We start from the raw sequence: 115,343 nt of genomic DNA, 5'->3' as shown, positions 1-115,343 counted from the left end.
CATTCCGGCGGGAGCGCACCTCACGCGCTGGCCTGTGTTTGTCGCGCTGGGGCTAATGGAAACCGCGACGATGTTTTATATCGGTAAGTTTCTGATTTTACGTTTCAAAATGCGTACGCCGGGCCAGGAGCAGCAGGGGGAGGGGCCTAACCAACCGGCAAGCGTAAGCGCGCCTGACAAGGCTTCCGGCGAGCAGGTCATTCTGGGTCTTGGCGGCAAAGAAAATGTCTGTTCGGTCGAGAACTGTTTTACGCGGCTTCGGGTTGACGTGCGGGACCCCGCATTAATTCAGGAACAGATTCTGAAGACCAGCGGCGGTACCAGCGTCATTATCAAAGGCAATCACGTTCAGGTTATTTATGGTTTAGGGGTTAATAAAATCCGTAATGCCGTGAATCGCTATTTAGATGTACATGAATAATGAGGTGGAAGATGAAAAATAAATTCGTTGTGACCATAGCCGGCGGCGGCAGTACGTATACCCCAGGGATTGTTATGATGCTGCTGGAAAATATGGACAGGTTTCCGTTAAGCGAAATTCGTCTCTATGATAATCATCACGATCGCCAGCGCGTGATTGGCGAAGCCTGTGCGATTCTGGTGGCTGAACATTATCCGCACGTTGCTTTTAGCTTCACCACCGACCCGCAGGAAGCCTTTACGGGCGTCGATTTCGTGATGGCGCATATTCGCGTCGGCCTCTATGAGATGCGCGAGAAAGACGAGAAAATTCCGCTTAAATATGGCGTGATTGGCCAGGAAACCTGCGGCCCGGGCGGTATTGCTTATGGTATGCGCTCTATCGCCGGCGTCCTTGAGCTGGTTGACTACATGGAAACGTATTCGCCGGGCGCGTGGATGCTCAACTATTCCAATCCGGCGGCGATCGTTGCCGAGGCCACGCGTCGACTACGCCCGACAGCCAAAATTATTAATATCTGCGATATGCCGGTGGCTATTGAAGGGTTATTCGCCGATATTCTCGGGCTGAAATCGCGTAAAGAGATGAACGTCCGTTATTTTGGTCTCAACCATTTCGGCTGGTGGACCAGCATTACCGATAAGGCCGGCAACGATTTAATGCCGGCGTTAAAAAACCACGTTGCCGAGCTGGGCTATTGCAGTCCGAAAGAGGATTTTCAGCATAAAGCGCCGAGCTGGATTGAGACCTTCAAAAAGGTGAAGGACGTTTTTGCGCTGGATACCGATACGTTACCCAATACTTATCTGAAGTACTATTTTTATGCCGACTATGAGGTTGCCCATTCAGACCCTGACTTTACTCGCGCCAATGAAGTGATGGCGGGGAGAGAGAAGGAGGTGTTTGATATGGCCAGAGAGATCGTCGCCCGGCAAAGTGCCAAAGAGGCGCATTTCCATGCCGGGGCGCATGCGACCTTTATCGTCGACCTCGCCTGCGCCATCGCCTTTAACACCCAGGAGAGAATGCTGCTGATTGTGGAAAACAACGGCGCTATCGCGAATTTTGACGAGACCGCGATGGTTGAAGTGCCTTGCCTGGTGGGCGTTAATGGCCCCGAGCCGCTGGCGATGGGTAAGATCCCGCTGTTTCAAAAGGGGATGATGGAGCAGCAGGTGGCGGTTGAAAAACTGGTGGTCGATGCCTGGGTTGAAGGAAGCTATCAGAAGCTCTGGCAGGCGATGACCCTGTCCAAAACGGTACCTAGCGCTTCGGTCGCAAAAGCTATCCTTGATGAACTGATCGTCGCCAACCGTGGCTACTGGCCGGAGCTGCGCTGAAGTGTCGCCAATGCCCGATGTTTTCCATCGGGCGTTACCGGTACCGCGATGGCGGAGCGATGCTCCGCCTCGCCCGAAAGCGGCTGAAGAAGCTCCGCCACGTTCTCCCTGCCAACCGGCGCCGAGAGGTAGTTGCCCTGAAAGCGGTCGACTCCCAGCGCCTGCAGTTTGTTGAATTTCTCAAGGCTATCTACGCCTTCGGCAATACAGCGGCTGCCGGTCAGCTGGCAGTAGAAGATAAGGCTTCTGATCAGCGCCAGCGCGTGCGGATCGCGCTGCATATCGTTGACGATGCTCATATCCAGCTTGTAAGCGCTGAATCTCATCGTGCGCACCGGAAACATTACGCTGCTTTGCGAGAAGCAGTCATCAAGCATGATAGGGAAGCCGCGCTTTTGCAGGCGGGCGATATTTTCGGCGATTTTGCCGTGACCGTTGAGGTCGGTATTTTCAGCAAACTCCAGCACCAGCCTCTGCGACCTGTGCGGCTGACGCAGCTGCTGGCGCGCGGTTTCCATCATGCGAAGCAGGTTCTCGTTACCGGCGACGGCGGCGGGAATATTCACGGCGAAATAACACTCGCCGGAATGCTGATTAATATTCTGCACCGCTTCCTGAAGGACAAACGCGGTGAGCACCAGCCAGGCATATTCCGAGCGTATTTGCGGTAAAAAATCGCCGGCAGCCAGCACGCTGCCGTTTCGGTTCCAGCGGGAGAGGATCTCCATTCCCTTTACCTGATGATGTTCATCGGTAATGGGCTGAAATACCGGAAAAATCTGTCGGCTGTGGATCGCATGGACAAGTTCACGCTCGAAAGCGGAAAGGGCGGCGATGCTCTCGCTTTTCTGGTCTCTTATCTGGCTGCCGGGAAAGCGGGCGGCCATTTCAGGGTGGTGTTCCACCATTTTTTTTAATCCTGCGGTTCTTTGATTGTAGAGCGTCTTGTGGCTGATGCCGCGGCGTTGAGCCTGAGCGCTGGCGCGGTAGCCGCAGAGTAAACCGAGGATAGCGTCCAGCTCCGGCCGGGTGATCCCGGCGGGGCGCTTGCCGAGCGCTCGCGTTTCATCCTCTGCCAGCTGCTCAAGAGAGGGGTATTCTTCGAGCACGGCGTCGCGCAGCAGCGCCGCCAGGCAGGGGACCGGCAAATCGGAAGCGGCGGCCCGTACGGCGGTAAGCAAACGCCGGTCTGCGACCTGATGCACCAGGGTGGGCCACAGCCAGCTTGCCGGGCTGCGGCTCAGGAACAGCATGGGCAGCGGCGTGGGGGACCGCGCCAGCAGCGCGGCGGCCCGCTTCAGGGTTGCCAGTAGCCCGGCGGGGCCTTCCGGGAGAAACACCACCACGCGGCGAACGCCGGCAGGCAGGGGCGGCGTCTCCGGGGGCAGCACAACGGGTCGGGCTCCTCCCTTCGCTATTATCCCGCTCAGCCCCTCGGCAGCCAGCGAACAGGGCGACAGGATAGCGACGAGCGGCTGCCCGCCGCCGGGGGGCGGGAGATTATTCGTAAACAAAAGTCACTCCGATAATCGACTGCACGTTACCCGCGGTCACCTGCCCGCTGGTGCGCGCGTAGTTGGCGGTTAATCCGAGGCTGACCGCCGAGGTGCCCACGTTGCCTAACGACACCGTACTGTTGGCGGGTACGACGCTGCCGTTACGCGTCAGCTGAACGCCCACCCCCTGGGCAGGGGACGCTGAGGCGGTATTGGTAAATATCGAGTTGCCCGCGTTCTCCGTGGTGCCGGAGAGGTAATAGCCGAGATTCTGGTTTTGCGCGCAGTAAACCGTCAGCGGAATGGCGGCGGATGCGGGATATTCCGGCAGCGTCACCGTCACATCGCGAGCAGAAACGTCGCAGCCGCCGGTTGGCACCACGACGTTATTGTTGGCGTAAATGTTCCACACGAACTGGAAGTCGTCGTTATCCTTGTTGTTGGTCTGACGCAGGATCAGGACAGCGATCAACGACCCGGCGGAAATGGCGACGCCGCCTGCGCTACTGACGGGCGTCAGATAGAGGACGGTAGGCCAGGGGCTATCAACAATGGAGCTATAGGTCATACGCGCCGTTTCGCTGGTGGTTGGAAACGGGTAGCTGATGCCGTTATACCTGACGGTGCCGGAAAAGCTCGACAGCACCCCGCCGTAGGCCGAGCCGCGCTGCAGCGTTACGTAGTCGATCATGGAATCCGGAAAGTCGTTATGACAGAAAATCTGCGTCGAGAGATCCACCACCAGGTTCTGCCCGACGCTGACCGCCGGCGCGAGGTTCACGTAAACATTCGCCGATCCGCCGCCGATGGGGATTGTCACCCCGGCGGCGGTTTTACAGGCGAACGACCAGGCGTTAAGCGACCAGCCCGCCAGCAGCAGCGTTAACAGCAGGGTGATTATCTTTTTCATTACTCTGTTCTCCTGGCTCAGGCGTAGGTATAGGTGACGTTAATCACCGCCTGAATAGTTCCTTGCGTCGCACCGCCGTTGACCGTCAGCGCTCTGACCTGTAGCGGGAAGCTGGCGGACTGGGTGGCGTCGTCGACCTGTACCTCTTTTCTCGCGCCGGTGTTCAGCGTGGTGCCGCCCTCATCCTGCAGCTCAAGCTGGATGTTGCCGGCGGTACCCTGGTTCTTGTAATAGCCGGTGGCGTCCGCCGTACCGCTGAAGCTGGCGGTGACCCGCGACGTGCCGACCGGGCAGTTGCTCAGGGTGAGCGCCACGCTGTGCCAGGGCGAAGCGGCGCCGGCGGAAACCAGGCTAAAGGTATAGAGATCGCCGAGATCGACGGTGGCGTTAACGGTGGAAACGGTACAGGGTTTGGCCACCACTTTACCGTTAACGGTAATGGTGACGTCGGCGGCCTGTAGCGTCGGGGAGGACGCCGCCAGCATCGCGGCCAGCAGCCATCCGGAATAGGTCGGGTTCATCAGCGCCTCCGGTTACTGAAATTCAAGCGTGAATGTTGCGGTTGCATTAACGTGTCCGGCGGTCACCGGTACCCGGGTGGCCATCAGCCGGGCGTAAAAGTTCAGCGTGTTGGTCTGGCCGGGGGTCAGCGTGGTCCAGGGGATCGCTGACGATGCGGCATTGAGCGGCAGCGCCGTCTGCTGCGCGTCAAGGATCTGCACGCCCATCCCCGCCGCCGCTGAGGCGCCGCCGTCGAGCTGTAGCAGGTCGGTATTGATGCTGTCGGCAACGCCAACAAAGCCGACCTTCACCGCGGTAACCGAGCTGCCGCAGGGCGACAGCACGATACGAAACGGCACCGGCGGCGTGGTTGCCCCAACCGCATGGAACTGCTTCGCGGCGTTATCCATCAGGTCGACGGTAAAATCTTTCGACTCACCCGCCACGGCGCAGGCGTTATCCCGAACGTAGCCGCTGATGGTGATGGTGCTGTCCGCCGCGCCGGCGTTGTTGACCGCCAGCGATACGAGGGCGCTCAGCAGATACAGGGTTTTTCTCATCATGGTCTCCTTAGCGGCACTCGGCGGACAGCGGGATCAGCATCTGGTTCTGTTTTTCCGGCGGCAGGCTGTAGTCAGCCTCGCAGCTGGCGTTCGGACCTTCGCCCCATTTCGCCCGCACTTTGCCCGCCAGCGGCATCCCGCTCAGGTAGACCTGGCCGTTATCGGCGACGATGCTGCTGGCCTGGCTGCCGTCAGAAGTCACCAGCGCGCCGAAGGGAACCGGCTTTCCGTTATAGATGAGCGACATCAGCAGCTTGAGCCCGACGTGGGCCTTAAATTCCGCGCGGACAATGGCGCCGTGGGTCGGCACCACGCTGGCCACCGCATCGTCCAGGTCGACGTTATCGGCCAGGCTGTTGGTGTCCAGCGCCACCCGGTTTTCCCGGTATTCGGTGGCGTAGGGCAGCACGGCGTAGCCGCGCCAGTCGGTCTGAACCCCGGTCTGGTTTTCCACTTTGACGTTGTCTGCGCCGGGGGCTTTGATCAGCACCACCGTGTCGTTCATCGGCTGGCTCAGGGTGACGCCGTCGGCGTGGGCCAGCACGCCGCCGCTCAGGCCGTAGTACAGCTGTTTGATACCGTCGCTGCGGCTGTAGCCGACGTTGGCGTTGCCGTAGCCGCCGCGGTAGTTCAGCGCCGCGTAGCCGGTGCCGCCGCTGTTGCCCTCACCGCCGCCGGCGTAGCCGGTCTGCATGCTGTAGCTCAGGTTGTTGCCCTCCAGCAGCGTGCCGTACAGCCCGGCGAGGCTGGTGGTTCTGCCGTTCAGATCGTTGGACATGCTGTAGCTGGCGCTGGCGTGGCGCCAGGCCGATTTGCTGTCGGAACGCAGCCAGTGGCTGAACGGAATATTGACGTTGACCGCCAGCATCTGGTCGCGCCCCTGCTGCCAGGCGTTTTTGGTCAGGCTGTAGCTGAGCGTCCAGTTGATATCGTCGATGGCGGCGTTGAGTCCTGCCTGAAGCTGCTGATCGGCCTTGCCGGTGCCCCAGTAGGTCTGGTGGCTGCCGCTCAGGTAGAGCGTGGCGGTGCGCCCCAGCTGCTGGGTGACGCTAAGCTGCACTTTGCCGCGCTTGTTGTAAGCGAGGTTGTAGTAGTCGGTGAATTTAGGCTTCACTTCAATCACCCCGTCCTGGGTCTCGACGTTGTAGCCGCTCATCCGGCTGTAGGTGGTATCGGCGAAGCTGAAGTAGCCGCGCGTCGAGTAGCGGTAGCCCACCAGCTGAATATTGGTGCCGGTATCCGTCAGCGACTTGTTATAGAGGAAACGCACCGACTGCCCCTGATGCTCGCTGTCATCGGGCAGGGTGGCGTTGGCCTGGGTGACATCCAGCGACAGCGCGCCCAGGTCACCCATGTTTTTCCCCACGCCGAGGTTAAAGGCGCGGTAGCGGTCCGCCAGCTGGGTGCCGCCGTACAGCGTCCAGCCCGCCGGAAGGCCGTGCAGCAGGGTGCCCTGGAAGAACTTCGGTTTCTCCTGCTGATTGCTGCCGCTGCGGTACTCACCGGCGGTAACGGCATAGCGGGTATGGCCCTCGCGCTGGAGCACCGGAACGGACGAGTAGGGGACGGTGAACACCTGGCTGCTGCCGTCGGCCTCTTTGATGGTCACCTGCAGGTCGCCGCCGTTGCCTGCGGCGTAGAGATCGTTGATGGTAAACGGGCCGGGCGGCACCGTGCTCTGGTAGATCTCATAGCCGTTCTGTTTGACCGATACCTGAGCCGTGCCCCGGGCAATCCCGTGAATGACCGGGGCGAACCCCTTCTGGCTGTCCGGCAGCATATTGTCGTCGGAAGCTAGCTGCGCGCCGCGGAAGTTAATGCCGTCAAAGACGTCGCCGTTGGTGTAGCTATCGCCCAGCGTGAGGCGCGAACGCAGTAGCGTAATATCACGCTCAAGCCACGAGTTGATATGCTGCCATTTGTTTTCATTGGTCGTCGAACTGCCGCTGCTGCTGTAGCTCCATGTGGTGTTGTCGCGCAGGCGCCAGGCGCCGAGGTTCAGCCCGCTCTGCAGGTTCAGGTACGCGTAGTTGCTGCTGCCGCCGACGTCGTTGTGCACGTTGTTGCCGGTGAAGTTGTAGTTCAGTAGCCCGGCGTTAATTCCGTGGTCCCAGAGCTCAGGCGGAATATAGCCGCGGGCGCGGTTGCCCATAAACGCCTGGGGCACGGTCAGATACAGCCGCTGCTGCCCGGCATCAAAGCGGGTGGTGGCGTCCTTGATCATCTCGGTTAGCGGTACGCAGGCATCCGCCGCCAGCACGTCGATTCCGGCAATGGCCGCGGTATTCACGCCCATGCTGGCCAGCTGTCCGCGGGTCAGGCAGGGGGCCAGCCCGTGGCCCTTTTCAGCGGCATTAAAGGTGATATCGCGGGTGGTCATATACCCGTCATTCAGGTAGATATCCGCGCGATAGGTACCCGGCGGCAGCTCCTGGCCCTTTTCAAAACCGGACAGATCCGCCACGGCGGCGGGATCGTCCGCCAGAAAGCGTGGGTTGAAATAGAGCTCCGCCTGCGCGTAAAAAGCCGGTGAGGAAAGTAAAAGGGCAAGAGGGAGCTGCGCGAATACGCGAGCAGATCCTGGAGTCATTCGCCGGGAGCCCAAGTGGTCGAGTCCATATTTCAGATGTGACATAGTCCCTCCGGTCCAAAGTCGCCCGGCCATCGTTATTTTTTTCGTTCAGGGGGAGAGCGCTGCTCCCCGGTCAGTTACTGCATGACGCCTTTCATACGCGGGGTGAGTGCGCCGTAGTCGTTAATCGTCCGGTATGTAATCTCGCGACCTGCATCGGACGGTAAACTGACGCTGGCTTCGCCCATCGGCGGGACCAGCGCATTTTTCAGCACCCGGGTTCCGGCGTTGAGCTCGGTGACCGTCTGGTAATAAGGGGTTGGGTTAATCAGCGTGAGTGAGCTTCCGCTGCGGCGGAACTTCAGCTTTTCCGCGGCCTGATCCGGCGGTAGCGCCAGTTTGGCCGGGCGGTAATAAAGCTTGATACGGCTGATAATCGCCAGCTGTAGCGTGTTTTCGCTGAGCTTTGATTTATCCATCGATGGAATTGCTTTGACGTTCATCCAGAACAGCGTTTCCCGGTCCTGCGGCAGCCGGCCGTTGGTGGCATCGAGGATGCGCAGAGTATTCTCTTTCTTCCCCTGCATGGCGAACAGCGGCGGGGTAATGACAAAGCTCCCGTCTTTCGCGCCATCGGCGTTCTCTACCCATGACTGGATCAGATAGGTGCTGTCGTCGTTATTGGTCACCGCCAGCTGAGCCTGTTTCTGTCCGGCCGGATAAATCACGCGGGTCGCGCCCAGCGCCACGCCGGCCTGCGCCTGAGCGGTAAAACCGGCGGTGGAGAGCAGCAGGAGTCCTGCCAGTAAACCGCGCATCCCGCGCGTGGTAGCCCGTCTATTTTTCATGCTTATCTCTTTCTTTCTCACGGTGAATTCCTGTTACCGGCGCTGATTACTGGTAGGTCAGGGAGAACCAGGCCTGAGCATTTGCCGCTCCTCCGGTGACCTGATTCCCGGTGGAACGATATTTGGCGACAAAATGCAGCGTCGTTGGCCCCGTGTGCAGCTGCGTCCATGCCCCTGCGGGCGCATTGAGCGGGATCTGACTGCCGGTTTTATCAAACAGGGCAACGCCAATGCCGGTCGCGATCCCCGGACCCTCGCCAACCGAGAGGACGTCCGGATTTTTACCATCGGCGACGCCGTGAAACGCCACGCCAACGCGCTGGCTCACGGCGGTACTGCACTCCTGCAGGTGAATATCGAAGGGGACGGGATTGGTGTCCTCCCCGGCCGAATGAAACCGATTGCTGCTGATTTGCCCCATCTTGACCGTCATCTGCCGGTCGCCCGCTTCAACGCGACAGGACTCGGCAATGACTATCCCCTGAAAGCGCATGTTCCCGCCGGGCAGCATGGTGTCCCACTGGTTTCCTGCCAGCGCCAGCGGTGGGAGCAATAAAATCAACAGACCAGACTTCATTCTTTGCATCGTTATCACCCTTACTCTTATTCGGATAACGGGCCGTCCTGGCCCGACGCGCTTCCCTGCCTGATGAAAAAATTACTCGTACTGCACTTTAAAGGTGGCGTCAGCGTTAGCGGTACCGGCAGTGGCTGCGGCAGTCGCGTAGTAGCGAGCCTGGAACGGGATAACGTTAGTGCCATCGTTCAGCGTGGTTTGCGCGCCGAAGGCGGCGCCATCCAGCGCCAGCGGGGTACCGGTACGGTCAAGGATCTGTACGCCGACGTTAGTCGCGCCGCCCGCAGCGGAGTTCTGCAGGGCCAGTACCGTTGGGTTGGCGCTGTCAATCGCCGTGCCGGTAAACGCGACGGAGGCTTTGGTGGCGACGGTGGTATCACAATCATTCAGCTGGATATTGAAGCCGACAGCCGTGCTGGTGTTACCTGCGGTCGCCAGCTTTGCAGAACGAACCTGGCCTAACTGAACGGTCTGGTCGATAGAACCAGCATCGACTGCGCAGGCCGCGTTAACCACTTCCCCTTTAAAATGCACCGTACCGCCGTTCACCGTAACGGTATCGGCCAGAGCCGCAGCAGAACTCAGGGACAGTGCTGAAATAACGATAAGTGCTAATTTGTTCATGATAAAACTCCTGTTTATGAATAATCCTGAAGCTATGCTTCACTTAAAAAAACATTTATTGTTGAAAAATAACTTTTGAAACGTAATCCTGTTTTTACAACCTAATTTATTCATCAGGTTGCGGCGGTGCGTATAAATAGTCTTAAGTTTCACGCCAAACTCTTCTGCGATCTCCTGGTTGCTTTCCCCTCTGCTTAACATGCTTAACATCTGCTTTTCACGCAGGCTTAGCCGGTACTTTGTATGATAATTTCCTGAGGTTTCTTTCTTTAAAAAGAAATTCAGGATGCTTCTGGTATTACTTTTTTTGTCCAGTACGGTTATTTTTTCAAATAGCTCGGACTTATAAAAAGCTAAGTCGCTGGATGCGAAGGCAACAATGTTTTTATTTGAAAAATAAATCCACTCCGAACCCGAAAGGTCGTTAGAGTCCAAATCTATAATCAAAAAGAAATTGTCAATAAACTCTACTCCAAGCAGTTCAATCAGGCCCAGAGTGAAATATTTATCCTTAGATAAAATATTAGTTGATAGATTCATATCTGAACGCGATCTCATCCTTGGGTTGACCTTTAACTCATCGTTAATAAAACCATTCAGCGAATTGAGAGTAATCTAACATCACCCGTCTCAATGAGGCATGCAGCTGAGGCTCTAAAAGATGTAACCACTACAAAGTTATCATTTTGTGGGTGTTTTGTTTGTGATTTTCATTGTAAATGGCGTTAAAGGTTTATAATTTGTTTTTTTATAGGTTTTTGTAAATTAAAAATGATAGGGTTGAGTTATCATTAAGCTCTGAACAATAGGCACACTCTTTGTATTGGAATTTTCTTAGGGAACATTCCTTGATAAACGTCTGACATCTTTATCTTTAGCCAATCAGATTTCTTTTTATCTGCCTGTGTATATCCCTATAGAGGTGTCCGGATTCTCGCTTTTACGCTGTCTTCAGGACGCTAATTCAGGCGGTGAAAATATCATCCCTGGTCATTTCATGTATCAGGTAGTTAATTGCGTGATGGTATTATTTAATCATCATTTATCTCCTCGGTTCTCACAGCTTCAGGACGCGTTCAGCTCATACATCCCGAATGATGTTCTGGTGGTCTATATTGTTTCAGGCGCAAGGTTAGCTCAGATGGGCCTGGTTACGCCGTGTGTTTCGATGAAGGCAATAATAGCATTGTGTTTTTTTTTAGTTATATGTATTCTCTTTTATTGGTTTTTAGGTGTTAAAGTTCAATTTACAATAAAGTTAAGGTTATTATCAGTATAAAATACTGCGCATGTGCCTGATGTGCGGATTGTGTGCGACTGAGGATTATTTGTAAGGCTGGTTTATGATCTACAAAATTCAAGGAACGATCCATTTCAGGAGCGATGACGGGCTGATATGGCTCGATGAAGACTCATGCGTCACGCTGACAGCCACCACAAGCCGCCTGCTTAAGTTTCTTTTAGACCACAGGGAGCATGTGGTTTACAGGAACGAGATACTTGAAAAAGTCTGGGATGCGCATGGGCTGCGGACCTCTAGCCATAGCCTCAATAAATATATTTCTGACCTGAGAGCCATCTTCAGGAATATGGGCTGTGTCGAGGAGATTATCGTTACCGTGCCCCGGGTTGGGTTTATGGTGTCCGCGAGCATACTGATTGAGAGGGTGGATAATTCAGCCCCCGTCATACGTAATGAAAACGATGCGGAAGCTATTGCGTTAAGCAGCAGCGGCTGTACACATAAGGGAACACGTAAATTTTCTGCGGGATGGGCAAAAAAGTCTGGCTATGCGCTGCTTGCGCTATTTGTGTTGGTTATCCTTTTCTGGAGCGTGAGTGCCGACCGATATCGCCTGATTTTTGCGGCCGGCCAGGATGAAGGCTATTATCTGGGAAGCATTGATTCTTGCCCGGTCAGAACTTTTAACGCCATACCGAATGAGCAACAGCAAAAGATGATGGTTCTGGTCCGCCAGCTGATCGCAAAGCAGAAAATGGTGTGCTTAGGCAACAGCGTTTTTTACTTTAATATTTCGGAATCTGTATTAAAAGCCAATGAGGGAAGGATTTTTTTGGCCCACTGTATCTACTCAAAAATAAAACCAGGTGCGCTGTATTCATGTGAGAACTACTATAGGCCTGATTATGAAATTCCTGAATAACGTTAAGGTAAAGCGCGTTTATGTTCTGTTGTCAATTTTATTTGCTGTTTTTGTTTGCGGCTGGCTGATAAATCATTTTCATCAGCAAAACGATTTTGATTGTTCCGCAAATTTGCGAATTGAATCGGGCTCATTTGGCTTTGATGCAAACTTTAAAACTTTCTTGCTGATGCGGGGAAATAACAGCGGCTATTTTGACGTTTCCGGAAAAGTGATAGTCGATAACGTCAAGTACAATGTCGAAAGATCGTATCATTTCATCTATGCAAAGAAAGCTAATAACATTTACCACTTAACCCAAACGACCATCTCGAAGCGGAAAGCCGACAATATGATCGAGGGAATGATGCAAAAAGTCTTTTTTAGCCCCGATCCGGACTCGGGACGCTATATTAAGATACAAAAGATGAAAAATGGCTGGATCGTCCGCAGCCTGTACTCACCCTCGTTTATTTGCGTAAACAATTGATATTAATAAGTTATGGGGTTTTTCCTCTGTTACAGCCAGAGGAGTGAGGCGGGTGCAGAACGCGTGCGGGGGGTTACTAAAGAAGACGATCTGGCTGAAATGAGAGAGTAAGAAAGCAAAAAGCCCGCTCGAAAGCAGGCTTCTTAAATTTGGCTCCTCTGACTGGACTCGAACCAGTGACATACGGATTAACAGTCCGCCGTTCTACCGACTGAACTACAGAGGAATCGTGTGAACGGGGCGCATATTAACGATGACCATCCCCCTTGTCAAAGCCTGAATCACCTTAACTTGTTCGTTTGCTGACAATTTCAGCAGAGTGCCTGTTTTTACGGCATTGCGCCGCCGGATGCACCGTTGCGGTGCATTTATACCCCTAATGGGGCATACCGCAATCCGCTTACCGGGCAACAAAATCGCGGTTTGCTATCAGTATCCCTTATTACGCGGCCTGCAGCGGCATTTGCGTCCCTGCAAAAAAGCTGGCAAGCAAATTGCAAAACCTTCTGCATCTAAACGGCCAGTGTTGGTACTGGTGTTCCTTACAGGAGGCAAAATGAACTTAAGACGACTGAAGTATTTTGTGAAAATCGTCGATATCGGCAGTCTGACCCAGGCCGCTGAAGTCTTGCACATCGCACAACCGGCGCTGAGCCAGCAGGTTGCGACCCTGGAAGGCGAGCTGGACCAGCAGCTGTTGATCCGCACCAAGCGCGGCGTGACGCCGACCGAAGCGGGCAAGATCCTTTACACCCACGCCCGGACTATCCTGCGTCAGTGCGAGCAGGCGCAGCTGGCGGTTAACAACGTCGGTCAGACGCTAAGCGGCCAGGTGTCAATTGGGCTGGCTCCGGGCACGGCGGCTTCGGCCATTACCATGCCGCTGCTGCAAACGGTGCGTAACGAGCTGCCGGAAGTTATGGTCTATCTGCAGGAAAGCAGCGGAACGATCCTCAACGATAAGCTTATCGACGGTCAGCTGGATATGGCCGTGCTCTATGAACGTTCCCCGGTCGCCGGGATCGTCAGTCAGCCGCTGCTGAAGGAAGATCTCTACCTGGTCGGAACCCGGGATTGCCCGGGGCAGAGCGTGGATTTGACGGCGGTTGCGGAAATGAATCTGTTCCTGCCGCGTGATTACAGCGCCGTTCGCGCAAGGGTCACCGAAGCCTTCACTCTGCGTCGACTGTCGGCAAAAATTATCGGCGAAATTGAATCCATTACCACCCTGACGGCGGCTATTGCCAGCGGCATGGGCGTCACCGTTCTGCCTGAGTCCGCCGCCCGTTCGCTGTGCAGCGCGGCGAATGGCTGGATGGCGCGCATCAGCACGCCGTCAATGAGCCTGTCGCTGTCGGTCAATATGTCGGCACGCGGCAGTCTGTCGCCGCAGGCGCAGGCGGTTAAGGAAATTTTAATGTCGCTGGTGAGCCGTCCGTCGCTGGAAAACCGTGAATTATTGTTAGTCAGTTAGGCTATATTCCTGAATGGAATAAGTTGCTGGTTTTTATTATTTGTTAGCAGGGACAACAGACTTTAACAATAGTGCATATGTTATGTCTGATAGCCCGGAGGAAAGGGTGAACTTCCAGCAACTCAAAATTATTCGTGAAGCGGCCCGTCAGGATTACAACCTGACGGAAGTCGCCAATATGCTCTATACATCGCAATCGGGCGTCAGCCGTCATATTCGTGAACTGGAAGAAGAGCTGGGGATCGAGATTTTTATCCGCCGCGGCAAACGCCTGCTGGGGATGACGGAGCCGGGCAAAGCGTTGCTGTCGATTGCCGAGCGTATTCTGAATGAAGCCAGCAACGTTCGTCGCCTGGCGGACCTGTTTACCAACGATGCGTCCGGCGTCTTAACCATCGCCACCACCCACACCCAGGCGCGCTATAGCCTGCCGCCGGTGATCAAAGCCTTCCGCGAACTCTTTTCCGACGTACGTCTTGAATTAGTTCAGGGGACGCCGCAGGAAATTGAAGCGCTGCTGCACAACGGCGGCGCGGATATCGGCATCGCCAGCGAGCGCTTGAGCAACGACCCGACGCTGGTGGCTTTCCCCTGGTTCCGCTGGCACCACAGCCTGCTGGTCCCCAAAGATCACCCGCTGACCCAGGTGACGCCGTTAACCCTCGATGCCATCGCCCGCTGGCCGCTTATTACCTATCGCCAGGGGATTACCGGGCGTTCACGTATTGACGAAGCCTTTAACCGTAAAGGGCTGATGCCGGATATCGTATTAAGCGCTCAGGACTCCGACGTTATCAAAACCTACGTCGAGCTGGGGCTGGGCGTGGGGCTGGTGGCGGAACAGTCAGGCGACGCACGGGAATCTGATACCTTTACGCGTCTCGATACCCGCCATCTGTTCGATGCCAATACCGTCTGGCTGGGCCTGAAGCGCGGTCAGCTGCAGCGAAATTACGTCTGGCGCTTTATTGAACTGTGTAACGCAGGGCTGTCGCTGGAGGAAATTAAACGTCAGGCGATGGAGCCGGAAGAGGCCGCAATCGATTATCAGATTTAGCAGGATGATAAATCAGATATGAGAGAGTAAACGAAGCTATAATTTATTCACGATTATCGCCACAAAGGAAGGGAAATTGTGCGGCGTGTGAAACTGCTTTGTTCTCTTATTATGATCCTCACCAGCCAGAGCGCTCTGGCGGTGAGTTACCCGTTGCCGCCGGAAGGAAGCCGCCTGGTGGGCAGCCCGCTGACCATCACCATTCCGCAACACAATACCCAGCCGCTGGAGGCCTTCGCCGCTCAGTACGGTCAGGGCCTGAGCAATATGCTTGAGGCCAACCCCGGCGTCGACGTGTACCTGCCGAAGTCGGGCTCCACGCTGGTGGTCCCGCAGCAGCTTATCCTGCCCGCCACGGTCCGCAACGGGATCGTGATCAACGTGGCTGAAATGCGTCTCTACTACTATCCGCCCGATGGCACAACGGTTGACGTTCTGCCGATTGGCATTGGCCAGGCAGGACGCGAAACCCCGCGTAACTGGGTTACCGCCGTGGAGCGTAAGCAGGAGGCGCCGACCTGGACGCCCACCGCCAATACCCGTCGTGAATACGCCAGCCGTGGCGAAAGCCTGCCCGCGTTTGTGCCCGCAGGGCCGGATAATCCCATGGGCCTGTACGCGATTTACATCGGCAGGCTCTACGCGATCCACGGCACCAACGCCAATTTCGGCATTGGCCTGCGCGTGAGCCAGGGCTGCATCCGCCTGCGTAACGACGACATCAAATACCTGTTTGATACCGTTCCGGTCGGGACGCGCGTGCAAATCATCGACCAGCCGGTGAAGTATACCGCCGAGCCGGACGGCAGCCGCTGGGTTGAAGTTCACGAACCGTTGTCGCGTAATCGCGCGGAGTATGAATCTGACCGGAAGGTGCCGCTCCCCATCACGCCGGCGATTCAGGCCTTTGTGAAGGGCGAGGGGGTGGATGTGAATCACGCGGAGCAGGCGCTTGAACGCCGTTCAGGGATGCCGGTGGAAATTGGTCGTGCAGCACTGCACGCCGGTAGCGGTTTTTAACCCTTTCCCTCACGCCAGGCGATTTCTTCCATCAGGATAACGCGCCCGCGGTTGCCGGGCGCTCTCGGTTGTCGTGGCGATTCACGTTCAGGGTTTAGCTTCATCGCATTGAGCTGATGCTTTAGCTAAAGGGATGTTTTTTAAAGGCGCTATGGGTTTCAAATAATTCGGCAACGGACCGGATATGATTAAAGTCTCCCGCATGAACCACGTGAGGGATCGTTGACTGAATAAAGGTCCAGATAACCGTACTTGTTACGGCCACCTGATCGGGAACCGCGGCCGCCGGACGCTCCTCCAGTAGCCTGTTCCACTCCCTGCAGGCTGCCAGCAGCTGAGTCGTGATGCGCGCTATCCACGGATTATGCTGCTTTTCCGCCGGGCGCAGATTGTGTTCATAGACATTTTGTACCGCCTTTTCACCCGCGGCGAGAATAAAGCCCAGCGTTTGCAGATCGCTTGCCAGCGCCTCCGGCGCGACCGGCAGCAGCTTGCGCCCCGGGGCTGCCTGGGTTTCAAAATAAGAGAGTATCAGCGACGAATCCATCAGGCGAATTCCGTTATCCAGCACCAGCGTCGGCGCTTTGACCGCAGGGTTTATCCTGGAAAAGGCGTCAAAGCTGCTGAATACGGACAGCGGGTGACTTGCAAACTCGACGCCGTAGAGTTCAAGGGAAATCGCCACGCGCCTTACATAAGGCGAATCCATCATGCCAATAAGCTTCATCATGATTCCTGTTTTCCTGTGCTGGTGAAATAGGCTGGGGTTAATGCTTCATTGCCGGCGGTGAAGAAACAGTACAGTAAATTCGTCATGGCGAATATCTTCAGTATCTTACGGGTTGGGTTAGTATTACTGACAGATTGTGGGTCACGTTTTACGCGTCAGGTTGTGGGAGCGGTAACATGGCGGATTTTCCCCCTATTGCGAGTTTACGTAGTTTTGAAGCCGTGGCGCGTCTTGGCAGCGTGACGCTGGCGGCGAAAGAGCTACACGTTACGCATTCAGCCATCAGCCAGCAGATTAAAGTGCTGGAGGAGATGGTCGGCCTCAAGCTGTTTATCCGTCACGGCCGCGGCGTGCAGATTAATGAAGAAGGGCGGCTCTATGCCTTACAGGTCCGCGAGGCTTTGCACCATATTGCTGATGCCACCCGGCTGGTGCAGATCAACCCCCGTAGGCAGGAGCTGACCCTGGCGATGGTGCCCTCGTTCGGCTGCCACTGGTTGTTGCCTCGCCTGGAACGGTTTCGGGAGAAATACCCCCATATCTCGCTGCGAATACAGGCGAGCCTGGCGATAACCAGCATGCAGCAGGAAGGGGCGGATTTGGCTATACGCATGGGAAAAGGCGACTGGGAAGGAACGGAGAGCCATTACCTTTTCTCCGATCAGCTTATCGTTGTGGCCGCGCCAACCTATAACGGCGGCGTGCTCCCCCGTACGCCGTCAGAGATAGCGAAGAGCAACATTATCTTTTCCATGGAGTCGTGGAAAGCATGGTGTATCAACGCGGGGCTTGAAAGAGAGATTGTGCCAGGCGGTCTGTGCATCAACGACTCAAACCTGGTGCTGGAGGCCGTCCGGCTCGGTAAAGGTATCGCGCTGGAACGCCGCTCTTTAGTCCAGGATGCGCTCTCCAGAGGTGAGCTGGTACAGCTTACGTCTTTCACCGCCCCTTATCCGTGGCCTTACTGGCTGGTTTCATCGCAGGGCGCAGAGCAGAAAAACGAAGCCATTCTATTTAAGGCCTGGCTTGATGGGGAGGTTACCGCGTGGCGCCAGCAAACTGGCGCGGTGGAGGAGAAATGTGCGCGAGACGGTAAACCTTAGCTCCCACCGGAAAGGCGGGAGAATTTATAGCAGGATATTACTTATCGATTAAATGAAAATCACCCTGGGTATATCTTAATCCGTGAATATTGTCAGGGGTAAAGATGCGATCGATGAGTTTAATATCCACATCGGAAATAGCCAGGCTGGCCGCGCCGGCATTATCCTGCAAATGCGCGATTTGGCGCGCGCCGGGAATGGGGACAATATCATCGCCTTTACTCATCACCCACGCGAGAGCGAGCTGGGCCAGGGTACAGCGATATTTATCGGCCACATCCCGCAGCTGGCTGAGTAGCTGCTGGTTTTTCCGCATGGCATCGTGCTGGAAGCGAGGAAGATTGCGCCGAAAATCATCCTCGGCGAAGCCGGACCGATCGGTGATTTTGCCGGTTAAGAATCCACGACCCAGCGGGCTATAGGGCACAAATCCTACCCCTAATTCGCGGCAAGTTTTAAGAATGTTTTCTTCCGGCTCGCGGGTCCAGAGAGAATATTCAGTCTGAACGGCGGCGATCGGATGAACTTCACAGGCCCGGCGTAAAGTATTGGCAGAGACCTCGGAAAGTCCGATATGGAGAATTTTCCCTTCCTTGACCAGATCTGCCATTGTTCCCACCACGTCTTCAACGGGGACGGTGGGATCAACGCGGTGCTGATAAAGGAGATCAATAGTCTCGACGTTGAGACGTTTTAGGGAGCCTTCTACCGCCTCGCGGATATGTTCAGGGCGACTGTCAACGCCGGCCATACGCTCAAGCCCCTGACCGCCAGGAAGAATGCGGAAACCAAATTTGGTCGCAATCTGTACCTTGTCGCGAACGCCTTGAATTGCTTTTCCGATCAGCACTTCATTCTCAAATGGGCCATAAACTTCTGCGGTATCAAGGAAGGTGACACCCAAATCAACCGCAGCGTGAATGGTGTTAATTGCCTGCGACTCTTCGGCTCCGCCATAGGCAAAACTCATTCCCATACAACCCAGACCTAATGCCGACACCTGAAATTTTTTCTTTCCCAGATAACGTGTTTCCATTTTATTTTCCTCACTCGTACAATGTGCAGAAATATATACTTCCCTTTTCCACTCACAACAATTAATCTCTTTCTAATGCAGTATTTTACGGATGTTAACAATGAAAAATATTCCCGAATTGCAACATGTAGAAATGCTTATTCTTATTGTGAAGCATGGAAGTTTTCGTCAGGCAGCAAAAGAGTTGAATATTTCTCCACCAACGTTAACTATTGCCATAAATAATCTGGAAGAGAAACTGGGCGCGAGGCTTTTAAATCGTTCTACGCGCAGTCTTTCTCTGACCGCTATCGGCCAGGAGTTTCTGAATGACGTTACTCCTGTGCTCAATGACTACAGGCGGGTGATTGATAACCTTAATGAGCACAGAGCAAAGCCGGAAGGGGTGGTGAGACTCAATTTGCCACGCATTGTGCTGGATCTCTTCTTTCAACGTTACTTCGCACCGTTCAAAAATGAGTATCCGGATATTAAACTTGAGTTATTCACCACGGACAGAAAAGTCAATATTATAGATTCAGGTTTTGATGCGGGTATACGCTATACGCAAGATGTGCCTAAAGATATGATTGCCATACCCTTTGGAGAGCCGCTATCTCTTATTCCAGTGGCGAGTGCGGATTTTATAAAAAAATGCGGCGCACCCTCTTCACCAAAAGATCTCGTTAATTTCAGATGCATTAATCGTTGCTTTCCAGGTGGGGATCTGTACCGCTGGGAGTTTATTAGCGCTACGGGCGTTATAACGGAAGTGGCTGTGAAGGGCGATCTGGTGATGGATTCCGATGCGGCGATGATACAGGCTGCGGAATCCGGATTAGGTATTGCCTTTGTATATGAGAATCTGGTTCAGGATAAAATTAAAGAAGGCGGGCTTGTCCGCTTACTGTCTGATTATCGTTATCCTGCCGATCATTTTAATATTTACTATCCGAGCCGCAAACATATCCCGGTCCCCCTGAGAACATTTATAACATGGGTGATGTCGATGAATAAAAATATCCTGCAGCAATAGCATGTGAAACGGCGGGTGAAAATAGACGGGATGAAAAACTGATTTTATCACGCTCTTTTGTATCGTCTGTACGCCTGACGCTTCTGCGGCTTTATCGTCCGGTCGCCATCCCGCGCCGTTAACGCTGTCCGCTTCCGTGATACCGGGGCAGTGCGAGCGCTAATACCGCTAAACCCGTTGTAGCCCCGATCCTCCCGGTAGCCGCCGGGGTTGGTATCGCTGACGAAAATGGCGGCGATATACCTGGCGTTTTTGAACCTCAGTTTGGCCGGCACCCGCTTTGTCATTCAGTATATGACGAATTGCCATAACGATGAGATCTTCGTCCCTGGCTTTGTCTTCAGGGTTGCGGGCAGAAACAAAAGGAACGCCCCAAGCTTTCACCTCAAAAATCATGAATAGTGTTTTAGTCTCCTCAATTTTCAGCCGTTTTTTGATGAGCTCACAACAAAAATGAAAGCCCCGCGCTGGCGATGTACTACCTGAAGAGTGAAGTTTATCGACGCGGTATAGCTCAAAGTATGATGCTGTCTGACCGGCATCCTGTCGACATCATAGGTGGGCTGAAAAACGGGGCACTTTACTGTCAGCGCTTTTGCGACAGGCAGGTCCTGGTGTCCTCCATGCTGGCTAGTACGCTTACCCACCGCTGGCCCAACAGCTAAAGATTGATTGCTGAAGCGTTCGACTTCGAGCCTGGAAAAATCTGGCCTTCACGCTGCCGCTGATGCTCCTCCGAAGCAGCTCCGATCCGGAAGCCGCCTCGCATTCCGTTTACCTGAACCGCCATAATCCTTTAAACCGCAAAAACAGTTTTCTATTATCAGCCTTCTTAGTTACGCGTTTCGTTCCCACCTGTACTGTCCTCCGATGGATAACGGCTTTCTTCACGCTTTATTACGAAAAGGAAATCACCATGAATCTGATGAATAATTGTGCACCGCCTGCCGTAGATGTTATATTAAAATATAATATTCGGAGGTGCTCTATGTATACCACTCGCCTGAAAAAGGTCGGCGGATCCATCATGTTGGCGGTTCCTCCCGCCGTGCTCAAAACGCTGGAGTTGTCGACGGACAGCGAAGTCGGCATGACCATTAATAATGGCTGCCTGATTATTGAACCCCAGAAACGGCCTCATTATTCTCTTGAGGAACTGCTGGCGCAGTGCGATCCGCACGCCGAAATGAGCGAAGAGGATCGGGAATGGATTGATGCTCCTGCGGTGGGCAAGGAGATCCTGTAGATGGACAGAGGGGAAATCTGGCTCGTTTCACTGGATCCGATTGCAGGCCACGAGCAAAGCGGAAAACGTCCGGTGCTTATCGTATCGAAGGCATCGTTTAACAAGCTGACCCGGTTACCCGTTGTTGTTCCCATCACCAGCGGTGGAAATTTTGCTCGCACGGCTGGTTTCACCGTTTCACTGGAAGGGGCAGGGATAAAAACGTTGGGCGTTATTCGCTGCGACCAGCCCAGAACCATTGATATAGCTGCCCGGAACGGCAAGCGGCTGGAACGCATACCAGACGCGGTGGTAAATGAAGTGCTTGCCAGGCTGGATGCAATTTTACGTTAACGCAGGACGCAGAAAAGCAACAGGACGCAGAAAAGCAAAAAGCCTGCTTTAAAAGCAGGCTTCTCAAATATGGCTCCTCTGACTGGACTCGAACCAGTGACATACGGATTAACAGTCCGCCGTTCTACCGACTGAACTACAGAGGAATCGTTGTGGAGTCGTATCTTAGCGGCGAAAAAACTTTTGTCAAACATCTATTCGCCGTCCGAGGCTCAACTGGCGCATCCATCAACAAATTGTCGCCATTATCGACAATTTATCGGGAAAAATGCTTTGCAGGATTAGCTTTTCTCTATCATCATTTGAAATGTAGTTTCAACTTTTCTCACTAAGGTCTCCCTTGAACGTCACCGCCGCATTACGCCAGTCCGTCGAACGCACGTCCTGGTTTAAAAAACGCAAGAGCTATCGCGTCCTCTACTGGCGTGAAATCAGCCCGCTTGCGGTCCCCATTTTGCTGGAAAACGCCTGCGTATTGCTGATGGGCGTGTTGAGTACTTTTTTGGTCAGCTGGCTCGGTAAAGAGGCCATGGCGGGAGTAGGCCTGGCCGACAGCTTCAATATGGTGATCATGTCCTTTTTTGCCGCCATCGACCTCGGTACGACCGTGGTGGTGGCATTTAGCCTGGGCAAACGGGACCGGCGGCGGGCAAGGGCGGCAGCGCGCCAGTCGCTGGCGATAATGACCCTGTTCTCGATTATTCTCGCGGCGGTCATCCATGCCTTCGGCGCGGAAATCATTAATTTTGTCGCCGGGGATGCGACAGAAGAGGTAAAAGCTCTGGCGCTGACCTATCTGGAGCTGACGGTGCTGAGCTATCCGGCGGCGGCAATTGCCCTGATCGGCAGCGGCGCGCTGCGCGGCGCCGGGACCACCAAAATTCCGCTGCTGATCAACGGCGGGATGAATATCCTCAATATTATTATCAGCAGCATCCTGATTTACGGCATTTTCTCGTGGCCCGGCATGGGGTTTGTCGGGGCGGGGCTGGGATTAACGATTGCCCGCTACATTGGCGCGGTTGCCACCATTTGGGTGCTAATGATCGGTTTTAACCCGGCGCTGCGCATTTCGCTGAAGAGCTATTTTAAGCCGTTTAACTTCGCCATTATCTGGGAAGTGATGGGCATCGGGATCCCCGCCAGCATTGAATCGGTTTTGTTCAACGGCGGTAAGCTGCTGACGCAGATGTTTGTTGCCGGGATGGGGACCAACGTGATTGCCGGTAACTTTATCGCTTTCTCCGTGGCCGCGCTGATCAACCTGCCGGGGAACGCGCTCGGTTCAGCATCGACTATTATCACCGGCCGACGCCTCGGAAAAGGGCAGATCGCTCAGGCGGAGCGTCAGGCGTGGCACGTCTTCTGGCTGTCGACCATCATTTTGACGGCGATCGCCTGGGGAACCGCGCCGCTTGCCGGCCTGATCGCCTCGTTCTATACCAGCGAAGAGGACGTCAAAGTGGTGGTGAAAGAGCTGCTGTGGCTGAACGCCTTCTTTATGCCGATCTGGGCGATGGCCTGGACGCTGCCGTGCGCCTTTAAAGGCGCGCGCGACGTGCGTTACACCATGTGGGTCTCAATGCTCGGCATGTGGGGCTGTCGCGTGGTGGCGGGCTACACGCTGGGGATTGTGCTGGGCATGGGGGTGATCGGCGTCTGGCTGGGTATGGTGCTTGACTGGGCGGTGCGCGGCGTTTTGTTTTACTGCCGGATGGTCAGCGGGCGCTGGCTGTGGAAGTATCCGCGAACGAAAGCGCAGGCCGACGAGACCCGCGCGCAGGTTGAAGAAACGTAACACGCGGTGGGCGAAACGGGACTTTTCGCCCAAAGTGGAGAATTATTCGGCAAACGGTTTGAAATGTGAAAACAGCCTTTGACAAGGTGAGGCGCCATCGATAATATGCGCCTCGTTCAAACGATTCCTCTGTAGTTCAGTCGGTAGAACGGCGGACTGTTAATCCGTATGTCACTGGTTCGAGTCCAGTCAGAGGAGCCATATTTAAGAAGCCCGCTTAAGGAAACTTAAGCGGGCTTTTTGCTTTCCTATTCCATAGCCACGATGGTGGCAACGCCGGGGCACAAGAACATTCCCGGCGCACCGTCAGGGTCTTAAAACCAGGATACAATAAGGGAAATTAGCCCGATCGCGGCAGTCCAGAAAAAAAGAGTTGCTAATAAAATAAACAGGCGGATATTCCCTATGGTTAATTTCATAAAGCTGTCGTCCATACTTTTACGAAAATAGTACATTGCCGATCGCGATAGATAAGCATATCCATGGTTGCCTACTGTCGACATGCGCAATTTCATCTCTGGTAATTTAGTAACAAGGTATTTGTTGCAAACAACCTGTCGCTATTAAAGGATGATTCCAGAGTAGAGTAGCGCCCATAGGTAACTCTTTGATTATTTTGATCTCTCCCTGGCGCTGGCTATTTTGTACCGCTTTTTTGTTCCGTGTGAATTTATCTAATTAATTTAAGAGGTTACAAGACTCAATTCAAGTGTAAATCAGGCCCCGGCTGGGCGTTTTATGACCACAGGGAAAATGATACTGATATGTTAATAAAATGTTTATTTGTTGATTTTCGTAGTGGGAATAATATTGCGCGGATATACACGTATGGATGTGTTCTGAGAATTTTTACCCCTAACAAAAATAAACGCTTTATTTTATAACGCTCAGTCCGGATGGTGGCCGCGTAAATATTTCACGCGATCCGGACTGAGTGTATTCTGCTCGTATGATATCAGCGCTTAGCGGAACGGCGGTTCGTTGAAGGTTCTCAGCTTGCGCGAATGCATGTGGTCGCCTTCGGCGCGCAGCAGGTCAATCGCCCGAATACCAATCTGCAAATGTTCGGAAATGGCCCCTTCATAGAATCGGTTAGCCTGTCCCGGCAGCTTAATCTCGCCGTGCAGCGGTTTATCGGAGACGCACAGCAGGGTGCCGTAAGGAACGCGGAAGCGATAGCCCTGGGCGGCAATGGTTGCGCTTTCCATATCGATAGCCACCGCGCGGCTGAGGTTAAAGCGCAGCGCTGAGGCCGAGTAGCGCAGCTCCCAGTTGCGATCGTCGGTAGTGACCACCGTTCCGGTACGCAGCCGCTGTTTTACCTCTTCGCCCGGCATGCCGCTGACCTGCTTCGTGGCGTCGTAGAGCGCGCGCTGAACTTCGGCGATGCTCGGAATTGGGATATCCGGCGGCAGTACCGCATCCAGCACGTGGTCGTCGCGCAGATAGGCATGGGCCAGCACGTAGTCGCCGATATTCTGGCTTTCACGCAGGCCGCCGCAGTGGCCAATCATCAGCCAGACGTCCGGACGCAGCACCGCCAGATGGTCGCAGATATTTTTGGCATTTGCCGGGCCGACGCCAATATTAATCAGCGTGATCCCCTGTCCGTCTTTGGTTATCAGGTGCCAGGCGGGCATCTGATGCTTTTTCCACGCCAGATCGGAAATCGCTTCCTCCGGCGCCTCCGTGTCCGCCGTTATCCAGATCCCGCCCGCGCAGGAGAGGGCGATATAGGGACTCTCGGGATCGAGAATTTGGCTACAGCCCCAGCGCACGAACTCATCGACGTAGCGGGTGTAGTTGGTAAACAGCATATACGGCTGGAAATGGTCAACCGGCGTGCCGGTATAGTGGCGCAGGCGCGCCAGCGAGAAATCGACGCGGCGGGCGTCGAAGTGGGAAAGTGGATAGTATTCCGTCGAATGAAACAGGCCATCGGCGGTTTCATCGCCAATTTGCGACAGCTCGGTGGTGGGGAAAAAACGCGTCAGGCCGGCGCTCATTGAGCGATCGAGCGTGAGTTCAGAGCCATCAATAACGTACGGATAGGGGATCTCATGCTGCGACAGCCCGACGGTAATCGCGGCATCGTAATCCTGATACAGCATGGTGAGCTGCTCCAGCAGATAGGCGCGAAACAGTTTAGGGTTGGTGATGGTGGTGGTATAGCAACCGCTATGGGTGAAGCGACCCCAGGCCCGGGTTTTTAACGCTTTATGTTCCGCTCCGTCCCACGATACCGACAGCTGCGGGTAAACGAACAGTCCTTCCGCACGGGCGCTATTCTCGGGGAGGATATTATGGTGAATATAATCGCCGAGGGCTTTACGCAGCGCATTGACCGATTTTTCATAGAGCGCTTCGAGCTGCGTAAGCGCCTGTTCTGGGGTCAGCCTGGCGGCTTTCTGATTCATGACGTACTCCTTGTTTCTGCTCTGCTGACGTTTTGCTTAGTATGTCACAGACTGAAAAAGGCGCAGGACAATTTAACCCGCTTAGTTGAGAAAGTACTGAGATTAGAACCAGTTGATGCTGGGGGATGTCGATTAATGCGCGGTGATATTCGCGATGGCGCCCCAGCGTTCAGCGCTGAAATGCGTGGCGTTGAGCACTTTTAGGGTGATCGACTTATTGTCGTTAATGCAGTACAGCGCGTTAGCCAACGGCGTCAGCTTATCGCCCTCCTGTAAACGTCGGCCACAGGAAGTGAGTTCCGCAATGATGGTTAGCTGGCCGCTTTGCAGAACCGCGTGGGTATGTGTAGACGTCGAGGCCTCGCGTAGTTTCTTAATCCACCATTCCATTTGTTTATTCCTGACCTGTTACACTCCGGCGATAATTCATGTTTGCTCCTCATCTGACAATAAGAACAGGCGGTTGGTTTAGTCTATGTTTAATAAGTGAATCGCAGGATCGGATTCCTTCTGCATAATAGCCCACCCTGGCAGCTAAAGAGATAATTCGGACAGAAATATGGCAATGATGCGTTTTACCCGGCTGCTGAATAAGTCGGGATTAAGATTAGTCTCGGTGGCGAAAAAAGCCATCATTGGGCTGCTGGTGGTCGTGATCGTCTTTTTTATTGGCCGTATTTACGAATCGCAGCGCGGTCCGGCGCTGCACCGCTGGCATACCTGGACGGCGAATGAAATGAGCGCCAGCGAGATTGACCGCGCCACTTTTGCCGAATACCAGACGCGGGAAGCGGCGATTTTCCGCGATATGAAAAGCAGCATTACCGACACGCTGAGCGACGATGAAAAAACGGCCATTAACCGCTTTTACGCGCAAAGTCTGGTCTATCCGGATAAGTTTCATCCCGACTGGAACCGCTCCTTTATTTTGCTGCCGCAGGGCAAACCGCGCGGCGCGGCGGTGCTGCTGCACGGCCTGACGGATTCGCCCTACAGCGTACATTATCTGGCGCAGCGCTATCAGCAGCTGGGATTTGTTGCCGTCGCGCCGCGGCTGCCTGGACACGGTACCGCCCCCGGCGCGCTCACCGCGGTGGACCGCGAAGAGTGGATCGCGACAACCCGGCTTGCGGTGCGCGAAGCGACGCGGCTGGCGGGGGATGACGCGCCGCTGCACGTGGTGGGCTACTCCAACGGCGGGGCGCTGGCGCTAAAATACGCCCTCGATAGCCTGGAAGATAAGTCGCTGCGGCGGCCGCAGCAGGTCATCCTGCTGTCGCCGATGATTGGCGTTACCGCGTTTGCGCGTTTTGCCGGGCTGGCCGGTTTACCTTCTGTATTTCCGGCTTTCGCCCGCGCGGCGTGGCTGAACGTCGTCCCGGAGTTTAATCCCTATAAATACAATTCGTTCCCGGTGAAGGCGGCAAGGCAGTCATGGCTGTTGTCGCAGGCGCTGCAGCAGCAAATCGTGCAGGAAGCGCAGCGTCAGCGGCTTTCTGAACTGGCGCCGGTGTTAACTTTTCAGTCGGTGATGGATTCAACGGTGAGCACCCGGGCGGTGGTGGATTCGCTCTACCGTTATCTGCCGGATAACGGTAGCGAACTGGTGATTTTCGATATTAACCAGGCGGCGAATTTGCGCGCGCTATTTCGTCCCTCGCTCTATTCGGCGGTGAATACGTTATTGCCGCCGGCGCCTCGGCCCTACGGCACCACGGTGATTACCAACGCCGCGCCCGACACCTACGAGACGGTGGCCCGCACCACGCTTGCCGGGACGCGAAGCGAAACCGTGACGCCGCTGCATATCGCCTGGCCGCAGGATATGTATTCACTATCGCACGTGGCGGTGCCGTTCCCGCTGACCGACTCGCTCTATGGCCGCGAACCGGCGGAGAAAAATCGCTACGGGATCAGCATCGGTACGATCTCGTTGCGCGGGGAAACCTCAACCCTGAGCGTCGGGCTGGATACGCTGATGCGCGTCACGTCCAACCCGTTTTTCCCGTGGATGATGGCGCGCATTAACCATCATATCGCCTGTAGCGAGCAGGCGGATATCGCTGCCTGTCTCCGTTCGCAGGAGGCGGCCTCAGAATAGCGTGAGGTGCATCACGGTGCGGATGGCGATCCCGGCGATAGCGCCAATCGCGGCGAAGCGGAACAGGCGTACGAAGCGCGAGCTGACGCCCAGAAAGATGCCGATGCCGGGAAGATCGAACGTTTGCACTAGCAGGCCCGCCGAGGCGTTGATCTGGCTTACGGTCGCTTTACCCTGCTGGACGAGCTCGGAGACCACGCCGAAATAGGCCGTACCGCCGGCAACGCATTTGACCAGCGCCGGCAGCACGAAGTTAACCGGAATATTCAGCCACAGCAGCAGCGGCAGCAGCAGGCGCTGAAGCATCTCAATCAGGCCTGCCGCCTGCATAAATCCGACGATGGCCAGCGACAGGATCAGCATGGGCACCGCGCCGAGGGCCAGGCGGATGGCGTCGGCACCGGCGCTGTTGATAACGGCGATAATCCCCTGGCTATTTTGCTCCGCCTCAGGCAGCGCGTCGGCCCGCACGTTTTCAACCATCGATAGCCTGCGGCCGGCGATATGCCAGGTGACCGCGGCGGCGCACAGCCCGCCGACAATCGAAATGATGATTGAGGCCAGCCAGTGCAGGCCGAAGGGCGTTAACGGGTAGAAAACGTTGCCTTGACCCATGGCGAAAAGCATCGCCAGCGTGGCGGCCATATGCCGGTCCGAAGCGCCGCGTTTATCCATAATCGCGAGGGTCGCCAGCGGGGCGGCGAAGCTGACAAAATTCATCTGAATCAGGGCAAAAGCGCTCATCCCGGTTAAGCCGAACGGCTTAAGCAGCGGGGCGAGCCAGCGAACGATGGTGTCCAGTACCCCGCGGACCTCCAGATATTTCATCACGATGAGCATGACGACCATGATTGGCAACAGCGTATAAAGCGCCACATCGACGGAGGTTTTCCCCGCCGACATAATAATGCTGATGAAGTCCATCTATTTCTCAATCACTGCGGGCAGAAAGGATAATTAGCGCCATCATAATCCCAGCGGCAAGGAAATGAAATCACCGCGGCGGCGCTCTCTGTCCTGAAACGGGCGTTTAACTGGACTTGCAATTAGCCCGGGACGGTGCAGAAAATTTGTTGGTTGATATTTGCAAAGCCTGTTTTTTGTTCCCAAACTGAATGAACACCGGGCGACTTTCTTTAAGGATAAAACGATGCGACGTTGTCTGCGGCTAGCGTGGGGAGTAGCGTTTATTTTCGCCTTGTCGGTACAGGCTGAAACGAAGGTCTATGGTGAGCAGCGCATCAGCGGCTGGTGGAGCTGGTTGAAAAACGACGTCTCGCAGACCTGGAATGAGCCGCAAAACTACGATTTATATCTGCCGTTTCTCAGCTGGCACAACCGCTTTATGTACGATAAAGAGAAAACGGATAACTATAATGAAATGCCGTGGGGCGGAGGTTTCGGCGTTTCCAGATATAACGCGGAGGGCAACTGGAGTTCGCTCTACGCCATGATGTTCAAAGATTCGCACAACGAGTGGCAGCCGATTGTCGGCTACGGCTGGGAAAAGGGCTGGTATCTTGATAGCCGTCGTGACTTTCGCCTGGGTCTTGGCGTCACCGCCGGGATCACCGCCCGCGATGACTTTGCCAACTACGTACCTCTGCCGATTATTTTGCCGCTCTTCTCCGCCAGCTACCGCCGTCTGAGCGTGCAGTTCACCTATATTCCCGGCACCTATAATAACGGCAACGTACTGTTTGCCTGGCTGCGCTACGGTTTTTAAATGCGCAGGCGGCCATGACCTGAACCGGCGAGCGTCAAATCGTAATCACTTTTTTGACCACCGAATTGGACAGCGCGAGCATCGAAATCAGTACCGAAGTGATAAACGTAAGGACAATCAGCATTAATTTTGTCCCCAGCGAGTTAATCGGGATAAACGCGGTGAGCAGGTGAAAAACGGAGTAGTGGAGAATATAGACGCCGGTCATCGTTTTGCTAATGGTGGCGAGAAGGGTCTCCTTGAACTCGCTGTTTTTGCGAAACCGCACGCCGTTGGCGGCAATAACCAGCGCAACCACCAGAATATAGATTTGTGAACCGGTCAGAATGAACGCATTTCTGTCGGCCTTAAACAGGGCGAAAAAGAAATGCCGCTCGTAAAACCAGGTAAAAAGGTAAATAAACGGAATGGCGATCATCGCGCCTTTGACCACTTTTTCTCGCCTGAGCCAGTCGGCGACCAGCGGGTCGCTGAACAGCTGACCGGTCAGATAAAACAGCAGCCAGGTCCACAGGCGGTACTGCGGCGCCAGGCTCAGCGCATGGACATTCGGGTACAGCGCGGACAAAAGATCGTAACCATACGAGAGCAGCAGCAGCGTGAACACCGCGGCAAAGAACGCTGTGCGTCTTTGGCTGAGCCACTCGATAACCGGGTGAAAGGTGTAAATGACGATAAACGCAAATACAAACCACGGCTGGATAAGATAGCCGCGCTGGTAGGGCTCCCAGAGATAGTACACCGTCATCCAGAACAGAAAGACGATCACCACGCTTTTGATTTTGCCCAACTGCCATTGTGAGTCGTGGCGAGACTGTGAATCCAGATAGCCCGCCACCACAAAAAACAGCGGCGTGGCGATAGTGGAAATAAACGTCAAAAACCCGAGGATCCAGTGATAGTCATAATCATAGCTATCCCAGGTGTTGTAAATGGTGAAGAAGGTCACCGCCGTCATGCATCCCAGCGTTTTAATAATATTTAATCCGGTACTGTTCATGGTTGTCGCTTCATATTCTGATTGTGGAAACAGGCGTAGATTACCGGCAGAACCAGCAGCGTCAGAATAGTAGCAAAACCCAGACCAAACATGATAACGACCGCCATGCTCTGGAAGAAAACGTCGAGTAATAAAGGCGCCAGGCCGAGCACGGTGGTAAACGCCGTCAGCAGGATAGGGCGCAGACGCGAAGTGGCGGCATCAATAATCGCCTCCTGCTGCGCTTTTTCCTGTTTCTGCTGTTCAATCTCTTCTACCAGCACGATGCCGTTACGGATCAGCATTCCGCTCAGGCTCAGCAGACCGATTAACGCCATAAACCCAAAAGGGATCCCGGTGATTAAAAAGCCCGGCGTTACGCCAATCAGCGCCAGCGGCACGGTCAGCCAGATGGCGATCGCATTTTTCAGCGAACTGAACATCAGGACGGTGATGACAAACATCACCAGGTAACCCAGCGGCAGGGTAGTAAACAGCCCCTGCTGCGCCTCGCTGGAGTTCTCCGCATCGCCACCCCACTCAATGCTGTAACCGTGCGGCAGAGCGAGCGCATCAATCTGCGGCTTCACGCGGGACAGGATATCCCCCGACGTCTGGTGGCTGAGCGGGTCGGGATCGGTCTGTACCGTCAGCACCCGGCTGCGATCGCGGCGCAGGATTAGCGGATCTTCCCATTCAAGGTGAAAGCCGCTGACCACGTTACTGAGCGGAATATACTGCTGGCGGCTCTGGCTCCAGACCAGCACGTTATTCAGGTGATTCGCGTCCTGGCGCTCGGCGGCGGGCGGGCGGACGATCGTCGGCAGCAGGTCGGCTCCCTCACGGTACAATCCAACGCGGCTGCCGGAGAAGTTCATCTCCAGGGCGTTATCAATATCCTGTTTATCAACGCCCAGCTCGCGCCCAAGCGCGGGGGAGTACTGCGGACGAATAACTTTGCTACGGTTTTGCCAGTCGTTGCGAACGCCGTCGGTGGCCGGGTCCGCGGAGAGGATATCGCCAACCTGGCTGGCGAGCAGGCGCAGACGGTCGGGGTCCGGACCTTTAATCCGCACCTCGATGGCGCTGTCGCCGGAGGGACCGAACATCACGCGCTTCGTGCTGGCGTTCACCTGCGGGTAGTTGCGCGCAATATAGCGATCCACATGCTGCGTCAGGGCGGCAATGCTGCGCTGGTCGTCCATGCGCACCATGATCTGCGCATAGTTGCTGTACTGCCGTTGCCCGCTGTAGGTGAGGATAAACCGCATACTGCCCTGACCGACGGTGGCCACGGTGGTGACCACGCCCGGCTGGCCGTTAATGGTGGTCTCAATATCGCTGGTCATCTTTTCGGTGGTCGCGATATCGGTACCGTAGGGTAGCCAGAGATCGACAAAGAAAATCGGCGTATTTGACGAGGGGAAAAAGTTTTGCCGCACCGAGCCGAATCCCCAGATAGCGGCGGCCAGCAGCGCCGCCATGATGGTCAGCGTAATGGTTTTGCGCAGCAGAAGAGCACGCAGAGCCTGCTGGTACAGACGGTAAAAGCGCCCGCCGTACGGATTGGCGTCGGCCTGCGCCACCGGCTGCGATTGATTTTTAAACAGCCACCATTTAATCAGCACCGGGGTAATGGTCAGCGCCGAGAACCAGCTCAGCATGAGCGAAATCAGCAGCACCTGGAACAGCGATTTACAGTATTCGCCGGTCGAGTCCTGCGACAGGCCAATCGGCGCAAAGGCGAGAATGGCAATCACCGTGGCCCCCAGCAGCGGCAGCGCCGAACGGCGGATCACATAGTTAATCGCCATGAGCAGCGTTGACCCCTGCTGGCGGGCGATCAGCACGCCTTCGACGATGACGATAGCGTTATCGACCAGCATGCTCAGGGCGATAATCAACGCCCCCAGCGAGATACGCTGCAGCTCGATACCCCACAGGTACATGATCAGCAGCGTACCGAGCACGTTGAGCGCCAGCGACAGGGCGATAATAATGCCGCTGCGTACGCCCATAAAGATCAGCAGCACGCCAACCACAATCGCCAGCGCCATCAGGAAGTTGGTGATAAAGCCGTTGACCGAATGGGCGACTTCCGCCGCCTGATCGTAGAACAGGTCAATGTTGATTCCGGCCGGTTTTTCCGCCGACATCTGCTCCAGCTTGCTTTCCAGCGCGCGGCCAACGTCAATCACGTTAACCCCGGGTATAAACGACACCCCCATAGTGACCGCCTGTCGGCCGTTGGCGTGGTAAATGCTGGAAGGCGATTCGCTCAGCCCGCGCGAGAGGGTGGCAATATCGCGCAGCCGCGTCGCCGTTACCGAGCCGTGCGGGCTGATTAACAGGTCGCCAAGCTCGTCGAGGTTGGCAAACTCGCCCGTGGGATGCAGGCGAATCGATTCGCTGCCGGATTTAATCTCACCGGCGTTAGACACCACGTTCAACCTGCTCAGTATCGCCGCCAGCTGGTTGAGCGTGATTCCGCGGGCGGCCATTTTCGCCAGCGAGATATCGATGTTGATCTGCTGGGGGATCGCCCCGCCGATGGCGACTTTGCCGACGCCGGGGACCAGCACCAGTTCGCGACGCAGCTGCTCGGCATAGCGAACCAGCTCAGGGTTGGTAAAGCTCTCGCCGGAGAGGGCAAAGAAGAAGCCAAAGACATCGCCAAAATCGTCGTTCACAAACGGAGCGGCGACGCCGGGAGGGAACTGGCGGGCAGCGTCGCCCACCCGGCGGCGCAGTTCATCCCAGATTTGCGGCAGCTCGCGGGAGTGGTAGCGCGAGGCGATATTGACGGTAATTTGCGACAGGCCGTTGGAGGAAATTGAGCTGACGTTGTCGAGATACGGCAGCTGCTGCAGCGCGTTTTCCAGCGGCAGGGTGACTTCTTCTTCCACCTGCTGCGCCGACGCGCCGGGATAGTGGGTGACCACCACCGCGGTTTTGATGGTAAACGCCGGATCTTCCAGGCGGCCAATATTCAGCAGAGCGAAGATCCCGCCGATGCCCAGCAGCAAAATGGTCAGCCAGACGCGGACCGGGTTGTTAATAAACTGGCGGGAAATATCCATTACAAACCTCGTTCACGCGTCCAGATACGAACCGGCTGTTGCGCATGTAATTCGCTGACGCCTGCCGCCACTACGCGCTCGCCGACGCTGAGCCCTTCGGTAATCACCACGCCCTGAGAGGTCACCGGGCCCACGCCGACTTTTCTCTCTTCCAGCTTGAGCTGGTCGCCGCTGCCCTGTACCACCCAGACGTGGGGCTCATTGCGCGGGCGATTATCCGGGTTAAACACCGCTTCAACCGGCACCACCACCGCGTTTTGACCGGCGCTGGCGGGCAGGTTTGCCAGATTGACCGTCACCGTTCCGCTAACGCCGCCCACCGAGGGAAAGTCGGCCGGCCGCGGCATAGTCAGTATGATTTGCCAGGTGAGCGTGCTGCTGTCGCTGCTGCCGGTATGTTCTTTGTAGTCGGCGGTAAACTGGCGATCCGGCATGGCGTTAATTTTGACGACAGGACGATACTGCGCGTTGCGAATATCCAGCGCGGTAAAGAGGTTTTCCGGAACGCTAAACACCACGTCGAGCAGATCGGTTCGCGTCAGGGTCACAATGGGCTGTCCGGCGGCGACAACCTGGTGGTTACGTACCGGCACGTTGGCGGCAACGCCGCTGAACGGGGCGGTCAACGTCATTTGCGACAGCTCTTCGCGGGCGATTTTCAGCGCGGCGTTAGCGGCGTCGCGGTTGGCCCGCTGGATATCCATTTCCGCCTTTGAAATCGCCTGACGCCCGGCCAGCGTCTGGAAGCGATCGAACTGCCGCTGGGCGAGGGTGGCAGCGGTTTGCCGTTCATTCACGCGCTGCTGCGCTTCCCGGGCGTTGAGCCTGGCAAGGGGCTGCCCCTGAGTAATATTGGCTCCCTGACGGACATCAAGAGATTCAATCTGGCCGCCGCGTTTGAAAGACAAATCGGTGGAGTCCCCGGACTCAATGCGGGCGGGAAATACGCGCTGCTGCGCATCACCGATAGCCACCACCTCGGCGACTTTGACCATCCGCGGTAACGGCGTAATTTCAGGCGCTTTCCGATCGCAAGCCGTTGTTATTAAAATAACAAGCGGAATGAGAGAAAAATAACGGTTCACTGTATTCCCCTCGAAGTAAAAGGCTATATTTTACATATTATTCACAATCGCTGTATTTATTCAGCGAGGGCCGAGACAACGAAATAGGTAATTAAACCGGTAGCCGTACAGGCGATTATTGCCAGGGCAATAAACAGGCTCAGGCGAAACAGACTGTAACCGAACATCGTTCCTCCTTTAGCGCTAACGCTTAGCTAAGTAAATTCTTATCGTAATAATTATTGTGGGGCGACAGAAAGTGAACAAGCCACTGATAATGAGGATAGTCGTAGTAAAACGGAAATGTTAAAAAGAGCAAAAATTACGGCGATGGCGACGATTTTACGGGGTTTGTAGTCGAATTGTCTGGCTGCGCCTGACTCTGTGATATTTTTCAATATATTAATTGGCGACTTAATAATGTTTATCGTGGTGTGCTACGTTTAATTATACCTACACGTCTTGCAGATTTTGTTCTTGAGATCTTTTCCTCAGCGCCATTGCCCGGGCTGTTTTCACCACCTTTTTTAGGTAATAAAAGGATTGTCTCTATGTATAAAAATATCCTCGTGCCGGTTGATGTGTTTGAAATCGGTCTGGCGGACAAGGCCTTGTCCCACGCCCAATTCCTTGCGCAAAGCTCTTCGGGACAGATTCATCTGGTACACATCATTCCCTCTTTTTCTCCGGTACTGACGCGCGGTTTTATTTCCGATGCACGAAAAATGGAGGACTATCTGATTAATACTGCTAAGGAAAAGCTGGCAGAGCTGATCAAGAAACTCGCGCTGACGGAAAAGGATATTCAGATTCACATTCGCAGCGGCAACATTCGCGATGAGGTGACCAAACTGGCCGATGAACTGAAAGCGGATGTGGTGATCATCGGTTCGCGCAACCCGAATATTCAGACGCATCTGCTGGGGTCGGAGGCGGCAGGAATCGTTCGCTATGCCCATGTTCCGGTTTTTGTGGTGCGTTAAGGGCGGCCTGAGGCTGTCCTGATTTCCGTTACAGGAGTGAGGAGATAACTATGAATACAGAAAAACCGGGCGGCCCGTTCTATCAGCTCTCCGTAGAAGAAACCCTGACCAGCACCAACAGCACTCCGGAAGGCATCAGCGGCGCCGAGGCGGCGACGCGTTTGCAGCAGTATGGCGAAAATGCGCTGCCGCAAAAGGCGGGAAAGCCGGCGTGGCTGCGCTTTCTGGCGCATTTTAACGATGTGCTGATCTATGTGCTGCTGGCGGCGGCGCTGCTGACGGCGGTCATGGGGCACTGGGTGGATACCCTGGTGATCCTCGGCGTGGCGGTGATTAACGCCCTGATCGGCCATATCCAGGAGAGCAATGCGGAAAAATCGCTTCAGAGCATTCGCAACATGCTCTCCAGCGAGGCGGTGGTTATTCGTCAGGGCAACCATGAAACGATCCCGACAACCGCCCTGGTCCCCGGCGATATCGTCGTCATCCGCGCAGGCGATCGCATTCCCGCCGACCTGCGGGTGATCGAAGCGCATAACCTGCGGGTGGAAGAGGCGATTCTGACCGGCGAATCGACGGTGGTGGAGAAAAGCACCGAGGCGCTCAGCGGCGAACTGCCGCTAGGCGATCGTACCAATCTGCTGTTTTCCGGCACCACGGTGAGTTCGGGCGGCGGAAAAGGCCTGGTGGTCGCCACCGGCGGCGATACCGAGCTCGGCCATATTAACCAGATGATGTCGGATATCGAAAAACACCGTACGCCGCTGCTGGTGCAAATGGATAAGCTCGGCAAAGCCATTTTTATCATCATTCTGGTGATGATGGCCGCGCTGTTTGTCTTCAGCCTGCTGTTCCGCGATATGCCGGTTTCTGAGCTGATGCTGTCGTTGATTAGCCTCGCGGTGGCGTCGGTGCCAGAGGGTTTACCGGCGATTATCTCGATAATCCTCTCGCTCGGCGTGCAAACCATGGCCCGTCAGAAGGCGATTATCCGCAAGCTGCCCACAGTGGAAACCCTTGGGGCGATGACGGTGATCTGCTCGGATAAAACCGGAACGCTGACCATGAACGAGATGACGGTGAAGGCCGTTATTACCGCCGATAACGTTTATCGGGTGGAGGGCGACAGCTACGAACCGGTAGGGAATATTCATCCGATCGATGAGCCCGATCCGATAACCGTTGCCCCCGGCACGCTGCTGGAACGCTATCTGCGCACCATCGATCTGTGTAACGACAGTCAGCTTATCAAAGACGAAAGCGGGCTGTGGAAAATTACCGGCGGCCCGACCGAAGGGGCGCTGAAGGTGCTGGCGGCGAAAGTCCCGCTCCCGACGGTCAACACCGAGCTGCGCAGCAAAATCCCCTTTGATTCACAGTATAAATATATGTCGACGCTGTACCGCATCGGCGATGAAGAGATGATTTTGATTACCGGCGCGCCCGATGTCCTGTTCCGTCTGTGTCAGCATCAGCAAACCGACCATGGCCTGGCGCCGCTCGATCAGCCTTACTGGGAAGCGAAAATCGAAGAGTACGCGCGGGAAGGGCTGCGGATGGTGGCAGCGGCGTGGAAACCGGCAGCCGACGGGCAAACGGAGCTTAGCCATGAGGATTTACAGCAGGGCGTCATTCTGCTGGGGGTTGCCGGGATGATGGATCCGCCGCGACCGGAGGCGATTACGGCGATCGGCGACTGCCTGCAGGCCGGGATCCGCGTGAAGATGATCACCGGCGACCACCCGCAAACCGCGATGAGTATCGGCAAGATGCTGGGGATCGGCAATGCGGAAAACGCCATCACCGGTAGAGAACTGGAGGTGATGGACGATATTCAGCTCAGCGAAGCGGCGCAGAAATTCGATATTTTCGCGCGTACCAGCCCGGAAGATAAATTCCGCCTGGTGCAGGCGCTGCAAAGCAGGAAAGAGGTGGTCGGGATGACCGGCGACGGCGTGAACGACGCCCCGGCGCTGAAGCAGGCCGATGTCGGGATCGCGATGGGGATTAAGGGCACCGAAGTGACCAAAGAGGCCGCGGATATGGTGCTGACCGACGATAATTTCGCCACCATCGCCAGCGCCGTCAGGGAAGGGCGTCGGGTATACGACAACCTGAAGAAAACCATTCTCTTCATTATGCCGACCAACCTGGCGCAGGGGCTGTTGATCATTATTGCGCTGCTGGCGGGGAATTTAATTCCGCTGACGCCGGTGCTGATCCTGTGGATGAACATGGCGACCTCCGCCACGCTGTCGTTCGGCCTGGCGTTCGAAGCGGGCGAGAAGAACATCATGCGGCGTCCGCCGCGCGATCCCAAACTGCACGTAATGGACGGCTTTGCTATCTGGCGGGTGATTTTTGTCGGTTCGATGATTGCCGTCAGCGCCTTTGTGCTTGAAGCCTGGCTACAGCCGCGCGGCTATTCGCCTGAGTTTATCCGCACGGTGCTGCTGCAGACGCTGGTCACCGCCCAGTGGTTCTATATGCTCAACTGCCGGGTGGCGGACGGCTTCTCGCTGAGTAAAGGGCTGCTGGCGAACCGGGGGATCTGGATTGTCAGCGGGGTGCTGCTGGTGCTGCAGCTGCTGATTATCTACGCGCCGTTTATGCAGATGCTGTTTGGTACCGAAGCGCTGCCGTTCCGCTACTGGGTTATCACCTTTATTATCGGTTTTGTGATGTTCCTGATTGTGGAAGTCGAGAAGCCGCTGACCCGGAGATGGCGTACGGCCTGATATTGAGCAGAACGCGGCATTCCCGGTAGCCCGGCTAAGCGCAGCGCGAGCCGGGCTACCCGTGATGTGATGATGGGTTCCCCGGGCAGGCGCAACGCGCCGCTCCCGGGATAACCTCGTTGCTTGCAATTGAGATTGATATTAGCAATCATTATCACTACCGAGGGTGTGCTGGAAACAATCAACCGATGTCGCTTCGCAAGTTTTGTTTTGCTTCTCCGCCGAAAGGGCGGATTTTTATCGCCGCGCTGGTCTCCACGCTTTATGGCATTAACGCTTACGCCAGGCCGGATATGCGCCCGCTGGGGCCGAATATCGCCGACCGCGGTTCCGCGTATTATCACTTCAACGTTGCTTATTTCGATTCCCTTGATGGCGAACGGCATTATAAGGTCTGGACGGCGATACCGAACGCGGCGCCGCCCGCGCAGGGGTATCCGATTCTGTACGCCCTGGACGGCAACGCGGTGATGGACCGGTTGTCCGACTCGCTGCTTGAGACGTTTACGCAAAAAACGCCGCCCGTTATTGTGGCCATCGGCTATCAAACGAATTTGCCCTTCGATCAGCCCGCCCGAGCCTATGACTACCGGCCGAAAGTAGAGGAGAATCCTGCCGACGCCGGATGGGACCGACGGAAGAGCGGCGGCAGCGAGGCATTTCGCCAGCTATTAGAAAATACCATCGTGGAAAAAGTTGAGCGCGGGATCGCTATCAACCCTCAGCAGCGGGCTATCTGGGGGCACTCCTATGGCGGATTATTCATCATTGACGCCTGGCTGGCGTCATCCCGCTTCCAAATCTATTTTTCTGCCAGTCCTTCTCTGGGACGGGGCAACGCCTCGCTGTTAGCAAAAATGGCCGCGGCGAAGGCGGATGCGTTTAACCGGAAGACCCTGTACCTGATGGAGGGGGCGGTTGCGACCCAGCGGGCCTCTTCCGCGGGAGCAGAAGAGATCCGGGGCAACGTCCTGCAGACGGTTTCCCTGCTCAAGAAAAATGGCGTGGCGGTCAACTGGTGGCCCTATCCCGGGCTGTCTCACGGGGAGATGTTTAGCGCCTCGCTGCAAAGCGCGCTGCTGGCGATGAGCGGTTTTCCCCGGGGCTCGGGCAATTAGTCGAAGATGCATTTTCGCATACCGCCGAATGAGAGCAGGGCGCATTAACTGGCGGCCCTGCTGTTTCGATGTTTAAGGCAGTTGACGATAGGCGTCGTCGGCGACCGGCTCCAGCCATTCGTTAGACGCACCTTCGGCAGGGACGGCAACGGCGATATGGGCAAACCAGCTATCGGCGGCCGCGCCGTGCCAGTGCTTGACGCCGGCGGGAATATTCACGACGTCCCCAGTGGTAAGCTCGCGCGCCGGTTGATTCCACTCCTGATACCAGCCGCGACCGCCGGTCACCAGTAAAATTTGCCCGCCTTTATGATGGATATGCCAGTGGTTACGGCAGCCGGGCTCGAAGACCACGTTACCGATATTGACCCCTTCCGTGGAGAGCATATTCAGGTAGCTGGTACCCTGAAAATACTGCGCATAGGCCTCGTTTTTCTCCCCCTTAGGGAAGATACCGTTACCGTCAAATTGTTGGTTCATGATGTCTCCACATTTCAGTTTCGGGCTTTTAAGCGGCCCCTTACGACTCGTTGAACAAAGTGTAGAGAAGGTTTGATTAAATGATAAGATGCGCAAATATGAATACACTGGTGCACAAAATTCACCAATGATGGGCAAAGAAAAACTCAACGACCTGCAGGCTTTTGCCACGGTGGCTCACGAGCGCAGCTTTACCCGGGCGGCCGCGATTCTGGGTGTTTCCCGGTCAGCGCTGAGCCATACGCTGCTGGCTCTGGAAGCGCGTCTCGGGGTAAGGCTGTTAACCCGCACCACGCGCAGCGTTTCGCCAACCGATGCCGGGAACCGTCTGCTGGCCGTTCTGGCGCCGCGGCTGAATGAAATCGAAGCTGAACTGGCTTCGCTGCGCGCTTCACGAGATAAACCCGCCGGGACGGTACGCATCACCGCCAACGATCATGCCATCGTCACCGTGCTGTGGCCCCGTCTGCGGCCTTTATTAACGCAATACCCGGATATTCATATTGAGTTCAGCGTCGGGTACGAGCTGACCGACATTGCCGCCCAGCGTTTTGATGCCGGCGTACGGATGGGCGATCAGGTGGATAAGGACATGATTGCGGTGCGCATCACGCCCGATGTGCAGATGGCGGTGGTTGCCGCCCCCGCTTATCTTGCCGGCAGGGCGGCAGTAAGACGTCCTGAGGATCTGATGGCGCATAACTGCGTTAATTTGCGTTTGCCCACCCACGGCGCGCTTTACGCCTGGGAGTTTGAAAAGGGAAGTCAAAAGACCCGCGTTCGCGTTGACGGGCAAACCGTTTTCAACAATACCTTTCTGATGATTCAGGCCGCGCTGGACGGAGCAGGGATTGCCTATGTTCCTCACGACTTAGCGGCGAAATATATCGCTACGGGGGAACTGGTACCGCTACTTGCCGACTGGTGCCCTCATTTCCCGGGATACTATCTTTACTACCCGGGCCGACAGCATCTTCCGGCGGCGTTTACGCTGGTGGTCGACGCGCTGCGCTGGCACCGCAGGGGGTGATCCCGGCTGCGCGATGGCTGCCGGGTTTCTTAAACAGGGATCCTCAGACCGGGATGGCGTTACTTATTGTTGGAATTGGGAACATGCTGCTGCATCAATTCAACGATCCAATCAATAAAAACACGTAGTTTGGCGTTGACATGGCGGTTCGGCGGAAACGCCAGGTACAATGGCATTGGACTGATATGCCATTGTTCAAATAACGGAATTAAAGCGCCACTGGCCCGATGTTTTGCCGCCATATAGGTTGGCAGCGCAATCACGCCTAAGCCAGCGAGCCCCGCTTCGAGGTAAGCGTTGCCATCATCCACGGCAAGTACATAGCGGCCTGTGATTTCAATATGTTCACTCCCACTGCGCAGGACCAGAGGATCAATCTTACCGGTGCGCGAGGACAAGAATCCCACTATGCGATGGTCGGTGTTTTCCAGCTCTCGCGGGTGCGCAGGGGCGCCAAGGCGCTCCACATAGCCAGGGGCGGCGTAGACGCCGATTTGCAAATCGCCGACATGGCGCGCGATCAGGGACTGGTCGTTGATGTCGCCACCGCGCAGGACGCAATCCACATTGTCGCCGATCAGGTCCACCACCCGGTCGCTGACGCCCATGTCGAACTGGATGTCAGGGTAGCGCGCGTGGAAAGCCGGTAGCGCCGGTACCAGGACGAGGCGGGCCAGCGGACTGGGCACATCCACCCGTAGCCGTCCCCTGGGCGTCATCGCCGCACTGGACAGGCTGTTTTCAGCATCCTCCATGTCCGCCAGCAGGCGGATGACGCGCTCGTAGTAGACCGCGCCATCGGCAGTCACGCCGAGCCTGCGGGTGGTGCGATGGAGCAACTTGACGCGCAGGCGCGCTTCCAGCTGCTGAATGAGCTGCGTCACCGTGGTTTTACTCATATGAAGCGTTTGGGCAGCCTTTGTGAAGCTCCCTGCCTCCACCACGCGAGCAAAGGCGCGCATCGCATCGAAACGATCCATTCCTTATCCCCCTTTTCACCGATTGTTTGGATTTTACAAACAATGATGGACAAAGTCGCTTGTTTATCCACCCGATCCCGCACCTGTAAAGTGACTTTACGTTCACCGGGCTGATTTTGCCCCATTGCAGAGGTACAAATATGACAGCACGCGAAGCCGTTTTTCCCCTCGGTCGGCAGGTGCTCTATGAGCGCAATCGCTATTCACCGGCCATTAAATCCAATGGTTTCTTGTTCGTTTCCGGGCAGGTTGGTAGCCGCGAGGATGGTTCGCCTGAGCCCGAACTAAAAGCGCAGGTCAGGCTGGCATTCAATAATCTGAATGCTGTTCTCGCGGCTGCGGGCTGCACGTTCGGTGACGTGGTTGACGTGACCCTCTTTGTCGTCGATCCCGAGTCAAATCTCGACGCTATCCGGAGTATCCTGCCAGAATATTGGGGGGAAGCGCCTTACCCTACGTTGACCGGGATCGGCGTGACGTGGCTTTACGGATTCCAGTTTGAGATTAAGGTGATTGCCAGGCTGCCCTGCGCGTGACGGGTTTTTCCGCCAGTCGGAAGATAAGACAGAGGAAAATTTATGAAAGCAGCGGTCTATGACGTGGAAGGCGCTCCCGGCGTCCTGAAATATGTCGATGTCCCGGAGCCGGTCACAGGGCCCGACGACATCCTGATTTCTGTCGAGGCTATCTCGATTGAGGGTGGCGATTTGATCAATCGCCGTTCAACGCCGCCGCCGCTTCCTTCATGGATCGTTGGCTACGCGGCCGCGGGCACAGTTGTTGCCGTCGGATCGAAAGTCCGAAGCCGTACGGTTGGGGACAGAGTCGCTGCTTTTCACATGCAGGGATCGCATGCGGAACGTTGGGCTGTGCCCGCGGAACGCACCTGGCTTATACCCGATGGGGTGGGAATGGCAGAAGCGGCAGTGTTGCCGATTTCATTTGGAACCGCGCATCATTGCCTTTTCACGCGTGGCATGCTCCGGCAGGGAGAAACCGTTCTTATTCAGGCCGCAGCGGGTGGCGTGGGGCTCGCGGCCGTTCAGCTTGCCTCACAAGCAGGCGCAACGGTCATCGCCGTGGTAAGCGGAACGCAGCGACGAGGTCGGTTGCGTGAACTTGGTGCCGATTATGTTGTGGATCGTACAAAGGATAACATCGTGGACAGTGTCCGACAGTACACCCATGGCACCGGTGTTGAGCTCGTCATCGATCCGGTGGGAACGACGTTGCCTGTTTCGCTTTCTGCACTCGCTCCGGAAGGACGTCTGGTCTTCGTCGGTAATGCCGGCGGCGGCAGTCTGACTGTCGACTTATGGCCGGCAATGCAGTCTAACCAGACGCTCATGGGGGTATTCATGGGACCTCTTTTTGCAAGACATGGAGTTCGAACAAGCGTGGACGAGATGCTGCAGGCTGTAGCAGCAGGGCGCGTCACGGTTGTCATTGATCGCATCTTCCCCCTGGCTAACGCTGCCGCGGCCCACGAATTTGCTGAGACAGCGAAACCGCTTGGCCGGATCGTGATGAAGCCATGACGCGCGTTTGACCAGGATGAGTGCGTGGCGGCAGGATGCTATTAGAAGCGTTTTTCGGATGGTACTAACTTTCTGATTTTGAGGCGTTAAGGGACACTGTGGGCACGCCGTCCTCGAATCCGCTTGACCTCAAAATTCTTCCGATGTGGAGGAGAAAATGAAAATAAAAAAGCCCGCTTCAAAAGCAGGCTTTTCAAATTTGGCTCCTCTGACTGGGATCGCCTTTGCCAGTAACTGGCTAATTATTAAGCTAAATCAGAAATCCCCTTCTGTCAAGACCACCAGAGTGACCACCAATGACACAGGTGACATAAAACTAGTTTGAGTTCCCCACTCTGAATGTGGTGAATCGCCAAGGATTATCTATTCATCATTACTGCTCTCAAACTCAATAACAACGGAGGGGGCATCAAGTAACCCACCTAATCTGACCCCATTAGTAGGGATTACGTTGGCACAATTAACAGGATCAATTATGAGCCTGATTTCATCCGACTGACCTGTTTCAAGTCCTGACACAAGAGCCAGAATAAAGTTGCTTCCACGTTCCTTAGCGCGTAAGTACTCATTGTTAGACATCTCTATCTGGTTCTGGGGACCACGGCCAGTGGCTTTCATTTCGATAAACTGTTTCCAGTCAATAACGGCATCGGCACCCACACCATGATTGCGTCTGAAATCAATAATCCTCTGATCGTCGGTTGTGTCCAGAGCTTGGGAAAGTAGCTCCCAAGCTCTCTGCTCAAGATCTGCGTTGGTATAGGCAACCGGTGCGGGAACTGATGAACTTGGACCTCGTTGGGGCACTGGCGGGGTATTTTTCAGTCCTCGGGATCCTCCACGGGTGGCTGTAGATTTTGAGGGTGCAGCCTTGGTCTGCAGCGAAGCTCCGACCATAGCACCTACCGATGGCTTCAGTGTTCTTGGCTTCGCTCCAACTGATCGGCTCTTCGGTGGAGTAACGTTAATTTTGTGTTTTACCGAACCGTTAATATTGGTGATTATATCTTCCATGGCTTCAGTACGAGCCTCGTCACTCGCAAGGCGGATTGCTTCTGCCGCTGAGTGACAGCTTTTTTGCCAAGCAAGAACCCATTCGCCATCAATTCGCCGACGTTCTTTTGCAGGAAACAGAGAAGCAATAAGCCATCCTCCAGAATCACGATTGCCGATTGCGTCATTATAAAAATGGAAGACTTCGGATTGGTTCAAACTCACGGCATTAAGAGCAACTTCAATAAATCCAGCAGGGAACTCTGAAGACAATGCACGCACTGTGATGGGGTGCTCGTAAATATAGAGCTGAGTATTCCTAAGAGTATCCCAGCTTATAACGAGTTTTTCACGTAATTCAGGGGTACTTCTGGCAAGCTCATTTGACAGGTGTTCAACAGCATGCCCAAAACGTAATCTTTCCTGGTCACCACGCTCTTTAGCGTAGGAATTATTACCGAGAATCTGAAGTTCAGGATTCAGTTCTTTTACTCTAAGTGCTTTAACCAGTCTAGGGAAATCCTGTATATCACAAGGCGGTATCCAGCAATGAAGGGTAGGAAGCCTCTTACTTAATTGCTGCCGAAGCTCTGGATTGTCCACGTAGTGAATTGGGCGTTGAGTTACCCAGCCAGTCGAGCAGAACAGTGGTAGTACCCGTAACTTATCTTTATGGTAGCGCTCTGCATGCTCCAGCAATTTCTCCATGTAACGATAAACATCCATAAGCTGAGATTCTATTCTTGAATCATACTGTTCACGAGTCAGTTCCCGACAGCATTGGATACAGTCATCAATGCCTGGTTCGGGGATATTCAGTGTACGCCAAAGGTTTTGGCAATTTGACGACGAGCCTCCAGGCACAAAAAGTCGCTGGCCATGGAAAATATCTAGCCCTCTAAGTAATTCGTTTGGTTTAGCCCATCCTTTTGAGGGCACATAAACGAGTCCTTTTCCCTCTAGAAAGCGACTCCTGAGCTCCTGGATAGTGAGTTCGCCCACTTTCGATGAAAAATATGACTCGGAAGAAGGACAGCGTTTTGCAATTGCACGGTAAATCGACTGTGTTTGAGTCTGATCTACCATTCTCGGGCTGTCACGTAAGGCCTTAAGTTGAGTTAGTAGGTCACTGATTCTGACATCAGTAATGATGCCTAATGCGGTTAAAAAATCGAGATCAATATCCTTGGCATTTACCCCGCAGATGAAGGTCTGGTAAAGCGTTTGAGTCTCTGGGGTCTTCAACACAGCAATATTAGAAAAAACAGTTTCTCCTTTACCGACCGCAACCCAATCGACACTTCTTAGTGTATTCAGCCACGCAGCTGTGACATTTCCCTTTTTATAAAAGTACTTAATCGCTTTGTGAAGGGAGGGGACCATTGAGACATGGGCATACAGGCGATGCCAGTTTTTGGAAAGGGTATGGACCAGCGCAGGACTTCGCTGTTTCGCGTGCTGCTTAGTGGCTTCCTTGATATTTTGAATGACATGCTCAAGATCTGGTGATTCATAGTCGTAATCAACCAGCTCAGCTCCATGTTCCCTGAGTTCTTTTTTACGGAGCTCTGTTCCCCAATAGAGGTTTTCATTCACTTTCTCTATACGAGGTGATGATTCAACCCCAAGCAGGAATAGAAACTTTCTGGCTCCCCGAGATTGTGTTCCATCCTCGCGTTTGCGTTTTGCTCCTTTGGTGATGTTAGTTTTCAAAATGGCTTCATATTTGGCTCCAACCCATTGAATACCATCTGTTTTCCCGGCGGCATCAGGCCACGTTGAGTTTTCACCATCTAGGGTTTTACACAGATAGCTTTCTGAGAGGCGCACTTTTTGTCGGAGCATCCGAACACCATCATAGACATATCCATCCAGTTTGAGAATAGTGCCAATTTTAGTCCCTATAACCTTTGCTTCGGTGTCCCGTAGATAATCAAATTTGTCCCGAAGTAAGCGGAGCTCATCTTCAGATATTTCAATGCTGCTTTTTTCGAATTTCTCTGCAAAGGCATTCAGTTCGATAGCTGTGTCGGTTTGGCTGACAAAAGCGGCGTGGTTATCCAGCCATGCAATGACTGGTTCGCCAGTACTCTTATCAGCATAATCTGAATGCAGTCGTTCCATCAGCCCCCAGTGTAAAGAAAAATCAGAAGGGCTGTTCAAAACCAGAGGGATTGAAGTTTGCGCTTTCGGTTTGCAGGAAACTGGTTCATTAAGATGAGAAAGCAGGAAGGGACGTTCAAATAATTCGGTATTTTCATGATTCTCAACAAGGCATGCCCCTGCATTGACCCACCATGCCGCAGGTTTAAAATTGAATATCCGGTTTTCCATGGCATCAAGTAATTCACCTGTATCGACAAGTCTTGACACATTGAGTTCATCCATAACACTACGCCAGCGATCCTGGCTATCCCGGGTACTTCTATGTAAAGCATGCAAACCTTTATGAATGAGTTCGACATCCTCTTCGGTCAGAAAACCAGTTAGTATGTCTTCTTCGTAACTGAGATCAGAAAAAGGATAATTACCTAAAGGTAGTTGTATCAGGGCATGCTGAGATAACCATGTTCTGGTTGTTTTTAGCGCGGCTAAAAAACGCTTGTTAAGAATTGAGCTACGGCCTGGATCTACGCCCTCAATAGAGAGTGGAATGAGATTCCATGCCGTTTTGGGGCTGGTAATTAGCATCCCAGCGGCTATATTTCCAACGACTTCTGCAGTTCGATCTATTAACCATCGATTCCAGTCATTTTCTATAATGGACTCACGTGACGTACTAGGATCGAATTGTGCATCTAATGAAAAAGGGAGCGTTGAGGGAATATCGGTACGAAAGCCAATGAAGATTCCTGAGTTAACCGGCTGTGACGAAATGGCGATTGAAATATCTGTTTCTTCACTACGTGTTTTATGAGCTGGGTGTAAATGTTCAGGAACGGCTACCGATGCTCGCCAGACAGTCCAGTCATCTTCTTTACTTTTAGCGTATCGATATTGCAGCTTTCTGATTCCCGGGTGTTGCAGCTCATAACCAGTATCCTTCCAGCTTGAAAAATCCAGCGAGCGTTCGCTTTTTATACTGCCATCCAGTTCACACCATTTTAATTGGCTTACCGAACTTAGAAACAGTAATCCTTCATGGCGCCATGAATCAAACCATTCAATGAGCTCAGCATCATCAAAGGCTGAATTAAGATCTGCGACAATCAGCGTATGGTGTCCCGGGTCATAAAAACCAGGAAGAGCTGGTTCAGGTGGCAAGCGGTTAAAATCTAGTTGATTACATGAAAAATGGTAAGGCGCAGAGTGTACGGAAATTGAGTCGGCAATGCGCAAAAGAGTTTTCATCCCGATCCCAAATCGGCCACGTTGGTCTATTCTATTGGTCTTGGAAGTTTGGTAAGGAAGAACCATCCCAAGAACGTTGAGGCAGGTTACTGGAGTGCCATTGTGGACAAGCAGTAGCTGTTTACCTGCTTCAGTTGATCTTAGTCCAAACCATACCTTAGTCGCCCTTACATCATCTGCGTTCTGAATAATTTCGATGATACCCTGGAAGGTTGCCACCGCTAGATCTTCTGCGCTTGCAGCCGCACCCTTAACCATTTTTTTGAGTATACCGGCGGCGTTTTTAAGTTCGCCTGCAGCAGTGTCGATCATGGCATCTGCAAACTCGATGGTTCTGGGATCATGGATATGAACTGCTGCGGGATCATTATCAATGATAAGCCGGGCGGCATTTTGACCTTTAAGAGTATCTGAAATGTCTGGTGTATTACTGGTGTCTTGCGGAAGGGACATATAGAAAAAGGCTCGCTGAAATTGAAAACAAAGGCGGTTATCCTGCTAGTAGGCTAACCGCCATACCTGTTTTGTTAAGATGATGGGGCAGTTGTTCACTATCACTTCGCTCTATCCACATTGTACAGCACTTTTTTTGAGCAAGGGGCTCACCATGCCCCAGTTACGTAACCACGGGTTACAACCACGGAGGTGAAGGCGTCAGGAAAGAAGACTGGACATGTCATTGGTCGTTCCTGTGTATTGAGCTCCATGGCAAGTACTAGCGTGCAGACCCGGATCTGGAAGGCGGTCGGTAGGCGTCGGGATACAGAAGTATGGCGATAGCCAATCCTATTATGGATGAGCAAACAGCGAACTTAGAGCTGCGCGATCTGCAAAGCTGAGACGCAATGATTTATTTCGTCTATTATCCATTTGTATAAATGACTGCATTCGGCAAAAAGCGGTTAACTTGTGTTCACGACTGCTGGGTGATTCAATCGAAATATTGCTTTTACCTGGACTATTGAGAGCAGCATAAAGTGACAATAAATATTGCAGATGACCTGCCAATGACTTCTATTAGGAATAGCGCTGTAGTATTAGCAGGTTTTGCATGTGTTGTCTTGATTGGCTGAGCTGATGTCCGATTTCTGCAAATCTTCTCGCAATGCAAGGATGTCATGATGAGTATTACTAGCCTATCTGATGCAGGTGGGCCTGCGGCAAGGCAAGGCTTCAAGTATCAGGATCACGTAGCTGTTAGTTTCATCTTCAAGATGCTCCGAGACAGCAACTACTCTCAAGTGGAATGCGAGACAGCGGATGATATCGTGGCTGTATTCCAATGCGAGGGCCAGATTCTAAATGAATACATTCAGGTCAAAACAACCGAAAGTGATGGCAAATGGAACTTGAAAGAGATAACGGCGTTAGATGGCAGCAAGGCTAATTCTTCGCTTCTGCATAAATCGCTGAAATGCGATGTACGTCCAGGTATTGCCCGTTTCCGAATCGTGACCAAGCGCGACGTCGCAAAAATTCTTGAAGGATTCAAGAAAGAGATAGATAAGCGTGTTCTGCCTGACATAACCACGACCCGAGGTATGGCACTGTGCAAGACGTTTAAAACTTTTGTCTCACCTCAAAAAAGGAACTTTTTGTACTGGGCGGAAAACTTTGTCTGGCAGGTGTACGGTGATGTTGAGGCGTTGGAGGCCGTCAATATAAAGGCTTTGTCCCAGCTTGCGGAGGTGCTTGGAAATCGTCCCAACTTCACGCAACTAAAGGCAATTTACGAAGAATTTTTAGAGATTGCTGACAAAGCGGCCACGGCTAGCGTGAAGACAGCTGCAGCATCTAAGATCATCCTTCGAGATCCGACGCTGGCTTACCTCAGAAAATTATTAGACGAGGCTGATGACAAGTCAACAGCCACATCCAAACCATATAAAAAGCGTCCGGATCCGTTCTTGGTCGAGTTTCACGCCAACACTAAAGAGGGCTTATTGCACTCATTTTCTGGTTTTGACGTGCGCTATGCACTTAAGAAATGGCGGCACGAAAATTACGCAAAGCATCTCATCGAATGGCTACCTGAGTTTTCCCTAAAGGCCAGTGAAATCGTAAACATCCTCGCGCATAACGCCAAAGCGATCCTGGCTAGGTCAATCAGTACCTTCAGCGACAGTGAGCTTCCGCGCGATAGGCTCATTGCAGAACTAATTCTGCACTCCATCCTGCGCAGTCGCCAAGACAGCGAGCCCGTTGCGTGCAAAGTATTCTACAAATCTGCTGACAAGCTTTCAGAATTTGGCAATGCTCACATCGTTCAGATGCCTGATCAGGATGATCAGTTGTGGCTAGGTCTTGCCCGCTTGATCAAAGCAAATGATATGGATACAACCCTAGAGCAAATTCGCGAAATTCTTGACGAAACGATCTCAGAAACCGTGCTGTCGGCAGAGCGAGAAATCATTATTTCTTTACGCGAACCTTTACATCACCAGCCAAAAGCAGATTCCTTCAACCAAGCTCTGCATCGAAATTCTCCTGTCGATGACATGCTGAATATTCTCTGCTTCCCTATCTTGTTGACCTACGATAGTGCAGCGCTTTCGTCAGGCTGGCTCACTGATTACGTAGACAACCTCAAGATAGAGATCGAAACCCACTTCAGAACGTTCACCTCGGAACTGCCGGAGAACATCAAACAAGTGAAGGTGCACATCTTTTTGGTGCCTATGGAAAGCATTGAACATCTGACCAAGGCTTTCAACTCTTACTGCGAAAAGCTGGAAGAATTATAGGCATAACTGATACATGCTCTCCGGATTACGGAGCAGAAGGTATACGAGGATGAAGATATCCCGGGCAGGTCACTCTGCCGCAGATGTCTCAAGGAACAAAGCGGCTATGAATTACGAAAAAATCAAGAACATCCTGGCGAAACTGGGTGAAGAAAGCGCATCGACGGTCGATGTGCTTCTCGCCATCAACACCATTGTCAACAGAAGCAATTCAGAGTGGGAGGGCCGCGATTTGGTGATCCGAGCACTCGACAAATTTAAGCTTTTTGACTCTGTCGAACAGTCGCTCCTGCTAAACATGGTACGAGCTGTCGGACTATTCCCCTATATCACTCCTCACCTCAGCAGCATGGCGATTTCTGATCGCTTGGCTTATGAAGCTCACAGGGTCGAGGGAGTAGAACAGGGCATGGTGTTTCATCACCTGCAGGCTCATGTTTTCAGCTTGATCATGCAAGGCCGAAACGTTGTACTCAGTGCTTCTACAAGCGTCGGAAAAAGTCTAGTAATTGACGCTGTGCTGGCACAGAGACGATTCAAAAAGGTGGTGGTGATCGTTCCGACCATTGCGCTGATCGACGAAACCCGCCGTCGTCTGGTCAAACGCTTTAAGGACTTCAACCTGATTACGCATCCGAGCCAGGAATCTGTGAGCGAGACAACCAATGTCTACTTGCTCACCCAAGAGCGTGTCATCCAGCGTCCTGATCTTGCTGATGTGGAGTTCTTCGTCTTGGACGAGTTCTACAAAATCGATCTGGGGAATGCCACAGACGAAAGCACGCGCGCTGTTGACCTGAGCTTGGCCTTTCACAAGCTCGCAAAGACTGGTGCTCAGTTCTACATGCTCGGGCCTCACATTCAGAAGATCTCTGGTTTGGATGACTATGAGTACCACTTCATCCCATCCGACTACAGCACTGTCGCGGTCGACATCCAGAATTTCAATCTGGAGATGCGATCCGAAGAGCGAAAGGAAAAATTGCTCGAGTTGGTCACAACCCTAGACTCGCCTACCTTAATATACTGTCAGGCACCACCTAGTGCGAACAGGGTCGCAGAGTATTTGATTCAGGAAGCTGGGCTGACACCAGTACCAGAGACGCAGGAAATAGCAGCATGGATCTCTAAACACTACCACCCTGAATGGAACGTTGCTAAGGCAATATCTCTGGGTATCGGGATTCACCATGGCGGAGTGCCACGTGCATTGCAGCAGTACATCGTCAAGTTGTTCAACGAGGGCATCATCAAGCGAATCATCTGTACATCTACGATGATTGAAGGTGTCAACACATCGGCAGAGAACGTGATCATTTACGACCGCCGCCTGAAGAATTCAACGTTCGATTACTTCACCTACAAGAATATTTCCGGTCGCGCAGGCCGCATGAATAAGTACTTCATTGGAAAAGTCTTCATGCTCGAAGCGCCTCCCCTTGAGCAGGGCCTCACAGTCGAATACCCCATCGGCCATCAGGATGAAAACTCCCCAATGGGACTCCTCATGCAACTGGAGAACGAATACCTTACCGATATTTCACGTGGCCGGCTGCAAGATGCATACGCCAACCCGGTATTGTCGCCGACAACCCTGATAGAGAATCGGCACGTTCCGATTGAGCGGCAAATCGAGGTAGCAGAAGCGATCATTCGTGACTTACTGCTCAGCAGCAAGCTTCTGGACTGGAAAGGCATTCCTGAGCCGAACCAACTAAATTACTTATGTGAGCTGGTTTACATTCTGGAGGGCGGTAACCTTATGGATTATGGTATCTCGTCCAGCTCGCAATTGGTGTGGCACATCAATGAGCTCCGAACTCAGAAAAACCTGCCTGCTTACCTAAGAGACGCGGTGGAGAATCGACGACCGGAACACACATCCAGCGAAGCGATCAATCTGCGCCTGAAATTCATTAGAAACATGGTGTGTTTCCGATTGCCTCGGGACATCATGGCCGTAAATAAAATTCAGGCCGATGTGCTGGCGAAAGAAGGGAGCGAGCCGGGAGATTTCAGCTTCTTTGCTGAGCCGCTTGAAAATATGTTCCTCGACCCGCTACTTACTGCGTTGGACGAATACGGAATTCCCACTCAGATCTCGACTCAGATCAAGAACCTCATCTTGCCATCGGAACATCTGAACGATCTGCTGGCGAAACTTCGGACCCTAGCACCCAGAGTAGAGCACCTTCAACTGACTGGCTTTGAGAAAAGCTTAATGCGTTGGGCTGTGTCCGAAATGTAGCGAGTTTGGCTGTGTGCAGCACCTTAAATAGCTATATGAACGTACTTCCCAACCCCCTTTCACTGCTGCGGTCTAAGGGGCGCTACGCCCGCCTATGCTGTGTCAGTTTTTTCTCCGTGTGACTTCCGTTCTCGTATCAGCTTCCGGTTAATCGTTTCCCAACACAACCCATCCCGCAAGGGTAAATGGCACGCATTCTGCGCCCTTGCTGGCCGGAATGATGTCGGGAAAGCGAACCGTCAGGCGATACGAAGACGAAAATCACACCACTGACGGAGAAAAAACATGACCATTTCCCTGCATACCCAGACTAGCGCCCCTAACACCGCAGCGGCGACCAGCGTATCCCCGCTGGAGCAGTCAGGCTCCTCAAAAACGAAATTTTCTAAAGCCAAAACCGATATTTATCAGACTGTCACCAACAACATCATTGCAACGCTTGAAGCCGGTGTAAAACCGTGGTCTTGCCCGTGGAAACGAGTGCCGGGCATGTCTGGGTTGCCTTCCAACTTCGCAACCGGTATCGCGTATAGCGGAATGAATATCATGCTGTTGTGGTGCAGCGCGTCAAAACAGGGCTTTGGTGATTCACGCTGGATGACCTACAAACAGGCGCAGGCAATAGGCGGGCAGGTTCGAAAAGGTGAACACGGTACGGCAGCCATTTTCTATAAAACCTTAGAGAAAGAAAACGAAGACGGTGACATCGACCAGATCCCAATGCTGAAAACCTTCAATGTGTTCAACGTTGAACAAATTGATGGCCTTCCTCTGACAACTGAAATAGTCAGCCCAGAAGCAATCTTTGACCCGTTGCCGGAGGCTGAAAATCTGTTCCAAAAGAGTGGCGCAAACATCATTGAGAAAGGACAAAATGCCTTTTTCCAACCCTCAACTGATGAGGTCTGGCTACCAGAGCGTCACCTTTTTTCCGCTGCTGCTAATTTCTACGCTACTGGCCTGCATGAGCTGGTTCACTGGAGCGGTGGTAAAAAAAGGCTTAACCGTGAAATGAAAGGGAAATTTGGCAGCGCAGATTATGCGGAGGAGGAATTAGTGGCTGAGCTGGGAAGTGCTTTTCTGATGGCGGATTTGGGTATTGTTGGAGAGGTGCAGCACGAAAGCTATATTGCTTCTTGGCTGAAAGCACTGAAAAACGATAAGCGCTATGTTTTCAAAGCTGCTAGTGAGGCATCAAAAGCGCATCGTTATTTAATGGATAAAGCCTGAGGGCAGGGGCAAGAAGTCGCAAAGGAATGTGGCTTTGACAATATATTCTTGTGGGCAGAGTCGTGGTGGTGTTAAAGGTATAACCTCCCTACGAATTTTTCGTGGCACAGTGTGTCAGGAAAAATTCGCAGGCTGCGGGGGCGGGCGGCAAAGAGCCCGCTCATAACTTTAGGTGTATTGGCTCAGACTTGATCTGGCCGTGTTCTTTATTAGAACACGATTCAGCGTGACAGTCGGCAACGAGCGAGGAGCGGAAGTTCGATATTGTTATCAAAATGGAATAACGCATGATGAAAAACTCAGTGCAATATAAGGCTGGTCAGCTGTATACTATTTCAACTGTAGTGCGGTAGATTTTTACTCGTACAATCAAGTGCTTGGAATCTAATATGGCTATTCGGAAAAGTATCCCAAACGAAACCAAATTGCGGCTGTTTTCGGCGTCCGCAGGTCATTGTCAGAAACCAGACTGCCTTAAGCCGCTTTTCCCAGCAGAGATAGGCGGTGATAAGCATATTGCTGAAATGGCACATGTCATTCCTCATGGTGATACTGGGCCCCGCCACGAAGAGAGACCTGCTGAGGAGTTTGAAGCAGACTCATTTGAAAACCTCATACTGCTATGTCCAACTTGCCACACCATTATCGATAAAGCGCCTGAGTCCTTTTCAAGAAGCATGATTTTAGAGTGGAAGAGCAACCATCTTGCAGCCTTAGCGCACAAGCAAGGTAATATTCGTTATGAAGATAGAAGACAAGCGAGAGAGGCTGTCGTAGCAGCTATGGATGAAAATAAGGCTATATGGAAAGAGTTCGCTCCTGTTGAAGGGGCAAGGTCTGACTTCAATCCTGAGTCTGAAACGGCCCAAATATGGTCGCAAAGGATGAAAAGTGTCATTTTACCTAATCACTTCCGCATTCAGGCGATCATAAGCATGAATTTATGCCATCTGACAGCCGAAGAGCGGGAAACCTTTGCACAATACAAAGAACATGTTCGCGGGCTTTCTGAGCGACATGTTTGTGGTGTTTCTGGAAGGGCCATTCGTTACCCTCAAGATATGGATGGGATATTTGCATGAACTGGCAAGTTAAATATGCACTTGAAAATATAAATAACCACTTTAAAAGAACAGGTTCTGCAGAACACGTTGCTGACGATGCTATCAGAATTTCTATCCACGACAGACCTGACACATTAGTTATTATTTCCGCATCATATGAGATCACTCTTGAGATAGCTAAGCAGTATCATGAAAAATTCCCTGATTTGGATTTTCTATGTGGTTACAGGAAAGAGTGTGTGTGGACAGGTGAGGCTATCAACTACTTAAGTAACGCAAAAGTAGGATGGGGTAATGCAGGTACCTTATATTCTGCCCTTTCAGACAATAATGTTAATATTGCTTCTCACAAAGATTATTTTTTCTCATATCGGCTTATAACTCAAATGGGAGTTGTAAAAAGTATAGAGAGGGAATTTGATCGCGTATTCAATATTCATTTAGCCAATGGTCGCAAGCTGAGGGTGGGAATGCTACTTGAATACGAGCCTACAGCTGATGCCGTGCGATCATTTTGGGAAAAGTTTGGTCCGGTTGATGTCATGTGGAACATTAATCCTAACGGAGATCCTACTAATAATGCCGTTGTAGCAGGGCGTGAACTTGGTTGCGGAATCATGAAATGGTCAGAATTCAAGGAATTAATTCTTCGTCGTTGATGTCGGTAAACGATGTGGCACGCCACCTTTTAAAAACGTGCAATTCATTGAAGTTTTTTGAATGTTTTATGTTTGGTTCGTCGCTTTTGGGGGTTGGCACTGATTACGATATTTTGGTTATAGGCCCTGCAGGAGAAGCATTAATCCAGCTCAAAGCAGAGCTGAAGATTGCAGGGGCTGAATTGCCGTTGGATATTTTATACATGCTTCCAAAAGAGGCGGAAGAAACCGATTTTATTGTAAAGCAAAAATGTGTATCCCTTAGCCATTTAGTGACACTGGATTCACTGGTTGTGTAACTTTAAGAATCCCCGTTTTGTTTGCAGAATTTTGAAATACAAACTTCCACTTTTGGCACAGGGCTGCTGTTGCAGCCCTGACAACCTTAGACTTCAATCGATTCAGAGATCTCTAACGCATCATCGACTTCAATGCCCAGATAACGGACTGTGCTTTCCAGTTTCTTATGACCCAACAGAAGTTGGATCACCCGGAGATTCTTGGTTTTCTTGTAGATCAGGTAAGGTTTTGTTCTTCTCATGGAATGTGTGCTGTAAAGCGAATCTTCGAGACCAAGCTTTTCTACCCACCCATGAAAGATTCGGTTGTATTGCCGGGTTGAAATGTGCTGGTTAGTTCCGACCCTAGACCGAAACAAGCAGTCTTTACTGTGCAAATTGCTAAGCTGTATCAATGCAGCAACAGCTTCTCTTGTCCCTTTGGTTATCTCAAATTGCACAGGGCTACCGGTTTTCTGTTGCAACACCGTTGCTCTGCTTGAAACAGAGCTACCATATGCAACATCAGATACTTTGAGTTTGACCAGATCACAGCCTCGAAGCTTACTGTCCAGGGCCATGTTGAACAGAGCTAAATCGCGCGTTTTACCTTCCAGTTCAAGTCGGATTCGGATACCCCAGATATGAGATATCTGAAGTGGTCTTTTTTGGCCGATGATACGGTCTTTGTTCCACGGTGACGTGTTCATACTCAAATCTCCTGCAATGTGGGAGATTTGAGTATGGTTGTCCCTTATGAGCGAAAAGCGGACGCTGGTGTTATTTAGATAAATTCGACTTCTGTGCTTGTGCACTAATCCAGGGAAGAGAAATATTGCGTCGGTGATTTACCCAGCGCTTTTCTGAACATCGTAATAAACGCACTTACCGAATCATACCCTAGAGTTCCGGCTACGCGCTGCACGGGCTGACCTTCAGACAGATGGCTTAGTGCAATCATCAAATGCAGCTGCTGACGCCAGCGGCCAAAGCTCATTCCTGTCGCCTCTTTTATCAGCCTAGCCAGAGATCGCTCGCTGATGGCCAGATGAGCAGCCCATTGCTTTAACGTTCGCCGGTCATCTGGCTCATTAAAGAGTGCCTCAGCCATAATCCGGATTTTAGGATGATCTGATACAGGAAGATGGAGTGCTTCGACCGGCACATCCGGAATATGCTCCAGCAGCACCGCTGCAAGCCTGGCGGTTTTACTGTCAGGAGAATAAGTATGTTCCTGCTCTGCAAGATACAGAACAAGCTCGCGGACCAGAGGTGTAACCGCTATGGTACAGCAAATTTCCGGCATCGCTGCTGCGCCGGGCTCGATGAATAAAAAGCACGTATCTGCATTCTTCGTGATCCGGCAACGGTGCGGGATCTCTCCCGGAACCCAGACGGCATGCCCCGGTGGAACAAGCCACAGCGCATCGTCAACCTCACAGCGCACTGCACCGCGCATAGAGAGAATAAGTTGCCCCTTGCGATGAGCGTGCGGACGCTGCCCGGCATACTCGCCTGACGATGATACATGCAGGGCGATAGCGGCCTGACTGAAATCATCGGCATTAAACTCTTCCGGTGAGGTCACCGGTTTTTTATTAACTGGCATGATTTAGCTATATGTTGTCAGATTATCTATATTCTGTAACTCATGCGTCCTTTAAAGTCTTTCTTTTTTTCAGAGAAAGCAAAACTTATGTCCCACACGACGAACAAGTGGTCTTCAATCATACTTGTGATCGGCATTCTTTTTATTGCCATTAACCTGCGTGTTCCTTTTACCGCTATCGCACCCGTTTTAGAGTCCATTCGCCATGATTTTGGGCTGAGTATCACAGCCGTTGGGTTGCTTAACTCGCTGCCTTTACTGGCCTTTGCCGCCTTTTCTCCACTGAGCGCATCGATTTCCCGCAAGTATGGCCTGGAACGCACCCTTTTTGGTGCCCTGGTCGTGATTTCAGCGGGGATTGTGCTTCGCTCAACAGACAGCGTCTGGGCGCTTTATGGCGGAACAGTATTAATTGGTATCGGGATTGCCCTGGGCAATGTCCTGCTGCCTGGCCTGATTAAACGTGACTTTTCCGGAAACGTGGCTTCCGTGACGGGAGCATATTCCATCACCATGGGCACCGCTGGCGCCATCGGCTCTACCATTGTCATTCCTCTGACGCAGAGCTGGGGCTGGAACATCGCGTTAGCCATGTTGGTTATTGCACCGCTCCTTGCGATGCTTTTATGGTTGCCGCAGTTGAAGAAAAAGCATCAATTGCCAGTAGCAGGTGAGAAAAAAGCAGCGACCGTTGCGGTCTGGCGCTCGTCTCTGGCGTGGCAGGTCACCATGTTTATGGGCTTGAATGCGATGCCCTTTTATGTTGCGGTCGGCTGGCTGCCAGTCATTCTGACAGGCAGTGGGCTATCCTCAGCTCAGGCTGGTGAGGTACATGGCATCCTTCAGCTCACCACCGCTATTCCCGGCTTAATTCTGGCAGCCACGCTGCGTCGTCTTAACGATCAGAAATTAGCCGCTGCTGGTGTCAGCCTTTTAACCGCAGTATCCTTTATTGGCATCCTTTATTTGCCAAATCTGGCGATGCTGTGGGCTGCACTCCTCGGCTTCGGCTCGGGTGCCAGCATGATGCTGGGTCTGACCTTCATCGGGTTGCGCACTACAAACGCTGGTGATGCTGCCGCGCTGTCAGGCATGGCGCAGAGTATCGGTTATCTGATGGCGGCGATGGGACCGCTATTGCTGGGAAAAGTACAGGAGTTGTCCGGAGGCTGGACCGTACCATTACTGATGACCACAGCAATCTCAGTTGCAGGAGCCTGCACCGGAATGGCTGCCGGACGAGATGTACACCTGGAACCTTTACAGCAGCCGGGCTGAATGGGCTTACACAGGAGGGTACCAGCTGAACTTCTAAAGCGGATGCTTTCCATTGAGGTTCTGAAGCGTCTTAATAGTACCGGAGCCATCTGTACTATCCCGATGAGCGGATTTTTCGGTGAAAAGGCCGTTCAGGGCGAGCGCTGTCAGTAATAATATAATAAGCAAGCCTCAGGACTGTTTGGCAACGATGAATCGCTTTTCATCACCCATAAAGGCTTTTTCACTGGCGGGTGAAAGGATAGCACCGAAATTCATGTGCGCGCGGAGTTTCAATGATGGAGGAACATTCCACTCAGTGCGAATATCTTCATCGATCAGAGGATTATAATGCTGCAGATTGGCACCAATTCCTTTTTCAGCCAGCGCCAGCCAGACCGCATACTGAGCGATAGCTGTGCTGTGCCGGGAAAATGTCCGCATAGGCCGCAAACTGCTCCTGTAGTGACTTGACAACATACTGATCCTCGAAAAAAGTATTGAGCCGGCAGCCGCTGCAAACCCGTCTATTTTATCTGAGGTGCCGGAGAAACGTTCTAAAGGAACTTGAAAGCAGGCATCTTGTTACGCGCACTGTCTTTCGTGAAGTACCGCCCAAAGTCGAATATGCACTCACGGAGCTGGGAACGTCCCTCTGGCAGGCAGCAAATGAACTCAACCGGTGGGTAGAACAAAACTGTCACTTTCTGGTTAAAGACACAGATCCTTCTCTTTGATATGCCATTGTTCATTGATGAGTGCTGCGGGCTGACAGGAGCATATAGGAAGGCAGGCTGCAGGCGTCGAAAAGCGGCTTCCCCTTCTGGCTCAGAGGCAACATCGCCTGCTGCTGGTCATGAGAGAAAAGAAAAGCATTTTAACAACCAGCCCCTGCAGTTTGTTGTACCAGTACAAAAAGCACTCGTGTATCAGTCTTTGCCCGGACCATGGTCAAAGCGGGTTCCTTTGCCGATGGCATAAAACTGCCCCCCGGCGACATAGTGTATGGTTCGTAATTCGTCTGGTGCTTCATCAAATATCCAGTGCCCATTGCGAAAAACCCGATCGTCACTCCACGCCCCGGCAATTTCTCCCATGAACAGATTATGTTCCAGCTCGTATTCCGCATTTGGCATTACCTTACATACAAGCCAGCCAGCACAGCCCTCTACCAGCGGAATATCGAACTCTTTCATGTAGAACATCGGTATTTTATGATTCTTTTCAGGCCTGTCACGGTAGCTGTGCTCACCTGCGTACAAAACGGTTTCCATCTGGCTGACTACGGGTATCTGTACGGCAAACAGACCACTTTCTTCCACCAATCCACGGGTGTAAGCCTGCGGACTGATATACGCCATGACTTTATTGATCCCCACCAGACTCACCCATGCGGCGGCCATTACATTGGCATTACCATTATGTTTAGCGGAAATCATTGTAGTTGGGCCGACTTGCAATAATCGGTATGCTTTATTCAGTTCAACTGGCTGTAAAGACACAGGATTTCTCCTTCCCATAGATAAAAATGTGCCGTTAACGGCAACGGCACATTTGAGGGCGTTTTAAAACACTGATGGTCGCCCGAAAGTAATCAGGCTAATACCGTTTTATATTGTTCGACCTGAGCTGCGATTTCTTCGTCAGTTATCGTCGCGCTTCCGCCTGTAATAAACGGCTTGATGTAGTTCATACCCAGATACCCGGAGATGGTTTCAAAAGACAGCAGGTACTCGCCTACCGTATGTCCGGCAGCGCCATCAGGCTGATAGGCAGACTCTGCACCACCCAGCGAAACGGCCAGCATGAGTTGCTTACCGCGCAGCGCCTGTGTTTCTCCACCATGTGACCAGCCGTACGTCAGTACATCGTCAAGCCACTGTTTAAGAAGTGGCGGCGTGCTGTACCACTGCATAGGAAATTGCAGCACGATACGATCCGTCTTTTCCAGTGCAGCCTGTTCAGCGGCCACGTCGATTTTGCCATCCGGATACAGGTCATACAGATAACGCACTTCAACGTCGGTCAGTGATGCTGCACCTTTTGCCAGGGCTGAGTTTACCCGTGACTGATTAATGTTGGGGTGGGTAACAAATACAGTTGTTTTCATGTCGATCTCTTATTCTTCAGAAGAATGTTTCGTCAATTTCAAGCCGGGATAAAGCTTCATTGATATCATTTAATTCAGCGTCACTGAGCTGAATATTTGCGGCGTGAAAATTCTCTTCGAGCCGGTGTAATTTCGTTGTTCCCGGGATCGGTACGATGTAAGGCTTCTGAGCCAGCTCCCAGGCAAGAACAATCTGTGCTGAAGTTGCGTTGTTTCTTTCCGCGATTTGAGCAATCAAATCCAGTAGCGCCTGGTTATTTTCCATTACTTCAGGTTTGAAGCGCCCCATCATGCCCCGGTAATCGCCTTCCCCGTAAGTTGTATCAGCGGTAACCTGACCACTCAGGAATCCATTACCCAGCGGGCTGTAGGCCATAAAGCCAATATCAAGTTCATCGCAGACTTTGAACAAATCCTGCTCAGGTTTACGCCACATCATTGAATACTGGTCTTCGACCGCGGTGACCGGGCAGATCGCATGAGCCCGGCGTATGTAAGATACGGGCGCATTGGATAAGCCCCAGTACTTAATTTTCCCCTCCGCGATTAGCTCTTTCATTAATCCCGCCACCACTTCCGGCTCAACTTTTGGATCGACACGATGCTGATAAAACAGGTCGATATGGTCGGTTTGCAGACGACTGAGTGAACCTTCCAGTTGCTCTCTGACAGACGCCGGACGGCTGTCTAATACCGGCACCAGCTGTCCATCAATGTTTTCCATTCCGGTCACGCCGAATTTGGTCGCGATGATAACGTTGTCCCTGTGTTTGCTGAGCGCAACACCCAGCAGTTCTTCGTTTTCAAATCCGTAAATGGGGGCAGTGTCGAAAAGGTTGCAGCCCAGTTCTACAGCCTTGTCTATCAGCTTTGTTCGCTCACGGATTTCAACTGAATAGCCGTAGCCATGGTCCATGCCCATACACCCCAGCCCCATTTCCGAGACATGAAGTCCCTGGCTACCTAACCTTCTCATTTTCATGATTATCTAACCCTTTTTTAAAGCATTTCTGATTCTGAGACGTTAAGTATACGGCTGGATTTGTTGCTGAAAAATTGTTAATTTAGAAAGTCAGAATTGCTAAAATCACAATAATGATGAATAAACTTGATGCGCTGAAATTTTTTGTTGCCGCTGCAGAAACGATGAACTTTCGTGAAGCAGCAGTCAGACTGGCCATTTCCCCTTCAGTGGTGACGCGGACTATTGCCGAACTGGAAAATCAGCTCGGCGAGCCACTTTTTAAGCGGAATACCCGATCAATTGTGCTGACCAGCTTTGGTGAGCTTTTCCTGCCGAAGGCCATGCGGCTACTTGAAGATTCAGAGGCCCTTTTTCAGACGGCCCGAGATGACAATGACATGAAGGGCGTTGTGAGGATCACGTTATTCCGGTTTCCCGGCCACGAGCAGGTGTTATATGAGCTTCTTACCTCCCTCGATCCTTATCCTGAGCTGTTTATAGACTGGCGGTTAGACATGATGAAGCTGGATACTGTTCAGAACCGCATTGACATGGGGATCCGTATAGAGCGGGAGCCAAACCCGAATTTTATCGTCAGGCCCATTACGCTGGTTCATCACGCGCTGATGACATCACCCGGGCTCATTGAGAAGCTGGGCGCGCCGAAAAATTTCGACGATCTGCGCCAGCGCTACCCTTTCAGTGGCCTGCTGAATCCTGAAACCGGAAAAGTATTCGAATATATGCTCGATGGCGTTGATACTTTTGTACCGCGCCATCTGGAGTTTTTTACCACCGACTCCCAGTCGGAGATCCAGGCTGCGTTAGCCGGTAAAGCTGTCATTCAGTCGAGTAATCTGGCCTGCAGGGAATACCTTGAAGACGGCAGGCTGGTCAATGTCCTGCCCGAACTGAAACTGGAAACCTGGCAGCTTTATCTTTACAGGCCCTATCAGACCCTGGTACCGCAGCGCATCAGGACCGTTTTTCACATCCTTGAAAGTATTTTACTCAGACACTTCAGTTGAAAGCGGGCCCGGATATTGCTGGCGCTCTTAGCTGGCATCCTCCATAAACCGGAGATGTGAATTATTGAGTAGTGCCTTTCTCCGGGAAGTCGCTGCTCCGGGAGGATCTTACCCGCAGAAACAAAGTCTGCCGCTCGTTCAGGGGCCCTGAATACTGGCGACTTTTAATGTGCAACGGGGAGCTGTGACAGGCGTATCAACTGAATATTTCACCTATCCAGTCTGCAAATGCACGTACAGCAGGGGAAAGAAAACGTTGATGAGGATAAAGTAGCGTGACAGGAACAGACGGCGGCTGCCAGTCGGCCAGAACTTCAACCAACGTTCCTTTCTCCAGGTGTTCTGCTACAACATTTTCAGCAAGCTGCGCCAGTCCGAACCCTTCAAGGCACATTTTTATATAAAGCCCCGTCTCGTTGACGGCTGCCTGCCCACTGACGGATACGGACAGCGTTTCTGTTCCCTTTACAAAACGCAATTCGTCTGTACGCCGGCTTTGTCCGGAAAAATAATGAATAGCCCGATGATGAGACAGATCTTCAGGTGACTGCGGAATACCGTACTCCCTGAGATAGTCGGGAGAGGCGCAGGTTATCCAGCGAAATTCTCCGAGCGGACGAGCTACAAGCGTGGAGTTAAGTAACTCTCCGGTTCTGATCACGCAGTCTACACCCTCCTGAACCAGGTCAACCTGCCGGTCGCTGACGCCGGTCATCAGGTAAATGTCAGGATAACGGCTGTAGAACTCTTTCAGGTTTGGCATGACGATGAAGTGCGCTATACCGCCGGGCATATCAACGCGTAAACGGCCACGGGGGCGCCTGTTCAAATCGGCCAGACTGGCTTCCGTATGTTCAACTAAGGCCAGAATTTCCCGGCACTGCGCCAGATACTGCAGACCTTCCGGAGTAAGGCTGACACGTCTTGTGGTCCGGTTCAGCAGACGCACCTGCAGATATTTCTCCAGGTTTTTGATGGTGCTGGTAACAGTAGAAGAAGGCAGGGAAAGTGTTTCCGCGGCCCGGACGAAGCTTCCGGCCTCAGCCACCCTTATAAAAACCTGCATAGCCTGAATACGATCCACCTGACTGCACTCCTGAATAGCATGTAACGGTGATAATGCTCATTATTCGTAAATTCTGAATGATGAAAACAAGTTAGTCATCTTTTTCAGTTTAAAAAGGAGGCGTATTGTTTCCATTCTGAACCTGAAAGAGACACTTAAAATGACCGATTACATCAGAAATATTGTTAATAATCAGACGGAAAATGCGCCGGTAACCCTGATCCGCGGTGCAACCATACTGAGTATGGATGAGAATGTTGGTAACCATGAACGTGGCGATATTCTTGTCACAGGTTCAACCATCACCGCAATCGGCAAGGACCTGAACGCCGAGGGTGCTCAAGTCATTGATGCCACAAATATGATTGCCATGCCGGGGATGGTCGATTCTCATCGTCACGCCTGGGAAGGTCAGCTGCGCCGCATCAACCCCAACGCCACCTGTCTGGACGACTACAGCAATGCCACGCATTTCTCGTTCGCGAAATATTACCGGCCTGCCGATATCTATGTTGGCAACCTGCTGACGGCGCTGGGCGCGATTGATGCGGGTATCACTACCATGATCGATAACTCGCACAACAGCCGTACCGCAGCGCATTCAGACGCCGCCGTTGAAGCCCTGCTTGATGCCGGTATTCGCGCTATTCATGCGTCCGGTGCGCCGGTAGCAGGCGAATGGGATAAAGCGCACTGGCCTGGCAACTGGCAGCGTCTGCAGGAAAAATATTTCAGGGATAATCCTGATAGTCTTGTGACGCTCGGCGTCATGGCCCAGCTGGAGCCGGAATTGTGGGCCGAGGCCCGCAGGCTGGGGCTGCCAATCGTGACCGAGTTCTTTGGTGCTGAGATGGCCTCCGAGCTTGAATCGCTGCATCAGCAGGGCCTGTTGGGTCCGGACAATATCTTTAACCACTGTACCGCGCTGCCTGATGAGGGCTGGGAAATCCTGCGTGAAGCCGGCGTGCGGGTAAACGTCTGCCCGCGCTCAGATTCGCACTACGGTATTGAAAGCGGGATGTTTGCTATTGAGGCTGCGCAGCGTCATGGCATTACACCGGGTCTGAGCGTGGATAACGAAACGTCTTACAGCACCGACATGTTTATGGAAATGCGCGTGGCGTTTTATCTGCAGCGCGTAATGGGTATGCATAAGCAGCACTGCTGTGATTCAGATCATTCTTTGACAACGATCCCGGCAGCGCAGCTGCTTAAATCGGCAACGGTCGATGGTGCATTTTGTGCCGGTCTGCAGGATAAAGTAGGCAGCCTGACGCCGGGCAAACAGGCCGATCTGATCCTGATTAACGCGGCTGACCTCAACCTTTACCCGAACGGAAATGCATTCGGAACGGTGGTACATGCAGCTGAACGCAGCAACATCGATACCGTGATGATCGGCGGGCGCATCGTCAAGCAGAACGGCAAAGTGCTGGGTGTGGACAGTGAGCGCCTTCGCGCCGCCATTGATGAGTCACGCGAGCATCTATTTGCGGCAGCAGGGTATGAGCCAGACATCTTTGCGGAAAAATTCCTGCCGCTGGTCCAGGCAAACTGACAGGGAATAACAGCATGAGCGCGATTTATTACGTAATAGCTTTTGCAGCGGGCCTGGGTATTACCCTTCAGACGACACTGAACAGTCAGCTCGCAAAAGGGCTCGGCGGAGATCCGGTCACCGCCGCGTTCTTTTCCTTTACGGCCGGGGCGTTGAGCCTCGGGATTTACTCGCTGCTACGTGGAGGGTTATTTACCTCTCTCGCTGCTATTCCTTCGCAGCCTGCGTGGAGTCTGGCGGGCGGCCTGATCGGTGCCTGTGCGTTGTTCAGCTACGTGGTGCTGGCACCGAAAATCGGTTTTTCAGCTCTGCTAGGGCTGGCAATCGTTGGGCAATTACTCTCGTCGCAAATGATTGACCATTTCGGTCTGCTGGGTGCTGTTAGGCGACCGGTTTCGCTGCTCAAACTGGGGGGCATGCTGGTCATGCTGGCAGGTCTCGCCATCATGCTTTTTGGTGACAAACTTTCAGCGCGTTTTTTGCCCTGACAGGGTGAGAATTACTCCTTACGGCGCTCTGCCATAGTGCAGATGGCCGTAAGTTTTTGGTCAGGCGATGCGAAACTTTTATATGCGGGAGAAATAACATGTTTTCAGTGGCTGCTGATGCCAGAAATTTGCTGGGAGAGTGCCCAATCTGGTGCGAGAGGACACGCAGGATTTACTGGACTGACATTGAAGGCAGCGAACTGCTTGCCCTTGAAGAAGACACCAGTGTTGTGATGCGCTGGTCCCTGCCGGAGCGCCTCGGTTCGTTTGCACTTACTGAAAATCCTGACGTTTTACTGATGGGGCTGGCATCCAGATTCGCCTTCTGCGATCTGAATACAGGTACCTTTATGCCGATAGTGGCGTCACCAGGAGGACCGGGAACACGGACAGGGGATGGTCGGTGCGACCGTGAGGGTAATTTCGTCTTCGGGACCATGGATGACGGGTACCCCGCGAAAGTCATAGGAAGATTTCACAGGCTAAATGCAGCGACACTCAGCATTGAGACTCTACCCCTGCCTGAGGTGGCCATCCCGAACAGCATCTGCTTCAGTCCGGACGGCAGCACGATGTATTACTGTGACTCGATGCAGGGCCGTATAATGTGCTGTGATTACCCCTCTATGAATAACCAGCGCGTGTTCACTGTAACAGAAGGAAAGGGGGCGCCTGACGGCTCCTGCGTGGACGCAATGGGCTATATCTGGAATGCCGAATGGGGAGGAAGCCGTGTTGTACGTTATCGTCCAGACGGAACGACGGACCGTATACTGCCCTCTCCAGGAATTCAGAGCACTTGTCCGACACTCGCGGGAGAAGCATTCACAACGCTGTATTGTACCAGTGCCAGCGTGGGTCTTTCTGTGCCGTCAAGGCATGATGGAGCGCTGCTGAGAGCGAAATCAGCCGTATTCCCCGGTTTACCGGAGAGCCGGTTTTCAGCGCACACAGCATAACCGCTTTGCTATCAGTGCCAACAGGGGGAACAGAGTCTTTCTCATCACCGTATTCGGATAGGCAGGAGAAAGACTCTGGTATTTATTACAGCAGCTTAAATACGTTTATAGCGAGCTGCCCGGGGCCAGGTTTGCATTAATCCAGGCTGCCACATCGGTGACCCGAATGTTATGGCGTTCATTGAATGTCTGCTTTTTATCCCATGCAACTCCCCGCCCCTGCGCAAAAACGGCACGATACTTAGACATCATGTCTTGTGGGTTGAGCGCCAGTTTATCTATCAGATATTCTTCGCTCCATACCGTGCAGTCGAAAGGGTGGCCAAGCGCTGATTGCAGCTTATCTGCAACCTCTGCGTAGGTCAGTGTATCACCGGCGATATACACAATTTCATTACGGATGCGAGGAGTTGTAAATACGATCGCTGCCGTCAGCACCCCGATATCATCAGGTGTTGTCAGCGTCATGGTGTTGTCAATGCTGCCGAGTGCGTGAACAGTATCGTTCTGCAGATCGACCACACCGAAGTCTGGTTCGAACAAATAGCTCATGAAGATGCCGGTCGAAATGATGACCCACTCAGTTTCATGCTGGCTGCGTAGTAAATCACGCACGTCAATCTGCGCGTCGAAGATGTCTTGTGGACTGCCACGTCCGATGGCATCAAAATCGGCACCAAACTGCCATGGAAAATAGCGTGGAATTCGCGCCTGCAGGGCCGCCTGCGCCAGTTTCATTGGTGTATTTATTCCGGCCGCGTACCCCGTGCAGCCAACGACTGTGTCAAATTGCGCAAAGAGGCTGGCCAAATCGTCGACAGAACTCATGACGAGATCGCCCGTGACTATATTAATACCGAGGTTTCTGATTTCCGTGATAACTAATTTTTTTACAGGTTCATCTGACGTTACGGTACTTTCGCGCAGCAGTACGCTGATTTTCGTTCCCTCCACATCTTTTGCCCGAAGGGCAAGATTTCGCAGAACGGGGAGGCCCAGCTCACCGGCACCGAGCACGAGGATTTTCTCAGACGTAGCGTTAAGATCAGTTTTGTTCATAATCTGGCCTTACATGAATTGTTGCGCCACTCTAGCAATTCATAACAGGCTAAAAAAGAAGGTACACGTATGATACCGGGAATCTGTGAAATGGATCGGGACGAAATTCTTCAGTATTCGCAGGCTGTTTGTAAGGGTCTGAGAGACGATGATGATGGCTTGCGGCGGGAGGTACTGGCTCATGCAGGCAGTCGATGGTCACTGGGTATCGTCAACACGCTTGGCGTTTATGGCAGACTACGTCACGCCGAAATTGGCAGGCGTATGCACGGAGTGACTCAGCGCATGCTGACACGTACATTACGACAGCTTGAGCGCGACGGACTGGTTATTCGCCATGATTTCAGTGAAATCCCGCCACGAGTCGAATACGAGCTGTCCGATACAGGTATGGAGTTACTTGTGCGAATGATCCCGCTGTGGACCTGGATTGTCGATAATGCTGATCGCTTTCGTGAAGACCGGTTGAGATATGAAAAAAATAACAATAACCCAAGGGCGTAACTGGCTATGAATATAAATATCACTTTTTGTGATTTGTAGATAATACAAGTGTTTGAATTGATGAGCCTTTCGATATGTATGTATACAGTAGTCATCCGGAGACAGAACCGATTTCACCAAGCTTGGTCGGGATGGTGTAATTACAGAGGATTATATTTTACGTATGTCTGACATCAATGTTAGTCTGTACATATTTCAAATGGGTGTTAAAGCGAATTTTATTTTTTGCTACCATTAATTCGGCCTTGAAAATTATCTGACAGGATGGCCTACCCTTTCAGAATTATAGATGGGCTGGTGAAACAATATTTAAAAACTGGTGTTTTTTTATGATTTCTAAAGAAAACAATGAAATATCTTCTAATTATCATGATCTTCCTGGTTATGTTCATGGGGCGAAAATTATCCAAGTCGCCTTGACTAAAACCCCTATAGATAATATTAGTGATGTGGTTTATGAGACAGTAAAAAAAACTCGTTCTGTCAGGCAATTGCATATGTCTTTTCTTGTTCCTCGTACCAACATTTTGAAACCAGGTATCATTTATTTTCCTGGGGGTGGGTTTATGACCGCTGAACACAACAAATTTGTGGAGATGCGCATGGCTTTAGCGGAGGCTGGCTTTGTTGTTGCAGCGGCAGAATACAGGACAATTCCTGATACTTTCCCTGCGCCAGTGATAGATGCTAAAGCAGCAGTAAGATACCTTCGTCAACATGCCCATGATTATGGCATTGACCCCTCACGAATTGGTGTAATTGGCGATTCTGCTGGAGGCTGGCTGGCGCAGATGCTTGGTACCACTAATGGCGATAAGTCATTCGATCACGGCGATTTTCTCAGCCAGTCCGCTGATGTGCAGGCTGTCGCTACGCTTTACGGAATATCAGATCTGCGTAACATAGGTGACGGTTTTCCGGATCTCCGACAAAAAGTGCATCAGTCTCCTGCAGTCACGGAGTCACTGCTAATTAATGGTGTGGCTTTCAAGAATTTTGCAGGTGCCTCAATCAGTTCTGTACCTGAAAAAGCGATAAATGCAAGCCCCATAGGGCGTCTCAAGGGATGTAAACCTCCGTTCCTAATAATGCATGGAAGTAAGGATACATTAGTATCACCTAAACAGAGCGCAACGCTTTACAAAGCCCTTTTGGAATCGGGAAACAAAGCGGACTACGTCCTTATCGAAGGCGCAGAACACGGTGATGATCACTGGTATCAACCCGTTGTCATAAATAGGGTTGTTGACTGGTTCCGCGTGCATCTTTGTCCTGAAAATATATGACGACTGACGCTTTGCTGAATCACTCAGACTGTTTGGTAGCAACGTCCGCTTTTGGCACAAAGCTGTCTGTCAGGTTAGGTTATGGCCTTGAGCCATAAAAATGTTAGCTCAAATCTTCGCTAACATTTTTAGAGGCATTTTACCCGAATTCAATTGTCAATGTGTATTCCTGCATCACCAGAACGAGCTGCGGTACTCCGTGCTGCCGCAATACGCCCGTGAGCAATTTCCACATAATCCGCTTCCCGCTCAATACCGATGAAACAGAAACCTTCCATCGCCGCAGCTTTGCCGGTGCTTCCACTCCCCATAAAGGGATCAAGTACAGTGCCGCCTGGAGGGGTAACCAGGCGGCAGAGGTAACGCATCAGTTCGGTGGGCTTTACACACATATGATTGTTACGCTCACCACGATCTTTTTTGCTGGCTTTCGCACAATAAAAAAACCGACTGGCGCTGCTAATTTCTGCCTGTTGAGGAGTATCCGGGAACATAGCAAGTACTTCATCACTGCCATCATGGATAAGATTGGCAGGCCATCGGCCATCGGGGTTTCCTTGCCTGGCGATACCCCCGTCACCTTTATTTCTGCCTCGCCACATGTGGTTAGGATCGGAACCTCCCGGTCCATTTGGATAATCATAGGGGGATTCCCCCTCTGCCAGAGGGATCCTGCATTCTCTGACATTCAGAACGCCGGTACCATAAACGAGAACGTTCGATGCCATGGATCCCCTGAATGGCTTACGGGCAAGGGTAATAGGCTCCAGAGCCGGTTTCAACGCGTTATGAGATTTAGGAAAACCCGAGCCGTATACCCATCCCAGCATTCCGTCATGTCCGAATGCCGCATCCAGCAATTTGAGCTGATCCGACGATAAACTTTCAATGAGGACCTGAGCAGCAGTGCTGGTCTCGTAGAGAAATACGATCATGTCACGTATTTCAAATCCTGCATCCTCAATACGCGCTGCCATCCTGTGTTGAGTACGGGATCCCGCGAAGGACAGCAGATGACCACCGGGTTTAAGTAAGCGCAGACATTCTTCCCAGATGGCTTGTGAAGGAACATCATAGTCCCATGCCTTACCCATGAATTTAATACCATAGGGCGGGTCGGTCACGATGCTGTCCACCGAGTTGCCCGGCATACTGCGCAGTACGTCAAGGCAGTCGCCATGGGTCAGAACGTCATGCATGGTATTCCCTCCCGTCATCGCCATGAGCTGATGAAGAAGGGGCTTCCTGTTTATCATTGATACTCTCTTCCAGTTCATCAATTGTGCGGAACAGAAACATCTCGCGGTTTTTCGCATCAAACGGAACGGGCACAATGTTTCTCATCACCGTCCTGATGCTGGCAAACAGCCTGATCAGCGACTCCTTGGTTTTATCATCCGGCATCACATACATCGCATAGTGCCAGCGCCCGGCGTCGCTGGCGGCCAGATGACTGTTAATGATGCTGAGGTAACGGGCACGTGTTTTCATCGTTCGCTCTGTTTCCACCGCAACGATGGCGCCGCTGCTTAAGGTAATAATGCCGTCTGGTCGGTGTCGGACACCCGGATATCGCGCTATAAACTCTCCCCGATCGCCGTTAAGCCAGCCCGTACCGCCTTTTTCCTCTAGTGCGATCCTGACCCGCTGGTTTAACAGGCGATGCTCCAGCGTCCAGTGTCTGAGTTTGCCCGGCTCAAAATAGGCAGGGAAAACCTTGTCATTAGCGCTAACCACCATTGCCAGTCCCTGCATGGTGATCCCCCACAATGATTTTTTTCCGGTCAATACCGGGTATTTATGTTTATTCAAGAAGCCCATCGCAACCGCTTTATTAAGCAGGTTATACATCGCATGGTTATGTTTCCCTTTATAGCCGACAACTTTTTTTAAGGTCCGGAAATCAGAAAATGTTTCTTCTTTGAGAAAATACAACAATGCCCGCATTCTCTTTTTTGCGGTTTCATTTCTTTCAGCAACGTTATGAATAAGCATAGATAGCCTCACAGGTTAATGGAGGGTTTGTGGTTCTGGCTTTCTTTTTCGGTGTGCGAAGGGTTTTTATGCTCAAATGAAAACAGGTCGATATATTTCTTTTTCACAGGTATGTGGGATAGTTTGGTTGCCTTCGCTAGGTCATTCTGGGTAAAAACAAAACCAACAAATTGGGGGAGGTTAAGCAACATATTGCTGTCTATATAATATCGTTCAGCCTGGCGGATCATCCTGTCTGTTTCCATTTTCTCCGTCAGGGAAATATCCGTTTTAACTTTCCTCATTTCATCGTCAACCAGTATAGAGCCTGTCATTCTGGCGACCCAGTCGGCAGTATCCGGATCGCGAAGGCGATAAACCAGCATAAACTTGCAATTCTCAATCACCGAACCGGCAACGGCATCACCCTCCAGATCTGCCGGACAGTCATATAAATCTTTTACCGACTGGTGAGCCATGATGATATGCACACCTTTATCCCTCGCTGCGCCAAGTCCTTCAAGCGCAGGGCGGGACAGGTGATACTTGAGTTCATCAAGGAAAATAGCGACAGGACGAGGTTTGCCTTTTATCCGATCACGCGTTTCGGCTATCTGAATCAGGCGAGTTAAAATCATTCGCTGAGCCGATATGATTTTCTGGTTACGCATCGAGCCGATGATGTAGCAGCATCCGCCTTCATCAAAAATGGTCTTTAAGGAAAATCCGTTGCGGGCATTAATGGAATTCACTAAAGCGATTTCCTCAAGCTCGCCATAAAAAGCAGGCACATCTTCACTGAGAGATTTCACAAAGTCAGTGTTGAATAAATCACGTAATGTCATGCCATTTTCATAAATAGCAGCCGTGTTTCTCGCTGCACGGCGATCGGCAATACGATAAAAGTCAGCACCTTCGCCTTTTTTACCCAGGCTGAAACCGGCATTAAACAGTTCTTCCAGTTGTTCATGAGAAATATCAGCCAGTAAATCAAGCTGGAAATTAAGGTCGTTCAGGTTAATAAGAACAAATTTTTTTCCAGCTTTCTGACAGGCTTCCCGCATAACATGTGGTGCCCACTCATCATTTTTGGGATCTTCGACAAACACGCCTTCACCTGCAAGTATTGCCTGATAAAGCAGAACACAGACGCTCACCCCTTTACCGGAGCCTGTGGTGCCGATAAGGTCGGCATGTTGGGTCTGAAATTCTTCGGGGGTGATATATTGCGGCTGATTATCTTTATCCAGTCCGATAAAGATACCGTTATTGAGGTCAATATAATCCAGCGGATTATATGCAATGCTGTCAGGTAACATGTCTCTGACTTCACGAACATCCGTTCTGACATTTCTTTCCAGCTTGCTTTTTTTAATCATCCGATGTTTCAGACTGTCGACTTCTCCGACCAGAAGCCTTCGGGCAGTAATATGAAAAGCCAGACCAGCAAGGGTAAATCCGACAGTCAGTATCCAGAGTGATAATCTGAGCAGAATGTTATTGTCGAGTACTTTAAAGAAAAAACTCAGCCCCTGAATGGTCAGCGGTGACAGGGTGCCAAATATGAAAAAGAAGGTGGATATACCCGCCACCGATTTTAACCAGAAGGGGGCGTTTTTTCTTTCTTCACGTGGCAGATGAAAGATGAATGGCAGCGTCAGCCCGGCAAATATGGATAATATTACCGGGTTGTGTTGCAGCCACAGCAGAAAAAAAGAAAAGGCATCCGAAAAGGCATTCAGCCTTTGCATCAGATGAGTTCCCATTGCAGTGATCTCCGGTCTGATTTCGGTGTGACGGCGCATCACATGGGCGTCACCAATGGACGTCACACCCCACGCCCATACGCGACGCCTATTGATGACGCCCATAAAAGAATGAAAAGCATTGAACGTCTCCGACGCTCATGCCCGTGATCCGCGCTTTCAGAAAACAGCCGACCAGTGGTCGTCCGTCTCCTGAAACGCCCGAATGACGGGCAACGGCGTGTGACATTACGCTCGGGCTGGACGCTCTCACTGCATGTCACATGGGGGTAATGTCGCATCTGGACGCCGCGCCAAAACCCCCAGGGTCAACGGCGGCACACCGTCGCACGCTACGCGCGACCACCCCCTTTAAGACGGTCGCTTTCGCCTTTTTCTTCCCTTTGCTCGTGCCTCGCAGCGGGAATAAAAGGGAAGCTGACCTTTAAAGAGAGTGGTCGCGCCACGCTACCGGCTTTTGGCCGGAGACTTAGCCGCGACGGTGTGCGGGGCTGTGCCCCCCAAATAAATCGCTGTCGTGGGCGACAGCTTTTCGCTCGCTGGGGCGGCGAAATTTATTCGGCTCCCCCCGGCCGGCAAAATCCGCGTGGGCGCGGCTGTTTGCCGGTGAGGCGCGGTGCCTGAACTATTTTCGCTCCTTAACCCGCGAAAATAATTCTGTCCGCTGCCTCATTTTTACGGCCCGCATTTCTTCACTCCTTAATTCGCGAAAAATGTGCTAGACCGTAAAACCTGAAAACCGCCACGCCTTAAGCCTGATTCGGCTGAAATATTCCGCTGTCGTTTGAGAACTGAGAATAAAATAATAGCAGGGGTTAATATTGGTTCTCGCGGATTTCCCTGATGATGTCGGAATAACACTGACGACTTTCTTTAATGCTGGTTTCATCAAGCGTAAACCCTCGACGGTTAGCTTCTTCTGTCAGCGTTATTCTGTCGGTGCCGTTCAGCGTTTGCAGTAATTGCAATAACCGGCATATAACCCGGTAGTGATATATTTCATAATAAAGGCCGCATCCGTGCATCGACTCATTTTCAATGTGCTCAATAACACAGGCTGCGCGCATGGAATCTCCGCGCTGATGTGTCCAGGGATGCTGAATAAAACCCGGTTTCGTCATAAAGATAACCTCCGCTAATTAACCACGAATGCGGCCAAATTTATTGATAATCTGGCTGATAATGGCGGGGTCTGCCGAATCACATTCAAGTAAAAACGATTTTCTGGCATCGGCAGTATGGTCCGGCAGAAAACCGTGCCTGTTCTTTTTGACGATGTTAAAGAATGCTCGTTCGGCCGAATGGCATTCATTGCCGCCGCCGTTCCCGGTGGCTTTACCGTACATGCATAACACCACTTCACAGGCGTCAGCGGCCATGACGGAGGTGGAATATGACGCCATAGCGCTGAGTAATAAAGCGGAGGATATTACTTTTTTCATTTCGGTCACCTTCACATTTAAACTAGGGTAGCGTATTTGGATATGTTATTTACTGGAGTCCTTTGCTGAATACACCTCTCATGTCATTGAGATGAAGGGGTTTAAAATAAACATCACTCATCCGGCGTATGTCACCGTGAATATCAATGCTGACTATCACATCAATGCTCTTAAGCAACTTGCGTAACAGCACTTCGAAAGGCATGTTCCGGCAGTCGGGGTTTTCATAGCAGCGGTCAATTAACCCTTCGATACATTCTTCCGGGCTGCCCGCATGCAGGGAGGTTATCAATCCCTCATGCCCTGAACCGACGATTTTCAGGGCATCCCAGGCTTCCCGACCGCGAATTTCAGCCAGTAATATCCGGTCAGGGTTCATACGATAATTGGCGCGTATCAGTCTGCCGGGCGTGATAATGGCATTATCCCCGGCGTCCGCTGGATAAAAGAGATGGACATAATTGGTGTGGTGATAGAGCCGGATTTCGGGATTATCCTCAATGGTGGTCAGCCTGAGGTGCCGGGGAATCGAGTGCAGCAGCGTTTTCATATAGGTGGTTTTACCGGACCCGGTTTCACCGACGATAAAAATCGTCTTGCCGTATTCCACCGCTTTTTCCATAAAGCGGGGAATATCCTCACTCTGATAGTAGCGGGTCAGTTCAACATCTTTGCCTTCCGTTCGCTCCCTACCGGTCACCCGGTTATAAAATCCCGCATCAATCCATGACTGATGCGTTTTCTGCCCGAATGAGGGTTTGCGCAGGGTAATAGACACGGTATTACGCTCACAGGCCGGGGGAATAATGGCCTGAATGCGCTCGCCTGATTCAAGCGTGGCGGAGAGGATCGGCGAGGTGTCGTCGATATTATCGTCCTGCCACGACGCCAGCGCTCTGGCAAAGGCGTAACACTGGCGCAGCGTAATGGGGGCTTCATGTCTTCGCCATTTCCCCCGAATTTTGGTATGCAGTTCACCCGGCCGGTTAACGGCAATTTCCGTCAGGCCGTCCTGCGCAATAAACTCACCAAACAGCTGTTTTTTCATAAAATCCAGCGACAGGTTTTCAGCGTTCATACCACCTCTTTTTCAGTCGTAGCTGCCAGACGGATGAGAAATCAATGTCGGTGCCGGTCATGATCCCGATGACATCACCCTGATTCAGGTAAAGGGTGGGCGGGATATTGATGCTGTTGTCCAGCGTCGTTTTCGCCATTTCCGCCGTGGCGGCGCGGGTGTTTTCGGTGTAGTCGGTATTGCGGTCTTTCCCCGGGGCAGCATCCGACGCCGCCGCAGCCACGTCCTGCACGGTACTGAGCATCAGGGCATTGCCGAAGCGCTCCCAGAAGTGATTGTCGATCCAACCTGAGATCCCCGCCTCGCCGAGCGGGCCGCTGGCCTGCGTATCAGTTAGCGGGATTTGCAGGCTGCCGGGCTCAGGCGTACGCAGCTCCGTCCACAGCACAAACATCCTGCTGCGTCCGTGTTGCAGCGCCCCGGTGCGGTAGATGCCACGGGCGACCGTTCCCGCCGGGATCAGCGTCACATGGTTGCTGGCGCTGTAAACATCTTCACTGACCAGGCAGGAAATATGCCCCGCGACATCGGACACGAAGCGCCACATCATCGAACACGGGATATAGCGGTCCACCGGGATATAGAGATCAGGATCGAGGCCCAGCCGTCTGACGCCGGTGACACGGGCGACGCCCGGATTGTCGTTATTACCCGTTTCCGGCGAGGCAGTCTCCGGGCAGCGCAGGCGGCCATCTTTACCTCTGGTCAGTACTGACGGACAGGATGTGTACGTCGTGGATGATGACGGACTGTTGGACGTTTCTGCGTTGCTACGCATTTCACCCGGGGACGTGCGTGCATTATCACCCGGCATTGTTCGGGCGTTGTTCAGCCCGTCAGCCAGTGCGGCTGCCTTGTTCAGAGCGGGTGGGGCTGGTGGCAGGGTGGGTGCGGGAGTGACGGCTTGGCGGGCAGGGTCTGTTTCGTCCTGTGTGTGCGGCCCGAACAGGCCAAACGGGTTACTGTCCATGCCCAGATTTTGACGCTCATGCAGCGTCTTCCCGGCGGAGGTCGGCGGCGAGGTGTCGGCTTCTTTCTCATTACCCTCTTTCAATGCACTGAAAAGATGATCGCCGCCGGATGCCAGGGCGATCACCAGCGCCAGACTCAGCAGGCTGACGGTCAGCGTGCGGCGACCGGATGCCTTACGAAAACGGGTCACTTCCGGCTGGCCGGGCGGTGTTCTTTGCTCCGGCTCCTGATACGCCATTGCCGCACGGGCGCGTTCGCGGGCTTCCGCTTCCCGCTCTGCGGTAGTTTTTTCCGGCTTGTCCGGGACAGGTTTATCGGTCATCTGGCCTCCAGCGTAACGGACGGTGAAACGGTGTCGCTGCGGGTTATCGCGATGCGCCCGAACCCGTCGTTTTCGATCCCTACCACTGAGGTGCCGTAACGCAACACCAGTTGTGGCGCTGCCGGCACCACCATCACAATGTAATTACCCTGCTTAACTGTCCGGGGCGTGAGCGCCTGCTCCCGTCCGTTAACCACCCGGAAAACAGACGGCAGGGTTTTGATGGGGGAAAAACCGATATAAGCAAAACGACCATCATCCCAGGCAAAATCCGGTGCGATGGAGGCCGAACCGGCGGCGACCCGTTTGGTGTAGCGCCAGTTGCGCGGCGTGCTGGCCTGTCCGAATGCCGCCGCTATCTGCTGCTTCTCCTGTCTTTCACGCTGCTGCGTCTGACGCTCGGCGCTGGCGGCGGCGGATTGCTGGCGAACCTCGGCCGGATAGTGGTAACGGATAACGAACGCCTGCGCGTGGGAATCGTGGTCCAGCACGTTCAGCTCCAGGCTGTAATCACGCTTTGAGGTCACCACGAAGAGGTTGGTCTTCCAGTCCTTTGCCGTGGGCAGGAACACCTGGCTGACGTTGTTGCCGCTGGCGTCCGTCACCGGCTGGGTTATGGGGTTCGGGCTGACGCCGACCCGGTTATCACTTTTCGTGACCGTCCAGCCTTTTGGAAAACCCGCTTGTGCATCAATCACAGTTTCATCGTCGTCAAACAGCAGCGTGGTGACGTAGCCGGGACGGGTATTCACCACGGTGGCGTTCTGGCTGTTATACGATACGTTCTGCATCCGGCTGTCATAGCCGCTGCCGCGCGGGGTGGCGGCGCTCCATGTCGCGCATGACACCATTAAGCCCGTCAGGAGCAGGATGTTTTTCAGCATCATTCGCTCCTCAGTTCTTTATCGCGCTGGTAGCTGGTGACGATAAAGCCCAGCGGGTTCACTTCCCGCTGGCTGTCCGTCAGTTGCTGATGCGGGACATAGCGGTAAGTGAGGCGGATATTCCAGAAGTCCGTTTTCACTGAATTATCAGAAATACGACGGAGGGTGCGCTTAATACGCAGTGTTGCCAGGTTATCGGGTCCGGTGGCAGGTGCATGCACATTAGAAATAATGTCGATATAGACGACATATTCGGCTTTATTAAAAATAACGTCCGGAGCCTGGTCGCCGTTAAACCTGTCCAGATAATCCCGGTTCACAGTGTCGCTGTTAAATAACTGTACGTCGTCGTAATCACGCTGGAGGGAGAAGTAATTATACCCTTCGCGAAGACTGACATAGTGTGCCGCCAGTGAGTGGGCCAGTGCTTTTTCAGACGCAATATCCCGCACTTTAAGGCGGGTCATATACTCATAACGACCGGTCTGTTTGTCCACCGACCACAATTCAATGTCAGTGGTTTTCAGCGGCAGCAGAATAATAATGGCTGCGACCGCCAGTGCAGCCAGAATCAGCCCGGCAGCGGCCACCCGCCAGGCAGTTTTGCGGGAGCGCTCTTCCTTTTCCAGCAGGATGGATTCAAAAGAGCGCGAGACATCGATGATGCGCTGAATATCAGACATGGTGAGTCAGCTCCTGAATTATGGCGGGGGAATTAACCGGCTGGGGATCGCCGGACACCGGTGGGAGGTCGCCCTGATGCTGCGCGCAGCCCGTAAGCGCGCACAGCACCAGAAGCAAGATGCTGAATTTCATGGAAGCCTCTTATCGGATAAATGCAGGAAGGCCTCACCGCTGGCAGAGGCCACGGCGTGACGGAGAAAAGAAATTAGCGGTCGGGAGGATTAACGATGACGCTGCTGATTCTGGCGTTTCATGCTTTCAATGGCGGTGGCACGTTTCTGCCAGGTGCTCACGGTTTTGCCCGCCCCTGCGGCAATGAACCTGCCGGTTGTCGCTGCTGCGGCCATGCCACCTTTGGCGGTCAGTCGGCCCCCGGTCTTTATGCCGGGTTTGGAGACGTCGGCAGATTTGCTCGCCAGCCCGCTCAGTCCGCTCATAGCTGCACCCTGTAACACGGCCTGCACGGCGGCACCGCTCAGCGCAGTGGCTATTTTCGCTGAAAAATACACCAAGACGCCTGTGGCAATCCCGGCCAGCAAACATTGCGCCGCCAGGGTCACCATATTGCTTTCTGCAGACGTTGCTGTGGCGGCATCCAGTATTTTATTCAGGTAGTTGATGGCGATCCGGACAGACAGGGCAGAGAACATGATCGTTAAGATTGCGGTAAATAGTGTTTTCAGCCAGTTATCAAACATGGGTTTAAGAAAACCGTACAGCAGGCAGAAAATAAAGAGTGGGGCGGTGGTGGTCATTAACAGAATGGTGATTTCGGCGAGCAGGTTGACAAAGGTTGCAGCCAGTAACAGAACGATTGCACCGCCCCAGACCAGCACCTCGGCAAAGCCGCCATTCATTTTAACGTAGGTAGAAGTGTCCAAATTGAACAGCGTTTGCCCCAGCGCTTGTGCCTTTTCCCACACCGTGTCGAGCAGCGCCCAGACATTATCATCGCCACTGATGCCGTCCTTAAGCCCTTCAATGGCCGCAATGATGGCATCCAGCCAGCCATCGCGGTTTAAAACAAAGGTGGTGATCAGCAACATGCGGCCCACATCCCAGACAACATCTTCAACAGGTGTCTGGAGTTTGCCGCCAAGGGTCTGATACCCGCGATACGTAATAAATAGGGTAAAGGAACTGACGATAATCACACTGATTAGGGTGCCGTAGGTAGAAGACTGACCTTCTAACACGGCATTGAATCCATCCATGATGTTTTTGTCCATACCAACAAAAATACCACCGGACATGGTGCCTCTCATTAGTCAGGAACAGACAGGGGATAAAAACAGGGAAGTACCCCTGTTTTTGTTGGTGGGGATCTTACTGAGTGACGGATTTTCTTTTTTGGGCTTCCTGCTGAAACAGTGTCTCGAATTTTTCCCTGATGCCGGGTTTGCCTGTCTGGGCAAACATGAGTGCTGCCCGGTGCGCAAACTCGCAGTTGTCGCTTGCCTCACCATCCATGAGGCATTGCGTATAGACTTTATAGGTTTCATCGGGATGTTCTTTATACCAGGCTTCTGATTTCGTCTCTTTACAACCGGATAAGACGAGAATGCCTGACGTGATGCATAAGGTTAATACGGGTTTTAACATGTTAACCTCCCTATAGAGAGTTCAGATCGGCAACGGGCGCAGTTAATTGCTGTTGCTCAAAGGCTTTCTGTTTTTGCTGTTCCAGCAGCGTTGTTCGCTGTTCAGCCTGTTTGACTGACATTTCCCACTGGCTGGTCAGCGCATTTAATTGTACGCTTTTGGCCGCGATGGCGTTAGCCAGGTCCTGCGACTCTTTCGAATCCTGCGCATTAGCAATACGGTCTGATAAATCTGATATATCGCCGAGCGTGCCCGTGATCTTGTTTTCAACCTCGGACGTATTTTCTATCGCTACGGCCTGATTCAGGATCATCTGTTTGCAGCTGTCCAGATAGCGTGGTGAAGCGCTGGACGGGTTACAGGTATCGAACGTTTTATATTTGTTATACAAGCTATTAAGTTCAGACGAATATGACCCGCTTTGGTTGCTCAGCAGGTCATCCAGTGAAATACCGTGCTGACGAAGATTATCAATATCGGTTTTCAGACTTTTGGCCTCGCGGAGAAATGCCTGAACGTCACGCACGCCCGTTGCCGTGGCTAATTGCTGCTTGTAGGCATCAAGTTCACTTCTGTAATGGGTAACGGTTTCCTGCCACTGCTGGAGTTTCTGGATCCACTGATTCATGGATTCGGTATTCTGTACGGCGTCGAATACCGGTATTCCGGCGCTCATCGCCTGGGTGGAAATAAACAGTGATAATGCCAGTATGGTATCTCTGAACCGCATTTTTATTACCTCCGTCATGAATATTACAGGGCTTGTTCAAGGAAGGCGGCTTTCCAGTCATCAGGCTGCATTCCTTCCAGATACAGGGTGTCGAACAGCTTCAGGTTGTCTTCGCTGCCGCTGAGCATTTTGGTAAGTTTCCCGAGGCCCGATAAATCCATTTTCGCCATCGCCACAAAAGGCCGGGTTTCACCCGCGCGTAACGGCGTTTTCAGGACCACCATAGATCGCTCACCCGGATCGAGGTTTCTGACGATGTCGTACACGCTTTCCGGCACTTTCATCTTTTCCACGTAATCCGCCCTGCTGGCCTTCGGGTTGGCGAGAAAAATCTGCGTGCTGCACTGCTCGATAATCGCCGGGGCAATCGGGTGCTTGACGATTTCGTCAGGCGACTGCGTGGCGGGGACGAAGATGCCGTTCAGTTTGCGGATCACTTTCAGCATATTGAGCGAGAAGCGGGAGAATTCGACATCGGCCAGCCATTTCCAGAACTCGTCCATGAACATCACCAGCCGGCGACCGTCCAGCAGGCTGGTGACGCGGTAAAGCAGATAAAACGTAATGGGGCCGCGAATGTCGTCATCATCGAGAAATTCCGTACCGTCGATACCAAAATTTTCGACGTCGCTGATATTGAAGGTGTCCTCCTCATTGTCGAATACCCAGCCGAACTCGCCGCCCTGCGCCCACTGTTTAAGGCGAATACGTAGCCCGTTGATGCGGGCGTCGGGGGTTGGCGGCTCCGGCAGGACTTCCAGCAGCCGGGTGATACCGAACTTGCGGTATTCCGGCGGGTAGTCGAGCATAATGGTATCTACGGCGGCACTGATCCGCTCCTCATCGCGCGGATCGAGCGGCTTGCCGTTGCGGCCGCACAGCATGCGCACCAGTCGTTTGATAAAGCTGATATTCCGCCGGGTCGGCGCAAGCTTAAACGGGTTAAACCCGGTGGGCGTGCCGGTGCGGATACGGAAGTAGCGTCCGCCCATCTGGCGTATCGCCATCTCCGCCGCCCGGTCCTTGTCGAAATACACGGTGGTTAGCTGCTTAAGGGGGGCTGATTCAGAGAACGTCGCCGGATTGCGGTACTTCTGCATTAGTTGCTGCATCATGGTCATCAGCATCGTTTTCCCTGAGCCGGTTTTACCGATAATCGCCGTATTACCCGGCGTTTTTTCGTTGAAGTCATCCCGCCCGCTCTGGCTGTCGTGCAGGTTCAGGTAATACCCGCCACTGCCAGGGGATTTGAGTATCGCGATGGCATCGCCCCAGGGATTGCCGTTTCGTTTATGAGGATGAAAATTGTGCAGACTCGCCAGGTCGGCAAAGTTCTGGCTGCTGACGGCCACCAGACGGGGGCGCAACGTATACACCCCCGGCAGTTGCGCCAGGTACGCGGCGGGCAGCGACAGCGTGGACAGCGTCGTCATGATGCCGAGGTCGGCGAAGGGTTGCGCCAGCGCGTTGGTGTCCTTGACCACCTGGTCGGCGCTGTCTGAAGATACCAGCAGGGAAAAGTGGTATTTTCCGCAGGAGACATGCCCGGACTGGAGCAGGTCACGCAACACAATCAGCTCTTCGCGCTGTGAAATGGCGTCGTCATCTGCCGAAGTTAGGCGCTTTTCCGCCAGGCGAATATGCTTCTGCACCTCATCGCGGGCCATGCAGGTGAAGGACTGCGTCAGCACATACTCGCTTTCGGCATACAGCAGTGCGTCCAGCAGGCCGGTCGCGGTCTCCGGCGAGTAGTCTTTGATTTCCAGACTTCGAAAAAAGCGGGAGCCGCCGACGGTCTGGCACTCGGCGGTGTCGGTGGTAAAAAAGACATCCGGCGTGCTTAACGTTTCATAAAACGCCGCAGGCGTGACCGCCACCTTTTGCCACTGGCCGGTGAGCAGACGGTGGTAAAAGGACAACTGGGCGGAATATACCCGCCCGTTTTCTTCATACATCCCCAGCGGCGTCGTCGTATAGCGGGACAGCGTCGAAGCCAGCGCATCCCGGTGTTCCAGCATCACTTTCAGGGCATCATCCAGCGCCGCTTTGCGTTTACCGTACGGTTGCGCCTTCATGGCCTTTTTCCCCAGCGGAGAGAAGGGCGCGTAGCAGACGGTGAAAAACAGCCGGTGCCGCCAGAACGGCTTTTCGTTGATCGGCTGGTAATACCGCCGGGTCACTTCATCAGAAAAGGGAATACCTGAATTCGCGTCAAAGGCATCGTGGTATTTTTCCCGGATACGGTGAAGATAGAAAGTGACCGGCAGGCCTTCATATGAACGAATAACGTTATTGAGATGCGTCGCCATTAACGTCAGATGGTGTTCGTCCTCGCATTCAAAAATGGTGCCCTCCAGCTCCCAGCTGGCAACCAAATCACCCTGGCGGTTTCTGATGACGTACGGGTGAATATGGGAGGAATACGGAATGTATTTCTCCAGCGTAACGCGCTCGTTTAACTTCATTTTTTCAATAAACTCCGAGACGTCGACAGCGTCATAGCGATTTGCCAGCAGGGCATTGGCACCAAAATGTTTATTGGTGCCAAACCGGCCACGGGTTTTAAAGGCCAGCCAGAGCAGCCCGAAATAGTGAATATCGGTTCTGGCTTTTGCCTTCATCTCCAGCCAGGCGGGAATAAGCAGTAATACCAGGTAATAGCTGACATAAACCGCCAGCAGGACGATAGCCCCGCTGACCATCACGAACGGCACGAGGGGAATACCGGCTATGGCGGCAGGCCGCGTCAGCGCTTTGTTCAGCGTAGCCATCGTTACCTCCCTTATGACGCCCAGTAGGCACCGAAACCTGACGCACCGACGATAAGGATGGCGCCAATGATGACGTTGCGCATGTCGTGCAGGCTCTTGCCGTCAAACAAGACTTTGTATCCCACCCACATGGTGGCCAGCGTGATGGTGACGGCGGCCAGCCCGAGCAGGCCAGTGGAGGTGTTACTCAGCGTCTCATTGGCTTTATTAAATCCGCTGTCTGCTGCCAGCACCGGGCTTGCCATTAACAAGGAAGAGAGGGCGGGCCAGTCAGTCTGTTTTCGTTTCATCATTGTTCCTCCTGGGGTCGGGAATGGGTAACGCGCCGCGTATCAAGGCGTTGGGGTAGTGCAGGGATGTCAGAACTGGCGTGGCGTTATCGGTAAGCTCGCCACGCATGACGGCGGCGGGGTAACGGATTGTCGGCACGAGCTTTTCGGCGGGAAGTCGCTGCCGGTCTTCCCGCGTTGACGGCACGGCGTAGCCGATGCGCTGGATGTAGCTGGTCTGGTTAAACGCAGATTCCGGCTGTTGGCCGGTCGTGAAATTTCCTGAGTAGTAGCAACTGAGCGCACGTTTGAGGGAACCGCCGCGGCGGTAGCAGTCGGTGAGGATGTGCTCAAACACGGACAGGTTGGTACAGGGGTTAAGAAGGTCACGGGCGCTCGCGCGGTAATGACGGAAATTGGTGCTGGTGATTTGCATCAGCCCGACCGAATAGCGTCGGCCCTGTGCTGCCAACCGTCCGGTGAGGCTGACGGCCTCATCCCTGCTCGTGGGGAAATGTGAAATCACGCCTTTGCCACCGGGCAGAATTTCAGCGATGGCATACGGATTCAAACCGGATTCGACCCGCGCCACATCAAGTACCGTAGACGGGTGAATGCTGGGGGCGCACTGCATAGCCGCCGCCAGAAATACGGTGGTGGAAAGCATGATGGCCTCGGAATGATAAACCGGGCAACGCGTACCGCCATCAGACGGCACAGGGCCGGAAAAAGGGTAAGGGTGGTTAAACGGGATGAGTATCCTGTGTTGTGTCGCCGTCATCCCGGGGCTCAAGGAGCACCAGCTTTCCGGAAACGGCAATGCCGGGTGTCAGTACCACGTTCAGTCCGGGTTTATCGTGATGGGCGAAAGCGACGCCGACTTTCGTCCACCAGGTGTTTTTTTCACCCTGTGGGTCGGGCTGACTTTCCTGGGTGACAAATACGTGATAAATGGGTTTTCGCATGACGCCTCCTCTAATAAAAACAACAATGAGTTAAATGAATGTCACATCCCAATTCTGCATTCCGGTTTTAACGGGTCAGCGAGAACATTCAGCGGCACCCTGAATTGTGGTTTCGTGACAGCCCGAAACTTATTTTTAAAGAGCAGTACCCGACCCGGGGGAATTAACGTCCATTCGGGTAGCTATTATGTAATGAGGTTTTCAGGATCAGATATCCGGGGCGGTATATAAACTATAAATTCAAAGTTAAAATGAGAGAGATAAATTAGTGGTGGAGGGGGTAAGCTCTGCGAAAAATAAAAGTAAGTGAAATAGTTAATAAAGACGACTGTATATTCATAGTTAATGATAAAGACATGCAGGGGAAATATTCCTGCATGTCTTTATGACCATTATTAACGTGTTCGACGTTCAAGTTTTTTCTGGCATTCTGTGCAGGTGGTTATGCCCGGGAGTGCCTGCCGTCGCTTTTCAGGAATGGGCTTACCGCATAGACGACAATGGAATAATGATGGCGTAGACCCTGGCTTAAAACGACTCTGTTCAATCATATCCTCCAGTCGTTGCTCATTAAATTCCTGATCGCGGTCGATCTCATCTGGCATGTGCGGCCCTCCGGTCTGACGTCTCCTGTTCACAAAGTGCGATCCGCTTCCAAACGATGGTCAGTGACAACCCTTCGACTTTCGGCAGCAGGGTTTGCGTTACCTGCATCATGGCGGCCAGCGCATCGGCCGAGTCCAGGTTGGCCACCCGGCATTGTTGCCATTGCCGCCAGATGGCCGCATCCGTCTCTTCGTTCGGCTCTGGCGTCCGGCCATAAGGCACACGGACGCCCAGTAACCGGCGGCGAAGGCAAACTTCGTTGGAGGTGAGGCCAAAATATTTGTTGAGTAGCGCAATTGACCCGCCGAGCCGGATGGCATGATTAATACGTTGCTGCTGCAGAACCTCCTTACGGGATTTAGCCAGAAGCAGGTGTAATGCGTCGTGATGAACCGTCACAGCCAAAAACTGCGCAGACTCCCGACTGATGATAAACAGCTCGTCTAGTGATAATTGGTTGAGGGCATTCATTTCGTCGAAAGTGAATCCGAGCGATTCACAGTAGCGAATGTTGCCATCCTTCAATGCATGCAAGGCATCGGTTAAAACGGCGTAATTCAGTGACGGGATTATCATGGTGTTTTCTCCCTTCAGCTTATTGAGCGGCGGACTAATTTAATATTGATCCATTCGTCAATTTCCGATTCGAGCCAGGCGACACTGGCTGGGCCAATCTTGATTGAGCGAGGGAAGGTGCCGTCTTTCATATACAGATAGATTTGAGAGCGCTTCAGGCCCGTTTTTTCTTCAACCTGTTTCAGACGTAATAACTGATGAGATGTCACGGTATTCTCCTGTGGCAGATGTTGCGCTAGCCGGGAGATAACACGACAACACAAAGTCGTGGTGCGGAGAAAGTTGATGAACCCGTATTACGGAAAATCCAATCCTTAATACGGGTTTTCATAGCGAAGGGCATCATCTTACTTTTGTGTTGGTAGGGAAGGGGGCGAGCCGCGCTCAAGCGCAGTTTTGAGCGTGTCGCCACTGAATCGATCGGTAATGCCTTCCTCTGATGCCCATTGCTCAAAAATGGATAGCAACTTGTAAGGTTTTCCTATCAACGGGCTGATAGTTTCATTATTTCTACAGGCAAGCCAAAATAGTCTTGATAGAGGGGATGATATGCGTGTGGAAGAGTCCGAGAGTGATTTTTTTTCCAGCCAGCCAGTTGACTATTTTATTTAACTCAGTTTGCCTGATAACAAAACATGCATCCTTCGGTAAGTTATAAATAGGTAAGTAGGCATCATTAAAACTTAAATCTATGCCATTTAATGAGATTCCATTGCGTAATGAAATTCTATTGTGAACTAGAAAGTTTTCCCCTGATAAGGAAACAGTGATGCCATAGTTATTGTTCCCTCTAAGTACAGGTGATGGTATTTTTAGATTGTGAGCAAGTAGGCATTGTATGAGAAAATATTCATATCCAAAAAGACTTGTATCAATGACGCCATGAGCAGTGTGAAAATATTTACCTTCGGTGCTGAAAGTTAAATTACTCTCGCTAAAAAAAACGATTTCATCCGACGTAATTTTGCCGTCAGGTAAATTATTATCTTTAGGTTTTAGCTTTAATTTATGGTTATAGGATTTTATTTTCCTCAAGGTAATTGGAGACTGAAAGTATATCGAAAGGAGGATTTTTCCCTGCAGAGCATATCGATAGATATCACTTTCTTGTATTTTTCTAATGCCGTTTTTCTTTGATGCTTTAACTGCTTCTTTGATAGTTAACCAGTCTGAGTTTACATTTTTATTCTTAAGAAAAGCGAGTCTGTCTGACATAACATATCTCCTTTTACATATCCGTGCTGATAAATATAATGCCCTCTCATAAGGTGAATAAAGAATGACTGTTGATGGAAGGTTGGATATTTTTTTCAGTATTATCCATTCGTATTGATTTGCAATATAAGAATGCCGCAAAAAATTCGCGGCATTTTGGTTTATTTTAAATTTGGATTGATGTCGGGATTTTCAAAATCAGGAACAAAAGAAAGATATTTTCCACCAATCTTTATAGCCCGTCTGTTTGCTTCTGCATCATGAATGTGTAACGGTGGGGGAACACCCTCTTTCGCTACAATGCCTGTTTCTCTAAAGAACCCTTCGAAACCTGCGGGAGAGAACATCAACAATATCTTGATAGGTTTAATGCTGTTATTTCTAAATTGGTGATAAATGCCCTTTGGTACATAAACAAAATCGCCAGGGTTTGCCTGAAAGATATTTTCTCCGGCTCTTACGGTTAATTGGCCGTCTAGTACATAAAATATCTCATCAGCGTCTTCATGAAGATGCCAGATCGGACCACCACCAGGCCCAACAAATCCCTGAATAATAGAAATGCTGCCGCCGGTATTTTCTTTGTCAAGCTTGATAGTATAGGTGTCATTATTTAACCAAAGCGGAACGCCTTCATTATCTCTAATAATAAATGGTTGCATTATTTGTACCTCACGGTTATGAATTTAAAGAGAGTGGCCGCCATCGATAACTATTCGTGTACCCACTAAGTAGTCAGACTGGCCTGAGCAGGACCAAATAATGGCTTGAGCGATCTCTTTAACATCGCCAATACGCCCAATGGGGATCAAATCGCGCCATCTTTTGTCACGGTCTGCCGCCGATTCGCCGGGAAGTTGGGTCATTTCGGTGGCCAATGGACCTGGGTTTATTGAGAAAACTCGCACGCCGTGCGTGATAGCCTCTTTTGCCGAGACGCGGGTCAATGCATCGACGGCAGCCTTTGACGCGGTGTAGGCTGCCGTGCCCGGAATATTCAGCCCGATAGACATATTTGATGAAATATTAACGATAGTCCCGGCCCGGTTTTCTTTCATCGACTGAAGTTCGCGCTTCAGACTTTCAAACAAACCAATGACATTAGTAGTGAATACGTGATTAAAGTCTTTACTGGAGGTTTCATCGACAAAACCAAAAGAAAATACTCCGGCGTTATTAACGGCAATATCAAGAGTACCGACTCTATTTTTAATTTCATCAAACAGGTTATCTATTGATTGATTATTATTTACGTCGAAAGGAATAACCCATGATTTGCCAGGAGTCTCGGAGATCGCTTGCGCTGTCTCTTCTAGTTTCTGCTTATTTCGACCTGCAAGAATAACGGTTCCGCCAAGTCGTGAAAATGCCAAGGCTATTTCTCTGCCAAGTCCACTGCCTGCGCCGGTTACAAGAATTTTCTTTTGCGAAAAAATACCACTCATCGGTTCTCTTCCTTATATAAAGTAATCTTCGACTTTGCCACCAAGGAGAATATCGCCGCACACCTGCAGGACTTTTTCCTGCGCGACAGCGTGCTGGCAAATAGTGTTGATATCACGTAATGCGCGATCAAAAGGTGTTTCATGGGTGTAGATAGAACCCCCACCCTGTAGGTCATACAAGCTTGAAACGATGGTTCGTGCGGTTTGAAAGGCATTTCTTCGACTCAAAGCTGACTGCACGCGCCAATGAGTAATATCGTCATGAGCGGCATCGGCTTCGAGCGCCTGCCATAATGTACTTACGCTGGTGAGCGCCGCGTTTCTAGTGATAAATAACTGATTCTCTGCGTTAGCCACCGCCGTCTGTACGCGCTTTGAGTTTCGCCATTTCACATCATTGATTCTGTCTGTGCGGTCGTCGGCGACGTCGTAGATATAGTCCAGACAGGCTCTCGCAAGCCCCAGCGGGATACCGGCCATTTTGCGTAAAATTGCATCCGGCGTTTTGTGCAGTGGCCCTTGACGTTTTGGATCCGAGAAATTGAACGCGTGCTGTTCGGGAATGAACAATCCTTGCGTGGAGTAGTCCTGACTGCCGCTTCCCCGCAGGCCGGTGGTGAACCAGGTGTCGGAAAAAAGGTAGTCGGCAGGACGCGCCAGCATGACTCGCCAAAGGGGCTTGCCGTTATCATCCAGTATAAGATTGCCGTTACGGTAGAGGAAGCAACCTGCCGAGATGACATCGCCATGAGGCGATCCGCTGGCAAAACGCCATTTGCCAGTGACAATGTAGCCGCCATCAACTATCTCGGCTTTTCCCTGCGGGTGTATCCAACCCGCCACGGCCAGATTGGCGTGTGGAAAGATCTCTTTGGCGCTTTTTTCTTCCAAGAAACCTGAATAAATACCTGAGTCACAACCAATCATGGCGCACCAGGCGGTAGCCGTATCGCCCCGGGCGAGTTCTTCCAGCACAAGGATTTGCTCAATCGACGTCAGTCCGGCACCGCCCCATGATTGCGGGAAACACATTCCAAATATCCCAATGCCACGTAGCCTTTCAATAATATTGAGTGGTATCCTGCGATGCTCTTCTATTTCACGAGCGGAGTTACGTAATTTGCCACGTAAATCTCTTAGATTAACTAATATATTGCTAAATGTATTTTCTTCATGAGTTATCATGGATGTGCCTCAATAAATGAACCTATATGATTAAATCTTAAAAGTACATATTGGTTATTATTAATAACTATATCGCCCGGATGCGAAAATTCCCTTTGGGTCTAAAGTTTTTTGCAAGCTTCTAATGATTTCACCTTCACGAAGCGTTCTGGCATTACGACTATTGGCGAGAGGATGTTCGACGTCCAAACGATAAGGATAAAAACCGGAAGCACTAAATTTTTCATGAAGAAGTTTCAGAGCACGATGAGCTTTTCTTATTTCCTCTTCTACGCGTTCAAAACGAATGGATACAACGAGATCAATAATCTGATCACTCAGCGTATTAATTGTGGCGCCGCAGCGCACGCCAGTAGACTCGAAGATATCGTCGAAATGTAGATAAGCCTGTTTAATAGCCTGACCGGTAAAAGGAAGCAGAGGCAAGAAAAATATCCAGCCTTTGCCTTCGGCATCTATTTCAGCCGGTGTAGTACCGAGCGTCTTCTCCAGAAGGATATCATGATATTTAGTATCCCCTTGATAAGCAGCGTTGACTAGATTGGCGACGATATCATCTTGATAAGGATTCGTAGGGCTGTCGTTCCAGATCAAAGAGATGAATTTCTCGCCAGCTTTTACAAACTCGGTTTCCAGCGCGGTGGAAAGTGCCGATACTACTGAGGCAGCTCCCGAAAGAGGCAAATGAACGAGAAACTCGCCCTTATTCGCACCATACGTCAGTGTTGAGGTTTCATCATAAACCTTAAGTACACCGTGAATTAACCCTTGTGCTGACCAACGCTGGAAAGTATTGATCGCATACTCTAAGTTTTCGGGAGAAAAGGAAATATAGGCGACGCGAGATTTTTCTGGTCGATTAAGTAGACGTACAACGCCACCGGTTATAATTCCGAGATTCGATTGGGTGAATAATTGCACCAGTGAAGGGCCAATCCCGTGGGAGTATAATGCGCTATGTTTTCCCTGTTCCGGCCACCAGCCCACTCGGTGCAGTGTCCCGTTGGCGAGAACAATTTCCAGGCCGAGAAGATCTTCTGTACGCTGGTGCCTCAACCCGACGCCCCGATCGAGAGCATTACCTAAAAAACTCGTTTCTGCAGATGAGGCTGTCACATTAATAAAGCGATGGGTGTTCAGTAATTTTTGCGATAATATTCCCTGCGTCACACCTGGCTCAATGACAGCATAACCCTCTGCGATATTAATCTCGCGAATTTTATTTAATCCGGTCAGCTTCAACTGCACGGCGTTGTCTGACGGAGGTTTTGTTGAACCTAGCCCCCAATTGTATCCAGTTGAGTAGGGATAAAGCGCTGTTTCTCCGTCAAATTGATCTGCTAGCTTAACAATACGAATTACTTGTTCAATACTGGAAACATCCACTCGGCCAGAAACCGATGGGGAAGTATATTCACCAACATCATTCGGTGTTTTTACATAGGCGACGACGTTTTTATGATCTAAATGCTGTTCGAGAAAGGAGATGAACTTTTTGCTCATTTAATCAATCCTCTATTTTGCGATAGCTAATATTCGGGTTCAGAAAGAAATAGTGCATTTCATTACTGTATGAACCATCGTGATTTTTCAATCGTCCCGGACGCATCCCCTCAAATTCAAACCCTCCCTTTTGCGCGACTCTTTCTGACGCGATATTGCCTTCTTTGACACCAAGTTCTAAACGTACATAACCAGCTTCATTAAAGGCCCATTTTTTCAAAAGATTCAGTGCCCTTACGGCGTAGCCTAAACCACGATATTCCGGCAATATCCCGTAACCCACATCACCTACATGAGGTGGTACAACATTGCGGATAACAATTTTTCCTACAGCATTACCAGTTGAGCATTCTATAATAGTTAGTAATATATTAGGACCTACGGCTGAATTAAGCCCGCAACGCCTGACTTTTTGTTTTATTTCATCAAGTGATGCTGTTTCGAATAAACCCCACTTCGATGATTCAGGATTTGATTGCTCTAACCATATACAAAATGTGTCTTTTGTTTCGGCTAAACGTAGTGCAATTTTTTCATCGCGATAAATATTACTATCCACTGCAGGGAATAATAGGCTTTTTCCCGTGTTAGTTTGATCCTTCAATAATGAAAATACTGCAAATTCCTCTAGCTCTGAATTTACATTAAATTTTTGTGTAATACCTTCAAAAGTATACCCGCTCAATATAAGGCTATTAATGATTTTATGATGATCAATCAGAATGTGAGTCTCAACTCTCAGTGTCTTATATTTTTCAAATAAAAAAAATGAAAGTTTACGGAATAGTCCGGTTTTTATTTTTTCTCCTAATGGCGTATGAATGTTAATGTCTAGAATTATGCTGCTATAATCATTTTCTGATGGCCGCAAGAAAATGTCTCCTATATGCTCCGGCTTGCATTTTCGTATAACAAATATTTTATGTGTGCATGATTTTTTATTGGGCGTGTCATTTAATAACCTTGCCTCGCAACTTTGGTCGATAATTTTATCACTCTCGCTATGGTAAATGATTGGGATCTCATGCTTGTATTTTTTTTCGGGAAATGAGTGCGATTCCGGAATAGTTTGAATGTTATTTTCATAGCCTAATGAATTAGTTTCACTGTTCATGGTCTATTCCTATTGGTACAGTCAGATATTTGTCTGAGGATTAACAGCAGGAGTATCGTAACGGTTGTTTCTCAAAACAGGGAGTAGGGTGACAATCGCCAATCCTGCTAAAAAAATACCGATGAGAGTTGGTGCACGGTAGCCATAACCTTGGTCGATTGCATAGCCACCGGCCCATGAACCAATAACTACTCCAAGACAAATAACGGAGGTATGCATAGTGTTAATTAATGAAGTATTAGGGGCTGCTTTAAACACGCGTGAGGACATGGCAGGAGTGAGAGTAATACCAGTAAGTCCTAAAATCATTACAGATATCAGCACTAATATTTTATTTTCGTAGAAGGTATAAAGCCCAAACAGTGCAAGTACTAGCACGACGCTTCCGGTGAAAACAACTTTAATCGGCGATTTATCTGCTAGTCGACCTACAAGAAAGTTACCAATTACCGTGAATACACCGTAAGCGAAAAGAATAGCCGGGATATATGGAATATCGAAACCGACAGTGTTTTCAAAATAGGGAACGAAGTAACTGAATGTCGCGAATGTAGCAGCAATAATAAAGAAACTTGTAATAAAAGCCCCCCAGATTGATCTGTTTATAATTGAACCAAATTCAGCCTTAATACTACCCTTAACCTCCGCCTTGAATTTAGGAACAATCAGTATAATACCTATTCCAGCTAAAGATGTAAGGACAATAATTAATGCGAAGGAAACTCTCCAGCCATAATACTGGTCAAGTATTGCTGATAGTGGCAGTCCCGCCACCGTCGCTATCATCATCCCGCCCAATACGATGGAGGCTGCAACGCCAAAGCGTTCCGGTGGAACCATTTTTGCCGCTGTCAACAGCGCAAAACCGAAGAAGGCTGCCGAAGATAATCCGGTCGCAAACCTCGCTACTGCTAAAAGATCATAAGTTGCAGAAACGGTTGCGACTACTTGGGCGACAAGAAATATGCCAGTAATAGTCAATAATGCTGCTTTATTGCTAAGTTTAACTAAAAATGTAGCAAGCAAGGGACCACCGAAAACCATACCTAATGAATAAATGGTAATTAAATATCCAACTTTAGGAATGGAAACACCTAAATCAGATGACATGGATGTGATTAATCCTGCGACCATGTATTCAGATGTTGTCATGGCAAATAGAGTAAAACCTAAAACATATATTGCCGCTGGAAGTGGTTTATTCATAAAAATTCACTCAATGTGATTAACAGTAATGAAACTAATACCCTCGATCATCAGTTTTTGTAAACAGAATATGAATCATAATTGTTATGACATTTTTCACCAATATAATCTGCTGGTTTATCGAGTTGTCGTGTTAGGTTAGGAGGTTAAGATATCGAATTTAGGTAATTAAATTGTCATCGGCTTATCTTAAAAATAGATAATGTTATTTATTTAATTGATTTTTCTGAATGTGTGAATATCGAAAAGGAAAATAACAATGAGTGAATACGTGCAAGCAATTGTGAAATCAGATACTGGTGGTTTTAGATTTACCGATGTACAGCGGCCAGTCAGAAGGACGGAAAGTGATATTTTAATCAGAGTTTCCAATATATCACTTAATCGGGGAGAATTAGACTTTCCCTGGGAATCGGATAAGCCTGCCGGATGGGATGCATTTGGTATTGTGATCGAGACCAGCACCGACGGTCAGGGACCAAAAATTGGGGAGCGGGTATTAACATGGAGCTTTTCGGGTGCCTGGAGCCAATATCGCGTTGTCGATCGTGCCAATGTCGCTATCGTGCCAGAGAGTGTATCAGCAGCGGTTGCAGCAGCGTTGCCGGTGGCAGGATTAACGGCGCTGCGTTCTCTGCGATCCCTTCATTTGCAGCCGGGCCAGTCTCTGGCCGTTACCGGTGCAACGGGCGGAGTCGGGCATTTGTTGGTTCAGTTGGCAATGCATGCCGGTATTAAAGTTTCGGCGGTGGTGCACAGTCAGCGTGGATTCGATTGGCTGCAAGCCAGCGACGTTAAACCCAACGAGGTACTATTGGCTAAAGAATACCCTTTTGAGGGAACCTTTGATGCACTGGTCGATACCGTCGGTGGCGATTTACTGGCTCATCTATTAGACAATGTTGTCCCTAATGGCACAGTTCTCATTCTGGGCGTTGCCTCGGGACAGGTGGCGAGCATAGACACCACAATTTTGGTATCACGAGGAATCGATCTGATTTCTTATAAGGATTATTCCCCGGCCGGAGAAGATTTAAACACCTTGCTCACTCTCGTTGACGAGAAGATCATTAAAGTATACGCGGATAATATTGGTAGTTGGGATAAAGTCATTAAACAGGATTTCATGCATCTTCTCGCTCCAGGCAAAGTCACGCTCAACGTACCTCAGGACTAAGCTCAACTCGTACATAGTCCTCTATGCTGTCGCCACGCAAGGATATTGCAATAATTGTGGCGACATAGCGTTATCTTTTAACTAATAACACATTGATATTTAACTTCTGTCAGTTTTTTTTTGTATCTTGATACCTCCACGAGGCATAGATGTTCGTGTAAGAGATGTAAGAGAAGACTTATGGATTTAAACGCGCTTAAAATCTTTATTAAGGTAGGGGAAACGCAGAGTTTTACCAAAGCTGCGCAGGCATTGGGCCTCACCCAATCAGGGGTCTCACGTGCAATTACCAGGCTTGAGCTCGACCTTCGTGTTACCTTGCTTAACCGCAATACCCACTCTGTAAGTCTGACTACCGATGGCGTTTTTTTATATGAATCCTCAAAAAGCCTGATTCATGAAATGGATGAGGTTGGGCATTCGATTACCGGCAGAACGGTATTCCCTGAAGGCGAACTAAAAATAACGACACCTTCTGCCTATGGCCGATTGGTAATTATTCCTATGCTCAAAGAGATTCTGGACAGATATCCGGCATTAACAATTGACGCGGTTATGACTGACCGATTGGTTGATTTGGTGGAAGAAGGCTTTGACGCGGCGATTAGAATTGGCAGCGTACAGGACTCACGGCTTATCGCCAGAACTATTAAGCATTTACGTTTTGTCACCGTTGCGTCACCGGAATATTTAAACAGCCACGGAATTCCAAAAGAGCCAGCGGAACTGGTACAGCATAACTGTCTGGCTGTTAAAGCACAGAGAACTGGGCGTAGCACAAAGTGGTTTTATTCTATAGCGGGAGAACAGCAGGCTTTTGATATTAAGGGTAATCTGGTCGTCGATACTGCGGATGTACTGTTAGAGGCGGCACTCAGCGGGATGGGAGTTGTTCAGATAATGGACTTTGCGGTCGGTAAATATCTGGAAAACGGTAAACTTGTCGAGCTACTACATGAATACTCCGAGGCTTCGATTCCGCTTTCATTAATTTATGCAAAATCGCGCCATCGTTCGCCTAAAATCAGTACATTGCTGGCAGCGTTAGGAATAAATACTTGACCCCCAACACAGATGCAATTGTGCTTGATTTGTGAGGGGCCAAATTCAACATCCTGCTCAATTCTGTGACTAAAAACCAAGCTTTGTATGAAGCTGATGGTGTTTTAAGTATATATGCGAAGTATTTAGTCTTAAACGGGGCTCATTAGCTGAGCCCTTTTTCAAGCTTATCAATCGGTATATACCGTAGTTCAGACTTTGGACTGCTGATGGCCCAAAATATAGGATGGCACGAATTCCTCTCTGCACCTGTCCAGATAATCTGACCACCACTGCATCATCGCCTTGCGGGCTTCCAGATGCTCCGCCTTGTGGATGTAGGCTGCTCGAACGCTATTGCGCTCCTGATGGCTCATCTGACGCTCAACTGCATCCTGTGACCAGAGACCTGATTCTATCAGGGCACTACAGGCCATTGCCCGGAATCCGTGGCCGCAGACATCCTCTTTAGTTTTATATTCCATCAGCCGCAGCGCCTTATTAACCGTATTTTCACTCATTGGTCTGGATGGATTATGGATGCTGGGGAACAGCAACTCCTGATCACCGGAGATTTCTCTTATCTGCTTCAGTATGTCGATGGTCTGTTGTGACAGCGGCACAATGTGCGGCGTGCGCATTTTCGCCCCCCTGCTGGAATAGCGGACGCCTGGGAGCGGTTCTCGTGTGGCGGGGATCGTCCAGATTTTATTTGTGAAACTTATCTCCGTCCAGCGGGCAAACCGCAGTTCGCTGGAGCGAATAAAGACATGCAGGGTAAGAGAAACAGCCAGCCGGGTTAATTCCCGTCCCTGATGATAGCCATCAATGCGACTCAACAATTCGGGTAGTCGTTCAAGGGGAAGGGCGGGGTAGTGTCGTTTAACCGGTGCTGCGATGATACCTTCGAGATTCGATGCTGGATTGCTCTCAATCATCCCCTGATGCACCGCATGCTGCATGATGTTGCACATATGCTGCCGGGTACGTGCTGCGACTTCAAGCAGACCTTTTTGCTCAATGCCTTTCAGCAGGTCGATAAAGTGACGAGGTTTCAGTTCAGCTACTGGCAAGTGTCCAATCACAGGAAATATATGATTGTTCATGCTGGCAAGCAGACGGGAGGCGTGGTTCTCAGACCATGTTCTGTTGCTTTTATGCCAGCTCAATGCAACGTGCTTAAATGTTTTTTCCGGTGAGCGGGCAGCTTTCTCTGCGATACGTTGTTGTGATGGATTGATATTCTGCGTTAGCAGCTTGCGTATACCATCACGTTGCTGACGAGCGTAAGCCAGAGAAACATCGGGATAGGCACCTAAGCCGAGGCGAGATTCTTTACCATTGATACGATATTTGAGATACCAGAGACGTGAACCGCCTGGATTGACTAAAAGGTACAGTCCATGAGAATCAGAAACTTTGAAGGGTTTTGCGGATGGTTTTAAGCTACGGATTTTAGCGTCGTTCAGAGACATATGGTGGTCACTCCATAATCGAACTGAAATGACCCCAAATCAGACCACCAATCTTGCCCGATGCGTAGGGGGAAATGAAAATGCATCGAGAAGACTTTTCACGCTAAATTATTGAATCTAAATCACATAAGGATTCGCAAAGAGGCATGAAAACAAGAATTTGGCTCCTCTGACTGGATCGCTTTTGTCAGCAAGAGGTTCGTAAGTAAACTGAATCTAAGGTATCTTCTTATCAAACGAATATGAATGACTGGCTGTTATATCTAATCTTGGGGGGGCGGGCTAAAGTGTCATGCTGTTCAAGCCGTGCTCCTTTATGAGTCATCAATTGACACTTATGCTTCCACATTTGAAGCGGTGTGAGACTTTACATTCGAATCTGGAATATACAAGAAGCATGGGTCTCCAGTTGGGTCAGTGTCGGTCATAAATACCGTAGTCAATAGCTTCTCTACTTATGGCATTTTCCTCAGCCAAATTTCAGAGCATGAAGTTACTCTTTTTACAAACCTAGCCTTTTAAACCCTTGAGAAAAGATCTTTCTCCTTAAGCTTAAATTAAGAATAGTCATACAATTAGAAAACATGGCGTAAATATTGCATAAATAAATTGGGTAGGTTGAAACTATTTTGAACATTAACGTTAAGATATTTTATAAGGTTTATCATGACGCATTTCACACTCAAGCAGCTTAAATATTTCGTCACTGTGGTTGAGACCGAAAGCATCGCCGAAGCGTCACGTCAGCTGCACATCGCCCAGCCTTCGATTTCGGTCGCCATCAAAAACCTTGAGGACGCTTTTGAACAGCAGCTGTTCATTCGCCATCATGCACAGGGCGTATCGCTCACCTCCAGTGGGAGACGGTTCTACGAAAAAGCAAAGGAGTTGCTGCGGTTGTCCTATGAGTTTGAGCAAAGTTCACGCGCAGAAAATGAGCTGGTTTGCGGCACCATCGCCGTGGGTTGTTTTGAATCGGCGGCTCCGCTGTATATGCCCAAGCTGATTGCAGGTTTCAAAAAACTCTATCCAGAAATCAATATTCAGCTGTACGACGGTGAACAGCATGAGCTGATGCACGGTTTACATCGTGGCCGTTTTGACATGGCATTTCTCTACGATCTTGACCTGGACAACGCGATTCAGAAAGAACCGCTGAATGCGCCGCATAAACCCTATGCGCTGCTACCGGCGGCTCATCCGCTGGCGAAAAAAAGTGCGGTGACATTACAGGAACTGGCAAGCGAACCGATGATCCTGTTGGATGCGGTGCCCAGCAAAAATTACTTTATCAGCATTTTCAAAGAGAATGGTTATTACCCTGAAGTTGCCTATAGCTCGCCGTCAATTGAAATGGTGCGGTGCATGGTCGGGCAGGGGCTGGGCTTTTCGGTGCTGGTGACCCGGCCCTGTTCGGATATGACATACGATGGGCAGCGCCTGGTGCAACTGGATATAGTCGATGAAATGGCGGCATCGACGCTGATTATGGCTTATCTGCAAAATAATGAACCAACACGGCCGACGCGGTTATTTATGGATTATTGCCGCAGTGTTGAATTAACTCCGGCCGTCAGCAGCCATTAAATTGTTGCTCTACCCGTTGCGGGTAGAGCAAACGTCAGTTGTATTTAACGTAATTCAATCCAGGTGGTTTTTAATTTGGTGAATTTATCAAAGGCATGTAAAGACAGGTCGCGGCCAAAACCCGATTGCTGATTGCCACCAAAAGGAACGGTCACATCCAGCGCATCAACGGTGTTGACCGACACCGTTCCGGCGTTCAGTTTGCGCGCCACACGATGTGCCTGATTCAGGTCGTCCGACCATACTGATGCGGCAAGGGCGTAAATATGATTATTCGCCAGTTCGATGGCTTCCGACTCATCATCAAAGACTTTTACCGCGAGCACCGGACCGAATACTTCATCACGCCATAAGTTAACGTTTTCGCTTTCAATCTCAATCACCGTCGGCAGGATGTAGTTAGCGACTGTCTCGATTTCGCGTTGCTCGCCACCCGCGCGCACAATACCGCCCTGAGTCACTGCGGTCTGAATAAAATCCATCACCTTATCTTTATGCGCAGTCGAAACCATCGCGCCCATCCTCGCATTGGGGTTAAGCGGATGGTCAGGTTGCCAGCCGTGCAACTTCGTGATCAACTTCGCCATAAAGTCGGGATAGATCTTACGTTCAACTAATAATCTGGAGTTGGCTGAACAAACTTCACCCTGGTTGAAACAGATACCGAAGGCGGCTTTTTCGGCGGCTAAATCGAGATCCTGGCAATTGGCAAAAATAATGTTGGCGCTTTTGCCACCACATTCCAACCACACCTGCTTCAAATTGGATTGGCCGGAATAGGCCATAAAGGCTTTGCCCACTGCGGTTGAACCGGTAAAAGTCAGCACATCAACATCGTTATGCAGGCCCAGCGCGGCACCGGCTTCGATCCCCAGCCCGGTAACAACGTTTAACACCCCGGCGGGCAATCCGGCCTCCAGCGCCAGTTCTGCCAGTTTCAGTGCGGTGAAAGGCGAATTCTCCGAGGGTTTCAGGATCACACTATTTCCGGCGGCCAGGGCCGGTCCGATTTTCCAGGCAGCAATATCGAGGGGGAAATTCCACGGTACAATGGCGGCTACAACGCCGACAGGCTCACGAGTTATGGTTGCCAGCGTGCCTGGACGGGTCGGGGCGACTTCGTCATAAATCTTATCGATACTTTCTGCGTACCAGGCAATCACATGGGCAGCCCCCGGCACATCAACGTTATACGCATCGAGTACCGGTTTTCCCATGCTGACGCTTTCCAGCAGCGCCAGTTCTTCCCGATGCTCCAGCATCAGATCCGCCAGCCTGCGCAGCACCGCTTTGCGTTGCGCTAACGGGCACCCGGACCAGATGCCAGAGGTAAACGCCTGGCGGGCGGAATCCACCGCAGCGTCAATATCCTCAGCCTGACAAGCGGTGACTTCCGCTAACACCGCATTGGTGGCGGGATTCACTACCGCCCAGGTTTTCTCCGCTTTGGCGAAGTAAGGTTTACCCCCGATAAGGGCATGCGTGCTAAAGCGTTGTTGGTTCAGCAGACCTTGCCAGTAATCACGATTATGCATACGCGTTCTCCTTATTCGTCTCGGTCTCAGCTACCGGCGTTCCTTGCAGGATCATGCTTGCCGCACGTTCGCCAATCATTATTGAAGGGGCATTGGTGTTGCCGCTGATAAGCGATGGCATGATTGATGCGTCAGCCACGCGCAAATTTTCCACGCCATACACTTTGAGGGATTCCGGTGCGACAACGCTCATTTCATCCCGGCCCATCTTGCAGGTGCCCACCGGATGGAAAACGGTGGCGCAATATTCTCTGACGTATTGATGCAGCTGTTCGTCGGTCTGAATATGTTCGCCCGGCAGCATCTCTTCACCCCGCAATGCGGCGAATTCCGGCTGAGCAAGAATGTTCCTTGCCACTTTTATCCCCTCAACCAGCACGCTGGCGTCATAAGGGTCGGCGAGGAAATTAAAATCAATTGCGATTTGTCCATCGCGCGTTAACTGCAACGCGCCGATCGATTTCGGGCGTAACACGCAGGTGTGAATCGCGTAGCCGTGGCCCCATTCAAATAAGCGCCCCCGGTGGCTGCGATAACCCGGCACAAAATGGAACTGAATATCGGGTTCATCGCTGCTGAGTTTCGTCGCGGCAAAACCACCCGCTTCTACATAATTGGTGGTTAACCAACCTTTGCGGCGAAACAGATAGTTGAAGGGTGAGGTCAGGATCGGTTTCCAGGCGGCGAGGGAAAAACCCAGCGTTAGCGGGTTACCGGACCGCACGGTGACCAGACCATCCAGATGATCCTGAAGATTTTTACCCACGCCGGGGAGAGGGTGCACCAGCGGGATACCTGCGGCTTCAAGTTCGGCGGCAGGCCCGATGCCTGACTTCAACAGAATATGTGGTGAGCCAATGGAGCCTGCTGACAGGATGACTTCCTGGCGGCACAAAATTGACGTGGGTTGATCGCGGCCATGCTCATTAATACGCACGCCTTTGACCACTTTGTCTTCAATGATCAGCGTTTGCACGGTGCAGTCGGTCATGACCGTCAAATTGCTTTGACCAAGATGGGGATGCAAAAATGCGCGATAGCTTGATAACCGTTTGCCATCTTTTTGCGTAACGTTATAAATCCCGACGCCTGCCATCGATTTACCGTTAAAGTCGGTGTTCTCCGCTAATCCGACTCGCTTGCCCGCCGCGACAAACAGCGCTGATACTGGATTGGGATCGCGCGGTTTATCGACCAGTAATTCGCCGCTAAAACCATGATATGCCGGATCCTGAGACAACAGATTCTTTTCCGAGCGTTTGAACCAGGGCAGGACATTATTCCAGCCCCAGCCCTCACAACCTTGCTGTTCCCAGCGGTCATAATCAGAAGGTAATCCGCGAATATAAATCATACTGTTCATGGATGAGGAACCCCCCAGCGCCTTGCCGCGCGGGACGTGGAGTTGTCGCCCCCCTAAGCTTTTTTGTGGCGTTGAATAAAAGTTCCAGCTGAACTTTTTGCTTTTATACAGGGTAATGGTTCCCGCAGGAGTCTGGATGCGTGGGGTCTCATCGCGACTTCCAGCCTCAATCAGGCAGATCTTCAGATCTGCCTGTTCAGCCAGCCGGGCGGCCAGCACGGAACCTGCGGAACCCCCACCAATAATGATGTAGTCGTAGGTATTACTATTGTTCATAGTCATTCCGGTAATTATTTAGCAACAGAGGTTTGCGCCACTGCCTGAGTACGGCAGAGGAAATAATAAACAGGCGAGACGATGGCTAAACCAATAATCCAGGAGATATCGGCACCACCTAACATATTCGCTGCCGGACCGGTGTAAATGGCGGTAGACATAAAAGGAATCTCGACCACGATCCCCAGCAGATAACAGAAAATGGCTTTTGAATTGAAGTAACCGTATATGCCACCGTCACGACGGAAGAATGAAGCGACATCATAATTACCGTGGGCCACCAGATAGTAATCAACCAGGTTAATTGCCGTCCACGGCACCAGCACATACAGCAACATCAGAATAAAGTTGGTGTAATTCACCAGGAAGTTTTCCTGACCATAAATCGCAATCAGCACTTCGATAAGGATGGTGACAATTGATACCACAATGCGAGCGCCAGAAAGCGGCGACCACTTAGGCAGGAATGTCTGGCCAAGCGTCAGGGTGCAGAGCACACCGCAATAGAGGTTCATTGCATTGGTCGCGGCAATGCCTAAGGCAAACACAATAATGACGGTGGAGGATAATCCGCCGGTCATATTAACAATACCGGTGATTAAATCACCATCCACGATGCAAATAGAAACCAGAATGCCAAGAATCATCGGGAACAATGAACCCAGTACGCATCCCAGGTAACTACACCAGAAGACGCTTTTTTCGCTGATATCTTTTGGCATGTAGCGGGAATAATCGGATACATAAGGCGCGTAGGCCAGCTGCCATAATGCGGCGATGGAAATGGCACCGAGGAATCCGCTGAGATTAAAGCCATTACGCGCGAGAAAATCAGTCGGCAGACCATGCACGAAAACAATCCACGCAAAGGCCGCGAGCAAAATAATACCGGATACCCACGACATCACCTTGGTGTAGGCATGAATCAGGTTATAGCCGAAGGCACAGGCCACCAGGCTGAGTACCGCAGAAACCAGGATGCCGGTATCCGTAGAAACCGGTGCGTAGATGGCGTGCAGTGACTGACCGCCCAGCACCAGGTTTGATGCCAGAAAGCCGATATACATGATGACGACTAACGCCACCACCAGCACGGAACCATAAGAACCAAACTGGCCGCGGGTTTGAACCATCTGCGGCACACCTAATTGTGGTCCCTGCGCGGAATGCAATGCCATAAACAGCCCACCGGCAAGGTTACCAATCAATACGGCAATGGTGGCCCACATAAAAGATAAGTGGAAAATACTTACCGCCAGCGCGCCGGTAATCACGGTAAGCAACATGATGTTTGAACCAAACCAGATGGTAAAAAGATCCCGTGGCTTGCCATGACGTTCATGCGCGGGAATAGGCTGGATGGTGCTCAACTCTATTGTGGTTGCAACAGCATTATCTTTTGGGTTGTTTGTCATCATAGTTATCTCAACAAAGTCATTTGCAGGCTTGCCGCATGGCTGCGGTTATAACCACCCAAAAAATTGGGAGGGGTGAAAATAACGTTGATGGGATGTTGCAACAGTTGGCTATAGAGAGAAATGAAGAAAAATATAGCCAGCTAATATAAAAAAAAGATGCAATCTCGCTTATGGATTGGTCGCCCCAAATTGAGACGTTAAAGAATGACAGGTGAGATCTTTTTGAATCTAATTAACCTTATGATTATTAACATCTAAAATAAAAGTCTCTGGCTGAATGCTTCATCTTGGTGCGCGCCTGCACATCGATGAAGCATCATTGGCAATATAAGATATCGTTAACTCTGCAAATTAATAAGTAAAAATGTTGCCTGTGAATCGCGTGAATTTGATTTATCTCAGCACCCTTTTATCTTGCCTGTGCAGTGCGGATGCGGCTTTAACAGGGCTTTGTATTTTATTTCGGCGATGAAGGTTGCCGGCAGGTTAAATATTTTCTATCCAGACGCTCACTTTATAATATTTTACCGTCTGCATGCGCTCCAATAGTCTTGGGTCCTTCTTAAGTGGTTAATCCCCTGCGTGATGCGGGATGAAGGACGTTGAAATGACATCATTAAAAACTGAAACAGATACGCTGATTATTGGCGCAGGTCAGGCGGGGGTTGCCATGAGCGAACACCTGACGCGTCTGGGCATTCCGCATCTGGTCGTGGAGAAAAACCGTATTGCCGAATCCTGGCGTAGTCGTCGCTGGGATTCGTTGGTTGCCAATGGCCCGGCCTGGCATGACCGCTTTCCGGGCATGGAATTTCCTGGCTGCTCACCAGACAGCTTTGTGGCAAAAGAACAGGTTGCTGATTATTTTGTCAGTTACGCCGCCATGAACCAGTCACCGATTCATACCGGCGTCGAAGTGTTAAGCGCTGAACGCAATCAGGGGCGCAGTGGTTTTACCGTCACCACCTCCGCAGGCGTGATCAATGTGCAGCGTATCGTGGCCGCTACCGGTCCTTTCCAGCGCCCGGTGATCCCGGCGATTGCTCCTCAACATAGCTATGTACAGCAGTTACATTCGGCAGACTATAAAAATCCACAGCAGTTGCCGCAGGGTGGCGTACTGGTGGTTGGTGCCGGTTCTTCCGGGGTGCAGATTGCCGATGAATTGCAACGATCCGGTAAGCCAGTGTGGTTATCGGTGGGGCCGCACGATCGCCCGCCACGTTCTTACCGTGGCCGGGACTTCTGCTGGTGGCTTGGGGTGCTCGGATTGTGGGATGCTGCGGCCAGTCAACCGGGCAAAGAGCATGTCACCATCGCCGTGAGCGGTGCACGCGGTGGACATACCGTCGATTTTCGTCGTCTGGCGGCGCAGGGCGTAAACCTCGTTGGCTTGACGGAAAGTTTCACCGATAACACAGTACGTTTTCAGGATGACCTGGCGGAGAATATTGCGCGTGGCGATGCGAATTATCTCGCGTTGCTGGATGCTGCCGATGCGTATATCGAGCGCAACGGCCTCGATTTACCGCCAGAACCACAGGCACGTGAATTCCTGCCAGACCCCGCTTGTGTCACCCATCCGCAGCTCTCATTGAATCTGGCAGAGGCCGGAATCACCAGCATTATCTGGGCGACGGGCTACGTCACCGATTACAGCTGGTTAAAGGTCAATGCCTTCAATGAACAGGGCAGACCGCAGCATCATCGTGGCGTGTCCAGTGAGCCGGGCGTTTATTTTCTTGGCTTGCCGTGGTTGTCACGTCGTGGTTCCACCTTTATCTGGGGCGTCTGGCACGATGCCAAATTCATTGCTGACCAGATCGCTATCCAGCGCCAGTACCAGCAGTATCGCGCACCCTCTGACTCGCTTTAAGGAACTGTTATGCCTACACATCAACGTATTCGTATGTTCAACACCAAAGAAACCTATCCGAATCAGACACTGGACAACGATCTCTGCCAGGCGGTACGCGCCGGTAATACCGTCTACGTGCGCGGCCAGGTGGGTACTGATTTTGCAGGGAATCTGGTCGGGCTGGGCGATCCACGCGCTCAAACCGAACAGGCGATGAAAAACCTTAAACAGCTGCTGGAAGAAGCCGGTAGCGACCTGAGCCATATCGTGAAAACCACCACCTATCTTACCGATCCGCGTTATCGCGAGCCGGTTTACCAGGAGGTGGGGAAATGGCTGAAAGGGGTGTTTCCGATTTCAACTGGCCTGGTGGTTTCGGCGCTGGCACAGCCGCAGTGGCTGATGGAAATTGATGTGATTGCGGTGATCCCGGATGACTGGGAGGGGAAATGACGCTTTCGATTGCGGCACGCTGTGCGGAGTCCGGCCAGCTCGGTATCGCCATTAGTTCGTCGAGCATTGCCGTAGGTGCGCGTTGCCCGTGGCTGGTGGCCGGAGTGGGTGCGGTATCCAGCCAGAACATCACATTACCGGCGCTGGGGCAGCAGATTCTGGCGCGTCTGGAAGAGGGCTTAACGCCGGAACAGGCGCTGAAAAGCGCACTGGCAGAAGATCGCTTTAGCGAATATCGCCAGGTGACGGTCATTGACGCCAGCGGTCGCAGCGCCGCCTTTAGCGGTGACAAGACGCTGGGTATTTATCATGTGGTGCAGGGCAAAGAGTGCGTGGCAGCAGGGAATATGCTGGCGGAACAAGAGGTGATCGCCGAGATGGCGGCGGCTTTTGACGCTGCCACTGGTGAGCTTACTGGTCGCCTGCTCACGGCGTTGCAGGCAGGGATCGATGCCGGTGGTGAGGCGGGGCCGGTGCATTCAGCTGCTGTGAAGGTGGTGGATGATTACACCTGGCCGCTGGTGGATCTGCGCGTTGACTGGGCAGAAGAAAACCCATTGGCAGAACTGCACAAGTTGTGGCTGGCGTATGAACCTCAAATGCAGGCTTACGTCACCCGGGCACTGGATCCACGTGATGCTCCGAGCTATGGCGTACCCGGCGATGAGTAGTGCGGTGCGCGATATCCTTGCGGCGTTGCTGGCGTTTGATACCACCAGCCGCGAATCCAATCTGGCCTTGATTACCTGGATTGAGGATTTTCTGGCGCAGCGCGGGATCGCATCGCAACGCATCATGGATGACAGCGGGCGCAAAGCCAATCTGTATGCCCGGCTGGGGCCGGGTGGTGATGGCGGGGTGATGTTATCCGGTCACACCGATGTGGTGCCGGTCGATGGTCAGCAATGGACGCTGCCGCCGTTTGCCCTGACACAACAGGAAGGGCGCTACTATGGTCGTGGCAGTGCGGACATGAAAGGCTTTCTGGCCTGCGTGCTGGCATCGCTGGATAGCTTTCTGGCCCAGCCGTTGCGTCTGCCGCTGCATCTGGCTTTTTCCTATGATGAGGAAGTGGGCTGCCTCGGGGTGCGGAGCATGGTGGAGTTTTTGCGTGCGTCAGCAGAAAAGCCCGCCATGTGTATCATCGGCGAACCGACAGAAATGCGCCCGGTATATGGACATAAAGGCAAGGTGGCGATGCGTTGTCAGGTGCATGGTCGCGCCTGCCACTCGGCCTACGCACCTTCTGGCGTCAATGCCATCGAATACGCGGCAAGGCTTATCAATCAGCTCGGCGAAGCGGCGCAGCAACTGAAGCAGATAGAGGATGCGCGTTTTGATCCCCCCTATAGCACGCTCCAGACCGGTGTGATTCAGGGCGGCAGCGCGCTGAACATCGTGCCGCAGGATTGTCAGTTTGATTTCGAAATCCGCTATCTGCCGGAGGCGCATGTTCAGGGGGTCATTACCCAGGTTGAGCAGTACGCGCAACAGCAGCTGTTACCGCAAATGCAGGCGGTGGCGGCTGAAAGCACGATTCATTTTCTGCCGCTCAGCCACTACCCAGGCCTGCTCACCGATCCTCAATCACAATTTGCCCAATGGCTGGCGCAATGGAGCGGAAGCGACGATTTCTCTACCGTGGCGTTTGGCACTGAAGGGGGGTTGTTTGATGAAGCGGGGGTTGCCACCCTGATCTGCGGGCCGGGCAGTATGGAGCAGGGGCACAAGCCGGATGAGTTTATCGCTATTGAACAAGTAGAACTCTGTATGGTGATGCTTGTAAATTTATGCAAATGGATGCGAACTGTCCTCTAAATAAAAGAATTAATAATGGATTAATTATAATAAAACACTTCGATTATATTGCGGTATTATTTGATGTCAATTGGTCTGATTCCAGAGTGGTCAGTGGTGGTTTATAAATAGTAAATTATAAGCATTTAGTAATTTCAGTGGAAATAAATATTATTATTGGTTGTTATTAGGCAGGCATATATTTTGACTAGAATCACTTTCACTACTCCAGATCTAAAATATTAGTTGGGTTAAATCCTCATAAAACCTTCACGATACAATGGAGATTGGTGTTTTCCTTCATTTTCATCGAAAACCTTGATGTCAGATTACCATTAGTATACCTATACTTGGGATCATAATGTACTTAAAGAAAGGTTCCCATTTATGAATTAGCAGGCCAGTGCTACTGCAAACGACTCAACGTTAGATTTCATCTAGTTGCTCCTTATAAAAAAGCCGTACCTATGAGAGTGGATACGGCTTTGGTATACGATATGGTTTATTTCGACTCGCACAACAATATCGTTTTTATCTCTTCAGAATGAAAGGTGGTACATAAAGTTTGCGACACATATCCAGATAATCGGACCACCACTGCATCATCGCCTTGCGGGCTTCCAGGTGCTCTGCCTTGTGAATATAAGCCATGCGCACGGTATTACGCTCCTGATGACTCATCTGGCGTTCTACTGCGTCCTTTGCCCATAAACCCGATTCCATCAGCGCACTGCATGCCATCGCCCGAAAGCCGTGGCCACAGATATCCTTTTTTGTGTCGTAGCCCATCACCCGCAATGCCTTGTTGACCGTGTTTTCACACATTGGCTTATACGGGTTATGGTCGCCGGGGAAGACCAGTTCATTATTACCGGTGATATCTTTAATCTGTTTCAGAATGGCGATGACATGTTCTGAGAGGGGGACGATATGCGGCATTCGCATTTTGGCCCCGCGCCCGGAATAACGCACGCCAATAATGGGTTCTCGCGTCGCGGGTATCGTCCAGACCCGGTTTTTGAAATCAATCTCTGACCAGCGGGCGAAACGCAGTTCACTGGAGCGAATGAACACATGCAGCATCAGCAGGACGGCAAGCCGGGTAAGTTCGCGGCCCTGATGATATGCCTCAATACGTTCAAGCAGTTCAGGCAGCCGCTCCAGTGGCAGGGCAGGATAGTGCCGTCTGACAGGAGGTGTGGTCACGCCGCCAAGGTTTGCTGCCGGGTTAGTATCGATTAACCCCTGATGGACCGCATGGCGCATTATGTTACTCAAGTGCTGCCGCGTGCGGGACGAAACTTCCAGCAGACCTTTTTCCTCGATCCCTTTCAGCAGGTCAATGAAATGACGGGGTTTAAGTTCTGATACAGGCAGGTTCCCGATAACCGGAAAGATGTGATTGTTCAGGCTGGCAAGCAGACGGTCAGCGGTGTTCTGCGACCATTTCCGGTTACTTTTATGCCACGCCAGCGCCACGTTTTTAAAAGCTTTATCCGGTGTTCGTGAGCCACGTTCAGCAGCCCGCTGCTGTACCGGGTTGATATTCAGCGCCAGCATTTTACGGACACCTTCACGCTGCTGTCGCGCATCAGAGAGGGAGACGGCAGGATAGGCACCCAGCGCAATGCGGGATTCTTTACCGTTAATACGGTACTTGAGATACCAGTGACGTGAGCCACCCGGCTTGACCAGCAGATACAGACCGTGGGAATCGGAGACTTTAAAGGGTTTATCAGAAGGCTTGAGACTACGGATTTTCGCGTCGGTAAGGGACATATGGGGGTCACTCCATTATCGAACTAACCTGACCCCAGATTTGACCACCAATTTTTCCCGATGCGGAGGGTAAAATCAAAATGCACCGGGAAGAGATTTCACGCTAACCTCTTGAATCAATATCAGATAAAGCTTCGTAAGGAGGCATGAAAACAGGAAATTGGCTCCTCTGACTGGACTCGAACCAGTGACATACGGATTAACAGTCCGCCGTTCTACCGACTGAACTACAGAGGAATTGTGTGAACGGGGCGAATACTACTGGTCTCGGATTTTTGTGTCAACATTAAATTTAACCTGCTGATTCAAATGGCTAAATTTAGTGCAGGTCGTTGTTTTAGTGTACTGCCGGGCTATCGCCGTCATCCGGTGGGGTATTCTCACGTAATCTCTCCAGCGGATCCTGGCGATAGAACAGGCAAAAACGCTGCCAAAGCGCGGGAAAACGCGGGGCGAACAGCTCTGGCGCGCTAAAGAAGTACTCAGAGAGTACGGCGAAACATTCGCCAGGATCGGTGGCCGCGTAGGCGTCAATACTGGCGGCGCTTTCACCGACCAGATCAATCTCATCCTGAATATTGTTCATGGCAGCATGGAGATCGTGTTCCCAGCCAGCCACCTCGCGCAGGGGGATAAACGGCACGCCGCTCGCGCGATCGCCATTGCGGGTATCCAGCTTATGCGCCACTTCATGAATAATCAGATTGAAACCGGAAGCGTCAAAGGAGTCCTGAATATCCAGCCAGTTTAGAACAATGGGCCCCTGCTGCCAGCTTTGCCCTGATTGCACGATTCGCTGGCTATGCACCAGGCCGATATCATCTTCCCATTCGTCGTCGACAACGAAGGGGGCAGGGTAGATAAGCACTTCGTGAAAACCATCTAACCACTCGATGCCCAGTTCGAGAACCGGCAGGCAAAACAGGAGCGCGATACGAGCGCTCTGTAGGGGAGTGAGCTCCAGCCCCTGTAATGCAACCAGACGCTTCTGTTGCAAAAAGCGGGATGCCATTTGCGCCAGCTGCTGCTGCTCATGGTCGGAGAGGTTGGCTAATACAGGGATGGCAAGCGCCTTTTCCCAGGGGATTTCCGCGTTGCCGGACTCTTCATCTACTTTCCAGGGCCATTTAAACATCATATTGCTCGCAAAGTCGTCACTTGAACTGAATTAAAGAGACAGGAACTATTAAAATGCCAAAGAACCTGGCATTATAGCAACCTCAACAGCGGAGAGATGCCGGAGCGGCTGAACGGACCGGTCTCGAAAACCGGAGTAGGGGCAACTCTACCGGGGGTTCAAATCCCCCTCTCTCCGCCACTATTCAACAAAATCAGTCAGTCGCAAAGCGCTTTTGATTTTGCCCTGCACGAATCCCTGCATAGAAATTTCTTTCTATCGCTCTGTTTTCTCGCCTCTAACGCTGTCTTTTTTACCATGTTGCCTCTTGCTGGGCATCCACTTTTATCCTCTTTAGTTCACAAGCTCACACTCTTTACAATAGCTTAGCCCGTCTTGTATCACAGATAACAAAGCAGTTAACTGCCCTTGCTACACTCGGATTCTGTAAGGATATCCTCAAGAGAAGGGATGATGGATGAAAAAAAGCGAACTCAGAAAAGCACTGGAAGCATGGTTGACTGTCGAGCGCTGTGAGGTGATAGAGAGACTTATGACCCAGGCCCGAGCTGCCGGGATAAAAACTATCCCGCGCGGATCTGGCGCGGGATCATATACCGGTATGCGTGGTGGCGAAAAGTTTCAGTAGTTGGAGGTTGAACTCCTCATCGCATCGCCCGTTTTTATAATGATGCAATCAGTGGCGCATTGCTCCTTTGCCGTCAGAATAACATTCTCGGGAAGCCTGAAATGCATTGACTTGCTAATTAAGATTTGCTCCGCCATCCCCTTGATAGCCCAGGGAGCCGCAAGGGAAATATTGCCAAACTCGTCATAACGTTGTGTTTTAGTAAAGGCGTTATAGGCAGGATCTTGAATGTCAAAAAGAACATCCCCTGTAAATGTTTTCCCCACCTTGTAGGAAAGCGCGCTGGCTAATGCGTTTAACTCCGATTTTTGTGGGATAATGAAACCATTAAAGATATTGTATGATGCAGCGATCATCGCGAATACCGTCAATATGGGTAGCGCTTTTTTTGCTATGTTGAGTTTGCTTGTCAAGGCATCTAACCCAATAATAATAAGAGCGCATGTGAAGAACTCCAGTGCTATCAGTGACCTATATGCAGCCCAGTTTTCCTTGACTAATAAGTTTGGAGAGTAGGCACCAATCCCCATGATAATAAACATGAGAACCTTAATCGGGCCTGATTTGCCTTTTATTATTGAAAGTAAACCTATTGCGCAAATTATTAATGAGAGCGTTGTGAAAAAAGTGCCGGGAGTTATATTAAAGTTGTTGATAGCGTTAATCAACGGTTCTTTTAGAAACCATCGTAACTTCTCAAGTGGATTATTAGTTAACTCGGCACGTGCAATTGAACTGCCATATAACCATACAGGTACAAATTTTGAAAATAGCAGGCTACCAAGCATGCCGATAAATAAAACTGCGCCGCTGATTAAAACAATGTTGATGGAAAAGGGTTTGTCTTTTTTCAGACAGTTATCAAGCATGACGAAAAATAAAAATGCCATCGCCGTTGGTTGATATATGGCAAATGCAAACCATAAAATAATGACGGATGCTGCAAATCTTATAATTGTCGTTTTCTTATTGATCGGTTTTAATGTCGCATAACTTATTCCGGCAAGGAGTATGGAGAGTACAAAAGGGAAACATGTCGCCCAGGAATTATAAACCTGTACTGCGGGCGTCAGGCATATTAATAAAGGGAATGCGATCGTTGTTATTTTACGCTCGAATATGTTTCTTTTTTCTATAAATGAAAAAAGAAAAAAGCAAAACATAAATACCGATATTACGGTAAAAAATCTAAGATAGGCAAGGTCATCGATATTGTGAACTAGCGTAAAGGCAAGCCGTCTGGCAACGGCATACAAGGGTCTGCCGGATTGCATATCCCATTGAAACGGAGAACCTTTCCCTGAAAAAACATCGGAAAGTGTCGACCAGTCATCTGAAAATGCGTAACTAAATATAATCGTTGGGCTATAAACTAAGAAAATTGCCGCGAGGTAAAGCATTGCAATAATTTTTTTAGAGTAAGACGTCATCCGTTCGTCCTCAGTGTTCATTGCTCGCCTCTCATTTCGTGTTTTGCTACCTCTTCGATAAAATATTTGGGCCGATTTTTGGATTCCATATATATTTTCCCAACGTATTCGCCAATTATCCCCAAAGAAAGCATCTGGACACCGCCAAGGAAGAAAATCGCAATCATTACCGATGTCCAACCCGCAACGGTATTTCCCAGGAGCTTCTCAATGAAGGCATAGATTGCAGCTAGTGAAGATAGAAGGCATGTGGCAACCCCAGCGGCAGCGATCATACGTAATGGGGTAATTGTCAGAGACGTTATTCCTTCTAACGCCAGTGCTACCATCTTTTTTAAGGGGTATTTTGATTCGCCTGCAACCCTTTCATCTCTGCTATAATAAACGCTGCTGGACTTATAACCCAACAGCGGAATTAGCCCCCTTAAATATAAATTTTGTTCTTTAAAATCCTTTAATGCTGTCAACGCTGTACGGCTAAGAAGCCGGAAGTCCGCATGGTTAGGAACCTGATTGACACCCAGCCCTGACATCAGAGAATAGAATTTATTGGCTGTTGCCCTTTTGAATACTGAGTCACTACTCCTGTTGTCGCGTACGCCATAAACAATCTCAAACCCTTCATTATATTTGTCTATCATTTCCTCAATGCAACCTATATCATCCTGTAAGTCTGCATCAATACTTACGGTAACGTCCGTATCCGCGTTTGCCAACCCCGCCAGCAGGGCGATCTGATGGCCCCGGTTCCTTGATAATTTCAGACCGCGGACGAATGACTTTTCCTGTGATGTGGATTTAATTTGTTCCCAGGTGTTGTCTTTACTGCCATCATCGACAAAGAGGATATAACTATTTCGAGCGATTTTTTCTTTTTCGAGGAGGTTTTGTAATACCGTGGTAAGCCCCTCCAGGCAGTATGGAAAGGCCTCTTTTTCATTATAACAAGGAACAACGATTGCTAACGAAGGTATTTTGCTCCTCGTGTGGTTTATATTAATTTCTTTCATTTCATTGACCAGTATTTGTTTAGAATAAAACCAGCTGTTGTGTAAATCACCATGCCTACAACTTGCGCTGTATAAATAGCATTAGGTATGACGATGAAAAAAACTTTCATTGCTATTAAATTTAAAATGTAACAAAAAGCGCATGTGGACAGGAATTTGATAAATCTCAGGGGGCTTAATGTCGTTGAGAAAGTGAACTTCGCATTCATAACAAAACTGAAAATAATACCAACGACATAACCTGTTGCATTTGAAAGGTAGACTCCCACGCCGACATGCATCAGGCCAAATATAACAACTGCCGTAATGGCTGTATTTGCCAGGCCAACGATAATGTACCTGACCGCTTCTCTGGATATATTTTTTTTCAAGGTGTAATTAATCATTTATTGATTTACATCAATTTTGTAAAGGGGCGGCTAAGAGACTGAATGCACGGTCGATATAAGCAATGAGCCCCTGGAATATAAGTATTTGACGCCAACTCGTGGTCGGTGTCAACCTGGGTTTTTATTACCGTGGACATATTCCTCGGCGGGTATTGTTTTACGTTTCTCTGGCTGAGCTTGTATGGATATGATAATGCCGAATGGCGGCGATATAAAAGCCGGAAAGCAATCGGAGGCGTGAGCTCTGGTGCGGTCATATCAGGCAGAGCTGCGGTATTAACTTGTCTACTTTTACGGTATTTATGCGCGGACGTTGCTGCGCTCAAGAAGAAAAAACAGTTTAAATCTCCCGGATAGGGCTGAGGGCGGGGAGTGAAAATATTGTGAGTTTTTTGTTTTTTTATTGTTAATTGTATGATTTGCATGATGACGTAATTTTCTTCCAACGTCTCCCGTCACAAAGGATATCACGCCTCGAAGGAGCTACAATTATCATCTTCCTGATTTACTGCGGAGCAATCGTTAATAGATCGCAACGCCTCATCTTTCTGCCGTGTAGCGATATTCGCGATGCAAGGATGAGGAGTCGTTGGTAAAAACGAAAAAACCCGCACTCGCGCTGAGGGATCCCCATAAAACAGCGCTAATAAACCAGCACCATACTTCGGTAGGCTCTGGCGAGGTGGTTAAGAA

105 protein-coding genes, 5 tRNA genes and 2 pseudogenes (1 of these 112 running past the window's edge) are annotated in these 115,343 nt (G+C 51.4%); 44 read left to right on the top strand and 68 right to left on the bottom strand.

Going from position 1 to position 115,343, the window contains the following annotated elements:
* Together ACESQ2_RS18775 and ACESQ2_RS18770 are read left to right on the top strand one after the other, a co-directional pair.
* Positions 1–421, top strand: the end of a protein-coding gene (locus tag ACESQ2_RS18775; RefSeq protein ID WP_224378724.1) for a PTS transporter subunit EIIC. Its footprint begins 1,112 nt before the window's first position; only the last 421 of its 1,533 coding nucleotides appear in the window; the start codon falls outside the window, past its left edge; the stop codon is at positions 419–421.
* 11 nt (positions 422–432) lie between these two features.
* Positions 433–1,761 carry a 6-phospho-alpha-glucosidase gene (locus tag ACESQ2_RS18770; RefSeq protein WP_373171075.1) on the top strand — a complete coding sequence of 443 codons (1,329 nt, stop codon included), beginning with the start codon at positions 433–435 and terminating at the stop codon, positions 1,759–1,761.
* Here ACESQ2_RS18770 and ACESQ2_RS18765 read toward each other — a convergent pair.
* The 9 genes from ACESQ2_RS18765 to ACESQ2_RS18725 all read right to left on the bottom strand — a co-directional run bounded on the left by ACESQ2_RS18765 (position 1,740) and on the right by ACESQ2_RS18725 (position 10,392).
* A complete protein-coding gene (locus ACESQ2_RS18765) occupies positions 1,740–3,275 on the bottom strand; it encodes an EAL domain-containing protein (RefSeq protein ID WP_177950477.1) in 1,536 nt (511 codons plus the stop codon). The two genes, ACESQ2_RS18770 and ACESQ2_RS18765, sit on opposite strands and share 22 nt — an antisense overlap.
* Positions 3,262–4,167, bottom strand: coding sequence for a fimbrial protein (locus tag ACESQ2_RS18760; RefSeq protein WP_014229995.1), 906 nt, complete (start codon positions 4,165–4,167; stop codon positions 3,262–3,264). Before ACESQ2_RS18760 ends, ACESQ2_RS18765 begins: the two co-directional genes overlap by 14 nt.
* A 17-nt stretch (positions 4,168–4,184) precedes the next feature.
* Positions 4,185–4,688, bottom strand: a complete 504-nt coding sequence (locus tag ACESQ2_RS18755) for a fimbrial protein (RefSeq protein WP_025106063.1) — start codon at positions 4,686–4,688, stop codon at positions 4,185–4,187.
* Positions 4,689–4,700: 12 nt separating this feature from the next.
* Entirely contained in the window at positions 4,701–5,228 is a 528-nt protein-coding gene (locus ACESQ2_RS18750; protein ID WP_201208317.1) for a fimbrial protein, read from the bottom strand.
* Positions 5,229–5,238: 10 nt separating this feature from the next.
* Positions 5,239–7,866: a fimbrial biogenesis usher protein gene (locus ACESQ2_RS18745; protein ID WP_345911380.1), complete on the bottom strand. Its 2,628-nt coding sequence runs from the start codon at positions 7,864–7,866 to the stop codon at positions 5,239–5,241.
* A 74-nt stretch (positions 7,867–7,940) separates the two neighbouring features.
* Positions 7,941–8,651 carry a fimbria/pilus periplasmic chaperone gene (locus ACESQ2_RS18740; protein ID WP_014229991.1) on the bottom strand — a complete coding sequence of 237 codons (711 nt, stop codon included), beginning with the start codon at positions 8,649–8,651 and terminating at the stop codon, positions 7,941–7,943.
* 46 nt (positions 8,652–8,697) lie between these two features.
* Entirely contained in the window at positions 8,698–9,237 is a 540-nt protein-coding gene (locus tag ACESQ2_RS18735) for a fimbrial protein (RefSeq protein WP_014838896.1), read from the bottom strand.
* A gap of 72 nt (positions 9,238–9,309) precedes the next feature.
* Complete coding sequence (gene fimA, locus ACESQ2_RS18730) at positions 9,310–9,852, bottom strand: type 1 fimbrial major subunit FimA (protein ID WP_014229989.1); 543 nt, start codon at positions 9,850–9,852, stop codon at positions 9,310–9,312.
* Positions 9,853–9,891: 39 nt separating this feature from the next.
* Positions 9,892–10,392: a LuxR C-terminal-related transcriptional regulator gene (locus ACESQ2_RS18725; RefSeq protein WP_009653324.1), complete on the bottom strand. Its 501-nt coding sequence runs from the start codon at positions 10,390–10,392 to the stop codon at positions 9,892–9,894.
* An 803-nt stretch (positions 10,393–11,195) separates the two neighbouring features.
* Between ACESQ2_RS18725 and ACESQ2_RS18720 the strand changes: the two genes are divergently transcribed.
* On the top strand, positions 11,196–12,017 hold the full coding sequence (locus tag ACESQ2_RS18720) for a winged helix-turn-helix domain-containing protein (RefSeq protein ID WP_025106066.1): 822 nt from the start codon (positions 11,196–11,198) through the stop codon (positions 12,015–12,017).
* The gene (locus ACESQ2_RS18715; RefSeq protein WP_046877335.1) at positions 12,001–12,486 is read left to right on the top strand and encodes a hypothetical protein; all 486 of its coding nucleotides are present in this window, start codon (positions 12,001–12,003) and stop codon (positions 12,484–12,486) included. Before ACESQ2_RS18720 ends, ACESQ2_RS18715 begins: the two co-directional genes overlap by 17 nt.
* A gap of 150 nt (positions 12,487–12,636) precedes the next feature.
* Here the strand turns inward: ACESQ2_RS18715 and ACESQ2_RS18710 are convergent.
* Positions 12,637–12,712 (bottom strand) — tRNA-Asn (locus ACESQ2_RS18710).
* 330 nt (positions 12,713–13,042) lie between these two features.
* On the opposite strand from ACESQ2_RS18710, the gene nac reads away from it, so the two are divergent.
* The 3 genes from nac (at position 13,043) to ldtA (ending at position 16,037) form a co-directional block, all read left to right on the top strand.
* Complete coding sequence (gene nac / locus ACESQ2_RS18705) at positions 13,043–13,960, top strand: nitrogen assimilation transcriptional regulator NAC (protein WP_004852321.1); 918 nt, start codon at positions 13,043–13,045, stop codon at positions 13,958–13,960.
* 106 nt (positions 13,961–14,066) lie between these two features.
* The gene (gene cbl, locus ACESQ2_RS18700) at positions 14,067–15,017 is read left to right on the top strand and encodes an HTH-type transcriptional regulator Cbl (RefSeq protein WP_014229985.1); all 951 of its coding nucleotides are present in this window, start codon (positions 14,067–14,069) and stop codon (positions 15,015–15,017) included.
* A 78-nt stretch (positions 15,018–15,095) separates the two neighbouring features.
* The gene (gene ldtA, locus ACESQ2_RS18695) at positions 15,096–16,037 is read left to right on the top strand and encodes a L,D-transpeptidase (protein WP_009653331.1); all 942 of its coding nucleotides are present in this window, start codon (positions 15,096–15,098) and stop codon (positions 16,035–16,037) included.
* A 121-nt stretch (positions 16,038–16,158) separates the two neighbouring features.
* Here the strand turns inward: ldtA and ACESQ2_RS18690 are convergent, their stop codons facing one another.
* Entirely contained in the window at positions 16,159–16,764 is a 606-nt protein-coding gene (locus ACESQ2_RS18690) for a glutathione S-transferase family protein (protein WP_373171112.1), read from the bottom strand.
* A gap of 179 nt (positions 16,765–16,943) precedes the next feature.
* Between ACESQ2_RS18690 and ACESQ2_RS18685 the strand changes: the two genes are divergently transcribed.
* On the top strand, positions 16,944–17,870 hold the full coding sequence (locus tag ACESQ2_RS18685; protein WP_049084131.1) for a LysR substrate-binding domain-containing protein: 927 nt from the start codon (positions 16,944–16,946) through the stop codon (positions 17,868–17,870).
* Positions 17,871–17,907: 37 nt separating this feature from the next.
* Here ACESQ2_RS18685 and ACESQ2_RS18680 read toward each other — a convergent pair whose 3' ends face one another.
* A complete protein-coding gene (locus ACESQ2_RS18680) occupies positions 17,908–18,906 on the bottom strand; it encodes an aldo/keto reductase (RefSeq protein WP_049084133.1) in 999 nt (332 codons plus the stop codon).
* A 100-nt stretch (positions 18,907–19,006) separates the two neighbouring features.
* Between ACESQ2_RS18680 and ACESQ2_RS18675 the strand changes: the two genes are divergently transcribed.
* Positions 19,007–19,921: a LysR family transcriptional regulator gene (locus ACESQ2_RS18675; RefSeq protein WP_049084134.1), complete on the top strand. Its 915-nt coding sequence runs from the start codon at positions 19,007–19,009 to the stop codon at positions 19,919–19,921.
* Positions 19,922–20,082: 161 nt separating this feature from the next.
* Here the strand turns inward: ACESQ2_RS18675 and ACESQ2_RS18670 are convergent.
* Positions 20,083–20,199: pseudogene (locus ACESQ2_RS18670) on the bottom strand (molybdopterin-binding protein); the annotation flags it as partial.
* A gap of 710 nt (positions 20,200–20,909) precedes the next feature.
* Between ACESQ2_RS18670 and ACESQ2_RS18665 the strand changes: the two are divergent.
* Together ACESQ2_RS18665 and ACESQ2_RS18660 are read left to right on the top strand one after the other, a co-directional pair.
* Complete coding sequence (locus tag ACESQ2_RS18665; RefSeq protein WP_004852307.1) at positions 20,910–21,167, top strand: antitoxin; 258 nt, start codon at positions 20,910–20,912, stop codon at positions 21,165–21,167.
* Positions 21,168–21,500, top strand: a complete 333-nt coding sequence (locus tag ACESQ2_RS18660; protein ID WP_046878085.1) for a type II toxin-antitoxin system PemK/MazF family toxin — start codon at positions 21,168–21,170, stop codon at positions 21,498–21,500.
* Positions 21,501–21,570: 70 nt separating this feature from the next.
* Here ACESQ2_RS18660 and ACESQ2_RS18655 read toward each other — a convergent pair.
* Positions 21,571–21,646: transfer RNA gene (locus ACESQ2_RS18655), tRNA-Asn, on the bottom strand.
* Between the two features lie 6 nt (positions 21,647–21,652).
* On the opposite strand from ACESQ2_RS18655, the gene ACESQ2_RS18650 reads away from it, so the two are divergent.
* The 3 genes from ACESQ2_RS18650 to ACESQ2_RS18640 all read left to right on the top strand — a co-directional run bounded on the left by ACESQ2_RS18650 (position 21,653) and on the right by ACESQ2_RS18640 (position 23,499).
* A complete protein-coding gene (locus ACESQ2_RS18650) occupies positions 21,653–21,832 on the top strand; it encodes a DUF5951 family protein (protein WP_219538927.1) in 180 nt (59 codons plus the stop codon).
* A gap of 8 nt (positions 21,833–21,840) precedes the next feature.
* Entirely contained in the window at positions 21,841–23,298 is a 1,458-nt protein-coding gene (locus ACESQ2_RS18645; RefSeq protein WP_014229916.1) for an EmmdR/YeeO family multidrug/toxin efflux MATE transporter, read from the top strand.
* Between the two features lie 125 nt (positions 23,299–23,423).
* A tRNA-Asn gene (locus ACESQ2_RS18640) sits at positions 23,424–23,499 on the top strand.
* 761 nt (positions 23,500–24,260) lie between these two features.
* Here the strand turns inward: ACESQ2_RS18640 and ACESQ2_RS18635 are convergent.
* Both ACESQ2_RS18635 and ACESQ2_RS18630 read right to left on the bottom strand, forming a co-directional pair.
* Positions 24,261–25,715, bottom strand: coding sequence for an AMP nucleosidase (locus ACESQ2_RS18635; RefSeq protein ID WP_014229909.1), 1,455 nt, complete (start codon positions 25,713–25,715; stop codon positions 24,261–24,263).
* A 132-nt stretch (positions 25,716–25,847) separates the two neighbouring features.
* Positions 25,848–26,105: a histidine kinase gene (locus ACESQ2_RS18630; protein ID WP_014229908.1), complete on the bottom strand. Its 258-nt coding sequence runs from the start codon at positions 26,103–26,105 to the stop codon at positions 25,848–25,850.
* Positions 26,106–26,274: 169 nt separating this feature from the next.
* On the opposite strand from ACESQ2_RS18630, the gene ACESQ2_RS18625 reads away from it, so the two are divergent.
* Positions 26,275–27,816 carry a carboxylesterase gene (locus ACESQ2_RS18625; RefSeq protein WP_134897791.1) on the top strand — a complete coding sequence of 514 codons (1,542 nt, stop codon included), beginning with the start codon at positions 26,275–26,277 and terminating at the stop codon, positions 27,814–27,816.
* Here the strand turns inward: ACESQ2_RS18625 and ACESQ2_RS18620 are convergent.
* Complete coding sequence (locus ACESQ2_RS18620; protein WP_345911367.1) at positions 27,808–28,740, bottom strand: nucleoside recognition domain-containing protein; 933 nt, start codon at positions 28,738–28,740, stop codon at positions 27,808–27,810. The genes ACESQ2_RS18625 and ACESQ2_RS18620 overlap by 9 nt on opposite strands.
* 226 nt (positions 28,741–28,966) lie before the next feature.
* Between ACESQ2_RS18620 and pagP the strand changes: the two genes are divergently transcribed.
* Positions 28,967–29,542, top strand: coding sequence for a lipid IV(A) palmitoyltransferase PagP (pagP, locus tag ACESQ2_RS18615; RefSeq protein ID WP_046878082.1), 576 nt, complete (start codon positions 28,967–28,969; stop codon positions 29,540–29,542).
* 34 nt (positions 29,543–29,576) lie between these two features.
* Here the strand turns inward: pagP and ACESQ2_RS18610 are convergent, their stop codons facing one another.
* From ACESQ2_RS18610 to ACESQ2_RS18600, 3 genes are read right to left on the bottom strand one after another with little or no spacing between them, the layout of a single operon-like run.
* The gene (locus tag ACESQ2_RS18610; RefSeq protein ID WP_162140813.1) at positions 29,577–30,500 is read right to left on the bottom strand and encodes an acyltransferase; all 924 of its coding nucleotides are present in this window, start codon (positions 30,498–30,500) and stop codon (positions 29,577–29,579) included.
* A 38-nt stretch (positions 30,501–30,538) separates the two neighbouring features.
* Complete coding sequence (locus tag ACESQ2_RS18605) at positions 30,539–33,601, bottom strand: efflux RND transporter permease subunit (RefSeq protein ID WP_373171070.1); 3,063 nt, start codon at positions 33,599–33,601, stop codon at positions 30,539–30,541.
* Positions 33,601–34,686, bottom strand: a complete 1,086-nt coding sequence (locus ACESQ2_RS18600) for an efflux RND transporter periplasmic adaptor subunit (protein WP_032693512.1) — start codon at positions 34,684–34,686, stop codon at positions 33,601–33,603. Before ACESQ2_RS18600 ends, ACESQ2_RS18605 begins: the two co-directional genes overlap by 1 nt.
* Before the next feature lie 530 nt (positions 34,687–35,216).
* Between ACESQ2_RS18600 and ACESQ2_RS18595 the strand changes: the two genes are divergently transcribed.
* The 3 genes from ACESQ2_RS18595 to ACESQ2_RS18585 all read left to right on the top strand — a co-directional run bounded on the left by ACESQ2_RS18595 (position 35,217) and on the right by ACESQ2_RS18585 (position 39,504).
* Positions 35,217–35,648 carry a universal stress protein gene (locus tag ACESQ2_RS18595; protein WP_014229901.1) on the top strand — a complete coding sequence of 144 codons (432 nt, stop codon included), beginning with the start codon at positions 35,217–35,219 and terminating at the stop codon, positions 35,646–35,648.
* A 50-nt stretch (positions 35,649–35,698) separates the two neighbouring features.
* Positions 35,699–38,386, top strand: a complete 2,688-nt coding sequence (locus tag ACESQ2_RS18590) for a cation-transporting P-type ATPase (RefSeq protein WP_046878079.1) — start codon at positions 35,699–35,701, stop codon at positions 38,384–38,386.
* A gap of 188 nt (positions 38,387–38,574) precedes the next feature.
* A complete protein-coding gene (locus tag ACESQ2_RS18585; RefSeq protein WP_025106079.1) occupies positions 38,575–39,504 on the top strand; it encodes an alpha/beta hydrolase in 930 nt (309 codons plus the stop codon).
* A 72-nt stretch (positions 39,505–39,576) separates the two neighbouring features.
* Here ACESQ2_RS18585 and ACESQ2_RS18580 read toward each other — a convergent pair whose 3' ends face one another.
* Positions 39,577–39,984 carry a cupin domain-containing protein gene (locus tag ACESQ2_RS18580; RefSeq protein ID WP_279908034.1) on the bottom strand — a complete coding sequence of 136 codons (408 nt, stop codon included), beginning with the start codon at positions 39,982–39,984 and terminating at the stop codon, positions 39,577–39,579.
* 127 nt (positions 39,985–40,111) lie between these two features.
* Here ACESQ2_RS18580 and ACESQ2_RS18575 point away from each other — a divergent pair, with 127 nt between their 5' ends.
* Positions 40,112–41,014 (top strand): LysR family transcriptional regulator, encoded by a 903-nt coding sequence (locus ACESQ2_RS18575; protein WP_373171069.1) that lies wholly within the window; start codon positions 40,112–40,114, stop codon positions 41,012–41,014.
* Between the two features lie 59 nt (positions 41,015–41,073).
* On the opposite strand, the gene ACESQ2_RS18570 is transcribed toward ACESQ2_RS18575, so the two are convergent.
* Positions 41,074–41,994: a LysR family transcriptional regulator gene (locus ACESQ2_RS18570; RefSeq protein WP_373171068.1), complete on the bottom strand. Its 921-nt coding sequence runs from the start codon at positions 41,992–41,994 to the stop codon at positions 41,074–41,076.
* A 140-nt stretch (positions 41,995–42,134) separates the two neighbouring features.
* Between ACESQ2_RS18570 and ACESQ2_RS18565 the strand changes: the two genes are divergently transcribed.
* Together ACESQ2_RS18565 and ACESQ2_RS18560 are read left to right on the top strand one after the other, a co-directional pair.
* Entirely contained in the window at positions 42,135–42,530 is a 396-nt protein-coding gene (locus ACESQ2_RS18565; protein WP_373171066.1) for a RidA family protein, read from the top strand.
* 42 nt (positions 42,531–42,572) lie between these two features.
* On the top strand, positions 42,573–43,532 hold the full coding sequence (locus ACESQ2_RS18560; RefSeq protein ID WP_373171064.1) for a zinc-binding alcohol dehydrogenase family protein: 960 nt from the start codon (positions 42,573–42,575) through the stop codon (positions 43,530–43,532).
* A gap of 129 nt (positions 43,533–43,661) precedes the next feature.
* Here the strand turns inward: ACESQ2_RS18560 and ACESQ2_RS18555 are convergent.
* Positions 43,662–43,873: pseudogene (locus ACESQ2_RS18555) on the bottom strand (hypothetical protein).
* Positions 43,874–43,895: 22 nt separating this feature from the next.
* A complete protein-coding gene (locus ACESQ2_RS18550) occupies positions 43,896–48,329 on the bottom strand; it encodes a sacsin N-terminal ATP-binding-like domain-containing protein (protein WP_050887871.1) in 4,434 nt (1,477 codons plus the stop codon).
* 665 nt (positions 48,330–48,994) lie between these two features.
* On the opposite strand from ACESQ2_RS18550, the gene ACESQ2_RS18545 reads away from it, so the two are divergent.
* The 6 genes from ACESQ2_RS18545 (at position 48,995) to ACESQ2_RS18520 (ending at position 56,120) form a co-directional block, all read left to right on the top strand.
* Positions 48,995–50,620 carry a dsDNA nuclease domain-containing protein gene (locus ACESQ2_RS18545; protein ID WP_224375512.1) on the top strand — a complete coding sequence of 542 codons (1,626 nt, stop codon included), beginning with the start codon at positions 48,995–48,997 and terminating at the stop codon, positions 50,618–50,620.
* Between the two features lie 106 nt (positions 50,621–50,726).
* On the top strand, positions 50,727–52,868 hold the full coding sequence (locus ACESQ2_RS18540) for a DEAD/DEAH box helicase (protein WP_049083419.1): 2,142 nt from the start codon (positions 50,727–50,729) through the stop codon (positions 52,866–52,868).
* Between the two features lie 285 nt (positions 52,869–53,153).
* Positions 53,154–54,098, top strand: a complete 945-nt coding sequence (locus ACESQ2_RS18535; RefSeq protein ID WP_032754888.1) for an ArdC family protein — start codon at positions 53,154–53,156, stop codon at positions 54,096–54,098.
* A 389-nt stretch (positions 54,099–54,487) separates the two neighbouring features.
* Positions 54,488–55,180: an HNH endonuclease signature motif containing protein gene (locus tag ACESQ2_RS18530; RefSeq protein WP_032754885.1), complete on the top strand. Its 693-nt coding sequence runs from the start codon at positions 54,488–54,490 to the stop codon at positions 55,178–55,180.
* Positions 55,177–55,821: a hypothetical protein gene (locus ACESQ2_RS18525; protein ID WP_032754882.1), complete on the top strand. Its 645-nt coding sequence runs from the start codon at positions 55,177–55,179 to the stop codon at positions 55,819–55,821. The genes ACESQ2_RS18530 and ACESQ2_RS18525 overlap by 4 nt, the downstream gene beginning before the upstream one ends.
* The gene (locus tag ACESQ2_RS18520) at positions 55,785–56,120 is read left to right on the top strand and encodes a hypothetical protein (protein WP_224375514.1); all 336 of its coding nucleotides are present in this window, start codon (positions 55,785–55,787) and stop codon (positions 56,118–56,120) included. The genes ACESQ2_RS18525 and ACESQ2_RS18520 overlap by 37 nt, the downstream gene beginning before the upstream one ends.
* An 86-nt stretch (positions 56,121–56,206) precedes the next feature.
* On the opposite strand, the gene ACESQ2_RS18515 is transcribed toward ACESQ2_RS18520, so the two are convergent.
* Together ACESQ2_RS18515 and ACESQ2_RS18510 are read right to left on the bottom strand one after the other, a co-directional pair.
* Complete coding sequence (locus tag ACESQ2_RS18515; protein ID WP_032754877.1) at positions 56,207–56,809, bottom strand: site-specific integrase; 603 nt, start codon at positions 56,807–56,809, stop codon at positions 56,207–56,209.
* A gap of 104 nt (positions 56,810–56,913) precedes the next feature.
* Positions 56,914–57,708, bottom strand: coding sequence for a helix-turn-helix domain-containing protein (locus ACESQ2_RS18510; RefSeq protein WP_012540031.1), 795 nt, complete (start codon positions 57,706–57,708; stop codon positions 56,914–56,916).
* An 87-nt stretch (positions 57,709–57,795) separates the two neighbouring features.
* Here ACESQ2_RS18510 and ACESQ2_RS18505 point away from each other — a divergent pair, with 87 nt between their 5' ends.
* The gene (locus ACESQ2_RS18505) at positions 57,796–58,986 is read left to right on the top strand and encodes a CynX/NimT family MFS transporter (RefSeq protein ID WP_004136868.1); all 1,191 of its coding nucleotides are present in this window, start codon (positions 57,796–57,798) and stop codon (positions 58,984–58,986) included.
* Between the two features lie 171 nt (positions 58,987–59,157).
* On the opposite strand, the gene ACESQ2_RS18500 is transcribed toward ACESQ2_RS18505, so the two are convergent.
* Positions 59,158–59,496, bottom strand: coding sequence for a nitroreductase family protein (locus ACESQ2_RS18500; RefSeq protein WP_323092569.1), 339 nt, complete (start codon positions 59,494–59,496; stop codon positions 59,158–59,160).
* Between ACESQ2_RS18500 and ACESQ2_RS18495 the strand changes: the two genes are divergently transcribed.
* A complete protein-coding gene (locus ACESQ2_RS18495) occupies positions 59,466–59,702 on the top strand; it encodes a helix-turn-helix domain-containing protein (RefSeq protein WP_072123626.1) in 237 nt (78 codons plus the stop codon). The two genes, ACESQ2_RS18500 and ACESQ2_RS18495, sit on opposite strands and share 31 nt — an antisense overlap.
* Before the next feature lie 192 nt (positions 59,703–59,894).
* On the opposite strand, the gene ACESQ2_RS18490 is transcribed toward ACESQ2_RS18495, so the two are convergent.
* The 3 genes from ACESQ2_RS18490 to ACESQ2_RS18480 all read right to left on the bottom strand — a co-directional run bounded on the left by ACESQ2_RS18490 (position 59,895) and on the right by ACESQ2_RS18480 (position 62,057).
* Positions 59,895–60,467, bottom strand: coding sequence for a flavin reductase family protein (locus ACESQ2_RS18490; protein ID WP_004136862.1), 573 nt, complete (start codon positions 60,465–60,467; stop codon positions 59,895–59,897).
* Positions 60,468–60,559: 92 nt separating this feature from the next.
* Positions 60,560–61,075 (bottom strand): NAD(P)H-dependent oxidoreductase, encoded by a 516-nt coding sequence (locus tag ACESQ2_RS18485; RefSeq protein ID WP_032754872.1) that lies wholly within the window; start codon positions 61,073–61,075, stop codon positions 60,560–60,562.
* Positions 61,076–61,091: 16 nt separating this feature from the next.
* Complete coding sequence (locus ACESQ2_RS18480) at positions 61,092–62,057, bottom strand: aldo/keto reductase (protein ID WP_032754870.1); 966 nt, start codon at positions 62,055–62,057, stop codon at positions 61,092–61,094.
* Positions 62,058–62,173: 116 nt separating this feature from the next.
* Here ACESQ2_RS18480 and ACESQ2_RS18475 point away from each other — a divergent pair, with 116 nt between their 5' ends.
* Positions 62,174–63,067, top strand: a complete 894-nt coding sequence (locus tag ACESQ2_RS18475) for a LysR family transcriptional regulator (RefSeq protein ID WP_032700859.1) — start codon at positions 62,174–62,176, stop codon at positions 63,065–63,067.
* Positions 63,068–63,263: 196 nt separating this feature from the next.
* Here ACESQ2_RS18475 and ACESQ2_RS18470 read toward each other — a convergent pair whose 3' ends face one another.
* Positions 63,264–64,151 carry a LysR family transcriptional regulator gene (locus tag ACESQ2_RS18470; protein WP_032700793.1) on the bottom strand — a complete coding sequence of 296 codons (888 nt, stop codon included), beginning with the start codon at positions 64,149–64,151 and terminating at the stop codon, positions 63,264–63,266.
* A gap of 142 nt (positions 64,152–64,293) precedes the next feature.
* On the opposite strand from ACESQ2_RS18470, the gene ACESQ2_RS18465 reads away from it, so the two are divergent.
* The 3 genes from ACESQ2_RS18465 (at position 64,294) to ACESQ2_RS18455 (ending at position 67,138) form a co-directional block, all read left to right on the top strand.
* The gene (locus ACESQ2_RS18465; protein ID WP_032700794.1) at positions 64,294–65,691 is read left to right on the top strand and encodes an amidohydrolase family protein; all 1,398 of its coding nucleotides are present in this window, start codon (positions 64,294–64,296) and stop codon (positions 65,689–65,691) included.
* Between the two features lie 14 nt (positions 65,692–65,705).
* Entirely contained in the window at positions 65,706–66,179 is a 474-nt protein-coding gene (locus ACESQ2_RS18460; RefSeq protein WP_046622862.1) for a DMT family transporter, read from the top strand.
* A 98-nt stretch (positions 66,180–66,277) separates the two neighbouring features.
* Positions 66,278–67,138: an SMP-30/gluconolactonase/LRE family protein gene (locus ACESQ2_RS18455; RefSeq protein ID WP_012540029.1), complete on the top strand. Its 861-nt coding sequence runs from the start codon at positions 66,278–66,280 to the stop codon at positions 67,136–67,138.
* 105 nt (positions 67,139–67,243) lie between these two features.
* Here ACESQ2_RS18455 and ACESQ2_RS18450 read toward each other — a convergent pair whose 3' ends face one another.
* Positions 67,244–68,197 (bottom strand): aromatic alcohol reductase, encoded by a 954-nt coding sequence (locus ACESQ2_RS18450; protein ID WP_049082425.1) that lies wholly within the window; start codon positions 68,195–68,197, stop codon positions 67,244–67,246.
* A 69-nt stretch (positions 68,198–68,266) separates the two neighbouring features.
* Here ACESQ2_RS18450 and ACESQ2_RS18445 point away from each other — a divergent pair, with 69 nt between their 5' ends.
* A complete protein-coding gene (locus ACESQ2_RS18445) occupies positions 68,267–68,701 on the top strand; it encodes a helix-turn-helix domain-containing protein (RefSeq protein ID WP_012539944.1) in 435 nt (144 codons plus the stop codon).
* 329 nt (positions 68,702–69,030) lie between these two features.
* Positions 69,031–69,987, top strand: coding sequence for an alpha/beta hydrolase (locus ACESQ2_RS18440; RefSeq protein WP_012539955.1), 957 nt, complete (start codon positions 69,031–69,033; stop codon positions 69,985–69,987).
* Positions 69,988–70,136: 149 nt separating this feature from the next.
* On the opposite strand, the gene ACESQ2_RS18435 is transcribed toward ACESQ2_RS18440, so the two are convergent.
* From ACESQ2_RS18435 to ACESQ2_RS18310, 26 genes are all read right to left on the bottom strand, one after another.
* Positions 70,137–71,186: a site-specific DNA-methyltransferase gene (locus tag ACESQ2_RS18435; RefSeq protein WP_049082439.1), complete on the bottom strand. Its 1,050-nt coding sequence runs from the start codon at positions 71,184–71,186 to the stop codon at positions 70,137–70,139.
* Entirely contained in the window at positions 71,179–71,982 is an 804-nt protein-coding gene (gene mobC, locus ACESQ2_RS18430; RefSeq protein WP_032754861.1) for a MobC family replication-relaxation protein, read from the bottom strand. The genes ACESQ2_RS18435 and mobC overlap by 8 nt, the downstream gene beginning before the upstream one ends.
* Positions 71,983–71,990: 8 nt before the next feature.
* Positions 71,991–73,727: a type IV secretory system conjugative DNA transfer family protein gene (locus ACESQ2_RS18425; RefSeq protein ID WP_049082426.1), complete on the bottom strand. Its 1,737-nt coding sequence runs from the start codon at positions 73,725–73,727 to the stop codon at positions 71,991–71,993.
* An 815-nt stretch (positions 73,728–74,542) separates the two neighbouring features.
* Complete coding sequence (locus ACESQ2_RS18420) at positions 74,543–74,848, bottom strand: hypothetical protein (RefSeq protein WP_044612897.1); 306 nt, start codon at positions 74,846–74,848, stop codon at positions 74,543–74,545.
* An 18-nt stretch (positions 74,849–74,866) separates the two neighbouring features.
* A complete protein-coding gene (locus ACESQ2_RS18415) occupies positions 74,867–75,169 on the bottom strand; it encodes a TrbM/KikA/MpfK family conjugal transfer protein (RefSeq protein ID WP_044612898.1) in 303 nt (100 codons plus the stop codon).
* Positions 75,170–75,218: 49 nt separating this feature from the next.
* Complete coding sequence (gene virB11, locus ACESQ2_RS18410) at positions 75,219–76,247, bottom strand: P-type DNA transfer ATPase VirB11 (RefSeq protein WP_044612899.1); 1,029 nt, start codon at positions 76,245–76,247, stop codon at positions 75,219–75,221.
* Positions 76,237–77,541: a VirB10/TraB/TrbI family type IV secretion system protein gene (virB10, locus tag ACESQ2_RS18405; RefSeq protein ID WP_044612900.1), complete on the bottom strand. Its 1,305-nt coding sequence runs from the start codon at positions 77,539–77,541 to the stop codon at positions 76,237–76,239. The genes virB11 and virB10 overlap by 11 nt, the downstream gene beginning before the upstream one ends.
* On the bottom strand, positions 77,538–78,425 hold the full coding sequence (gene virB9, locus ACESQ2_RS18400; RefSeq protein ID WP_032699262.1) for a P-type conjugative transfer protein VirB9: 888 nt from the start codon (positions 78,423–78,425) through the stop codon (positions 77,538–77,540). The genes virB10 and virB9 overlap by 4 nt, the downstream gene beginning before the upstream one ends.
* The gene (locus tag ACESQ2_RS18395; protein ID WP_044612901.1) at positions 78,425–79,108 is read right to left on the bottom strand and encodes a virB8 family protein; all 684 of its coding nucleotides are present in this window, start codon (positions 79,106–79,108) and stop codon (positions 78,425–78,427) included. The genes virB9 and ACESQ2_RS18395 overlap by 1 nt, the downstream gene beginning before the upstream one ends.
* 222 nt (positions 79,109–79,330) lie before the next feature.
* Positions 79,331–80,362 carry a type IV secretion system protein gene (locus ACESQ2_RS18390; protein ID WP_373171060.1) on the bottom strand — a complete coding sequence of 344 codons (1,032 nt, stop codon included), beginning with the start codon at positions 80,360–80,362 and terminating at the stop codon, positions 79,331–79,333.
* A gap of 73 nt (positions 80,363–80,435) precedes the next feature.
* Positions 80,436–80,711, bottom strand: a complete 276-nt coding sequence (locus tag ACESQ2_RS18385; protein ID WP_050888043.1) for an EexN family lipoprotein — start codon at positions 80,709–80,711, stop codon at positions 80,436–80,438.
* 10 nt (positions 80,712–80,721) lie between these two features.
* Positions 80,722–81,441 (bottom strand): type IV secretion system protein, encoded by a 720-nt coding sequence (locus tag ACESQ2_RS18380; protein WP_044613678.1) that lies wholly within the window; start codon positions 81,439–81,441, stop codon positions 80,722–80,724.
* A gap of 23 nt (positions 81,442–81,464) precedes the next feature.
* Entirely contained in the window at positions 81,465–84,212 is a 2,748-nt protein-coding gene (locus ACESQ2_RS18375) for a VirB3 family type IV secretion system protein (RefSeq protein ID WP_044613677.1), read from the bottom strand.
* Positions 84,213–84,223: 11 nt separating this feature from the next.
* Positions 84,224–84,502 (bottom strand): TrbC/VirB2 family protein, encoded by a 279-nt coding sequence (locus ACESQ2_RS18370; RefSeq protein WP_032699349.1) that lies wholly within the window; start codon positions 84,500–84,502, stop codon positions 84,224–84,226.
* Positions 84,483–85,148, bottom strand: a complete 666-nt coding sequence (locus ACESQ2_RS18365; protein WP_044613676.1) for a lytic transglycosylase domain-containing protein — start codon at positions 85,146–85,148, stop codon at positions 84,483–84,485. The genes ACESQ2_RS18370 and ACESQ2_RS18365 overlap by 20 nt, the downstream gene beginning before the upstream one ends.
* A gap of 76 nt (positions 85,149–85,224) precedes the next feature.
* On the bottom strand, positions 85,225–85,446 hold the full coding sequence (locus tag ACESQ2_RS18360; RefSeq protein ID WP_044613675.1) for a hypothetical protein: 222 nt from the start codon (positions 85,444–85,446) through the stop codon (positions 85,225–85,227).
* Between the two features lie 395 nt (positions 85,447–85,841).
* Entirely contained in the window at positions 85,842–86,051 is a 210-nt protein-coding gene (locus tag ACESQ2_RS18355; protein WP_044613674.1) for a TraR/DksA family transcriptional regulator, read from the bottom strand.
* Positions 86,041–86,628: a DUF2857 domain-containing protein gene (locus tag ACESQ2_RS18350; protein WP_044613673.1), complete on the bottom strand. Its 588-nt coding sequence runs from the start codon at positions 86,626–86,628 to the stop codon at positions 86,041–86,043. Before ACESQ2_RS18350 ends, ACESQ2_RS18355 begins: the two co-directional genes overlap by 11 nt.
* A 14-nt stretch (positions 86,629–86,642) precedes the next feature.
* Entirely contained in the window at positions 86,643–86,837 is a 195-nt protein-coding gene (locus tag ACESQ2_RS18345; protein WP_047611253.1) for an AlpA family transcriptional regulator, read from the bottom strand.
* 301 nt (positions 86,838–87,138) lie between these two features.
* Positions 87,139–87,843, bottom strand: a complete 705-nt coding sequence (locus ACESQ2_RS18340) for a hypothetical protein (RefSeq protein WP_306460115.1) — start codon at positions 87,841–87,843, stop codon at positions 87,139–87,141.
* Between the two features lie 161 nt (positions 87,844–88,004).
* Positions 88,005–88,505 (bottom strand): cupin domain-containing protein, encoded by a 501-nt coding sequence (locus tag ACESQ2_RS18335; RefSeq protein WP_044643385.1) that lies wholly within the window; start codon positions 88,503–88,505, stop codon positions 88,005–88,007.
* 24 nt (positions 88,506–88,529) lie between these two features.
* Positions 88,530–89,288: an SDR family NAD(P)-dependent oxidoreductase gene (locus ACESQ2_RS18330; protein ID WP_044643384.1), complete on the bottom strand. Its 759-nt coding sequence runs from the start codon at positions 89,286–89,288 to the stop codon at positions 88,530–88,532.
* A gap of 12 nt (positions 89,289–89,300) precedes the next feature.
* Positions 89,301–90,473 (bottom strand): acyl-CoA dehydrogenase family protein, encoded by a 1,173-nt coding sequence (locus ACESQ2_RS18325; protein WP_194761071.1) that lies wholly within the window; start codon positions 90,471–90,473, stop codon positions 89,301–89,303.
* 60 nt (positions 90,474–90,533) lie between these two features.
* Positions 90,534–91,976 (bottom strand): FAD-binding oxidoreductase, encoded by a 1,443-nt coding sequence (locus ACESQ2_RS18320; protein ID WP_050500304.1) that lies wholly within the window; start codon positions 91,974–91,976, stop codon positions 90,534–90,536.
* A gap of 4 nt (positions 91,977–91,980) precedes the next feature.
* Positions 91,981–93,090: a GNAT family N-acetyltransferase gene (locus ACESQ2_RS18315; protein WP_070550043.1), complete on the bottom strand. Its 1,110-nt coding sequence runs from the start codon at positions 93,088–93,090 to the stop codon at positions 91,981–91,983.
* 21 nt (positions 93,091–93,111) lie between these two features.
* The gene (locus tag ACESQ2_RS18310) at positions 93,112–94,296 is read right to left on the bottom strand and encodes an MFS transporter (RefSeq protein WP_046621047.1); all 1,185 of its coding nucleotides are present in this window, start codon (positions 94,294–94,296) and stop codon (positions 93,112–93,114) included.
* 259 nt (positions 94,297–94,555) lie between these two features.
* Between ACESQ2_RS18310 and ACESQ2_RS18305 the strand changes: the two genes are divergently transcribed.
* Complete coding sequence (locus ACESQ2_RS18305) at positions 94,556–95,473, top strand: zinc-binding dehydrogenase (RefSeq protein ID WP_050887337.1); 918 nt, start codon at positions 94,556–94,558, stop codon at positions 95,471–95,473.
* Between the two features lie 180 nt (positions 95,474–95,653).
* Positions 95,654–96,535: a LysR family transcriptional regulator gene (locus tag ACESQ2_RS18300; RefSeq protein WP_044614187.1), complete on the top strand. Its 882-nt coding sequence runs from the start codon at positions 95,654–95,656 to the stop codon at positions 96,533–96,535.
* Between the two features lie 191 nt (positions 96,536–96,726).
* On the opposite strand, the gene ACESQ2_RS18295 is transcribed toward ACESQ2_RS18300, so the two are convergent.
* A complete protein-coding gene (locus tag ACESQ2_RS18295) occupies positions 96,727–97,989 on the bottom strand; it encodes a tyrosine-type recombinase/integrase (protein ID WP_373171058.1) in 1,263 nt (420 codons plus the stop codon).
* A 666-nt stretch (positions 97,990–98,655) separates the two neighbouring features.
* Between ACESQ2_RS18295 and ACESQ2_RS18290 the strand changes: the two genes are divergently transcribed.
* The gene (locus tag ACESQ2_RS18290; protein WP_021313392.1) at positions 98,656–99,576 is read left to right on the top strand and encodes a LysR substrate-binding domain-containing protein; all 921 of its coding nucleotides are present in this window, start codon (positions 98,656–98,658) and stop codon (positions 99,574–99,576) included.
* A gap of 44 nt (positions 99,577–99,620) precedes the next feature.
* On the opposite strand, the gene ACESQ2_RS18285 is transcribed toward ACESQ2_RS18290, so the two are convergent.
* From ACESQ2_RS18285 to ACESQ2_RS18275, 3 genes are read right to left on the bottom strand one after another with little or no spacing between them, the layout of a single operon-like run.
* A complete protein-coding gene (locus tag ACESQ2_RS18285; RefSeq protein ID WP_021313393.1) occupies positions 99,621–101,111 on the bottom strand; it encodes an aldehyde dehydrogenase in 1,491 nt (496 codons plus the stop codon).
* Complete coding sequence (locus ACESQ2_RS18280; RefSeq protein ID WP_044613990.1) at positions 101,104–102,750, bottom strand: GMC family oxidoreductase; 1,647 nt, start codon at positions 102,748–102,750, stop codon at positions 101,104–101,106. The genes ACESQ2_RS18285 and ACESQ2_RS18280 overlap by 8 nt, the downstream gene beginning before the upstream one ends.
* Positions 102,751–102,764: 14 nt before the next feature.
* Complete coding sequence (locus ACESQ2_RS18275) at positions 102,765–104,168, bottom strand: cytosine permease (protein WP_031285270.1); 1,404 nt, start codon at positions 104,166–104,168, stop codon at positions 102,765–102,767.
* A 607-nt stretch (positions 104,169–104,775) separates the two neighbouring features.
* Between ACESQ2_RS18275 and ACESQ2_RS18270 the strand changes: the two genes are divergently transcribed.
* Genes ACESQ2_RS18270 through argE form a run of 4 tightly spaced genes read left to right on the top strand, consistent with a single transcriptional unit; the run spans position 104,776 to position 108,297 of the window.
* Positions 104,776–106,044: an NAD(P)/FAD-dependent oxidoreductase gene (locus tag ACESQ2_RS18270; protein WP_070550041.1), complete on the top strand. Its 1,269-nt coding sequence runs from the start codon at positions 104,776–104,778 to the stop codon at positions 106,042–106,044.
* Between the two features lie 9 nt (positions 106,045–106,053).
* A complete protein-coding gene (locus tag ACESQ2_RS18265; protein ID WP_021313398.1) occupies positions 106,054–106,479 on the top strand; it encodes a RidA family protein in 426 nt (141 codons plus the stop codon).
* Positions 106,476–107,150 (top strand): DUF1028 domain-containing protein, encoded by a 675-nt coding sequence (locus tag ACESQ2_RS18260; protein ID WP_021313399.1) that lies wholly within the window; start codon positions 106,476–106,478, stop codon positions 107,148–107,150. The genes ACESQ2_RS18265 and ACESQ2_RS18260 overlap by 4 nt, the downstream gene beginning before the upstream one ends.
* Complete coding sequence (argE, locus tag ACESQ2_RS18255) at positions 107,143–108,297, top strand: acetylornithine deacetylase (protein WP_024264487.1); 1,155 nt, start codon at positions 107,143–107,145, stop codon at positions 108,295–108,297. Before ACESQ2_RS18260 ends, argE begins: the two co-directional genes overlap by 8 nt.
* A 510-nt stretch (positions 108,298–108,807) precedes the next feature.
* On the opposite strand, the gene ACESQ2_RS18250 is transcribed toward argE, so the two are convergent.
* The 3 genes from ACESQ2_RS18250 to mtfA form a co-directional block, all read right to left on the bottom strand.
* The gene (locus ACESQ2_RS18250) at positions 108,808–110,055 is read right to left on the bottom strand and encodes an integrase arm-type DNA-binding domain-containing protein (RefSeq protein ID WP_021313401.1); all 1,248 of its coding nucleotides are present in this window, start codon (positions 110,053–110,055) and stop codon (positions 108,808–108,810) included.
* Between the two features lie 161 nt (positions 110,056–110,216).
* Positions 110,217–110,292, bottom strand: a tRNA-Asn gene (locus tag ACESQ2_RS18245).
* 100 nt (positions 110,293–110,392) lie between these two features.
* Positions 110,393–111,193 carry a DgsA anti-repressor MtfA gene (gene mtfA, locus ACESQ2_RS18240; RefSeq protein WP_177950479.1) on the bottom strand — a complete coding sequence of 267 codons (801 nt, stop codon included), beginning with the start codon at positions 111,191–111,193 and terminating at the stop codon, positions 110,393–110,395.
* 90 nt (positions 111,194–111,283) lie between these two features.
* Between mtfA and ACESQ2_RS18235 the strand changes: the two genes are divergently transcribed.
* Positions 111,284–111,373: transfer RNA gene (locus ACESQ2_RS18235), tRNA-Ser, on the top strand.
* Positions 111,374–111,814: 441 nt separating this feature from the next.
* Here the strand turns inward: ACESQ2_RS18235 and ACESQ2_RS18230 are convergent.
* Genes ACESQ2_RS18230 through ACESQ2_RS18220 form a run of 3 tightly spaced genes read right to left on the bottom strand, consistent with a single transcriptional unit; the run spans position 111,815 to position 114,647 of the window.
* Positions 111,815–113,272, bottom strand: a complete 1,458-nt coding sequence (locus tag ACESQ2_RS18230; protein WP_064391842.1) for a glucosyltransferase domain-containing protein — start codon at positions 113,270–113,272, stop codon at positions 111,815–111,817.
* Positions 113,269–114,261: a glycosyltransferase family 2 protein gene (locus ACESQ2_RS18225; RefSeq protein ID WP_047723436.1), complete on the bottom strand. Its 993-nt coding sequence runs from the start codon at positions 114,259–114,261 to the stop codon at positions 113,269–113,271. Before ACESQ2_RS18225 ends, ACESQ2_RS18230 begins: the two co-directional genes overlap by 4 nt.
* On the bottom strand, positions 114,258–114,647 hold the full coding sequence (locus ACESQ2_RS18220; protein ID WP_049082128.1) for a GtrA family protein: 390 nt from the start codon (positions 114,645–114,647) through the stop codon (positions 114,258–114,260). Before ACESQ2_RS18220 ends, ACESQ2_RS18225 begins: the two co-directional genes overlap by 4 nt.
* Positions 114,648–115,343 lie beyond the last annotated feature (696 nt).

It is taken from the genome of Klebsiella sp. Q11, assembly GCF_964241505.1.
Lineage (GTDB): Bacteria > Pseudomonadota > Gammaproteobacteria > Enterobacterales > Enterobacteriaceae > Klebsiella > Klebsiella michiganensis.
This window is presented reverse-complemented; position numbering and strand designations above follow the sequence as displayed.

Bases quoted from the DNA above. Each gene is read 5' to 3' on its own strand.
- ACESQ2_RS18505 (WP_004136868.1), top strand. From the start codon at position 57,796: ATGTCCCACACGACGAACAAGTGGTCTTCAATCATACTTGTGATCGGC.
- ACESQ2_RS18365 (WP_044613676.1), bottom strand. From the start codon at position 85,148: ATGCTTTCCACCACCGTATTTCTGGCGGCGGCTATGCAGTGCGCCCCC.
- ACESQ2_RS18385 (WP_050888043.1), bottom strand. From the start codon at position 80,711: ATGTTAAAACCCGTATTAACCTTATGCATCACGTCAGGCATTCTCGTC.
- ACESQ2_RS18280 (WP_044613990.1), bottom strand. From the start codon at position 102,750: ATGAACAATAGTAATACCTACGACTACATCATTATTGGTGGGGGTTCC.
- ACESQ2_RS18590 (WP_046878079.1), top strand. From the start codon at position 35,699: ATGAATACAGAAAAACCGGGCGGCCCGTTCTATCAGCTCTCCGTAGAA.
- ACESQ2_RS18320 (WP_050500304.1), bottom strand. From the start codon at position 91,976: ATGAGCAAAAAGTTCATCTCCTTTCTCGAACAGCATTTAGATCATAAA.
- ACESQ2_RS18485 (WP_032754872.1), bottom strand. From the start codon at position 61,075: ATGAAAACAACTGTATTTGTTACCCACCCCAACATTAATCAGTCACGG.
- ACESQ2_RS18675 (WP_049084134.1), top strand. From the start codon at position 19,007: ATGAAAAATATTCCCGAATTGCAACATGTAGAAATGCTTATTCTTATT.
- ACESQ2_RS18665 (WP_004852307.1), top strand. From the start codon at position 20,910: ATGTATACCACTCGCCTGAAAAAGGTCGGCGGATCCATCATGTTGGCG.
- ACESQ2_RS18760 (WP_014229995.1), bottom strand. From the start codon at position 4,167: ATGAAAAAGATAATCACCCTGCTGTTAACGCTGCTGCTGGCGGGCTGG.
- ACESQ2_RS18515 (WP_032754877.1), bottom strand. From the start codon at position 56,809: ATGAACACGTCACCGTGGAACAAAGACCGTATCATCGGCCAAAAAAGA.
- ACESQ2_RS18475 (WP_032700859.1), top strand. From the start codon at position 62,174: ATGAATAAACTTGATGCGCTGAAATTTTTTGTTGCCGCTGCAGAAACG.
- ACESQ2_RS18420 (WP_044612897.1), bottom strand. From the start codon at position 74,848: ATGACGAAACCGGGTTTTATTCAGCATCCCTGGACACATCAGCGCGGA.
- ACESQ2_RS18540 (WP_049083419.1), top strand. From the start codon at position 50,727: ATGAATTACGAAAAAATCAAGAACATCCTGGCGAAACTGGGTGAAGAA.
- ACESQ2_RS18560 (WP_373171064.1), top strand. From the start codon at position 42,573: ATGAAAGCAGCGGTCTATGACGTGGAAGGCGCTCCCGGCGTCCTGAAA.
- ACESQ2_RS18370 (WP_032699349.1), bottom strand. From the start codon at position 84,502: ATGAAACGAAAACAGACTGACTGGCCCGCCCTCTCTTCCTTGTTAATG.
- ACESQ2_RS18520 (WP_224375514.1), top strand. From the start codon at position 55,785: ATGGTCAGAATTCAAGGAATTAATTCTTCGTCGTTGATGTCGGTAAAC.
- ACESQ2_RS18340 (WP_306460115.1), bottom strand. From the start codon at position 87,843: ATGTCAGACAGACTCGCTTTTCTTAAGAATAAAAATGTAAACTCAGAC.
- ACESQ2_RS18315 (WP_070550043.1), bottom strand. From the start codon at position 93,090: ATGAACAGTGAAACTAATTCATTAGGCTATGAAAATAACATTCAAACT.
- ACESQ2_RS18510 (WP_012540031.1), bottom strand. From the start codon at position 57,708: ATGCCAGTTAATAAAAAACCGGTGACCTCACCGGAAGAGTTTAATGCC.
- ACESQ2_RS18290 (WP_021313392.1), top strand. From the start codon at position 98,656: ATGACGCATTTCACACTCAAGCAGCTTAAATATTTCGTCACTGTGGTT.
- ACESQ2_RS18610 (WP_162140813.1), bottom strand. From the start codon at position 30,500: ATGACGGCGGTGACCTTCTTCACCATTTACAACACCTGGGATAGCTAT.
- nac (WP_004852321.1), top strand. From the start codon at position 13,043: ATGAACTTAAGACGACTGAAGTATTTTGTGAAAATCGTCGATATCGGC.
- ACESQ2_RS18755 (WP_025106063.1), bottom strand. From the start codon at position 4,688: ATGAACCCGACCTATTCCGGATGGCTGCTGGCCGCGATGCTGGCGGCG.
- ACESQ2_RS18455 (WP_012540029.1), top strand. From the start codon at position 66,278: ATGTTTTCAGTGGCTGCTGATGCCAGAAATTTGCTGGGAGAGTGCCCA.
- ACESQ2_RS18685 (WP_049084131.1), top strand. From the start codon at position 16,944: ATGGCGGATTTTCCCCCTATTGCGAGTTTACGTAGTTTTGAAGCCGTG.
- argE (WP_024264487.1), top strand. From the start codon at position 107,143: ATGAGTAGTGCGGTGCGCGATATCCTTGCGGCGTTGCTGGCGTTTGAT.
- ACESQ2_RS18460 (WP_046622862.1), top strand. From the start codon at position 65,706: ATGAGCGCGATTTATTACGTAATAGCTTTTGCAGCGGGCCTGGGTATT.
- ACESQ2_RS18230 (WP_064391842.1), bottom strand. From the start codon at position 113,272: ATGAACACTGAGGACGAACGGATGACGTCTTACTCTAAAAAAATTATT.
- ACESQ2_RS18265 (WP_021313398.1), top strand. From the start codon at position 106,054: ATGCCTACACATCAACGTATTCGTATGTTCAACACCAAAGAAACCTAT.
- ACESQ2_RS18750 (WP_201208317.1), bottom strand. From the start codon at position 5,228: ATGAGAAAAACCCTGTATCTGCTGAGCGCCCTCGTATCGCTGGCGGTC.
- ACESQ2_RS18355 (WP_044613674.1), bottom strand. From the start codon at position 86,051: ATGCCAGATGAGATCGACCGCGATCAGGAATTTAATGAGCAACGACTG.
- ACESQ2_RS18635 (WP_014229909.1), bottom strand. From the start codon at position 25,715: ATGAATCAGAAAGCCGCCAGGCTGACCCCAGAACAGGCGCTTACGCAG.
- ACESQ2_RS18415 (WP_044612898.1), bottom strand. From the start codon at position 75,169: ATGAAAAAAGTAATATCCTCCGCTTTATTACTCAGCGCTATGGCGTCA.
- ACESQ2_RS18360 (WP_044613675.1), bottom strand. From the start codon at position 85,446: ATGCGAAAACCCATTTATCACGTATTTGTCACCCAGGAAAGTCAGCCC.
- ACESQ2_RS18435 (WP_049082439.1), bottom strand. From the start codon at position 71,186: ATGCATGACGTTCTGACCCATGGCGACTGCCTTGACGTACTGCGCAGT.
- ACESQ2_RS18440 (WP_012539955.1), top strand. From the start codon at position 69,031: ATGATTTCTAAAGAAAACAATGAAATATCTTCTAATTATCATGATCTT.
- ACESQ2_RS18465 (WP_032700794.1), top strand. From the start codon at position 64,294: ATGACCGATTACATCAGAAATATTGTTAATAATCAGACGGAAAATGCG.
- ACESQ2_RS18275 (WP_031285270.1), bottom strand. From the start codon at position 104,168: ATGATGACAAACAACCCAAAAGATAATGCTGTTGCAACCACAATAGAG.
- ACESQ2_RS18545 (WP_224375512.1), top strand. From the start codon at position 48,995: ATGATGAGTATTACTAGCCTATCTGATGCAGGTGGGCCTGCGGCAAGG.
- ACESQ2_RS18250 (WP_021313401.1), bottom strand. From the start codon at position 110,055: ATGTCCCTTACCGACGCGAAAATCCGTAGTCTCAAGCCTTCTGATAAA.
- ACESQ2_RS18580 (WP_279908034.1), bottom strand. From the start codon at position 39,984: ATGAACCAACAATTTGACGGTAACGGTATCTTCCCTAAGGGGGAGAAA.
- ACESQ2_RS18770 (WP_373171075.1), top strand. From the start codon at position 433: ATGAAAAATAAATTCGTTGTGACCATAGCCGGCGGCGGCAGTACGTAT.
- ACESQ2_RS18745 (WP_345911380.1), bottom strand. From the start codon at position 7,866: ATGTCACATCTGAAATATGGACTCGACCACTTGGGCTCCCGGCGAATG.
- ACESQ2_RS18625 (WP_134897791.1), top strand. From the start codon at position 26,275: ATGGCAATGATGCGTTTTACCCGGCTGCTGAATAAGTCGGGATTAAGA.
- ACESQ2_RS18550 (WP_050887871.1), bottom strand. From the start codon at position 48,329: ATGTCCCTTCCGCAAGACACCAGTAATACACCAGACATTTCAGATACT.
- ACESQ2_RS18740 (WP_014229991.1), bottom strand. From the start codon at position 8,651: ATGAAAAATAGACGGGCTACCACGCGCGGGATGCGCGGTTTACTGGCA.
- ACESQ2_RS18390 (WP_373171060.1), bottom strand. From the start codon at position 80,362: ATGTCCGGTGGTATTTTTGTTGGTATGGACAAAAACATCATGGATGGA.
- ACESQ2_RS18335 (WP_044643385.1), bottom strand. From the start codon at position 88,505: ATGCAACCATTTATTATTAGAGATAATGAAGGCGTTCCGCTTTGGTTA.
- ACESQ2_RS18715 (WP_046877335.1), top strand. From the start codon at position 12,001: ATGAAATTCCTGAATAACGTTAAGGTAAAGCGCGTTTATGTTCTGTTG.
- ACESQ2_RS18305 (WP_050887337.1), top strand. From the start codon at position 94,556: ATGAGTGAATACGTGCAAGCAATTGTGAAATCAGATACTGGTGGTTTT.
- ACESQ2_RS18690 (WP_373171112.1), bottom strand. From the start codon at position 16,764: ATGAAGCTTATTGGCATGATGGATTCGCCTTATGTAAGGCGCGTGGCG.
- ACESQ2_RS18330 (WP_044643384.1), bottom strand. From the start codon at position 89,288: ATGAGTGGTATTTTTTCGCAAAAGAAAATTCTTGTAACCGGCGCAGGC.
- virB11 (WP_044612899.1), bottom strand. From the start codon at position 76,247: ATGAACGCTGAAAACCTGTCGCTGGATTTTATGAAAAAACAGCTGTTT.
- ACESQ2_RS18725 (WP_009653324.1), bottom strand. From the start codon at position 10,392: ATGAATCTATCAACTAATATTTTATCTAAGGATAAATATTTCACTCTG.
- ACESQ2_RS18565 (WP_373171066.1), top strand. From the start codon at position 42,135: ATGACAGCACGCGAAGCCGTTTTTCCCCTCGGTCGGCAGGTGCTCTAT.
- ACESQ2_RS18575 (WP_373171069.1), top strand. From the start codon at position 40,112: ATGATGGGCAAAGAAAAACTCAACGACCTGCAGGCTTTTGCCACGGTG.
- ACESQ2_RS18620 (WP_345911367.1), bottom strand. From the start codon at position 28,740: ATGGACTTCATCAGCATTATTATGTCGGCGGGGAAAACCTCCGTCGAT.
- ACESQ2_RS18425 (WP_049082426.1), bottom strand. From the start codon at position 73,727: ATGGGAACTCATCTGATGCAAAGGCTGAATGCCTTTTCGGATGCCTTT.
- ACESQ2_RS18350 (WP_044613673.1), bottom strand. From the start codon at position 86,628: ATGATAATCCCGTCACTGAATTACGCCGTTTTAACCGATGCCTTGCAT.
- ACESQ2_RS18450 (WP_049082425.1), bottom strand. From the start codon at position 68,197: ATGAACAAAACTGATCTTAACGCTACGTCTGAGAAAATCCTCGTGCTC.
- ACESQ2_RS18225 (WP_047723436.1), bottom strand. From the start codon at position 114,261: ATGAAAGAAATTAATATAAACCACACGAGGAGCAAAATACCTTCGTTA.
- ACESQ2_RS18680 (WP_049084133.1), bottom strand. From the start codon at position 18,906: ATGGAAACACGTTATCTGGGAAAGAAAAAATTTCAGGTGTCGGCATTA.
- ACESQ2_RS18530 (WP_032754885.1), top strand. From the start codon at position 54,488: ATGGCTATTCGGAAAAGTATCCCAAACGAAACCAAATTGCGGCTGTTT.
- ACESQ2_RS18380 (WP_044613678.1), bottom strand. From the start codon at position 81,441: ATGCGGTTCAGAGATACCATACTGGCATTATCACTGTTTATTTCCACC.
- virB9 (WP_032699262.1), bottom strand. From the start codon at position 78,425: ATGCTGAAAAACATCCTGCTCCTGACGGGCTTAATGGTGTCATGCGCG.
- ACESQ2_RS18260 (WP_021313399.1), top strand. From the start codon at position 106,476: ATGACGCTTTCGATTGCGGCACGCTGTGCGGAGTCCGGCCAGCTCGGT.
- ACESQ2_RS18720 (WP_025106066.1), top strand. From the start codon at position 11,196: ATGATCTACAAAATTCAAGGAACGATCCATTTCAGGAGCGATGACGGG.
- ACESQ2_RS18270 (WP_070550041.1), top strand. From the start codon at position 104,776: ATGACATCATTAAAAACTGAAACAGATACGCTGATTATTGGCGCAGGT.
- ACESQ2_RS18525 (WP_032754882.1), top strand. From the start codon at position 55,177: ATGAACTGGCAAGTTAAATATGCACTTGAAAATATAAATAACCACTTT.
- ACESQ2_RS18630 (WP_014229908.1), bottom strand. From the start codon at position 26,105: ATGGAATGGTGGATTAAGAAACTACGCGAGGCCTCGACGTCTACACAT.
- ACESQ2_RS18445 (WP_012539944.1), top strand. From the start codon at position 68,267: ATGATACCGGGAATCTGTGAAATGGATCGGGACGAAATTCTTCAGTAT.
- ACESQ2_RS18310 (WP_046621047.1), bottom strand. From the start codon at position 94,296: ATGAATAAACCACTTCCAGCGGCAATATATGTTTTAGGTTTTACTCTA.
- ACESQ2_RS18325 (WP_194761071.1), bottom strand. From the start codon at position 90,473: ATGATAACTCATGAAGAAAATACATTTAGCAATATATTAGTTAATCTA.
- fimA (WP_014229989.1), bottom strand. From the start codon at position 9,852: ATGAACAAATTAGCACTTATCGTTATTTCAGCACTGTCCCTGAGTTCT.
- ACESQ2_RS18300 (WP_044614187.1), top strand. From the start codon at position 95,654: ATGGATTTAAACGCGCTTAAAATCTTTATTAAGGTAGGGGAAACGCAG.
- ACESQ2_RS18295 (WP_373171058.1), bottom strand. From the start codon at position 97,989: ATGTCTCTGAACGACGCTAAAATCCGTAGCTTAAAACCATCCGCAAAA.
- ACESQ2_RS18605 (WP_373171070.1), bottom strand. From the start codon at position 33,601: ATGGATATTTCCCGCCAGTTTATTAACAACCCGGTCCGCGTCTGGCTG.
- ACESQ2_RS18595 (WP_014229901.1), top strand. From the start codon at position 35,217: ATGTATAAAAATATCCTCGTGCCGGTTGATGTGTTTGAAATCGGTCTG.
- pagP (WP_046878082.1), top strand. From the start codon at position 28,967: ATGCGACGTTGTCTGCGGCTAGCGTGGGGAGTAGCGTTTATTTTCGCC.
- ACESQ2_RS18585 (WP_025106079.1), top strand. From the start codon at position 38,575: ATGTCGCTTCGCAAGTTTTGTTTTGCTTCTCCGCCGAAAGGGCGGATT.
- ACESQ2_RS18480 (WP_032754870.1), bottom strand. From the start codon at position 62,057: ATGAAAATGAGAAGGTTAGGTAGCCAGGGACTTCATGTCTCGGAAATG.
- mtfA (WP_177950479.1), bottom strand. From the start codon at position 111,193: ATGATGTTTAAATGGCCCTGGAAAGTAGATGAAGAGTCCGGCAACGCG.
- ACESQ2_RS18395 (WP_044612901.1), bottom strand. From the start codon at position 79,108: ATGTCTGATATTCAGCGCATCATCGATGTCTCGCGCTCTTTTGAATCC.
- mobC (WP_032754861.1), bottom strand. From the start codon at position 71,982: ATGCTTATTCATAACGTTGCTGAAAGAAATGAAACCGCAAAAAAGAGA.
- ACESQ2_RS18375 (WP_044613677.1), bottom strand. From the start codon at position 84,212: ATGGCTACGCTGAACAAAGCGCTGACGCGGCCTGCCGCCATAGCCGGT.
- ACESQ2_RS18660 (WP_046878085.1), top strand. From the start codon at position 21,168: ATGGACAGAGGGGAAATCTGGCTCGTTTCACTGGATCCGATTGCAGGC.
- virB10 (WP_044612900.1), bottom strand. From the start codon at position 77,541: ATGACCGATAAACCTGTCCCGGACAAGCCGGAAAAAACTACCGCAGAG.
- ACESQ2_RS18570 (WP_373171068.1), bottom strand. From the start codon at position 41,994: ATGGATCGTTTCGATGCGATGCGCGCCTTTGCTCGCGTGGTGGAGGCA.
- ACESQ2_RS18735 (WP_014838896.1), bottom strand. From the start codon at position 9,237: ATGCAAAGAATGAAGTCTGGTCTGTTGATTTTATTGCTCCCACCGCTG.
- ACESQ2_RS18535 (WP_032754888.1), top strand. From the start codon at position 53,154: ATGACCATTTCCCTGCATACCCAGACTAGCGCCCCTAACACCGCAGCG.
- ACESQ2_RS18220 (WP_049082128.1), bottom strand. From the start codon at position 114,647: ATGATTAATTACACCTTGAAAAAAAATATATCCAGAGAAGCGGTCAGG.
- ACESQ2_RS18285 (WP_021313393.1), bottom strand. From the start codon at position 101,111: ATGCATAATCGTGATTACTGGCAAGGTCTGCTGAACCAACAACGCTTT.